At 31.9% G+C, this 115,322-nt stretch carries 92 protein-coding genes and 2 pseudogenes; 37 read left to right on the forward strand and 57 right to left on the reverse strand.

The window, feature by feature from the left end:
* Nucleotides 1–67: 67 nt before the first annotated feature.
* From ASC41_RS07650 to ASC41_RS07665, 4 genes and pseudogenes are all read right to left on the reverse strand, one after another.
* A pseudogene (locus ASC41_RS07650) lies at nt 68–1,489 on the reverse strand (M61 family metallopeptidase); the annotation flags it as partial.
* Between the two features lie 37 nt (nt 1,490–1,526).
* On the reverse strand, nt 1,527–1,967 hold the full coding sequence (locus ASC41_RS07655) for a LexA family protein (RefSeq protein ID WP_055436053.1): 441 nt from the start codon (nt 1,965–1,967) through the stop codon (nt 1,527–1,529).
* 105 nt (nt 1,968–2,072) lie between these two features.
* Nucleotides 2,073–3,332 (reverse strand): Y-family DNA polymerase, encoded by a 1,260-nt coding sequence (locus ASC41_RS07660; RefSeq protein WP_055436054.1) that lies wholly within the window; start codon nt 3,330–3,332, stop codon nt 2,073–2,075.
* A 69-nt stretch (nt 3,333–3,401) separates the two neighbouring features.
* The gene (locus ASC41_RS07665) at nt 3,402–3,869 is read right to left on the reverse strand and encodes a CYTH domain-containing protein (protein WP_055436055.1); all 468 of its coding nucleotides are present in this window, start codon (nt 3,867–3,869) and stop codon (nt 3,402–3,404) included.
* Between the two features lie 63 nt (nt 3,870–3,932).
* On the opposite strand from ASC41_RS07665, the gene dinB reads away from it, so the two are divergent.
* Entirely contained in the window at nt 3,933–5,033 is a 1,101-nt protein-coding gene (dinB, locus tag ASC41_RS07670) for a DNA polymerase IV (RefSeq protein ID WP_055436056.1), read from the forward strand.
* On the opposite strand, the gene ASC41_RS07675 is transcribed toward dinB, so the two are convergent.
* From ASC41_RS07675 to ASC41_RS07690, 4 genes are read right to left on the reverse strand one after another with little or no spacing between them, the layout of a single operon-like run.
* On the reverse strand, nt 5,023–5,229 hold the full coding sequence (locus ASC41_RS07675; protein ID WP_055436057.1) for a helix-turn-helix domain-containing protein: 207 nt from the start codon (nt 5,227–5,229) through the stop codon (nt 5,023–5,025). The two genes, dinB and ASC41_RS07675, sit on opposite strands and share 11 nt — an antisense overlap.
* Nucleotides 5,230–5,232: 3 nt before the next feature.
* Nucleotides 5,233–5,763: a DUF2975 domain-containing protein gene (locus ASC41_RS16790; RefSeq protein WP_160318799.1), complete on the reverse strand. Its 531-nt coding sequence runs from the start codon at nt 5,761–5,763 to the stop codon at nt 5,233–5,235.
* A gap of 11 nt (nt 5,764–5,774) precedes the next feature.
* Nucleotides 5,775–6,488, reverse strand: a complete 714-nt coding sequence (locus ASC41_RS07685; RefSeq protein ID WP_055436059.1) for a TlpA family protein disulfide reductase — start codon at nt 6,486–6,488, stop codon at nt 5,775–5,777.
* A gap of 2 nt (nt 6,489–6,490) precedes the next feature.
* Nucleotides 6,491–7,000, reverse strand: coding sequence for a DUF2975 domain-containing protein (locus ASC41_RS07690; RefSeq protein ID WP_055436060.1), 510 nt, complete (start codon nt 6,998–7,000; stop codon nt 6,491–6,493).
* Nucleotides 7,001–7,115: 115 nt separating this feature from the next.
* Here ASC41_RS07690 and ASC41_RS07695 point away from each other — a divergent pair, with 115 nt between their 5' ends.
* Both ASC41_RS07695 and ASC41_RS07700 read left to right on the forward strand, forming a co-directional pair.
* On the forward strand, nt 7,116–7,643 hold the full coding sequence (locus tag ASC41_RS07695) for a hypothetical protein (protein ID WP_055436061.1): 528 nt from the start codon (nt 7,116–7,118) through the stop codon (nt 7,641–7,643).
* Nucleotides 7,644–7,694: 51 nt separating this feature from the next.
* Nucleotides 7,695–8,108 carry a putative signal transducing protein gene (locus tag ASC41_RS07700; protein ID WP_055436062.1) on the forward strand — a complete coding sequence of 138 codons (414 nt, stop codon included), beginning with the start codon at nt 7,695–7,697 and terminating at the stop codon, nt 8,106–8,108.
* Between the two features lie 43 nt (nt 8,109–8,151).
* Here ASC41_RS07700 and ASC41_RS07705 read toward each other — a convergent pair whose 3' ends face one another.
* Complete coding sequence (locus tag ASC41_RS07705; protein ID WP_055436063.1) at nt 8,152–8,589, reverse strand: cytochrome c oxidase assembly factor Coa1 family protein; 438 nt, start codon at nt 8,587–8,589, stop codon at nt 8,152–8,154.
* Between the two features lie 313 nt (nt 8,590–8,902).
* Here ASC41_RS07705 and ASC41_RS07710 point away from each other — a divergent pair, with 313 nt between their 5' ends.
* From ASC41_RS07710 to ASC41_RS07720, 3 genes are all read left to right on the forward strand, one after another.
* On the forward strand, nt 8,903–9,475 hold the full coding sequence (locus ASC41_RS07710; RefSeq protein ID WP_055436064.1) for a hypothetical protein: 573 nt from the start codon (nt 8,903–8,905) through the stop codon (nt 9,473–9,475).
* Between the two features lie 15 nt (nt 9,476–9,490).
* On the forward strand, nt 9,491–10,909 hold the full coding sequence (locus tag ASC41_RS07715) for a flotillin family protein (protein ID WP_083477166.1): 1,419 nt from the start codon (nt 9,491–9,493) through the stop codon (nt 10,907–10,909).
* A gap of 221 nt (nt 10,910–11,130) precedes the next feature.
* On the forward strand, nt 11,131–12,054 hold the full coding sequence (locus ASC41_RS07720; RefSeq protein WP_055436066.1) for a hypothetical protein: 924 nt from the start codon (nt 11,131–11,133) through the stop codon (nt 12,052–12,054).
* A gap of 141 nt (nt 12,055–12,195) precedes the next feature.
* Here the strand turns inward: ASC41_RS07720 and ASC41_RS07725 are convergent, their stop codons facing one another.
* Together ASC41_RS07725 and ASC41_RS07730 are read right to left on the reverse strand one after the other, a co-directional pair.
* Entirely contained in the window at nt 12,196–12,492 is a 297-nt protein-coding gene (locus ASC41_RS07725) for a hypothetical protein (RefSeq protein WP_055436067.1), read from the reverse strand.
* A gap of 115 nt (nt 12,493–12,607) precedes the next feature.
* Nucleotides 12,608–14,098 (reverse strand): aminotransferase-like domain-containing protein, encoded by a 1,491-nt coding sequence (locus ASC41_RS07730; protein ID WP_055436068.1) that lies wholly within the window; start codon nt 14,096–14,098, stop codon nt 12,608–12,610.
* Nucleotides 14,099–14,176: 78 nt separating this feature from the next.
* On the opposite strand from ASC41_RS07730, the gene ASC41_RS07735 reads away from it, so the two are divergent.
* The 4 genes from ASC41_RS07735 (at nt 14,177) to ASC41_RS07750 (ending at nt 18,604) form a co-directional block, all read left to right on the forward strand.
* Nucleotides 14,177–15,991, forward strand: coding sequence for a TonB-dependent receptor plug domain-containing protein (locus tag ASC41_RS07735; RefSeq protein ID WP_055436069.1), 1,815 nt, complete (start codon nt 14,177–14,179; stop codon nt 15,989–15,991).
* 105 nt (nt 15,992–16,096) lie between these two features.
* On the forward strand, nt 16,097–17,191 hold the full coding sequence (gene bioB, locus ASC41_RS07740; protein ID WP_055436070.1) for a biotin synthase BioB: 1,095 nt from the start codon (nt 16,097–16,099) through the stop codon (nt 17,189–17,191).
* Between the two features lie 65 nt (nt 17,192–17,256).
* Nucleotides 17,257–18,102 (forward strand): cupin-like domain-containing protein, encoded by an 846-nt coding sequence (locus ASC41_RS07745; protein WP_055436071.1) that lies wholly within the window; start codon nt 17,257–17,259, stop codon nt 18,100–18,102.
* 7 nt (nt 18,103–18,109) lie between these two features.
* The gene (locus ASC41_RS07750) at nt 18,110–18,604 is read left to right on the forward strand and encodes a DUF6646 family protein (protein ID WP_055436072.1); all 495 of its coding nucleotides are present in this window, start codon (nt 18,110–18,112) and stop codon (nt 18,602–18,604) included.
* A 75-nt stretch (nt 18,605–18,679) separates the two neighbouring features.
* Here ASC41_RS07750 and ASC41_RS07755 read toward each other — a convergent pair.
* Nucleotides 18,680–19,155 (reverse strand): annotated as a pseudogene (locus tag ASC41_RS07755) (regulatory protein RecX).
* A 46-nt stretch (nt 19,156–19,201) separates the two neighbouring features.
* Here ASC41_RS07755 and ASC41_RS07760 point away from each other — a divergent pair.
* Complete coding sequence (locus ASC41_RS07760; protein WP_055436073.1) at nt 19,202–22,426, forward strand: lamin tail domain-containing protein; 3,225 nt, start codon at nt 19,202–19,204, stop codon at nt 22,424–22,426.
* 282 nt (nt 22,427–22,708) lie between these two features.
* Nucleotides 22,709–28,531 (forward strand): choice-of-anchor D domain-containing protein, encoded by a 5,823-nt coding sequence (locus ASC41_RS07765; RefSeq protein WP_083477167.1) that lies wholly within the window; start codon nt 22,709–22,711, stop codon nt 28,529–28,531.
* Between the two features lie 44 nt (nt 28,532–28,575).
* Here the strand turns inward: ASC41_RS07765 and ASC41_RS07770 are convergent, their stop codons facing one another.
* From ASC41_RS07770 to porZ, 3 genes are read right to left on the reverse strand one after another with little or no spacing between them, the layout of a single operon-like run.
* On the reverse strand, nt 28,576–31,005 hold the full coding sequence (locus ASC41_RS07770) for a TonB-dependent receptor (protein ID WP_055436075.1): 2,430 nt from the start codon (nt 31,003–31,005) through the stop codon (nt 28,576–28,578).
* Nucleotides 30,989–31,705, reverse strand: coding sequence for a DNA repair protein RecO (recO, locus tag ASC41_RS07775; RefSeq protein ID WP_055436076.1), 717 nt, complete (start codon nt 31,703–31,705; stop codon nt 30,989–30,991). The genes ASC41_RS07770 and recO overlap by 17 nt, the downstream gene beginning before the upstream one ends.
* The gene (porZ, locus tag ASC41_RS07780; protein ID WP_055436077.1) at nt 31,705–34,068 is read right to left on the reverse strand and encodes a type IX secretion system anionic LPS delivery protein PorZ; all 2,364 of its coding nucleotides are present in this window, start codon (nt 34,066–34,068) and stop codon (nt 31,705–31,707) included. Before porZ ends, recO begins: the two co-directional genes overlap by 1 nt.
* An 88-nt stretch (nt 34,069–34,156) precedes the next feature.
* On the opposite strand from porZ, the gene ASC41_RS07785 reads away from it, so the two are divergent.
* Both ASC41_RS07785 and ASC41_RS07790 read left to right on the forward strand, forming a co-directional pair.
* A complete protein-coding gene (locus ASC41_RS07785) occupies nt 34,157–35,572 on the forward strand; it encodes an MBOAT family O-acyltransferase (RefSeq protein ID WP_055436078.1) in 1,416 nt (471 codons plus the stop codon).
* A 2-nt stretch (nt 35,573–35,574) separates the two neighbouring features.
* Nucleotides 35,575–36,675 (forward strand): alginate O-acetyltransferase AlgX-related protein, encoded by a 1,101-nt coding sequence (locus tag ASC41_RS07790; RefSeq protein WP_055436079.1) that lies wholly within the window; start codon nt 35,575–35,577, stop codon nt 36,673–36,675.
* Nucleotides 36,676–36,712: 37 nt separating this feature from the next.
* Here the strand turns inward: ASC41_RS07790 and gdhA are convergent, their stop codons facing one another.
* A complete protein-coding gene (gene gdhA, locus ASC41_RS07795) occupies nt 36,713–38,056 on the reverse strand; it encodes an NADP-specific glutamate dehydrogenase (RefSeq protein ID WP_055436080.1) in 1,344 nt (447 codons plus the stop codon).
* 211 nt (nt 38,057–38,267) lie between these two features.
* On the opposite strand from gdhA, the gene ASC41_RS07800 reads away from it, so the two are divergent.
* A complete protein-coding gene (locus ASC41_RS07800) occupies nt 38,268–39,053 on the forward strand; it encodes a THC0290_0291 family protein (RefSeq protein WP_055436081.1) in 786 nt (261 codons plus the stop codon).
* A 70-nt stretch (nt 39,054–39,123) separates the two neighbouring features.
* Here the strand turns inward: ASC41_RS07800 and ASC41_RS07805 are convergent, their stop codons facing one another.
* Nucleotides 39,124–40,272, reverse strand: a complete 1,149-nt coding sequence (locus ASC41_RS07805; protein WP_262494961.1) for a cystathionine gamma-synthase — start codon at nt 40,270–40,272, stop codon at nt 39,124–39,126.
* Nucleotides 40,273–40,454: 182 nt separating this feature from the next.
* Here ASC41_RS07805 and ASC41_RS07810 point away from each other — a divergent pair, with 182 nt between their 5' ends.
* Entirely contained in the window at nt 40,455–41,198 is a 744-nt protein-coding gene (locus ASC41_RS07810) for a PdaC/SigV domain-containing protein (RefSeq protein ID WP_055436083.1), read from the forward strand.
* Here the strand turns inward: ASC41_RS07810 and ASC41_RS07815 are convergent.
* Nucleotides 41,187–41,651, reverse strand: a complete 465-nt coding sequence (locus tag ASC41_RS07815; RefSeq protein ID WP_055436084.1) for a DinB family protein — start codon at nt 41,649–41,651, stop codon at nt 41,187–41,189. The two genes, ASC41_RS07810 and ASC41_RS07815, sit on opposite strands and share 12 nt — an antisense overlap.
* A gap of 72 nt (nt 41,652–41,723) precedes the next feature.
* Here ASC41_RS07815 and ASC41_RS07820 point away from each other — a divergent pair, with 72 nt between their 5' ends.
* Nucleotides 41,724–42,080, forward strand: a complete 357-nt coding sequence (locus tag ASC41_RS07820; RefSeq protein WP_055436085.1) for an arsenate reductase family protein — start codon at nt 41,724–41,726, stop codon at nt 42,078–42,080.
* Between the two features lie 26 nt (nt 42,081–42,106).
* Nucleotides 42,107–43,006, forward strand: a complete 900-nt coding sequence (locus tag ASC41_RS07825) for a DMT family transporter (RefSeq protein WP_055436086.1) — start codon at nt 42,107–42,109, stop codon at nt 43,004–43,006.
* Here the strand turns inward: ASC41_RS07825 and ASC41_RS07830 are convergent.
* On the reverse strand, nt 42,995–43,474 hold the full coding sequence (locus tag ASC41_RS07830; protein ID WP_055436087.1) for an acyl-CoA thioesterase: 480 nt from the start codon (nt 43,472–43,474) through the stop codon (nt 42,995–42,997). The genes ASC41_RS07825 and ASC41_RS07830 overlap by 12 nt on opposite strands.
* 84 nt (nt 43,475–43,558) lie before the next feature.
* On the opposite strand from ASC41_RS07830, the gene ASC41_RS07835 reads away from it, so the two are divergent.
* The 3 genes from ASC41_RS07835 (at nt 43,559) to nadD (ending at nt 45,790) form a co-directional block, all read left to right on the forward strand.
* On the forward strand, nt 43,559–44,416 hold the full coding sequence (locus tag ASC41_RS07835; protein ID WP_055436088.1) for a YicC/YloC family endoribonuclease: 858 nt from the start codon (nt 43,559–43,561) through the stop codon (nt 44,414–44,416).
* A 78-nt stretch (nt 44,417–44,494) separates the two neighbouring features.
* Nucleotides 44,495–45,094 carry a guanylate kinase gene (gmk, locus tag ASC41_RS07840; protein ID WP_055436089.1) on the forward strand — a complete coding sequence of 200 codons (600 nt, stop codon included), beginning with the start codon at nt 44,495–44,497 and terminating at the stop codon, nt 45,092–45,094.
* 117 nt (nt 45,095–45,211) lie between these two features.
* Nucleotides 45,212–45,790, forward strand: coding sequence for a nicotinate (nicotinamide) nucleotide adenylyltransferase (gene nadD / locus ASC41_RS07845; protein WP_055436090.1), 579 nt, complete (start codon nt 45,212–45,214; stop codon nt 45,788–45,790).
* A gap of 506 nt (nt 45,791–46,296) precedes the next feature.
* On the opposite strand, the gene lysM is transcribed toward nadD, so the two are convergent.
* Both lysM and ASC41_RS07855 read right to left on the reverse strand, forming a co-directional pair.
* Entirely contained in the window at nt 46,297–46,782 is a 486-nt protein-coding gene (lysM, locus tag ASC41_RS07850) for a peptidoglycan-binding protein LysM (RefSeq protein WP_055436091.1), read from the reverse strand.
* 173 nt (nt 46,783–46,955) lie between these two features.
* The gene (locus ASC41_RS07855; RefSeq protein ID WP_055436092.1) at nt 46,956–47,912 is read right to left on the reverse strand and encodes a hypothetical protein; all 957 of its coding nucleotides are present in this window, start codon (nt 47,910–47,912) and stop codon (nt 46,956–46,958) included.
* A gap of 132 nt (nt 47,913–48,044) precedes the next feature.
* On the opposite strand from ASC41_RS07855, the gene ASC41_RS07860 reads away from it, so the two are divergent.
* Both ASC41_RS07860 and ASC41_RS07865 read left to right on the forward strand, forming a co-directional pair.
* Complete coding sequence (locus ASC41_RS07860) at nt 48,045–49,046, forward strand: NAD(P)H-dependent glycerol-3-phosphate dehydrogenase (RefSeq protein WP_055436093.1); 1,002 nt, start codon at nt 48,045–48,047, stop codon at nt 49,044–49,046.
* A 200-nt stretch (nt 49,047–49,246) separates the two neighbouring features.
* Nucleotides 49,247–50,728: a serine hydrolase gene (locus tag ASC41_RS07865; RefSeq protein ID WP_055436094.1), complete on the forward strand. Its 1,482-nt coding sequence runs from the start codon at nt 49,247–49,249 to the stop codon at nt 50,726–50,728.
* 53 nt (nt 50,729–50,781) lie between these two features.
* On the opposite strand, the gene ASC41_RS07870 is transcribed toward ASC41_RS07865, so the two are convergent.
* The 11 genes from ASC41_RS07870 to ASC41_RS07920 all read right to left on the reverse strand — a co-directional run bounded on the left by ASC41_RS07870 (nt 50,782) and on the right by ASC41_RS07920 (nt 63,855).
* Nucleotides 50,782–52,557 (reverse strand): alpha/beta fold hydrolase, encoded by a 1,776-nt coding sequence (locus tag ASC41_RS07870; protein WP_055436095.1) that lies wholly within the window; start codon nt 52,555–52,557, stop codon nt 50,782–50,784.
* Between the two features lie 75 nt (nt 52,558–52,632).
* Nucleotides 52,633–53,214, reverse strand: coding sequence for a Crp/Fnr family transcriptional regulator (locus tag ASC41_RS07875; protein ID WP_055436096.1), 582 nt, complete (start codon nt 53,212–53,214; stop codon nt 52,633–52,635).
* 49 nt (nt 53,215–53,263) lie between these two features.
* Nucleotides 53,264–53,659, reverse strand: a complete 396-nt coding sequence (locus tag ASC41_RS07880; protein ID WP_055436097.1) for a hypothetical protein — start codon at nt 53,657–53,659, stop codon at nt 53,264–53,266.
* 17 nt (nt 53,660–53,676) lie between these two features.
* Entirely contained in the window at nt 53,677–54,270 is a 594-nt protein-coding gene (locus tag ASC41_RS07885) for a TetR/AcrR family transcriptional regulator (RefSeq protein WP_055436098.1), read from the reverse strand.
* A gap of 11 nt (nt 54,271–54,281) precedes the next feature.
* Nucleotides 54,282–55,703 (reverse strand): efflux transporter outer membrane subunit, encoded by a 1,422-nt coding sequence (locus ASC41_RS07890; RefSeq protein WP_055436099.1) that lies wholly within the window; start codon nt 55,701–55,703, stop codon nt 54,282–54,284.
* 4 nt (nt 55,704–55,707) lie between these two features.
* Nucleotides 55,708–58,845 (reverse strand): efflux RND transporter permease subunit, encoded by a 3,138-nt coding sequence (locus ASC41_RS07895; RefSeq protein WP_055436100.1) that lies wholly within the window; start codon nt 58,843–58,845, stop codon nt 55,708–55,710.
* A gap of 21 nt (nt 58,846–58,866) precedes the next feature.
* Complete coding sequence (locus ASC41_RS07900; protein ID WP_055436101.1) at nt 58,867–60,000, reverse strand: efflux RND transporter periplasmic adaptor subunit; 1,134 nt, start codon at nt 59,998–60,000, stop codon at nt 58,867–58,869.
* A 12-nt stretch (nt 60,001–60,012) separates the two neighbouring features.
* Complete coding sequence (locus ASC41_RS07905; RefSeq protein ID WP_055436102.1) at nt 60,013–60,516, reverse strand: GbsR/MarR family transcriptional regulator; 504 nt, start codon at nt 60,514–60,516, stop codon at nt 60,013–60,015.
* Nucleotides 60,517–60,676: 160 nt separating this feature from the next.
* Nucleotides 60,677–61,984: a Na+/H+ antiporter NhaA gene (gene nhaA, locus ASC41_RS07910; RefSeq protein WP_055436103.1), complete on the reverse strand. Its 1,308-nt coding sequence runs from the start codon at nt 61,982–61,984 to the stop codon at nt 60,677–60,679.
* A gap of 270 nt (nt 61,985–62,254) precedes the next feature.
* On the reverse strand, nt 62,255–63,274 hold the full coding sequence (gene pheS / locus ASC41_RS07915; RefSeq protein ID WP_055436104.1) for a phenylalanine--tRNA ligase subunit alpha: 1,020 nt from the start codon (nt 63,272–63,274) through the stop codon (nt 62,255–62,257).
* 227 nt (nt 63,275–63,501) lie between these two features.
* A complete protein-coding gene (locus ASC41_RS07920; protein WP_055436140.1) occupies nt 63,502–63,855 on the reverse strand; it encodes a hypothetical protein in 354 nt (117 codons plus the stop codon).
* Between the two features lie 86 nt (nt 63,856–63,941).
* Between ASC41_RS07920 and ASC41_RS07925 the strand changes: the two genes are divergently transcribed.
* Nucleotides 63,942–64,469, forward strand: coding sequence for a CvpA family protein (locus ASC41_RS07925; RefSeq protein ID WP_055436105.1), 528 nt, complete (start codon nt 63,942–63,944; stop codon nt 64,467–64,469).
* A gap of 2 nt (nt 64,470–64,471) precedes the next feature.
* On the opposite strand, the gene ASC41_RS07930 is transcribed toward ASC41_RS07925, so the two are convergent.
* Genes ASC41_RS07930 through ASC41_RS07950 form a run of 5 tightly spaced genes read right to left on the reverse strand, consistent with a single transcriptional unit; the run spans nt 64,472 to nt 70,022 of the window.
* A complete protein-coding gene (locus ASC41_RS07930) occupies nt 64,472–64,825 on the reverse strand; it encodes a DUF6686 family protein (RefSeq protein ID WP_055436106.1) in 354 nt (117 codons plus the stop codon).
* 16 nt (nt 64,826–64,841) lie between these two features.
* The gene (locus ASC41_RS07935) at nt 64,842–67,031 is read right to left on the reverse strand and encodes a PepSY domain-containing protein (RefSeq protein ID WP_055436107.1); all 2,190 of its coding nucleotides are present in this window, start codon (nt 67,029–67,031) and stop codon (nt 64,842–64,844) included.
* A 51-nt stretch (nt 67,032–67,082) separates the two neighbouring features.
* The gene (locus ASC41_RS07940; RefSeq protein ID WP_055436108.1) at nt 67,083–67,568 is read right to left on the reverse strand and encodes a DUF2271 domain-containing protein; all 486 of its coding nucleotides are present in this window, start codon (nt 67,566–67,568) and stop codon (nt 67,083–67,085) included.
* A gap of 10 nt (nt 67,569–67,578) precedes the next feature.
* Nucleotides 67,579–69,057, reverse strand: coding sequence for an ankyrin repeat domain-containing protein (locus ASC41_RS07945; RefSeq protein WP_055436109.1), 1,479 nt, complete (start codon nt 69,055–69,057; stop codon nt 67,579–67,581).
* A gap of 59 nt (nt 69,058–69,116) precedes the next feature.
* Entirely contained in the window at nt 69,117–70,022 is a 906-nt protein-coding gene (locus tag ASC41_RS07950; RefSeq protein ID WP_055436110.1) for a DUF6607 family protein, read from the reverse strand.
* A 104-nt stretch (nt 70,023–70,126) separates the two neighbouring features.
* On the opposite strand from ASC41_RS07950, the gene ASC41_RS07955 reads away from it, so the two are divergent.
* The 3 genes from ASC41_RS07955 (at nt 70,127) to ASC41_RS07965 (ending at nt 74,895) form a co-directional block, all read left to right on the forward strand.
* Nucleotides 70,127–72,256, forward strand: a complete 2,130-nt coding sequence (locus ASC41_RS07955; RefSeq protein WP_055436111.1) for a TonB-dependent receptor plug domain-containing protein — start codon at nt 70,127–70,129, stop codon at nt 72,254–72,256.
* Nucleotides 72,257–72,267: 11 nt separating this feature from the next.
* On the forward strand, nt 72,268–73,356 hold the full coding sequence (locus ASC41_RS07960; RefSeq protein ID WP_055436112.1) for an HmuY family protein: 1,089 nt from the start codon (nt 72,268–72,270) through the stop codon (nt 73,354–73,356).
* Nucleotides 73,357–73,455: 99 nt separating this feature from the next.
* A complete protein-coding gene (locus tag ASC41_RS07965) occupies nt 73,456–74,895 on the forward strand; it encodes a T9SS type A sorting domain-containing protein (RefSeq protein ID WP_055436113.1) in 1,440 nt (479 codons plus the stop codon).
* A gap of 58 nt (nt 74,896–74,953) precedes the next feature.
* Here ASC41_RS07965 and ASC41_RS07970 read toward each other — a convergent pair whose 3' ends face one another.
* From ASC41_RS07970 to ASC41_RS08040, 15 genes are all read right to left on the reverse strand, one after another.
* A complete protein-coding gene (locus tag ASC41_RS07970; protein ID WP_055436114.1) occupies nt 74,954–75,580 on the reverse strand; it encodes a carbonic anhydrase in 627 nt (208 codons plus the stop codon).
* Between the two features lie 4 nt (nt 75,581–75,584).
* On the reverse strand, nt 75,585–77,447 hold the full coding sequence (locus ASC41_RS07975) for a SulP family inorganic anion transporter (RefSeq protein WP_055436115.1): 1,863 nt from the start codon (nt 77,445–77,447) through the stop codon (nt 75,585–75,587).
* Nucleotides 77,448–77,482: 35 nt separating this feature from the next.
* Nucleotides 77,483–78,172 carry a DUF2490 domain-containing protein gene (locus ASC41_RS07980; protein ID WP_420835921.1) on the reverse strand — a complete coding sequence of 230 codons (690 nt, stop codon included), beginning with the start codon at nt 78,170–78,172 and terminating at the stop codon, nt 77,483–77,485.
* Nucleotides 78,165–78,794 (reverse strand): carbonic anhydrase family protein, encoded by a 630-nt coding sequence (locus tag ASC41_RS07985; RefSeq protein WP_055436116.1) that lies wholly within the window; start codon nt 78,792–78,794, stop codon nt 78,165–78,167. The genes ASC41_RS07980 and ASC41_RS07985 overlap by 8 nt, the downstream gene beginning before the upstream one ends.
* Nucleotides 78,795–78,827: 33 nt before the next feature.
* Nucleotides 78,828–79,625, reverse strand: a complete 798-nt coding sequence (locus tag ASC41_RS07990; RefSeq protein ID WP_055436117.1) for a universal stress protein — start codon at nt 79,623–79,625, stop codon at nt 78,828–78,830.
* A 7-nt stretch (nt 79,626–79,632) separates the two neighbouring features.
* Nucleotides 79,633–81,225 (reverse strand): SulP family inorganic anion transporter, encoded by a 1,593-nt coding sequence (locus tag ASC41_RS07995; RefSeq protein WP_055436118.1) that lies wholly within the window; start codon nt 81,223–81,225, stop codon nt 79,633–79,635.
* 88 nt (nt 81,226–81,313) lie between these two features.
* Complete coding sequence (locus tag ASC41_RS08000; protein WP_241489640.1) at nt 81,314–81,598, reverse strand: hypothetical protein; 285 nt, start codon at nt 81,596–81,598, stop codon at nt 81,314–81,316.
* Nucleotides 81,599–81,662: 64 nt separating this feature from the next.
* Nucleotides 81,663–82,418: a tetratricopeptide repeat protein gene (locus ASC41_RS08005; protein WP_055436119.1), complete on the reverse strand. Its 756-nt coding sequence runs from the start codon at nt 82,416–82,418 to the stop codon at nt 81,663–81,665.
* A gap of 39 nt (nt 82,419–82,457) precedes the next feature.
* Entirely contained in the window at nt 82,458–84,224 is a 1,767-nt protein-coding gene (locus tag ASC41_RS08010) for a BatD family protein (protein ID WP_055436120.1), read from the reverse strand.
* 86 nt (nt 84,225–84,310) lie between these two features.
* The gene (locus tag ASC41_RS08015) at nt 84,311–85,150 is read right to left on the reverse strand and encodes a tetratricopeptide repeat protein (RefSeq protein ID WP_055436121.1); all 840 of its coding nucleotides are present in this window, start codon (nt 85,148–85,150) and stop codon (nt 84,311–84,313) included.
* Nucleotides 85,151–85,261: 111 nt separating this feature from the next.
* A complete protein-coding gene (locus tag ASC41_RS08020; protein WP_055436122.1) occupies nt 85,262–86,296 on the reverse strand; it encodes a VWA domain-containing protein in 1,035 nt (344 codons plus the stop codon).
* Nucleotides 86,297–86,326: 30 nt separating this feature from the next.
* Complete coding sequence (locus tag ASC41_RS08025) at nt 86,327–87,331, reverse strand: vWA domain-containing protein (RefSeq protein WP_055436123.1); 1,005 nt, start codon at nt 87,329–87,331, stop codon at nt 86,327–86,329.
* Nucleotides 87,331–89,013: a hypothetical protein gene (locus ASC41_RS08030; protein WP_055436124.1), complete on the reverse strand. Its 1,683-nt coding sequence runs from the start codon at nt 89,011–89,013 to the stop codon at nt 87,331–87,333. The genes ASC41_RS08025 and ASC41_RS08030 overlap by 1 nt, the downstream gene beginning before the upstream one ends.
* A 43-nt stretch (nt 89,014–89,056) precedes the next feature.
* Nucleotides 89,057–89,920 (reverse strand): DUF58 domain-containing protein, encoded by an 864-nt coding sequence (locus ASC41_RS08035; RefSeq protein ID WP_055436125.1) that lies wholly within the window; start codon nt 89,918–89,920, stop codon nt 89,057–89,059.
* Between the two features lie 123 nt (nt 89,921–90,043).
* A complete protein-coding gene (locus ASC41_RS08040; RefSeq protein ID WP_055436126.1) occupies nt 90,044–91,045 on the reverse strand; it encodes an AAA family ATPase in 1,002 nt (333 codons plus the stop codon).
* A 206-nt stretch (nt 91,046–91,251) separates the two neighbouring features.
* Between ASC41_RS08040 and ASC41_RS08045 the strand changes: the two genes are divergently transcribed.
* Genes ASC41_RS08045 through ASC41_RS08060 form a run of 4 tightly spaced genes read left to right on the forward strand, consistent with a single transcriptional unit; the run spans nt 91,252 to nt 94,557 of the window.
* Entirely contained in the window at nt 91,252–92,004 is a 753-nt protein-coding gene (locus ASC41_RS08045) for an SDR family NAD(P)-dependent oxidoreductase (protein WP_055436127.1), read from the forward strand.
* Complete coding sequence (locus ASC41_RS08050) at nt 92,001–92,627, forward strand: HD domain-containing protein (RefSeq protein WP_055436128.1); 627 nt, start codon at nt 92,001–92,003, stop codon at nt 92,625–92,627. The genes ASC41_RS08045 and ASC41_RS08050 overlap by 4 nt, the downstream gene beginning before the upstream one ends.
* Nucleotides 92,624–93,394, forward strand: coding sequence for a phosphodiester glycosidase family protein (locus ASC41_RS08055; RefSeq protein ID WP_083477169.1), 771 nt, complete (start codon nt 92,624–92,626; stop codon nt 93,392–93,394). The genes ASC41_RS08050 and ASC41_RS08055 overlap by 4 nt, the downstream gene beginning before the upstream one ends.
* 29 nt (nt 93,395–93,423) lie before the next feature.
* Entirely contained in the window at nt 93,424–94,557 is a 1,134-nt protein-coding gene (locus ASC41_RS08060; protein WP_055436129.1) for an ATP-binding protein, read from the forward strand.
* A gap of 81 nt (nt 94,558–94,638) precedes the next feature.
* On the opposite strand, the gene ASC41_RS08065 is transcribed toward ASC41_RS08060, so the two are convergent.
* The 5 genes from ASC41_RS08065 to amaB form a co-directional block, all read right to left on the reverse strand.
* Nucleotides 94,639–95,256: a hypothetical protein gene (locus ASC41_RS08065; RefSeq protein WP_055436130.1), complete on the reverse strand. Its 618-nt coding sequence runs from the start codon at nt 95,254–95,256 to the stop codon at nt 94,639–94,641.
* Between the two features lie 21 nt (nt 95,257–95,277).
* Nucleotides 95,278–96,210: an OmpA family protein gene (locus tag ASC41_RS08070; protein WP_055436131.1), complete on the reverse strand. Its 933-nt coding sequence runs from the start codon at nt 96,208–96,210 to the stop codon at nt 95,278–95,280.
* Nucleotides 96,211–96,365: 155 nt separating this feature from the next.
* Nucleotides 96,366–97,058 (reverse strand): TonB-dependent receptor, encoded by a 693-nt coding sequence (locus ASC41_RS08075; protein ID WP_152971440.1) that lies wholly within the window; start codon nt 97,056–97,058, stop codon nt 96,366–96,368.
* On the reverse strand, nt 97,036–97,743 hold the full coding sequence (locus ASC41_RS08080) for a hypothetical protein (RefSeq protein ID WP_055436133.1): 708 nt from the start codon (nt 97,741–97,743) through the stop codon (nt 97,036–97,038). Before ASC41_RS08080 ends, ASC41_RS08075 begins: the two co-directional genes overlap by 23 nt.
* Nucleotides 97,744–97,866: 123 nt before the next feature.
* Nucleotides 97,867–99,417, reverse strand: coding sequence for an L-piperidine-6-carboxylate dehydrogenase (gene amaB, locus ASC41_RS08085; RefSeq protein WP_420835922.1), 1,551 nt, complete (start codon nt 99,415–99,417; stop codon nt 97,867–97,869).
* A 395-nt stretch (nt 99,418–99,812) separates the two neighbouring features.
* On the opposite strand from amaB, the gene ASC41_RS08090 reads away from it, so the two are divergent.
* The 6 genes from ASC41_RS08090 (at nt 99,813) to ASC41_RS08115 (ending at nt 115,274) form a co-directional block, all read left to right on the forward strand.
* Nucleotides 99,813–105,395 carry an Ig-like domain-containing alpha-2-macroglobulin family protein gene (locus ASC41_RS08090; protein WP_055436135.1) on the forward strand — a complete coding sequence of 1,861 codons (5,583 nt, stop codon included), beginning with the start codon at nt 99,813–99,815 and terminating at the stop codon, nt 105,393–105,395.
* 172 nt (nt 105,396–105,567) lie between these two features.
* A complete protein-coding gene (locus tag ASC41_RS08095) occupies nt 105,568–106,431 on the forward strand; it encodes an SH3 domain-containing protein (protein WP_055436136.1) in 864 nt (287 codons plus the stop codon).
* Nucleotides 106,432–106,458: 27 nt separating this feature from the next.
* Nucleotides 106,459–106,767, forward strand: coding sequence for an antibiotic biosynthesis monooxygenase family protein (locus ASC41_RS08100; RefSeq protein WP_055436137.1), 309 nt, complete (start codon nt 106,459–106,461; stop codon nt 106,765–106,767).
* A gap of 87 nt (nt 106,768–106,854) precedes the next feature.
* A complete protein-coding gene (pbpC, locus tag ASC41_RS08105; RefSeq protein WP_055436138.1) occupies nt 106,855–109,203 on the forward strand; it encodes a penicillin-binding protein 1C in 2,349 nt (782 codons plus the stop codon).
* A 157-nt stretch (nt 109,204–109,360) separates the two neighbouring features.
* Complete coding sequence (locus tag ASC41_RS08110; RefSeq protein ID WP_055436139.1) at nt 109,361–114,691, forward strand: choice-of-anchor L domain-containing protein; 5,331 nt, start codon at nt 109,361–109,363, stop codon at nt 114,689–114,691.
* 31 nt (nt 114,692–114,722) lie between these two features.
* On the forward strand, nt 114,723–115,274 hold the full coding sequence (locus tag ASC41_RS08115; protein WP_241489641.1) for a PorP/SprF family type IX secretion system membrane protein: 552 nt from the start codon (nt 114,723–114,725) through the stop codon (nt 115,272–115,274).
* Nucleotides 115,275–115,322 lie beyond the last annotated feature (48 nt).

Consider the following 115,322-nt stretch of genomic DNA (forward strand, 5'->3'; position numbering starts at 1 on the left):
CTAGACACTACATTCTTATTTAACGAGATACCTGAGAAAATTATCTTTAGAGTCTTGTTCTATTTTTAATTCCTACCGTTTTAAATAATGCTTTATAATCTGGCATCTCACTCTTATAAATATAATTATTGAAGAAATCGTTTCCAAAATCTTCACCAGCATAGGTGTTTAGTAAGTCGTTAAGATTTTTAATAGTATATGGTGTTTCAGTTTTTCCGTACGTACTCCATACCATCTTCATATAACCATCTAAATTCAAACCTTTTTCGCGTAAAGACAAATCTAAAGCCAAACCTAAAACACTTCCGTAAGAATAATAAGAGATGAATGTATTGTCTCTATTTACAGGGTCTATTGACGATGCTGCATCTACAAATGGCGCTTGGTAGCTCATTTCAATAGGATTAAAAAACTGTCTTGCAGGAGAATTCCATACGTAATTAAAAGTACCGTTTAATCCATTCACATAGTCTTCTGGAGTAATAACTCCTGCCCTACACAAAATAAGATTAGTATAATAACTTGTAAAACCTTCTGCAAACCAAAGTTCCCCACTCATGTTTGCTTCTTCAAAATTAAAAGGCTCTAAAGATTGTGGACGAATACGTTCTACATTCCATGCATGGAAAAACTCATGAGAAACTGTACCTATATTTCCTTTCATTCCGCCTTCGGCTAAACCTTCTTTATCTGTTAAAATAGTAGAGTTCCTATGTTCCATACCATCTCCACTTACATTACCAATATAGCAAGCTAAAAACGTATATTTTCCATAATCGAAATTTGGTAACTCACCATAAACAGCTTCTTCAGCTAAAACAACTTTCTTTACTTTTTCGAAGTAAGTATCTAAGTCTTCTTCCAATCCTTTGTGGTGTAATACAAATTCAACTTCCTGGTTTTTAACTTTAAAACTTCTTTTACTATAATCACTTATCTCTGTTGGGCTATCCATAAAATACTGCAAGTTTGGCGCAGTATAAGTAGTTCCAGCTTTTAAAGATAATTGTGTTGCCACTTTCCAGTTTAAATCTGTTCTTGGCTTAAAGGTAATTTCTATTGGGCGCTCACTTAAACTTGGCGCATACATAAATGTAGCAGGAATATTAAGGTGTGCATGTGTCTCGTCTACCTGGCTGTATGTTCCATCTGCTCTATTGGCGAATAAAGTATAAGAAATATGTACGGTTTTATCGTGATTTAAAACTTCCCATGCTTGTGGACTTATTCGTTTTATTTCTAATGCTTCACCTTTACTATTAACTGCTTTTACATTATATATGTTTTTAGCAAAATCGTGAATAGCATAACGTCCTGGAGATGTACGACTCATTTGTACTAAAAGAGAATTTCCTTTTAAGTTTTTATACGAAACATCAATAGCCGCTTCGTGATGCACTGCATTCTCGAAACCTATTGAATAGCTTGTATTTTGAGCAAAAATTAATGTTGTAAAAAAAAGGGTAAGAATAGAAAAAACTGATTTCATTTTTTAAAGTAATATAGACGTTAGAATACTAATTGAGTTATACTTTTTTAATAACATTAGTTACAATACCCCAAATTAAGAAGTTGTTGTCTTCGGTAATGTTTATAATAGGATAATCTGGATTTTCTGGCTGTAACCAAACCTCATCTTTAGAAACTCTTAAACGTTTTACGGTAAACTCGCCATCTAGAAAGCAAACAGCAATTTTGTTATTTTGTGGCTCTAAACTTCTATCTATTACCAGTAAATCGTTATCATCTAGTCCAGCACCAATCATAGATTGCCCGCTTACTCTAGCATAAAAGGTTGCTTCTTTATTTTTTACAAGCTCTTCATCTAAAGACAAACGGTGCTCTTTAAAATCTTCTGCTGGCGATGGAAATCCTGCCGAAATACCTGTATCGAAAAACTGTCCTGCAGTTCCGTCTATTGTTTCTGGTGTAAAGAAGGTTAAGCTTCCTTGTTTGTGCGCTATCATAGGCTGTATATTTATTATTTCCGCGGAAGCGAAAAAACCTTTAGTTTTATTTCTTTATAAATTTAGTGCTTTTTGCGAGATTCTTCACGGTACACTAAGTAACATTTATTTAACCACTATAATATCGTTAATATTCGTGGTGTATTTTGGCGATAAACGTTCTTGACGCATTTTCCAAGTGCGTTTTAAATCTTGACTTCCTAATTTTATTTTATTGCCTTTAAACTTAGCATTTAAAAAATCTATAGACTGCATTAATGGTTGATGTTTTGGGTTTTGCGTATCGAATAAATTTAACTGAAAACTATCTTCGGAAACCAAACCTGTAACCACAACTCCTGCGCGTTTGTATTTTATACCTTCCTTAAAAATTGATTTAACAGCACTAACTGCACAGTTACTTATAATTAAAGATGAATTTGTTGGACTCGATAAATTAACGCTCACACTTGCACTATGTTGCTCTACACCTGCTTTGTGCCTGTCGCTACTTATACTTACAACAATAACATGGCAACTGGAACCTTGTTTGCGTAATTTTTCGGCACAACTGGTTGCAAAAGTCGATACGCGTTCTTTTATATTATCGATATCGGAATAGGTGTACTCAAAACTTCGTGTGGTTGCAATCGCTTTTTTTACAGTATCATACTCGTCTAACTTAAGTGTTGGAATACCTTCTAAATCGCGTTTTAATCGGGATTCTATAATAGAAAAATTACTTTTCACCCAAGCATCTGGTAATTGAGTAAAATCGTAAGCAGTATTGCAGCCTTTTGCTTTTAAACGTTTGCTTAAACGACGTCCAATACCCCAAACAGCATCAATTTTAATCCATTTAAGCGCTTTAATTCTTTTCTCGTCAGAATCTATAACATAAACGCCATTGGTTTCTTTTGGAAATTTTCTAGCAACCTTATTTGCTACTTTACAAAGCGCTTTTGTTGGCGCAACACCAACACAGGTTGGAATACCTGTCCATTTTAAAATGCGCTTTCGCATTTGGTTTCCGTAATCGTTAAAATTGTAATTATCGAAGCCTTTAAATTCTAAAAAAGATTCATCTATACTATACACCTCGATGTCGGGCGTAAACTGTTTTAGTATCTCCATAACACGAGAACTCATGTCTCCATATAATGGATAATTTGAGGATAAAACATGGACACCATTAGCCTTACAAAAGCTTTCCCATTTAAAAATAGGTGCTCCCATTGGCAGGTTTAAGTCTTTGGCTTCGTCACTTCGTGCGATAACACAACCATCGTTATTACTTAAAACAGCAACTGGTTTACCTTGTAAATTAGGGTTAAAAACACGTTCGCAAGAAGCATAGAAATTATTACAATCTACAAGTGCAAACATAGACTGCAAAGTTATAGCAAAAGTGATTTGTGTTTTAGGTGATAAAAAAATCTTATTAACTAAAAATTTTTACCATTTACAAAATGGTGTTTTACTTAACTGTGAATTATAATATTTTGCATTTCCTGTTACTTCTTCTCCTAACCAATTTGGTTTGGTAAACGCTTCTGTTTCATTGTTTAATTCTACCTCAGCAACAATTAATCCTACGTTTTTACCAAAAAATTCATCGACTTCGAAGGTGTGATTATCCACCTTTACATCATATCGTATTTTATCGATCATGCCTTTTTTACATAGCTTTAAAAGAGATTCTGCTTCTATTTTCGGGATTTCTTTTTCCCATTCGAAACGAGACAATCCGTTTTTAGAAGATTGGCCTTTTATTGTTAAAAAACCTATATCGCCTTTTAATCTTACACGAACTGTTCGTTTTTTATCTGTGCTTAAAAAGCCTTGCACAATTCTAGTTTGCTTAAACGCTTCACTTTTAAAAGCATTAGACTGGACTAAAAATTTACGTTCTATTTCTATCATATTAATTTAAACTCATTAGGTATTAGAGATTCCTGCGTGCTCAGGAATTAGTAAATTTACAGCATGCTAAACGATTTACCAATAAGAAAGATAATTCATGTAGATATGGATGCGTTTTACGCATCTGTGGAGCAATTGGATAATCCTGAACTTATAGGAAAACCTTTAGCTGTTGGTGGTAGCGGAACTCGAGGTGTTGTTAGTGCTGCTAGTTACGAAGCACGAAAATTTGGAGTGCGTAGCGCTATAAGTGGTGTAAAAGCAAGACGTTTATGCCCAGAATTAATATTTGTGCCACCACGATTTGATAGGTACAAGGAAATTTCTAAAAAAATTAGAGCCATCTTTTTAGACTATACAGATCTTGTAGAACCTTTATCTCTCGATGAAGCTTATTTAGATGTTACCGAAAACAAAAAAGGAAACCCGAGTGCTTCGCTTATTGCCGAAGAAATAAGAACTCGCATTTTTAACGAGGTTGGTTTAACTGCATCTGCGGGAATTTCTGTAAATAAATTTGTTGCTAAAATTGCTAGTGACTACAATAAGCCTAATGGACAGAAAACAGTAAATCCTGAAGAAGTTCTAGATTTTTTAGAGCAGCTTGATATTAGAAAATTTTATGGTATTGGTAAAGTTACTGCAGAAAAAATGTATCAAAAAGGTATCTATACAGGTCTTGATTTAAAGAATAAATCTTTAGAGTTTCTAGAGAAAAATTTCGGGAAATCTGGTACGCATTATTATTACATTGTTCGTGGCATACATAACAGCGAGGTAAAACCAAACCGAATAAGAAAGAGCTTAGCTGCAGAGCGTACTTTTAATAAAAATTTATCTTCGGAAGTGTTTCTGCTCGAAAAGCTAGAGCATATTGCCGAAGAAGTTTCTAAGCGTTTAACCAGAAGTAAAGTTGCTGGAAAAACAGTAACACTAAAGATTAAATACAGTGATTTCACATTACAAACACGAAGTAAAACATTGCCTTACTTTATAAGCGATAAAAGTGTGGTTTTAGAAACTGCAAAGGAATTACTCTACCAAGAAAAACTAAACAACTCTGTTCGGCTTTTGGGTATTTCGTTATCGAATTTAAACACCGAGAAAAAGATTAAAAAGATGGAACAGAAAAGTGTTAGTGCACAGTTAAAGATTAACTTTTAGAATATTCTAAAATATCACTTGGTTGGCACTCTAAAGCTTCGCAAATGGCTTCTAATGTAGAAAAACGCACTGCTTTTGCCTTACCAGATTTTAGTATCGATAAGTTGGCGGTTGTTATACCTATAATTTCAGCCAAGTCTTTGCTTTTCATCTTGCGCTTGGCAAGCATAACGTCTAAGTTTACTATTATTGGCATAGGTTATATTGTTAGTTCGTTTTCTTGTTGGATTTGGAAACCTTGTTTGAAAATAGCTAAAACAAATAAAGTAAATAAGCCAATAATAAAATTAGGTAAAGAAGGCATAACATTTAAATAAACCCATTGTTTAAACATTAAAAGGTCAAACAAACTATAAACTATCGGTAAACATATATTAAAAATTGCAAAAAACTTTAAATATTTGATTGATGATTCTTTAAAAATTAATTCATCTTGTTTTAACGATTTAAAAATTAAAACTAACAAATAAAATAATAGTCCTGTTTTTATAAATGGAAAAAGAAAAGAGATTAATCCTTTGGTATCCATCCTTACACTCCACCTACTATTCGTAAATGGCATATCAAACAAGTAGCTATAATAATCATTATATGTTTGAAGTTCGTAGTGACCAACAACACCTGAAACTATAAAAAATAGGATATATAAAACCTCTATCATTAGCAGGATTGAGAATACCCAAAATAAGAGTGACGAAACAGAGTACTTTCCAAACATTTTTAATTTCATGTTTTTCATAATCAATTTTTTAAATTATTTTCTTGTTTAAGTAAATCTTTTATTTCCTTTTCTAAGCGTTCAAAATTTCCTTTATCTGCATCTTCTTGTGTGATTGTAATTTCTCCTCCATCACGTTTTGGAAACGTTCCTGGAACCATTGTAACAGAAGTATAATTGATAATTTCTTTATTTGAAGTTATAAGATAGTTTGTTGGAAATCCAGTAATATGTCTAAATCCTGAAATATCAATTGTAGTTGCTTCACTCTGTTTTTTTTGAGAAGGAACAAGCACAACGTTATTATTATAATCTTCTGCAAACTCTTTTAATTCAGATTGAGTATCCCAAAATAAAAGTACAAAATCAACTTTTTCTTTATATTTTTCTACAATTTTATTTAAAGCAGGTATTTCTGCTTTACAAGGTGCACACCAAGATGCTGTGACTTGCAAAAATAATGGTTTCTTATTATTTGACGTTTTATAGATAATACTATCTACAGTTACAAAAGAGTAATCATCAATAAAGCTATTTATAACTAATACATTAATTGAATCGCTATATTTTAAGGCATTTTCACTATCGTTTTTATCCCAATACTTCTGTGAATCGGCTCGATACCTTTTTATTAATACTTCAGTGTCGGAAAATTTCTTTTTCTCATCCTGAATTGTTTTATCTTTTTCACATGATAATACGCATAGAAGAATTGATATTATTAATATATTCTTCATAATTATACAGTTAATTCATTTTCTTCCTTAGCAACTTTTGCTATTTGAAACACTTCACTTAAAACCATAAAAAACAAGCCTAAACACACAATAAATATATAAGGAGTCAAGCCTAAATTGATTTCAAGTTTTGATTCGAATATTAATTTAATAACAAAGAATAAAATAGTAGCAGAAATACCAGTAACTACTAATAAGTTTCCCATTTTACGATACGTAGCAATTACATAATCATGAAAAGGTTTTCGTTGTTGAAAATAACGCAGTGTTTTTCTAAAAAGATAAAAACAGTAAACACCTATTAATAATACAATCATCAAAACAAGAGTAGTTATAATTACCGAAGCACTAGAATTTGCAACTTCAGATGTATTCACATTTAAAACAGTTTCTGTAATTGATGGGTCTATAAATACAAATACTGAAACAAATAAGAGTAATAGAATTAAAGGAATACAAGTAACAATCCAAATAAAATCTACTAACGATTTTAGAATATTTAGTTTTTTCATTTTTATATAATTATCGTTTAACAATAACAAATATATAAAAATTATTGATAAACAATAATAAATTATTAAAAAACATAAAAACTCGTATTACAAAACCTTTATTTATATTTGAACAATGAAGACAACACTTAAATACATTAAAAGAGTTCCCGGTTGGAAAACAATTCTAGGAATAACAATAGCCTTTATTAGTCTTTATCTTATTATTTCTGGTGCATTTTTTGGTATTGTTCCAATAGCATATAGTGTTTTACTATTACAAACCAACGGTACAGAAATTAATCTACAGAACAAGACTTACAGAAAAATATATTCAATTTTAGGTTTAAGTTTTGGCAAATGGATACCATTACCAGAAGCTGAATATGTTTCAATATTCGCTACAACAGAAACAACAAAAGTATGGGCTAGTTCTGCTACAACGAATATTACAGATGCTATATACATGATTAACATTTTCCATAATACCAATCAAAAAATTGAAGTCTGTAATGCATATTCTAAAAAGGAGGCTTTCGATATTGGCGCGCACGTTGCCTTTACTCTAGATATTGATTTACTAGATGCTACAGAAAACAAAAACTTTAAATGGATGGATAGAAATCTTTATATAGAAACAGGGAAAATAGTATACATCGATTAATTAAGAATAATTTTTTGGTATCTTACAAATACACTCTACCTCTATAAAATTATGAGCGATACTTTTAAAACCATAGCAAGATTTCAATATTCCACCGAAGCTCAAATAATAAAAGGACGTTTGGAAGCCGATGGCATTCAAGTGTTTTTAAGCGATAATTTTACTATAGATACAGATCCATTAGTAAGTAATGCTATTGGTGGTGTAAAATTAAAAGTACTCGCTAAAGATGCTATGGAAGCGCAACATATTCTAGAATCTATTTCTAAGTACTCTTTAGACGATGATGGCAATACCATACATTGCCCAAATTGCAATAGCGAGAAAATAGAATTATTTTCCACCATAAAAGGTTTTAAATCTTTCTTCGGATTTATTTTTGGAGTACTATTTGGCACCTTACCAATAAGTGCAAAACACAAGTACAAATGCGAAACTTGTGAAACTGAATTTGAAATTAAATAGAATATTATTAATTCATATTTAAAATCGTAATTTCATAATACTATTAATTATCGTATAATTCCTGATAAACTGGATCTAGTAAATTAATAATATCAGTACTTGAATCTTCTAAAAAATAAAGTTGATTATACTGCCATTCATCATCTACTTTTTCTGCATTAACAACAATTACTCCTTCTCCATTAGGTCCTTTTATAGGTATATTTAATTCTGCAGTGCTATATCCGTTTTTATAACTATAATTTGTACTTCCCATACCATCACTCTCGATTGGCTCACCTAAAAAACCAATAACTTCTTCGTTTTCTATAGCTTGAGAAAAGGCATAAATATAAGGTTCGGATTCTGAAATAGAGTCCGATATTTTATAAAAAGCTCCAACAATTACTAATATTACAACGACAATTATAGACAGACAACCTCCTCCAAGTAACCATCCCCAATTTCTACTAAACCAACTCTTTTGTCTTGTTTCTTCCATATTAATTTCTATTAAAAGCCCTTCCGAATCTATCGGGATTAATAATTACATTCTTCAATATAAGTATTCATTTTCAAGAATTTGTTACATGAATAAAAATAAATTTCTAAGCATTATAAACATATTTTGTTAATCATTTTTATAATGGAAGAAAACTAGTGTCTGTAAAATACATTTCTACCTAAATATGAATGGCAAAAAATAGTTTGTAACAAATCAACTACAATAACTACATATAAATAGAGTGCAGATAAAACGCTCTTTACTTTTCAAAAAGTAGTATATTTCATTTTTTAACTAACAACGCTTTATTATGACAGATTGGTTCTTTAGCCTAGAATTATTTCCAAAAATATATTGGAGTATAGCATTATTAGGTTCAGTTATTTTCATTTTTACTACAATTTCTACTTTTATTGGTGGTGATGCAGACGATTTTGGTGATGTAGATTCAGACATTGAAGCAGATACTGGTATTGGTTTTCAGTTTATAACTTTTAGAAATTTAGTAGGTTTTTTTACTTTATTTGGCTGGAGTGGTATTGCATGTATAGATGCTGGATTCTCTAAACCATTAACAATAATTATCTCTTTAATTTGCGGATTAATTATGATGACTATAATGGCTGCCATGTTTTTTTACATGAACAAACTTAGCGATAGCGGAACCATGAAATTTAAAAATGCCATAAATGAAGTTGGCGAAGTTTATTTAACCGTTGGAGCAAAACGCTCTACAATAGGAAAAGCACACGTTAAAATCCAAGGTGCACTAAGAGAATTAGAAGCCTTAACAGACAGCGAAACCGATTTAAAATCTGGCACAGTAATTAAAGTAAAAGACATTACCGATAACGGCATATTAATTATAGAGAAATTAAACTAAAAAACCACAAAACTTATGATGTTAACCATTCAAGACGCCTTTAATTTTGGCTTTCCAATTGCAATTATTTTTGCAATCCTATTTGTTTTCGTATTTCTAATAGTCCTTGTTAAACGCTACAAACGTTGTCCTTCAGACAGAATTCTAGTTGTTTATGGTAAAGTAGGTGGCGGACAATCTGCCAAATGTATCCATGGTGGAGCAGCCTTTATTTATCCTGTAATTCAAGATTATCAATTTTTAGATTTAACACCAATTTCTATTGAGGTTAATTTAGTAAATGCATTATCTAAACAAAACATTCGTGTAAATGTACCATCGCGTTTTACTATTGGTGTCTCTACAGAACCAGGTATTATGCAAAATGCTGCCGAAAGACTTTTAGGTCTTAACCAAAACGATATACAAGAGTTAGCCCAAGAAATTATTTTTGGTCAGTTACGTTTAGTTGTAGCTTCTATGGATATTGAAGAAATTAACAACGATAGAGATAAGTTTTTAACTAACATTTCTCAAAGTGTAGAATCTGAATTAAAGAAAGTAGGTTTAAAACTAATTAACGTAAACATTACAGATATTGTAGATGAGTCTGGATACATTGAAGCTTTAGGTAAAGAAGCCGCAGCTCACGCAATAAACGCAGCACGTAAATCGGTTGCCGAGAAAACTAGAGATGGATCTATTGGTGAAGCAAATGCTGTACAAGATGAAAGAACCCAAGTTGCCGCAGCAAATGCACAAGCAGTAGAAGGTGAAAACACAGCCAAAATTGCAGTTGCAAATTCCGATTCTTTACGTCGTCAACGTGAAGCTGAAGCAGAACGCGTAGCAATAGCATCAGAAAAAGTACAAACAGCAAAAGCGTTACAAGAGTCTTATGCTGCAGAAAAGGAAGCAGAAACAGCAAGAGCAGATAGAGAACGTTCTTCTCAAGAAGCAGATATTATTGTACCAGCAGAAATTGATAAAAGAAAAGTAGAAATTGATGCTGAAGCTGAAGCTGAACAAATAAGAAGACGTGCAAAAGGTGAAGCTGATGCGATACTATTTAAAGCGCAAGCTGAAGCACAAGGTCAGTTTGAAATCTTAACCAAGCAAGCCGCTGGTATGGAACAAATTGTAAAAGCTGCCGGTAATAACTCTAAAGACGCTGTATTATTATTAATTGCAGATAAGTTACCTGAGTTAGTAAAAATGCAATCTGATGCAATCAAAAATATTAAAATTGACAAAGTTACTGTTTGGGAAAATGGTGGTGGAAAAGACGGAAAATCGTCTACTGCGAATTTCCTTTCTGGATTATATAAATCGGTACCACCTTTACAAGAAATGTTTAATATGGCAGGAATGGAATTGCCAGAATATTTAAAAGGTAAAGATGTAAAAAGTGATGCTGAAGCGGAAATTATAGAAGACAATAACCCAAAAGCATAATCAATATTAAATTTTAGAGGCTATTTAAAAATGTTATTCTGAATAAAATGAAGCACCTGTTAAAACATTAATTTACTGTTTTAACGCATTAAAACACTTCACTTTACTCTAAATACTATTTTTAAAAAGCCTCTTTTTCTATACAACACATTTAAAGTAAATACTTCAAGTTAAAAAATGAAGAAAAAAAAGGCAGACAACAAAAAAAGTATAGAAAAAGGTTGAATCCAACTCAAAAAATAGTTCTTACTATATTAAGTATATTTGCTATTGCTGCAATTTTTGCTGTTATTTTTCAAAATCCAGAAATTATTCTTTTTACTTTCTTTCTTGGGTTTCCAATAGCTTTTGCACTTGTAGGGATTTATATTTTACGCTCAAGAATAAGTTTTATAAAAAAGGCAGACACGTTTTTAGATACTTTTATGAGTTCTAATAATGATAATATTATTGCTCCTAATCAGCAATTCTATTTCAACCCAATGTATTACCATCTCTTTTTAATACTACTGGCTTTATTAAATATTCTTTTTTCAGAATTAGGAATGGAAAAATACAACGATTCGTTGTACAACCGTTTTTATGAAGATGTTTCTTTTCAAATAACAATTGCCTTTTTATTCGCTATTATTGGTTTTTTTAATCCTTATTTAAAAATTCCTCTACGTGTAAAAGACGCCATTAGAAAACGATATAAAAAGTTAGATAACCTTCTTTCAAATGACAGAAAAATATACACCTCCAGAGTTTTAGCTTGTATTATTGTTGTACTATTTTTTATTTATAAGGAGTGGTTAGTCTTTCCTAACCTATTTCAAGATAATTTAATATCTAAAGGTATTGATATCACTCTATTATTTTTTGTATTCAATAGTATCTTTCAAATGATTAGAAATGCAAAACAATTTTTACTCAGTAATATATTTAGAGTCATTAAATTATTTACAATTCTTACTTCTTCTCTATTCGTACTAGTACCTTTGGTTCCTTTAACAATCATTTCGCTTCATCTTTTAGATATAGATGAAAGAAATATCAACTTACTACCTTTTCCTTTTATAGGTTTTAATATTATTATGGTTTATGTAGAATACACTTTAAACAAAACAAATAAAGAGTCTAAAACAATTACTGAAACTAAATAACTTTAAAGTCAGAAAAAGTTTGGACAAAACTAATATAACGTACCTTTTAAATAGTAAATATTTTTACAAATTATACTAATTAATTTATATAAAAAATGCTTCAATTTTCATCGAAGCATTTTTATTTGAAATAGGATAAACTTATTTACAGTTTCCTGACATTTCTAATTTTTCAAATCCTACAATAAAAGCAGTTGCAGATACTGTAGTAGTAATATTTGTTACACCATTAGTACATTTACCGTTTAATTCTGCCATAGCAGTTTTTGCCTCTTGCTGAGTATCCATTGGTGTAAAACCAAAAATGTTAGTTGATTTTTTTACAACTTTCACTTCTTTCCCTGCAGATACATACTCTGAAGGTGTTGAAACTAAACCTGCAACTCCACAACTTGACATCATAACTGCAACAGCCATTAATCCTAATACTTTTTTCATCTTAAAAATTTTGATTTGTTAATATTGATAATCAAACATAATTCTTTTCCATTTAATAAATGAGTAAAAGGAAATGTTATTAACTGATTTATTTCTACACTAAATAACAAACCTACTACACTACCTCATCAAAAGAAATTTTTAAAATTTTAATAACGCTTTCAATTTCATCTTCGTTTAAATGCCCAAACCCTAATCTAATAGCACATAGATCTTTATTTTGATACAGTATTGTTTTAGGTAAAAATAAATCGTGTGTTTTAGCCTTTTCAGCCAATTTAATAAGCGATATTCTAGGTTCAAAATTTAACCAAACTGCCAAACCACCTGTTGGTATTTGCCAGTTTGCATAATCTTTAAAATAAACACTTAAACAGGCACACAAATAATCGCGTCTTTGCTTATAAATAGTAATGTTCTTTTTAATCAATCGGTGTATTTCACCTTCACTAATAAGCTCTGTTAGTATTTGCTTTTGTATTAAATCACCTTGCTTATCTAGTATTTGCAAATAGTTTTTGGCTTCATTAATAATGTTTTCTGGAGCGACTACAAATCCTATTTGAAAACTTGGAAAAAACGATTGTCCTAATCGTCCTAAATAAATAACCACACCTTGTCCATCAGCACTTGTCATAGGCACCATCGCAGAGCCACTAAACTGAAAATCGTAATCAAAATCGTCCTCTATAATAGCAAACTTATATGCCTTTGCTAGTTGTAATAATTTTAAACGCCTTTCCGCAGTAAGCGTTACCGTTGTTGGATATTGTCTATGTGCACAAACATACACACAACGAATACTATTTTTTGTAAAGTTTTTTTCAATAAAATCAACATCAATACCATGCGCATCTACAGGAATCGTTATAATGTTGGCTCCAGCTTGCTGAAAAATCATATTGGATTTATAATGACTTAAATGACCAACAAGCACAACATCGTTTTCTTGTATTAAAAGTTGAGAGACAATATATAAGCTCATTTCGGTACTACGTGTACTTACTATGTTGCTTGGTTTTATATGAAATCCTCTCGTGGCATTTAAATAATTACATAACTGTTTACTAAAAGTAGTATTAGATTCCGCTTGTGCTTGATTCCACTTCGAAACTAACGATGCACGTTTCATAGATGCACTATACCATTTAGAAAACTGATGTGTAGGATGCAATCTTAAATCAGGTTTCCCATCGTTAATTACATATTTACGTATTGAAGACTCTTCGGTAGAAGCTAAATTAAAAGACGATTGAAACGGAAATCCTGCTATTTCTGGATATTCTTTTATTTTTTCTAAGCCTTGAACCACACCTTTTATAGCAGCTGTTTTTTTTTCTGGCATTAAAACAAACGTTCCTTTATTAGCAACAATATCTACCCAACCTTGTGAGGCTAGCTCATCGTACACAGCAACTGCGGTATTTCTATTAATAGATAATAGCACACTAAATTTCCTAGTTCCCGGTAACGCAGTTCCTTCTGGTAAATAGCCACGCTGTATGGCATTAATAATTTCTTGAGCTATTTGAATATAGATTGCAGTATTCGGAGATTTTTCGAAATAAATTAAAGATTTTAATATGTCGTCAACCGGACTACTCATTGTTTTAAAACTGGACTACTTTAATGATCCGGAAAGTTACGAATTTTGCCGCGTTAAAAAACACCTATATATTTTATTATGAAATTAAACCCTTTTTTTATTTTACTTGCCATGTTAGCTATTACAACGCAAGCACAAGAATTCCAAAATCAAAAACTAGATTCTGTAATTATTACATCTACAAGAATAGATTTACCATTCTCAGAAAATTCTAGAACCATAACAGTAATTAGCCAAGAAGACATTAAAAAAAGTGCAACAACAAACGTTGCCGATTTATTACAACAAGTTGCAGGAGTAGACGTAAGACGTCGTGGGACTTCTGGAATGCAAGCAGATCTATACATTCGTGGTGGTGGTTTTGACCAAACATTATTATTAGTAGATGGCATAAAGGTTGAAGATTCTCAAACAGGACATCATACCATGAATATGGCTTTACCTATTGAAGTTATCGAGCGTATAGAAGTTATTAAAGGCCCAGCAGCAAGAGTATTTGGGCAAAATGCATTTACAGGAGCTGTTAACATAGTAACCAAAAAAAATATTGGAGATTTAGTTTCCTTAGGTGTACAGTCAGGATCTTATGGCCAACTTAATGGTTCTGTTATGGTTGGGAGTCAATTAGAAAAATCTTCGCATATAATTCAAGTTTCTAGAAATACTTCTCAAGGATATAGACATAATACAGATTATGATAATCAGAACTATTTTCTAAAAAGCTCATTCGATACTAACAAAGCTCCTATAAATGTGATTGCTTCGTTTCAAGAAAGAAAATTTGGTGCTAATGGTTTTTATGCTAGTCCAACAGCAATTAATCAATACGAAGAGACACAGGCTAGCTTAATTGGTATTACCACCAAAATTAAAAAAGAAAACTTAACTCTTAAGCCTAAATTATATTGGAAACGTAACCAAGATATGTACGTTTTTATAAGAGATAATCCTTCTGTTTATAGAAACTTACATATTACTAATAAAGTTGGAGCTGCCTTAGATGCTTCTTACAAGTCTAACCTTGGTGTAACAGGTTTTGGAGTAGATGTAGCGAAAGTGTACTTATCTAGTAATAATTTAGGATCTAGAAATAGATTTATGACAACCTTATTTTTAGAACACCGTTTTAAATTAGCAGATGATAAATTAGATATCACTCCAGGTATTGCTGTTAATTATTTTTCAGATTTTAAATTTCAAGCTTTTCCAGGTTTAGACATTGGCTATAAAATAAACGATGATATAAAAATTTATGGAAACATTGGTTACACGTATAGAATACCTACATATACCGATTTGTTCTATAGCGACCCAACAACATTAGGTGACGAAAACTTAGATCCAGAAGAAGCTATTGCTCAAGAATTAGGTATAAAGTACAACAATGGAAACTTTAATGCTTCTCTTGCTGCTTTTAATAGAGACTCTAAAAAACTAATCGATTTTGTAAAAGAAAACGAAGCCGATTTATGGCAAGCAACCAACATTAGAGATTTAAATACTAAAGGAATTGAAGTAAATGCATCGTACGGTTTCAAGCTTGCTGGTTATAACCAAGCCATAAAAACAGGATATACTTTTTTAGAAGATGATTTAAAAGCAGTACCAAGTAACTTCTCTAGATACTCTATCAACTCTTTAAAACATCATACAACAGCAAGCTTACAAACACAATTCTTTAAAAATCTTTCTCAAAACATTATTTATAAATATGCAGAAAGAACTTCTGGAGAGAGCTATGCGGTTATAGATGCTAGTGTAAATTATAATTTAAAAGCCTTTGAAATTTCTGTAATTGCAAATAACATTTTCAATACAGAATACACAGAAACTAACTTGGTACCAATGCCAAAAGGAAACTTGTTATTTGGTTTAAAATATAACCTTAAATAAAAGCATACTATAACTTAGTCAAACCACTTAAGCCCTATAGTTTTAAAACTATAGGGCTTATTTTTTTACATAAAGAAACAGAACCTTCAAATTATTTTATTTCCTATGAGCAAGATTAGACACAACTGGACAACAGCACAAATTTTAGATATTTACAACAAACCGATGATGGAATTGCTTTATGAAGCGGCAACTGTACACCGATTGCATCACGATCCAAATACAGTCCAGGTTAGCACATTAATATCTATTAAAACTGGAGGTTGCTCAGAAGATTGTGGCTACTGCCCGCAAGCAGCAAGATATCATACAGATGTAGAAGGAAACGACTTAATGACAATCCAACAAGTTAAAGCGCAAGCCTTACGTGCTAAGTCTGGAGGAAGCTCTCGAGTATGCATGGGAGCCGCTTGGAGAAATGTTAAAGACGGAGCAGAATTTGATCAGGTTTTAGAAATGGTTCGGACTATTAACAAACTAGATATGGAGGTTTGCTGTACCTTAGGAATGGTTACCGAAAATCAAGCTAAAAGACTCGCTGAATCAGGTTTATATGCCTACAACCATAATTTAGATTCTTCTGAGGAATACTATAAAGAAGTGATATCAACTCGTGGTTTTGAAGACCGTTTAAAAACAATAGATAACGTTAGAAAAACAAATGTAACAGTATGTTCTGGCGGAATTATTGGTATGGGAGAAAAAACCGAAGACCGTGCAGGAATGTTAGTCGCACTTTCTACATTAAACCCACAACCAGAATCCACTCCAATAAATGCATTAGTAGCCGTAGAAGGAACACCACTGGAAGACCAAAAACCTATTGAAATTTGGGATATGGTTAGAATGGTAGCTACTACAAGAATTGTTCTGCCAGAAACGCAAGTACGCTTAAGCGCAGGAAGAACACAAATGTCTAGAGAAGGACAGGCAATGTGCTTTTTTGCTGGAGCGAATTCTATCTTTGCAGGTGATAAATTACTAACAACTCCTAATCCTGAAATTGAAGGAGATATGGAACTGTTTAAAACTCTAGGTTTAAAACCGCAAAAACCATTTACAAAAAAAGAACAACCACAAACTATTGAAGCAAAGGATTCTAAATTTGAAGCCATGGGAGAAAAACCAAAATGGACCAGACCAGACCACAAAATAGAGCGTAATGAATTAGCAAAACAAAACCGAAAACCCTTAAAATAGTTAAAGTACTACAATAGACTTTTAGTTTTGTTAACTTTGTGGGCTAAATTAACAATACTTTAAACTTGAACCTTAATAATATACCACGTGTAAAGACTATTACAAAAGAAGACTTTATACGTCTTTATTTTAAACCACAGAAACCTGTGGTAATAGAACGTTGTATAGAAAATTGGCCTGCCTTTACCAAATGGAATTTAGACTACATGAAGCAAGTTGCGGGAGAAAAAACCGTACCGCTTTATGATGACAGACCTGTCGATTATAAAGATGGTTTTAATGAACCACATGCTAAAATGAAAATGAAAGACTATGTAGACTTGCTTAAAAGCAAGCCTACAAAATTTCGAATTTTTTTATGGAACATTTTAAAAGAAGTACCTCAACTACAACAGGACTTTAAATTCCCTGATTTTGGTTTACGCTTAATGAAAGGTTTGCCCATGTTATTTTTTGGTGGCACAAACTCGCACACCTTCATGCATTATGATATTGATTTAGCTAATATTTTTCATTTTCATTTTGAAGGAGAAAAACAAGTTATTCTATTCGATCAAGAGCAAAACAAGTATTTATACAAAATACCGCATTCGTTAATTGTTCGAGAAGATATCGATTTTTCTAATCCCGATTTTAAAAAATGGCCGGCTTTACAAAAAGCCAAAGGTTGGGAATGTGAACTTAAACATGGAGAAACCTTATACATGCCAGAAGGCTATTGGCATTACATGAAATATATAACGCCCGGATTTTCAATGAGTTTACGAGCTATTGCAAGGCGTCCAAAAAATTTAACAAAAGCTATTTATAATATAATTGTTATGCGTAATTTTGACAACTTAATGCGAAGTCTAAAAGGTCAAAAGTGGATTGATTGGAAAAATAGACAAGCAATAAAAAATACTAAATAAATTAAAAATGAAAAAAGTACTATTTGTATTAGCGTTCTTAAGTGTTTCGTTAATGAATGCTCAAGTGTTTGAAGGTAAAGGAGATAAGAAATTTCAAATTGGAGCTAATCTTCAAGATTATGCGTCCGGATTAAATGTTAGTTACGACTATGGACTTGGTGAAAACATTTCAGTAGGTGTATCGACAACATATGCTTTAAATGTTAAAAACAACAACGTTATTGATGCCGATTTTGGAGATCGTTTTGATATTAAAGCGCGTTTTAATGCTAATTTAGGAAACGTTATTAATATTGATGATAACTTTGATGTATATCCAGGTTTAAGTTTAAGCACAAAAAACTTTGGTGGGCACTTAGGTTTCCGTTACTTATTTACTAATGGTTTTGGAGTCTACACAGAGTTTAATACACCATTAGCAAAATATAACGAAACTCCAATTGGAGCAGAAAATATTCACAACCAATTTACAGTAAATTTAGGAGCTGTTTTCAACCTATAAAACAGACTTTACTTCTATAAAAAAGCCTTTCAGTTATAATTCTGAAAGGCTTTTTCATGAAGCTTTTTTTATGTTTTATTTTACCAATTCGTTTGCTTTTTCGTAAACCAAATACGACTCCCATCCTCTGTACAACAAGTAGTCTATTAGCTTCTTCTTTTTTTTAATTTATTGGTTTCCAATATCATATTCACTCTTTTTTCGGCTAAGTCATTAAAAACATCGATATACTCATCATCTGAAATTTCTTTAAGCGCAGCATTTATATTAATTTTGGAAATGTCCTTTCTCTTGAGTTCTTGAGTTAAACGAAAGCGTCCCCATTTTTTAATGTTGAACTTTCCTCGAACAAAGATTTTGGCAAAACGTTCTTCGTTAAGATAGTTGTGCTCCAAAAGATGAACTATTATAATATCTGTTGCTTCAGGTATCATATTTAAATCTCTTAATTTCTGCCTCACTTCTTTATGACAACGTTCTTGATAAGCACAGTAATGTTCTAGCTTTTTTTTAGCTTCATCGACTGTGAAGGATTTAAGTTTTTGGTGCATGCATCAAAAATACGCTATTAATATATAAACATAAGTTCCCTCTATTATGAAAAAAACTACCATTCTTTTAATTCTACTATTTTCTTGTGCTTTTGGATTTAGCCAAACAACTATTTATAGTGAAGACTTTTCTGGCCAACTTAATAAAGGAGCTTATTATAACAATACTACAGGATTAACAGAAACAGACTTAACTGGAGTTAATTGGACTATTGATGTCTCTGGAACTTCTTTTGATAGCAACACAGATAGATTTCAAGTTAGAAATGCTCCACGTTATCTTGAAGCCCGTGATTTAGATGGTCCTGCAATATGGTACTCTCCTACAATTAACATAAGTGCTTTTTCAGATATCCAATTTTCATTAGATGCGACAGAAAGCAGTCCTCCATCAGGTACCATAGGAAATAACCTTGAAAATGCAGATACTTTTACTACAGAATATAGTATAGATGGTGGTGCATGGACACAAGCAGGAAATAATGGTTTTATTCAAAATGATTATTTAGATACCGTAGTATCGCATAATGTTTTATTAAACGGTACTACTTTAGAGTTGAGAGTAACCATTGTAAATAATGCAGATGGTGAACTCATGCGAATAGATAATGTTTTAGTTGAAGGAATTGCTCCAACATCTCCAACTGTTACAATTAATCCGAGTACAAATACTATTGCGGCATTAAGTACTATTGAAAATAATGTGTCTTTGGTTGCTGAAACCTTTTCTGTACAGGGTAATGCACTAACTAATGATATTACAATTTCTACACCAGCAGAATTTATTATTTCTACAGCTTTAATTGGACCTTACGGTAATACTATTACATTACCTCAAACAGGAGGAACAGTAAATTCTACAACAATATACACTAAATTAGCGTTTGGTCTAGCTGTTAATTCTTACAGCGGAAACTTAGCTGTTAGTAGTACAGGAGCAACAACTGTTAATGTGGCTGCATCTGGAACAGTAATAGCACATACACCTGCTACTAATTGTGGTGAATTATTAATTTCTGAATATCACGAATCTGCTGTAGGTTCTCCAAACGAACGATATATAGAACTTTACAACCCAACAAATACCGCTATAAACTTATCTAATTACCAAATTGCTAGATTTAGAAATGGTAGAGTAAATTGGCATCCAGATATAAGAACTATACCTGCTGGACAAGGTACAATAGCTCCTTATTCTACTTTTTTAATTGCCAGAAATGGATCTACTTTATGTAGTACAGCAGATTATTGCCTTAATCATGCTATTATGAGTTTTGATGGAAACGATGTTATTGCGCTCCAAAATTCTAATGCAATAAACATAGACGTCATTGGAGAGCTAAACGTACTTAATAATTTCGCACAAAATGTAGATTTAGTTAGAAATCCAAATATACAAGCACCAACAACCACTTATAATGCTGCAGATTGGATATCAACAGCAGCTAATAATACTTCAATGCTTGGATGGCATAATAATGAATGTCTATGTACCTCAACTACAACTTGGGGAACCTCAGGTTGGAGTAACGGCGCTCCTAACACATCTACTGCTGCTATCATAAATGCATCTTACAACTCTTTTACTGATGGAAGTATAACAGCATGCTCACTAACGGTTAATACTAACGCCATTTTAACTGTTGAAGATCTTTCTTTTATAGATATAGAAACTAACATTATTGTATACGATAATGGAAAAATTATTGTTCAAAAAGATGGTTCTGTTGTACAAAACAATCCTAATGGAAAAACGGTAATTATAGATCCTACATTAGGAGAAATTAGTGTTACAAAAGAAACGGCACCAATTAATAACTGGTACGAATACACCTATTGGTCTTCACCTGTGGAAGGCGCAATAGTGCAAGATGTCTTTTTTCAAACAGATGCTAATAGACGTTTTTGGTATGATGCAAATAATTTTCAAGACTCTACAATGGAAACAGGAAACAACAATGGAACTGCTCCTGGACAAGACGATGTAGATGATAATGGAGACGTTTGGCAAATGGCTGCGGGTACTAATGTTTTATTGCCTGGTATAGGTTATGCAGCAACACTATCTCCTACCAGCTTTATCTTTGGTCCTGGTAGCCAATACGCTCATACTTTTGAAGGCCCTTTCAATACTGGAACTATTAACGTTCCTGTAGTTAGAAACGATACAGAATTAAACGATTTTAATAACAACTTTATTGGCAATCCGTATCCTTCTGCAGTAGATGCAGATCTGTTTTTTGCAGAGAATATAACATCTACAGGTATTTTAGAAGGTCCTATTTATTTATGGTCACAAAATACACCTCCTTCTGGAACTACTAATGGAAATTCTATCCTAAATTTTGATACTTCAGATTATGCTGAAATTAATGGAACAGCAGAAGTAGCAGGTGGAGATGGTGCTATACCTAACAGGTTTATACCTTCTGGACAAGGATTTTTTGCTAATTTTTCAGACACTTACCCAACGACTTCAGGCAACGTTGTTTTTAATAATAGCATGCGTGTAACTGGTAATAACGAACAATTCTTTAAAACATCTAACAATCAAAACACAAATACTAGAGACGTAATATGGCTTGACTTAACATCGGACAATGGTGTAAGAAATCAAATTTCTATTGGCTACCTAGATGGAGCTACCGCTGCTTTTGATGGTGCTTTTTACGATTCTTATAAAAGAACACCTGTTGGCTTATACGCTGTTTTATATTCTATAATTCCTGGAGATACTAAAAAAATATCAATTCAAGGTAAAGCTAGTAGCAATTTAAATTTAGACGAAGAAATCCCGATTGGAATAAGTACAAGTATAGATGTTCCGACTATATATTCTATTTCTATTCCTCAATTGGAAGGCGACTTCTTTAATAACAATACTATCTATTTAGAGGATTCATTAATGAATACTGTACACGACCTATCTAACAGTACTTATACTTTTACATCTACTCCAGGAGAGTTTAATGATCGTTTTAAAATTGTTTTTACAAACAATACACTTTCTACGGTTAATCTAGAATCTAGTCCTGAAAACTTCTCTATTGTTGAACTTCAAAATAACAATGTAAAGTTCTCTATAAACTCTAATAACTTAACAATTAAAAGCATTGAAATATTAGATGTATTAGGTCGCACAATTTATAATTTCCGTGGAAGCGAAAACACTGAGGTTTATAATTTATCAAATATAAGTAGTTCGGTTTATATTGCTAAAATTGAATTATCAAACGGTAAGATAATTACAAAGAAAGCTGTTAAGAAATAATAAATTATTATATAATATTTACACAGTCAAATTTTATTAATTTGGCTGTGCTTCTTTAAATAGGTTTGTGATAGAATTTCTTCTTTATTAAAAACATCGCCTTTTATCTACATAACAAAGTTATTTTTTGTGCTTTATCTCGAAAAAATGTGCTTTATATGTTCATCAGTTTTTACTTATCATTTACCTAATAAAAATTAACAATCACATAACTTTAAGTACTAGTTATTTAAGTACTTAAATGTATATTTACAATCCTGTTTTTTAACAAAAAATTTCCATATGACTAAAAACTACGCCCTAAGTTTAATAACCTTTTTATGTTCAATCTTGACTGGTTATGCGCAAGTATTCGATAATGATTGCTCTTCCTTAACGCCAGCAACTTGGACATTTAATAGTATCACCCAATCTGTAGGTTATTGGCTTTTGGATAATAATGCAGATTATGTAACAAGTGAAATTTTTGGCGCTTACGATAACTTATCGTTAGTTTCAAATTTAAGATCTTTTGGTAGCGGAACAAACCCTGAGTGTACTATTGAAATATCAACTGATGGTGGTACAACGTGGTCAGGTGCTAGCACAACTTATAGCTCACTTCCTAATAGTTATATGGATTACACATTTAATATTGGCACTTTAAGTGGTACAAGCAACAAAATTAGATGGAAACGTACTAATGGTACTAAAGGTTTAAGAATAAATACTATTACTTTAACAGGAGACACCATTTCTCTAGCAGGCCCAAACATCTCAACAAACCCAACAACACTTACAGAATTAGATTATGTAGTTGGTAGTGGTCCATCTACTGAACAAAGTTTTGATATAACTGGTACTTTATTAACAGCAGGAATAGATATAAATGCACCATCTAACTTTGAAATTGCTTCATCTGCAGCTGGCCCTTATAGCAATACTGTTAATATAACCGCTTTAAATGCAAATAGCACTAATACTATTTATGTAAGATTAATAGCTGGTTTGTCTGTAGCTCCTTATTCAGGAACTATTACTATGACTAACGCTACTTCAGGCATTTCTACCACACCAACAGTAGATGTAAGTGGAGATGTTGCAGCCGTGCCTGTAGTTCCTCAAATTGTAATAACTGAATTTGCAGGTAAAGGATATGGAGCGAATTTTAATGATGAATATATTGAAATAGGAAATTTTGGTTCAGCAAGTGTAGATTTAACAGGATGGACTTTAGAATATTACGAAGGAGGCTTAGAAGAAACAGTTGTGTTATCAGGCACATTAGCTCCTAATAGTGCATATGTAATTGCTGCTAGAAGTTCTCATACTGGTGCAATATCACCAGACATAGTAGCATCTTTTAGTATGAATAATGGAGCTTATGCAATACTAAAGGAAGGAACAACCGTAAGAGATGAAGCAGGTTCAAGCTCGGATAAATTTAATGACGATAATAATTATGAATTTATTGATTGCCCAAATGATAATAAACCAACAGGTAACTGGGATAATTTAGTAACAGGAAATGGAACACCTGGTGTTATTAATTGTAATACACCACAACCAGAAATTAACATACAAGGAAACGCAACAGATATTCCAACAGGAAATACAGCAATAAACACAGTAGACGATACAGACTTTGGTAACGTACTAATAACAGGAAGCACAAATGCTAATGTTTTTACAATACAAAACACAGGCGATTTAGCACTAAACATTTCAACCATTACATCAAATTTAGGCGATTTTATTATTAGTGGAGCTCCCACTGTTATTACAGCTAACTCAAGCGAGACTTTTACAGTAACATTTGATCCCTCTACAAATGGCACACAAACAGCTACAATAACTATTGTTAATGATGATGCAAATGAATCTACTTATACATTTAATGTTGAAGGAAACGGTACTGATATTCCAAATATAATTTTAGACTCAGAAAACCCTGCAGTTCCTGCAACAAATATAATGGCAGATTCTGGTGTTAACAACACTGTTATATACGCTTTTAATTTAGCAGTAAGTAACTTTGATGCAGAACTAACTGGTTTTAATTTTGTTATTTCTGGTACAGCTGCAAATACAGATTTCTCAAACTTTGCTGCATACTATTCTGCAGATGCAACATTTACAATAGGTACAGATACATTTTTAGACAACATAACTACAACTATAATAACGGGCACACAAACCTTTTCTGGCTTTTCTCAAACGATAGCAAATGGTAGTACTGGCTATATTTTTATAACAGCAAATTTACCTTGTGGAGGAACAAACGACACCATTACTGTAGACGCTATTACAACTAATGATTTAACGTTTACAACTGGAACAGTTACAGGAACAGCATATGCAAGTAGTACACATACTATTACAGGATTAGCACCTAATAATGTAACAGCTTTAACAACCTCAAACTGTCAAAGTGGTAGTGTAGACTTATCTTGGACAGATGCTGCTGGATGTGAGGATAACTATATAGTTGTAGCCTCTACAAGTATATTAACAACTGCTCCTTCTGGAAATGATAGCACCTATACTGCCAATACAGTTTATGGGTCTGGCACACCTTACGACTCTGGTTATGTAGTATATAAAGGCACAGGATTAAATACTAGTGTTACAGGCTTAACAAATGGAACACTATATTATTATACCGTTTTTACAAGAAATGGTAATAGCTGGAGTTCTGGAGTGAATGTTAATTGTACGCCTAATATGATTTATTGTGATGCAGGACCTACATCCAATAGTGACTCAGAAATAGAAAATGTTGTGTTAAATGGAGAGAACAACAACATAACCAATAATACAGAAAATGACTGTACTGGTTCTACAGGCGGTTTTGTAAATGATTTCACAAATCAAAGTGCAGATTTAAATGTAGGTGACACTTATACTTTAATTGTAGAGTTTGGTGATTGTAATAATGGCACACAATATGATGGTTCTGGTGGTGTTTGGATAGATTGGAATAACGATGGAGATTTTAATGATTTAAATGAAGAAATAGGAGTTCTGCCAGTTGCTGTTAATGGAGGAAATATTACTGAAAACTTTACAATAAACGTACCAGTTTCACAACCAATTGGAAGTTACAGAATGAGAATTGTTCAGGAAGAAGGAGCTTCTGCAACTGCATCTCCATGCGGCACATTTTCTTGGGGCTCAGTAGAAGACTACACCATAGAAGTGATAGATTCTTGCACACCAACACACACTTTCACTTCCATGCTACCCACAAGTGGTCCAGTAGAAACAGAAATTACGGTAACAGGTACTGGGTTTACTACTAGCACAACAGCTAGTTTTGATGGTGTAAGTGCCATAGTAGATTTCGTAAATGCAACAACGTTAATTGTACATGTACCATCAGGCACAGAAACAAATACAATTACACTTACAGAAGCAGCTTGTAATCTTCAAACAGGGATATTTACAGTTATAGAAGGAGCAGGATCATGCGTTACTTCTGCAGGTTCATTTTCTGATATAATCATTTCCGAAGTTTATGATTCAAATAATAATAATGCGTGGTACATGGAACTATATAACCCAACAGGAGCTACTATAGATTTAGCTGCAGATAACTATGAGTTAGAACGATTTGGTGATTATACAGATACTATTCCTAGTAGAACAGTTGATCTAACAGGTTCAATTGCAGCTTACAGTCTTTATGTTTTAAAATTAGGAGATGATGGAAATCCTTGTTCTACAATAATTTTTGATTATATAGAAGAAGCTCAAGGAATAAATGAAGCAGATAAAATAGTGTTAACAAAAGGAGGTAATGTACTAGATGTTGTACATACGCCTAATGAAAAAGGATATTCAATATTAAGAGACCCAACTTCAACAGGTCCATCATCGTCGTTTACTGCCTCAGATTGGACTACAGATTCTTTAGAGTATTGTTCACATCTTGGAATAGGACCAGAAATATTAGCTTCTTCTCCATCAATATCATCCATTTTAGATGCAAGCGACTGTTCTATTATAGATCTCTCAATTACAGCAACAGAAGGTGATACAGATACCACAGGAGATTTAACTTACCAATGGTATTTTAATGATGCCGTGAATAATACATGGACATCAATTACAAGTGTATTACCTGTAGGATATACAATTTTAGGGGAAAATGGAGATAACCTATTAATTGAAGGAGATGCTAATTCTATAACTAGCTTATACAACTACCAATTTTATTGTGAAGTTACTGAAGCTGGCACTTGTACAGATGTAAGTAATGCAGATCGTGTTACTAACAGCGCAACAACCACATGGTCTAGTGGATCTTGGAGTAATGGAGCACCAGATATTAATACTCAAGCCATATTAAATGACGACTATAATACAGATACTAGTTTTCAAAATGCAGGATTTATTGCTTGTAGTTTAATAGTAAATACAGGAGCAACACTTACAGTTAATAACAATAGAACTATTGAGATTGAAAATAATGTAACAAATAATGGGCAAATATTAGTTGAAACTAATGGCTCTTTTGTACAAAACAATGATGCTGCGACCTTTACTAATAGTATTAATGATAATTCTAAAGTAACTAAAAAAACAGCCACACTTAATGCTTGGTATGAGTACACGTATTGGAGTTCTCCTGTTGTTGGAGAACAAATTCAAGATGTATTATCATTAACAAATCCAGATAGAAGGTTCTGGTATAATGCTGCTAATTATAGGGATTCTACTAAGGAAGAAAATAATAATAACGCTACTTTATCTGGTCAAGACGATGTAGATGATAATGGAAATGATTGGCAATATGCAACTGCCTCAAGCGCCTTACAACCAGGAGTTGGTTATGCAGCAACTTTATCTCCAACAGCGTATAATGCTTTTCCAAATTCACAGTTCGATCATATTTTTGAAGGCCCTTTTAATAATGGAGTTATTACTGTTCCTGTTTATAGAAATACTGATGAAACAGATGATTTTAATAATAATTTTATTGGCAATCCTTATCCTTCGGCAATATCTTTTGATGCTTTTATGGATGAAAATGGCTACACGGCTGCTAATACAAGTGGCACTTTAGATGGCACAGTTTACCTTTGGTCGCATGCTACTACGCCTTCTGGAACTACTAATGGAAATTCGAATCTTAATTTTGAAACCTCAGATTATGCTCAAATTAATTATACTGGTGGAATTGCAGGTGGTGATAATAATAACGATGGTGTAATAACAGAGGCAGATGAGCCTGACAAATACATACCTTCTGGACAAGGCATATTTGTAAACTATCACGATTCTGGTGCTATCAATACCACTTTTACTAATACAAATGAAAATAACGATGTTATTGCACAAGGCACAGTTACCTTTAGAAACTCTATGAGAGTGTCTGGTAATAATTCACAGTTTTTTAAGTCTTCTAATATGCCTCTTGAAGATAATAAACTATGGTTATTATTAACATCAGACAATGGAATAGGTACTCAAGTTCTTATTGGTTATGTTGAAGGAGCAACTAATAGCTTTGATGGTGGACGTTTTGATTCTACTAGAAGAATAACCTCTGAAACAGCAGCTCTTTTCTATACAACTGGTGAAAATAGTAATACAAAATACGCAATACAAGGTAGAGCGATAGAGAGCCTAACTCTAGATGAAGTAATTCCTTTAGGAGTTTTTACTAGTATAGATGTTCCTACAATTTACAATATTTCAATTTCTCACTTTCAAGGTGTATTTTTAAATAATAATACTATTTACTTAAAAGACAATCTACTTAGTATAACGCATGATTTAACTATTAACGATTATGCTTTTACTTCTGAAGTTGGAGATTTCTCAGATAGATTTGAGATTGTATTTACTAACAACACTTTAAGCACATATAATTTTGAAGCTACCACTAATAACATCTCTATTATTGAGCTTCAAAATAACAATATAAGATTCTCTTATAATGGAAATGCTACAATTAAATCTGTAAAAATATTAGACGTATTAGGTCGTGAGATTTATAATTTCCGCGGAAGCGAAAATACAGAGATTTATAATTTATCAAATATAAGTAGCTCTGTTTATATTGCTAAAATTGAATTGTCCAATGGTAAGATACTAACTAAAAAAGCATTAAAGAAATAACCTTTATTACTGATAAATTAAAAGCTCCAATTATGGAGCTTTTTTTATAAACTATATTTTAGTGCAATTATTAAATTTCTCCCTGAAGCTGAAATTCCAGAAGAATACGCTCTATAACGTTGGTCTGTAATATTCTCTAAACTTGCTGTAATACTGGTAGATTTATTAAGCTGGTATTGCGTTCTAAAATTTAAAGTGTACCAAGAAGGTGAATATGGGTTTCCATCACCATCTAAAGCATATAAATAATCTTTTTCCCGCTCTGAAGGCGCTAATTGATTAAACGATAATGTATTATTATAATTAACAAAAGCATCTACTTTTAAGGCCTTGTTTTCCCATACTAAATGTGTATTCCCAAAATTAGGAGACACGTGTCTTACAGGCACTTCTACTCCATCGGTTTCTTCTGTTCCGCCAATAACGTTGTATTGAGAAGTAAGTTTAAATGTATCGCTAAAATTAATTTTGGCTCCAATTTCAAAACCATAAATCCAAGATTTTGATGCATTTTGAATAGACTGCACATTACTTAATTCTCCATTGTAAAAAATCTCTGTCTCACCATTTAAGTCTCCATCTCTACGCACTAAAGCATTATCTAAATAGGTATAATACGTTGCGGTATCTAGAATAAAAACATTATCGAAATTTAAGGTTAAACCTAATTCTCCACCATAGGCATATTCTGGGCTTAAATTATTATTTGGCACAACAACAGAACCTGGCTCAGAATCGAATACTTTACCAATATCGTCTATATTTGGCGCTCTAAATGCTGAAGAAAAATTAAGTTTCCATTGCAAGGTTTTGTTAGGAAACCAACTTACACCTGCAGTACTTGTTAAAGCACTTGAGTTATTATTTGCTTCGGTAAATGGTAGGTTAAGAAATATATTGTTTTTAGTAAAATCTGCATTAGAGGTTACGTTGTTATAACGCAAACCTGTTTGAAATACAACTTTAGTATTTGGCTTATACTTTAAACTAGCATACACAGCTGCAGATTGCCATGTTGAACCATCTGGATAACGCGTAACCGTTGGCTGATTAGTATTGGTTACAATATTTTCTTCGACTGCCACAGAATTTACAGTATTATGAATATACTCTACACCATAAAAAAGTGCTGTTCTATCTGTTAAACGTTTCTCTAAATCTAGATTAAATGAAAAGGCATCTACAGCTTCCTCCTTTACGTTTCTTGTATTTGATTGAAAATCTCTATCTACTCTACTTTCTTGAAAATTTTGATAAGCTACTGTTGCTTTAATTTTATCGTAAAGATTAGAGTTACTGCTTAATTTTGTTACATTTAAGTTAGTCATGAACCATTTTTGAGGTCCGTAATACCACTCTGCAGAACGCAAGCTTTCACCTCTATAACGAATTAACCTGTCGTACCGTGGTGTGTTTGAAGTCTCTGTATAGAAAAGACCAAAATCGAAAGTTAAATTCTCTTGAGCTTCATACCTTGCTTTTTGCATGATATTAAATTGATTATAACCAGAAAATTTTTGAATATTAGGGTTACTATTTTCTACAATAACATCTTCATTATTACTTGTAACAACATATTCTGGCCTTAAATAATCTTCTGGCCCATGGCTTCCCATTCTTAAATCTCCAAAATCTGTATAACTACCACTAGTTATAAATACCCATTTTTTAAAACCATAGTTTACATCTAAATGTGCAGTTTTTTCTTCGCTTGCAGAAGCGTACCTTAATACTGCATTCGTTTTAATATAAGTAGAATCTGTAAAAGATACTTTTGGTGTTTTAGTATAAAAACTCATAACACCACCTATAGCATCACTACCATATATTACATTTCCTGCTCCTAAAGAAACTTCTGTGGACTGAATAGAAAATGGATCTATAGATATAACATTTTGTATGTTTCCTCCTCTAAAAATAGCGTTATTCATTCTAACACCATCTACTGTTATGAGCAGTCTGTTGGTAGAAAAACCTCTAATCATTGGACTACCACCTCCTAATTGGCTTTTTTGAATATAAACTTGACCTGTAGCCTTTAAAAGATCGGCACTAGTTTGTGGGTTTGCGAAAGCAATTTCCGATGCGCTAACACTAGATATTTTTTTAGGTATATCTCTTTTACTTTCTTTAAATTTAGATGCTGAAATTACAATCTCCTCTAATCCTTGAGCAGTAGGATTAAGCAAGACTGTTGCATTAGCAATCAATATTTTTTTAATTGAAAATAATTTAAACGATAAATGTTTAAAATACACAATTTCTGAAGCCTTGAAAACATCTAAACTAGCTTTTCCGTCAAAATCTGTTACAACACTTTTCGACTTTGTTTTATTATAAATTGCTACACCTATAATTGGCTCTTGTGTTTCTTTATTTACAACAGTAATGTCTTGTGCCATTGCGAAAGCACTAATACAAAAAGCAAGAAAGGATACCAATAAATGCTTTTTATTTTCAACTAAATACTTCATTAAATATTTGCAGTGATTTTGGTTTTTTAAAACTCCCTAAATGTAATTCAAAATATACTAAAATGAGGTTTAAAAAAGATTGTCTTTGTTTGGCGTTTATTTTCACCTTTTCTAAAGCATCAAATGTTGTGCCTAACAACTGTTTTAGGAGTGTTAAATTTTCGTTCGAAATGGAGTACTTGTTTAATTGTTCATCTTGAAACTTCCCTGCTTCTAAATTAAAATATGGTGCATCTATTTTTGAAACATCGGGATAAAAGCCTAAATGCTTTGTAAGATTTAATAAGAATAATAAATGAAAATTAGAAAAACTTCCTTGTTCATCTAACCATTGTAATGCGGCTTCTAGATAATTAAACAAAGTGTCATTTTGCTCTTCTTCTTGAAGTGAACTTGAAAGTACCTCGGCTAAAAACATAACAATTGCACTCTTTAAAACATTAGTGTGTAAACTAGAATAAAGATGATTAATTTTTACTTCCTTTATATACTGAAGCCCTCTTGAGGGTTTAAAATCTGTTTCTAACTTTAGTTGTGTTAGCAATTGATAATATGCAACTTTTGATCCTTTTTTAGATTTTAAAACACCTCTTAATAAATAACTTACTATACCTTCTTTTTGAGTATAGCATTTAATTATTAAATCGTTATCGCGATACTTAATCTTTGAAAGTACAATTGCATTTGTAGATAACAGCATTATCTCACAATCATTAGTTTAAGCACTTTTGTTTCGAATGAATCTAAATCTGAAAGCATAACCAAATATACTCCAGTTGCTACCGTTCTACCAGACATGTTTTTTCCATTCCAAAGCGCAGTACCTCCATCTATTTCGAGGTTGTAACCACGAAACTTTGTGTTTGTTCTTGTCTCTGCTTCGGTTACTAAATTACCTTCAATATCTGTAATTTTTATGTTTACGTTTCCTGTAATTCCTTTAATTTTAATTTTTTTGTCATTAATATTAAAATTTGGTCTAACTGGATTTGGATAAACATAAGCTTCTTCAAGAGTACTATCTGGGACAGAAGTTTCACTATTAAAAGCTACCATACCTTGATCTGTTGCTATATAAACTAAACCATTAATATCATCTATTTCTATATCTAACACATCGTTAGTAGGCAGTGGAGAATTATCCTTTGTAAAGTGATAGATTGTTTCTTGACCATCACTAGACATATAATAAGCACCTGTATCTAAAGTCGCTATCCATTTATTATTAGCGCCATCAACTTCTATGTCTGTTACATATTGCTGGAAAAATAGCTCTCTAGGTGTGCCATCGTCTATAATAATAATCTCAGAAGGCTCATAATCCGGATCCTCAAAAAATTCATCTGTATTATAAATTACTCTAATACCTTTATATGTACCAAACCAAAGTTGATTTTGCTTATCTAAAACAACAGAAGTAATACCTGTAGATGGCACATTAGCCTCTTCTCTATAAATATTTTTTACTATAGGATTGCCGTTATTCTCCTTAAAACCTATTAAACCATAGTTATGGCTCCCAATAAAAACATTATTATTAGTATCGAATTCTATAGAGGAAAAACCTAAATTACTTGTTGCAGGATCGATAACATCTAGTAAACTATAGGAGTTCCAAACACCATTTGAAAACCTATTTAAAGCAAAATTTACTCTACCATTCATTACCCATAAATCTCCAAAAGGATCGTAATTACTAGCTAGTGGAAGATGGAAACTCCCTGCAAAAGGCACTATTGTACTGTTGTTTTGATTATACAATGTCAATCCTTCTGATGTTCTTTCTATAAGCCCTCTATAGTATGAACTAAAATAAACTTCTTCTGAATTAAAAGGGTTAATAGATAAATAAGATAAGTACCATGGATTTGTACTAATGGTAGTAAGCGAATCGTAAGAAATGTTTTGCCATTCATTTTCTACTAAGTGACTAATACCACTTTTAGCGGTACCTCCACTTAAATTATAAGTAATAGAGTGCCCACCATGTACAGCCCAAAGCTGATTAGATTGGTATCCAATTTGAAAAAACTTATTAGAAAGAGGACTTTCTGGATGTATTTCTTGAAAAGCTTCAGTATTACTAATTTCAGTTTTAAGAATACCAAAACCTGATTTACCAAGACTTTCTTGATTTTTAGTTCCAATAAAGATTTCATCTTCTAAAGAAACTTCGGCAGAAGAAAATTTGGTGTTAAATTCATCATTTGGAACTACTATAGCAATTTCAACAAATGGATCTACACTATAAACATGAACCTCGTCTAACGTAGTAACTACTAATTTACCTTCGGAATCCCTAATATCTTGAATTAACGCACTATAATCTTCAATTAACACTATGTTATCTGCAACAATCTCATACAATATAGTATTATTTTTAGCGACAAAAAGTTTACTATTAGAAGATTGGATGCCTACCCAATTTCCATTTGAAAAAGAAACCCATTGTTGATAATCTATTAAGTTTGCATTGTCTACATCAGCTTTAAAAATAGCCATTTCTGTAGCAGCATAAATATTACCTTCGAAAACTGTTGTTTGATTTACTACAATTTGAGAACCATTTGCTCCAATAAAATAAGTGTCTCCAAATTCTAAATTATTTATATCATATAAAGAGATACCATAATTAGTAGAAATATATGCATATCCATTATGGATATTAAAATGATTAATCCTCTTACTAACTGAAGGTATTGTTGGTTTTTCTAAAATATCTACAACAGTTTTAACCTCTTGGCTAGACTCTATATATATTTGAATTAATCCATTTTCAAAACCAATAAGTAACAATCCTGTTTCTTCAGCATAATGAATATTTGAAATGGTCTCACCAGATAATCCATTAATAGTAGATAATTTTTGTATTTCGTTAGATTGCTTATCGTAAATAAAAATAGCATTTTCTGCAGCACCAAAAACCTTAAAACTTCCTTGCGACACATCTTTAATATCTAAATAAGAAAAATGCCCAACCCAAGACTCTACAAAGTCTTGCCCAATTACCAATTGAGAAAGCACTAGAAATATTAATGTTAAAACTAATTTAATTTGGCGCATTTAAAAAAACTTTGTGAGTACTAATAATAAAAACCAAAAATACTATATTTTATTGTATTTTGGGCCTTGTTAATTTTTATGATACTCGATGCTATTTAGTAGTCCAATTTTTTTATTTGTTTTTCTACCCTTATGCTTATTTGTTTATTATCTATCTCCTAAAAAGTTTAAAAATTTCATACTACTTTTCTTCAGTCTCTCTTTCTATACTTGGGGAGAACAAGAATTAGTTGCTTTAATATTAATCTCTGCAATTATTGATTATTCTTGTGGAATTATAATAAGTAAAGGCCTAAGAAAATTAGGATTAACACTATCAATTGTATTTAATTTATCCATTCTTTTCTATTTTAAGTACTCGAATTTTGTTTACACGAATCTTACATCTTTATTTGAGATATATGATGTAACTTCTAAAAATGCTCAATACTTTTCTAGTATTATTTTACCTATAGGTATTAGTTTTTACACTTTTCAAACAATGTCTTATACAATAGATGTTTACAAAGGAAATGTAAAGGCTAACAAAAACTTTATAGATTTTGTAACCTACGTCACTCTGTTTCCACAATTAATAGCCGGTCCAATTGTTAGATACTCGCAAATTGAAAAAGAATTAAACCACAGAAAGACTTCTATTAATCAGTTTTCTGAAGGTATAGAACGTTTTATTATAGGTTTAGCAAAAAAAGTAATAATTGCAAACAACACTGCTTTTTTAGTAGATGGTATTTTTAGTCTACCAGTTTCAGAAATGTCTTCTTTGTTAGGATGGATAGGTGTTTTTGCATTTGGAGTTCAAATTTACTATGATTTTTCTGGATATTCAGATATGGCAATCGGTTTAGGAAAAATGTTTGGTTTTAACTTTCCAGAAAACTTTAAGTATCCATATACAGCACAATCTATTCAAGAGTTCTGGAAAAGATGGCATATTACTTTATCTACTTGGTTTAGAGATTATATTTATATTCCTTTAGGTTTAAAAAGCAGTTCTAAATCCTATCGAATGCTTATACTAATGTTTGTTTTCTTTTTAACAGGATTCTGGCATGGTGCTAATTGGAATTTTATAGTTTGGGGATTAATACACGGTCTGTTTATAATATTCGAGCGTTTTGGTTTAATAAAAGCGTTGAAGAGAGTGCACATTTCACTTACACATGTTTATGCCATGTTTGTAATTTTTGTTACTTTTCCTTTCTTTAGATGCTCTAGTATTACAGAGGCGTTTAAATATATAATGAATCTATTTACTTTCTCTACTCCTACTAATTTTGATTATTTAAATTTTTATTTGTCGAAAGAAATTATTGTTTGCCTACTTATAGGATTTATATTTTTCTTTCCTGTATACCATAAAATAGGATCTTATTTAAAACCTTTTAATAATCAATATAAGTTAAGTTATTTCAAGATTATTGGATTATTTAGTATCTATATATTATGTTTCATATACATATCGAAAGGCAATTATAGCCCATTTATTTATTTCAATTTCTAGCTATGAAACAAAAAAATATCAAAAATAAGAACGTTGTAATATTTACAATTATCGGTTTTTTAGTCCTTACATTAATTCCAAATGTTTTGATGCTTTCTGGCTTAGAAAAAAAATCTAAATTCTCTAAAACTGTTCACTATCCTGAAATAAATATAAAAGCACCTGCAAGAACAATTTCTAAAATAAAATCTTATTATTTAGATAACTACGGTCTTAAAAACACATTTATAAACGCTTACATCGATTTAAAAAAAAACACACTACACGAAGATCCAATTCCTTACAGAGTTGTAGAAGGTCATAATCAATGGTTCTTTTTAGGCAACTTCAATAATAAAGTTTTAGATAATTCTTTTGGAATGAATAAATATTCTGATATTGACTTATACCAAATGAAACAAAACATCTTAGATTTAAAAACCTATTTAAAAAGTATAGGTGTAGATTTCTACTGTGTTGTAATTCCAGACAAGAGCACTGTTTACAAAGAAAAACTACCTTATAAATTAACAGATAGAAAAACACCTCTTTCTCAATTTTTATCAATAATAAAACCAGAAGACAGTCTAAACATGGTCGATTTAAGACAAACATTAACCAAGCACAAAGACTCGACTACTCTCTACCATAAAACAGATACCCATTGGAATCATGCTGGTGCTTATTTAGCCTATGTTGATGTTATTAAACATTTAAAAAAAACAGATAAGCAAATAGAAGCAATTCCTTTACATCGCCTTAAAAAAAGAGAAGACTCTATACATGGAGATATTATAAGAATGTTAAATACTAATACTAAAGAAAAAATGACTCGATATGAAAAAAGTGAGTCTTCATTAGTAGAGAATATAGAAACCAATGATGCCTCAATCCATTTTATCAATAATAAAAAAGAGCTAAAACTATTAATGTACAGAGACTCTTATTCTAATTATTGGATAGATTATTTTAATGAAAGCTTTAATGAAACTGTTTACTATAGATATAATAGTGGTGTAATTAAAAAAAGAAATCTTATTAAAGCACAAACAGATGTTTTTATTCTAGAAGTTGGCGAACGCCATTTTGATATATTATTAAAAAACCTGAAACTAATTAATTAGCTTCAGGTTTTAATTTATCTTTTGTAAAAAACAACAACTACACTACACCTTGAGCTAACATAGCGTCTGCTACTTTAACAAAGCCTGCAATATTTGCACCTTTTACGTAATCTACACTACCGTCTTTTGCTGTACCGTATTTAACGCAAGATTCATGAATATCATTCATAATCTGGTTAAGCTTAGCATCCACCTCTTCTCTTGTCCAATTATATCTTAAAGAGTTTTGGCTCATTTCTAAACCAGAAGTTGCAACACCACCAGCATTAGATGCTTTTCCTGGAGCAAATAACACTTTTGCTTTTTGTAAAACTTCAATAGCCTCTGGAGTAGTAGGCATATTTGCACCTTCTGCAACAGCAATAACATTGTTTTTAACTAAAGCTTCCGCTTCTTCTTTATTTAATTCATTTTGTGTTGCACATGGCATAGCCACATCACAGTCAACACTCCATGGTCTTTCTCCTGCAAAGAATTTAGCTGAAGAATATGTATCTACATACTCGCTAATTCTTCCACGTCTTTCGTTCTTCAATTCCATAATAAATGCTAATTTTTCAGCATCTATTCCGTTTTCATCATATATGTATCCAGATGAATCCGACATTGTAACAACTTTACCACCTAATTCTGTTGCTTTTTCACAGGCATACTGAGCAACATTTCCTGATCCAGAAATAACTACAGTTTTACCTTTGAAAGAATCGTTTTTAGTTGCAAGCATATTTTTTGCAAAATATACACAACCATAACCTGTTGCTTCTGGTCTAATTAAAGAACCGCCGTAGCTTATTCCTTTTCCTGTTAATATTCCTGTGAATTCGTTTGCTAATCGTTTGTATTGTCCAAACATGTAACCAATTTCACGTCCACCAACTCCAATATCTCCAGCAGGAACATCTGTATTTGCTCCAATATGGCGAAATAACTCAGACATGAATGATTGACAAAAACGCATTACTTCGTTATCACTTTTTCCTTTAGGATTGAAATCACTTCCTCCTTTTCCTCCACCCATAGGTAAAGTTGTAAGAGAGTTTTTAAATACTTGTTCAAAACCTAAAAACTTAAGAATACTTAAGTTTACAGAAGGATGAAAACGTAAACCTCCTTTATATGGTCCTATTGCAGAATTAAATTCTACTCTAAAAGCTCTATTTACCTGAGTATTTCCTTTATCATCGATCCAAGGCACTCTAAATATTATAGTGCGCTCAGGTTCTACCATACGCTCTAATAACATTTTTCCTTGATACTTAGGATTCTCTTCAATAAATGGGATTACAGTTTCTGCAACCTCATGAACAGCTTGTAAAAATTCTGGCTCTTGACCATTTTTTTCTTTTACTAAATCTAAAAATGCTTGAATTTTATTTTCCATCTAACTGGCTAATTATGTTTTTAATAATAGAGATACTTGATTTATAAGACAAAGATACATTATCTTTAAAAAAGATGCTTATTTTTTTTCTTTTTCGCAACCTATAAATTTTATTCTATTTTTTTTTGTTGCATTTTATCTATAATACTTGTTTGTTTATCGTCTTTTCATATATTTGTTTGTTTAATGCCTCTAAATCTTGGACATAACCATGCTTAATTCAAAACAACTAGCGAAGCTAATTATCATTATCCTTACTGCTCAAACTTCTTTTGCGCAGCTAGGTTTCTCTCATGAAATAGGTGTAATTACTGGACCCGTAGCCTTTAAATCGGATTATGGGTTAAGAAGTGAATTTGAAACAAATGCAGGGAACACAGGGTTTGGTATTGGAATAGTGCATTATATAAACTTTGCTTACCAAGCAAGTTGTAACTGTTATACAACAGACAATTATTTTAATGATCACTTTAAATTAAGAACCGAAATTTCTTATAATAAAACAAAACTTAAACATTTTGGAGAATTTGTAGACCCAGCAAAAACCAGTTTGAGTGCACAGAGACTGAGAGGCCAAGAAGGTGAAGCAAACAATTTTGATATTGGAATGCAAATTGAATACTTTCCTTTAAGTATACGTTCTTTTCAAGCTTTCGCTTATAAATTAGCTCCTTTTGTTAGTTTTGGTGCTCATTATGTGTCTTTTAACCCAAAAGTTAGCTCTACTTACACTGGCCCAGGAAATACTTATTACACACCATGGTTTGTAAATCAAAACTCTAAACCCATAGATGTTAGCGGCGGCAGTACTTGGTCTGTAGTTTCTAGTATTGGAGCACGTTACAAACTAAGTACATCATCAGATTTAATGATCGATCTTAGAGGTCAATATTATTTTAACGACTTAATTGATGGTTTAGATCATGATTTAGTTTACAACAAAAATAATGATTGGCTAGTATGGCTTAACTTCGGATATATTTATTATTTAGATTAACCAATAATAAAATTTCATAAAAAAAGCTCAGTTTTAAACTGAGTTCTTTTTTTATGCGTTAAAGTAAATATTATCCTAACGCCTGCTTTAAGTCATTTATTAAATCTTCTTCATCCTCAATACCAATACTTAATCTAATTAAAGAATCTACAACTCCTATTTTCTCGCGTTCAGCTTTTGGAATACTTGCATGCGTCATACTTGCAGGATGTCCTGCTAACGACTCTACTCCTCCTAATGATTCAGCTAATGTGAAAATTTTTAAACTCTCAACCACTTTTATAGCTTCTTCATAATTATTTCCTTTTGTATTAAACGAAAGCATACCACCAAAATCTTTCATTTGAGCTTTTGCAATATCATAATTAGGGTGGTTTTTAAAACCTGGCCAATATACACTTTCAACTTTTGGGTGAGATACTAAATACTCGGCTATAGCCTTTCCATTCTCACAGTGACGCTGCATTCTAACGTGTAATGTTTTAATTCCGCGTAGCGCTAGGAACGCATCTTGTGGACCACAAATAGCACCACTTGCATTTTGTATAAAATATAACCTATCTGCTAAATCTTTATCCTTCACTATTAAAGCTCCCATTACCAAATCGCTATGTCCACCAATATATTTTGTTGCAGAATGCATAACAATATCTGCACCCAAATCTAAAGGTTGCTGTAAATAAGGCGTTGCAAAAGTATTATCAACAGCCAACAAGACATTGTGCTTTTTTGCAATTGTAGCAGCAACATTAATATCAATAATATTTAACATTGGGTTTGTGGGTGTTTCTACCCAAATTAGTTTTGTATTACTATTTATATAATTTTCAATATTTGCAGCATTTTCCATGCCTACAAAATGAAATTTAATGCCAAAACCTTCAAAAATAGAAGTAAACAAACGGTAGGTTCCACCATACAAATCGTTAGTAGAAACAACCTCATCTCCAGGTTTTAATAATTTCATTACAGCATCTATAGCTGCTAAACCAGAACCAAAAGCCAGACCAAATTCTCCATTCTCTATACTTGCAAAAGCATTTTCCAAAGCATGCCTTGTAGGATTATGAGATCTAGAATACGCATAACCTTTATGTCCTCCAGGTGTTGTTTGCGCATAGGTAGATGTTTGATAGATTGGCGGCATTACTGCTCCATATGCTTTATCTGGATGTTGTTTACCGTGAATGGTTTTTGTATTGAATTTCATGTGTTTTATCTTTTTCGTTTTTAAATCGTAATAACCTTAATTAACAAGACTTTAATTGTTAAAATCTCAATAAGGTTAATTGATAAAAACGGATTTTACTTCATCTAAAAAACAACTTTCAGTTTTCTTTTGATTACAACAAAAATAGCCTTTAATTCGTTGTATATAAATTGCATTAAAACCTTTTATCAATGTTTCATAACTCTTCCTTCAGATTAATAAAAATTTTTAGTCTAATCATTATCTCGAGTATCTGTTTTTCTTGTAAAGATGACGTTGTCCTAAATTTTACTGACACTTCTATTATAGACGAAGGAGAAACAACTATAGAAATAAACATCCCAAAAGCCGAAGGTAAAACTGAAGCTGCGAAACAAATTAATGCAACTCTTACAAATTTCGTGAATTCGGCACTAAATATTGAAGCTGTTTCTGAAACAAAAACAAGCACTCAAGAAAGCATTGAAGGTTTTAAAAAAGCATATATCGATTTTAAAACACAAATAGGAAAAACACTATACACCAATTTACCTTCTTGGGAAGTTTTAGTAGATGGTGAAATAATTTATCAAAACGAAACTTTAGTTTCTGTAGCTATGAACTCTAGTATTAATACTGGAGGAGCGCATAGCAATTTGATATTCAAATTTTACAATTTTGATGCTAAAACAGGTCTACAACTAGAAACTAAAGATTTAATAAATGATGTATCTTCATTTACAATATTAGCAAAAAAGTATTACGACAAAGAGTTACTTTCGGCAAACAACGATCGTATTGAAGCTTTTGAAACAGACACTTTTAACCTGCCAGAAAACTTAGGTTTTAGCGAAGACGGTGTGATTGTTTTTTACGACACCTTTAATTCTTCTTCTAATAATATAATAGAATTTACAATTCCTTATACTGTTGCTAACAACTATTTAAACTTTTAAAGCACGTAGCATTGCTAAAATATAACCAGCATGCATACCTTCGTGAATAAGAGCAAACTGTATCGCTTGGTTTACATTTGTTAATGTATTTCCAGTAGTAGACAATGTGTATTCATTAAAGGTACTAAAGACTTTAGAACTAAAATCTGCCTTTGTGTGTTCTATTGTAGAATACGCTAAAACTTTCAACTCATCAACCTCTTCTTGTGTAGCATTACCGTCTGGTGTAGTTCCTTTTTTATATTTTTCAATTAACGCTTCGCTTACATTTGGTTTTAACCCAGAAAGTTTATAAACCAAAATCTGCTCAGTTACTATACTGTGTCCTATATTCCAGATAATATTATTATTAAATCCATTTGGTATAGCATTAAGTTGTGCTAGTGACAATTCTTCTAAATAGGCTTTAAAAAAACCTCTAGTTTTTGCAAATACATCGAAAGTAAAATCCATAGTTCAAATTTTTTATAAATATAGTAGAATCTACTTTAAATGATTTTAATTTGTACTACTAAAATTATTGAGATGACTAATAAAGTATATTATTTAAAATCTTGCAGTACATGTATTCGCATACTAAAAGAGCTTGATTTACCAGAAAACGTAGTGCTTCAAAATATAAAAACTGAAGTTATTACCGAAGCTCAAATAGAAGAAATGAAGGAACTCGCAGGTAGTTACGAAGCTCTCTTTAGCAAAAGAGCAACACTTTACAAACAACGCGATTTAAAGAACAAAAACTTAACAGAAACGGATTACAGAAATCTAATTCTTGAACATTATACTTTTTTAAGCCGACCTGTTTTTATTTTAAACAATAAGATTTATATAGGTAACTCTAAGCAAAATGTTGAGGCTGTAAAAAATGCTTTAAATGATTAACATGTGTCCATTAAAAAACAAAACACATGAAAACTAGATATTGGGCACTAATTGCGGCATTTATAGTTCAGTTACTTTATGGTTTAAACTTCACGTTTGCCAAAGATGTTATAGCTGGTGGCTATATGAAACCTTTTGGTTTTATATTAGTTCGTATTACTGGAGCAACTGCTTTATTTTGGATGTTCAGTTTTTTAGGTCCTAAAGAAAAAATTGATCGCAAGGATTATTTAACCTTCTTTTGCGCTGCTATTTTTGGTGTTACAATAAACATGCTTACCTTTTTTAAAGGATTAGAGTTTACAACGCCTATTCACGCTTCGGTAATTATGATAACGACACCCATAATTGTGTTAGTATTATCTACTTTTTACCTAAAAGAACGCCTTACTCTTTTAAAAATTATAGGTGTAATATTAGGTTTCTCTGGAGCATTAGTGCTAAGCATTTATGGAAAATCGAACTTAGAAGGTGACAACGTGTTACTAGGTAATTTACTGGTTTTTATTAATGCTGTTTCATATAGTATCTATATTATAATTATAAAAAAATTAACCTATAAATACCATCCATTTACATTTATTCGTTGGTTGTTTTTGTTTGGATTAATTATGGTAATTCCGTTTGGATACAGCGAATTAGTTGCTACACAATTCTCAACCTTTACACCTTATATTATATTCTCGGTACTATTTGTAGTTGTTGGTGCAACATTTGGAACTTACTTATTAAATCCTTTGGCATTAAAACACCTAAAAGCATCAACCGTAAGTACATTTATGTACATACAACCGGTAATAGCTGGTATTTTTGCAATTACAATGGGAAGCGATAGTGTAACTTCTGTAAAACTAATAGCCTCCGCATTAATATTTGGAGGCGTATATTTAGTTACAAAAAAACCAAAAGTAAAATTAGAGCGTTAAATTTTTTGGCGCTCTACCATTTACTCTTGTATCTTCTTTAGTTAAAATTTTATAGTTTTTAGATTTTGGAAACGCATCTGCTAAATCCATAAGAACTTGTGGCAAATTGGTCATTTTTCTTGCTTTTAAATCTATCCAAGCTCCAAACATTTCGCAAAAAGCAATGTTCTCACCCTTATGATTATAAAAATTATGATCAAATTTAAAAAACGTACCATCTTCACTCAATCCCGAAACTTCTAAAGAAACAGTAATAGGTTGTCCCATAAATGCTTCTTTAAAATAATGCATATGCTCGTAAAAAACTACTGGCCCAATATTATGTATTGCTAGCTCTTTCATAGTAAAACCGTGCTCCATTAAAAAAGCCATTCTAGTATGACTCATAAAATTTGTGTAAGCAGAATTAGCTAAATGCCTATTAGCATCAACATCACTCCAACGTATTTCAAACTGTTTTTTGTACATATTTATATAGATTTTGAAATACAAAAATACTATTTTCTAAGGATTCTGTTTTCATTACCTTTGCACATCTTTATAAATTATTTTATGATACATTCAATGACAGGTTATGGTAAATCTGTATTACAATTACCAACAAAAAAAATTACAATTGAGCTAAAATCGCTTAATAGCAAAAATCTAGATTTGAATGCTAGAATGCCCTCTATTTACAGAGAAAAAGAGCTTTACTTGCGTAAGTTAATGGCAAAAGAGTTAGATCGTGGAAAAATAGATTTCTCTATTTATGTTGAAGCTACTGCTGAAGACACCTCGACTAAAATTAATACTCCAGTTGTAAAACAATATATACAGCAACTTAAAAATGTAGTTGATGGTAATGAAATTGAACTTCTTAAAATGGCTGTTCGTTTTCCAGATGCCTTAAATACTGAACGCGAAGAGATAGACAATACAGAATGGGCTAAAATTGAAACTGAAATTAAAGTTGCAATTGCTGCTATTAAAGAATATCGTTTAAATGAAGGTGAAGTTCTAGAAAGCGATTTTAAAAACCGCGTAACAACTATAGAAAACTTATTAGACCAAGTAATCGCTATAGACCCAGAACGTGTTGAAGGTGTGCGTGAGCGTTTAAAGAAAGGTGTAGAAGACCTTAGAGAAAAGTACGATGAAAACCGTTTTGAACAAGAATTGGTTTACTACATAGAAAAATTCGATATTACAGAAGAGAAAGTACGCTTAAAAAACCATTTAAATTATTTTATTGAAACTCTTAATTCTGATGATTCTAATGGAAAAAAATTAGCGTTTATTGGACAAGAAATGGGAAGAGAAATTAACACCATTGGTTCTAAAAGTAATTATGCTCCAATGCAGCAGTTAGTTGTACAAATGAAAGACGAATTAGAGAAAATTAAAGAACAATTATTAAACGTTCTATAGTCAATATAATTGACATTTAATTTTATCGTTTGGTCGCGCTTAGTCAAGACCTTTTTTTAATATTTTAAGAATACCCAAGTGAATAAAGACACAACTAAACAAGGCAAATTAATTGTATTTTCTGCGCCTTCTGGATCTGGAAAAACAACAATTGTTAGACACTTACTAAAGCAAGAAGCATTAAATTTAGCATTTTCTATTTCTGCTACTTCTCGCGAAAAACGAGGCACAGAGGTTCATGCAGAAGATTACTACTTCTTATCTGCAAACGATTTTAAACAACATATTAAAGACGACGATTTTCTAGAATGGGAAGAAGTCTATAGAGATAACTTTTATGGTACTTTAAAAACAGAAGTTGAACGTCTATGGGCTTTAGGTAAAAATGTTATTTTCGATATTGATGTTTCTGGTGGTCTACGTATTAAACGTAAGTTTCCAGAACAAACTTTAGCCGTCTTTGTAAAACCGCCAAGTATAGACGAGTTAAAAATTAGGCTTAAAAAAAGAAAAACAGAAAGCGACGATAAAATAAATATGCGTGTAGCGAAAGCTAGTGCAGAACTTGCTACTGCTCCACTTTTTGATGTTATTATTGAAAACGACCATTTAGAAAAAGCATTACAAGATGCAGAAAACCTTGTTGGGCATTTTTTAACAACTGAAAATAAAAAATAAACTAGTATCACTTCGAGTGATTTTTAAGCAACGAGAAAATTGTATCAAGAAGTAATTTTAAAAAAACCTCGATAAAAAATCAATTTCACTCAAACTGATAAATAATATTAAATTGAAATGAATATAGGTCTCTATTTTGGCTCTTTTAATCCAATCCATATTGGGCATTTAATTATTGCAAATCAATTAGTAGAGAATAGCGATTTAGACCAAATTTGGTTTGTAGTTACACCACATAATCCTTTTAAAAAGAAGAGTTCTTTATTAGATAATTTTCAACGTTTGGAAATGGTACATCTTGCTACTAAAGATTATGATAAGCTAAAAGAAAGTAATATTGAGTTTAATTTACCACAACCAAACTACACTATAAATACACTTACCTATTTACAAGAAAAACATCCAAACTATCAGTTTTCTTTAATTATGGGAGAAGATAATTTAAAGAGTTTCCATAAATGGAAAAACTACGAGATTATTTTAGAGAACCATAATATTTATGTGTATCCAAGAATTTCTAAAGGTGCTGTAGACACTCAGTTTACTGGACATGAAAAAATTCATAAAGTGGATGCTCCTATCATGGAAATTTCTTCAACCTTAATTAGAAATGCTATTAAAGAAGGTAAAAACATTAAGCCACTATTACCAAAAAACGTTTGGGAGTATTTAGACTTAATGAATTTTTATAGATAGCAGTTACTCTTATTACAGTTTGTAATTATACTAAAATCTGTTTTTCTAAGAAAAAACGGTTTCAAAACTCGAAATAAATTCTTACAAACAGAAAAAATTACGGTTTTTACCGTAATACAAATAGACTAAAAAGCTGTTTTTTCGATGAAATACACGAAATCATTAAAAATAATTTTGTGAACACTCTTTCTTTATTCTAATTTTGAATTAGAATTAGACTTAACATCTACTCTTTTATCCCTTTTTTAGATGTTCAATAAAAAAATAACACACTTTAATAATTAGAAATTTCTAATCTATTTAAAGTATAGCCATAGCAAATAATTTTTAGGTATTATTTGTTATTTTGATTAATAGCGTAAAAAGCCAACTCTCTCGAGTTGGCTTTTTTATTAAATATATTAAATCTAAATATGTTGCTTAAAAAAACCAAAGAAGATAGCCTCTCTGGTTTAATTAATTTTATAAAATATCTCAATCCGTTTTAAGAACTGTTTGTTTTATATTTAGTCTAAAACTGGAATACGTAATACTTGTCCTGGATAAATTTTATCTGGGTGCTCTAACATTGGCTCATTAGCTTCAAAAATCACAGGATACTTCATAGCATTACCATAAAATTTCTTAGCAATCTTACCTAAAGTATCTCCACTAACAACTGTATGAAACTGTGCTTCTGGCTCTACGTGCTCTACAGTCATTTTATCATCTACAGTAGCAATACCATTACTATTACCAACTACTAATATCGCTTTTTCACGAGTAGCTTGATCATAAGCTAATCCAGATATAGTTGCAGCATCATCATCAATATGAACACTTAGCCCTTCTACCTTTAAATCTAAATCTCTAATTGTTTCTTCTAATTTTCTTGCAGCAGCCTCTTCTACTTTTATTTCTGCAGCTACAGCTTCAGCAGCTTCTTCAGCATCAGTTTTTCCTATACCAAATACTTTAGCTCCTGCGTTTTTAATGAATGAAAATAATCCCATAATTTGTTTTGTTTTTAATTGTTATTGGTTAATTCTACTATTGTAAAGTTGGACAAAATCTAAATCAATCACAACTTACGTATATTAATATAATTATAAAACTCGATATAAAGTTAAAAAAACTGCTTAATGTGTGTTTTTTTAAGCAGTTTATCTTCTTATTTTTCTAGTTATTACAATTGCTTTCGTGTATTCTCTCTACTGTTTTCCTTTTTTACACTATGCTGCTTACGTTTCTTTTGTGCTGAAGTTTTAGACTTATTTAACGTCGTTCCTTCTTTTAAATATTCTATATAACCTCTGCCAGTAAACTCGTAAACAGTTCCAGATCCTATGTGATATAATTCAATTCTTTGATCGTTAATAACGCTAAGCTCAAAAATCTCGTTACTAAAATAATCATAATCTAACACTAAAGACTTTAAGTACAGATTACCATTTATGTTACCTACGTTATAATCTCCTGTAAAATCCCAATATAAATTGTTTGGATTAGTACCATATTGATCTTGAGAGCTTCTAAAAGCATCATCATTACCACCTGATAAAAACTGTAAGAAATTTTCATTATCAAACTCATTTAATGCACCATATTGGCTTGTATATGTTTTTTCCCAAGCTTCGTACTCTTGCATAAAATATTGAATGTTATCATAAAAAACGTAATTATAATCAAAGTTAGAACGTTGGTAACCATTTAAAAAATAAGATGTATCGTTAAACGGGTTGTATAATTCTATTGTATTGTAATCTACCTGATACACATCAAAACTATCGTAACCATCTATATCATGATCGACATCTAAAATCATATTATAGGCGTTGTAATAACCAATTGGAACACCATAACCGTTTCCTTGGCTACCAATACCAACTAAATTGTTGTTTGCGTATAACGTTCCATTTCTAAAAGAGATTGTAAACGCAATTTGTAAAAATGGAGACTGACCATAACCTATAGTTTCATTAACATCCACATACCACAACTCGTAAGAATTTAATAATTGATTTACAGATATTGCAGGAGCTGTATTATTTATATAATCGTCTTCTACAAGAACTTCTGTGTAACAAGAGCTTAATAAAGTTGCCATTAAGGCAAATACCGAAAGTAGTTTTAATGTCTTCATAATCGTTTCGTTTTATGGATTGATACTAGACTAATTTCAAAAGCTGTGCCAAAAATTTATCTCTATAGTTCTCAGTGTTTTACTAACAACTTATAATTGCGTAAATTTGTTTTATAATCGTACTGTTTATTTATGAGTCAACAATTAAAATACGCTGTTTTTGGATCTGGAAGTTGGGCAACTGCAATTGTAAAAATGCTTTGCGAAAACTTAGACGAAGTAGGTTGGTATATGCGTAGCGTTTATACTAAAGAACACTTATTAAAAGAACAACACAATCCTGCATATTTAAGTTCCGTAGAGTTTCATTTAGAACAATTGAAACTAAGCAACGATATTAACGAAATGGCTAACTATGCCGATGTACTTATTTTTGTAGTACCATCTGCCTTTATCTATTCAGAATTACAAAAGCTTACCGTAGACATTACCAACAAAACAGTGGTCTCTGCAGTAAAAGGTATTATACCAGAAACCGGAAAATTACTAGGCGAACATTTTCATGATAATTACAATATCCCTTTCGAAAATATTGGCGTTATCGCAGGACCATGCCATGCCGAAGAGGTTGCCTTAGAGCGTTTATCGTACCTAACAATATCATGTGCCGACCAAGACAAAGCACAAGCGATTGCAGATATGTTATCGAGCGATTACATAAAAACAAAAATTAGTGACGACGTAATTGGTACAGAATACGCCGTAATGCTTAAAAACATTTATGCTATTGCAGCAGGTATTGCACACGGCTTAGGCTATGGAGATAATTTCCAAAGTGTTTTAATGAGTAATGCCATTCGCGAAATGAAGCGTTTTATCAAAAAAATGCACAAAATGAAACGTAACATCAATAACTCGGCTTATTTAGGCGATTTATTAGTTACCGGATATTCTACTTTTTCTAGAAACCGCATGTTTGGAAACATGATTGGCAAAGGCTACACCGTAAAATCTGCACAAATGGAAATGAGCATGGTAGCCGAAGGTTATTACGCCACAAAAAGTGCACATTTATTAAATCAAAAAAACAAAAAGAAAACACGTTTACCAATAGTAGATGCTGTTTACGATGTGTTATACGAAGGTAAGGATGCTAAAAAAGTATTTAAAAAATTAACCGATAAATTAGATTAAATAGATCCCTTTGAAAAAAGGGATTTTTTTATTTTTGGCGTTACCACAAGGGTCGGGCTTTACACTATATCTTTTTTATCGTACCTCAAAAAAAGGATGCCGTTTCAATCCCTAACGCGAGCGAAACTGTAACAAACATGTTATATCGTTATCCTTATTAAAAGCTATTATTTAACGCTTACATAAGAAACGTAATTATCATGAAATTTAAAGCAATCCTATTATTACTTATTGTAATCACTTTTAGTTGTAAATCTAAAACAGAAAAAAAAGTTGATGCTTTTAAAGAAATCACAAAGCTTGTAGATATTTATGCCAACCAAACCTTAGAGAAAAACAATATTAACTCCTTAGCGTTTGCTATTTATAAAGACGGAAAAATCTATAAAAATTATTACGGTGAAATCGATAAAGGCGCCAACAATACTCCAGACGATAATACTTTATACGAAATAGCATCTATAACCAAAGTATTTGCAGGATCTTTAGCTGCTAAAGCTGTTTTAGAAAACAAGATTACTCTTAACGACGATATTAGAAAATACTTAAAAGGAAACTATTCTAATTTAGAATTTGAAGGCACACCAATAACCATTAAAAATCTACTTACACACACTATTGGTTTAAAAAATAAAACACCAAAAAGACTTAAAGAAGTAACAGATAGTGTAAACAACGGTTATTTTGAAAACAAATCATTTACCTACACTATTAACCATTTACTAGAAGAACTTAAAACCGTAACAGTAAATAAAAAGCCAGGAACCACTTATGCATACAACTCTGTTGGACCAGAACTAGTCGCTTATATTTTAGAACAAGTTTACCAGCAACCTTATTATCTTTTACTGCAAGATTTTCTAGATGAATTAAACATGAAAAACACCTATTTATTAGGTTCAAATTTTGATGATAGCCGAGTAGCAAATAGCTATAATAATGGCAAATTAGCTCCTTTGGATAAAAATCCATTACTTGGTGGAGCTGCTGGAATGATTACAACACTTCCAGATTTAATTACATTTATGAAGTTTCAATTAGAAAGTGATAATCCTATAATTAAAGAGTCTGTAAAAACTCTTTTTGAAGACGATGACGATAATCTTGTTGGTTACCTATGGGAAGGCCTAGGTATTGGAGAAGAAGAAGGTTTTTATTACTCAAAAACCGGAACATCAAGTGGTGTACAAAGCGGACTTTTATTATGTCCTGACAGTGATTACGGATTAATCTTAATTATGAATAGCAATTCTGATGTAGCATTAAATAATTGGCAGAGTTTATTTTACGGTACAGAAAACGAACTGATAAAATATCCTAAATTAAACAGTGTTGCCTTTCTAGAAAAAACATTATTGCATAATACCGATAATGGTATTAAAAAAATAAGACAACAAATTAAAGACACCACAAATTATTACACAAATAATGACAATATAAATGCCATAGCATACCAACTTCTTAACACTAAAAAAACTGAAGATGCTCTAAAACTATTCAATCTACAATTAGAATTGTTTCCAAATCATTTTAATTCTTACGATAGTTTAGGCGAATTTTATTTTACTACTGAAGATTACACTAAAGCGTTATTTAACTATAAGAAATCTTTAGAATATAATACGGAAAATGAAAACGCTAAAATATTTATTCAAAAAATAGAAGCGTTAACAGGCAAGTAAAGTTATTACAAACCAATTAACACTTCTAAATGTATAAACCATAATTGTTTTACTTACTCAACTACTTTTAATGGCTTAGACTGTACCACATCTACCTTTAAAATTTTAGCAAATCTATCGTTTGGGTTATCTAAAATATACCAAGTGTGCTGTGTTGTAGCTTCTAATTTTTTTCCATCTTTAGATTGTCCTTTCCAATCGAACTCTACCTTCATTTCAAACTCATTTTCCATAATTTGTTTCACTTCAAAATGCTTAGGATAATGCTCGCTATTAGATAACTGTGTTGGTGTACCGTTTAACCATGTCTCTAATTCTTTAATAGAAGTAATTTTACTTTGTGTAGAAAAATTCAACACAAAATCATCTGCTAAAACCTCCTTAAAAGGTGAAACATCTCCATCTAGATTTTCCATAGATGCAATCCAGTAATACATTAAAGACTTTACTCTATTAGTTACATAAGCATCTTCAAAGTTATCATTAGTTTCTCCTGTCGGCGTTATTTCAATAGACGAAAACTTAGGTAAATAATCCTCACCATTAATCAGTTTCGTGTTGTAATGTATCGTGTAACTTTTCTTTTCACCATCTGGTCTTATATTTTGATACCTAATATCTGCTTCTAATTTTAATCCATCTTCTATAGTTGTAACATTTACATGCTCTACATGGTGTGCATTTTGCCAACCTTTATAAGCCGTCAATCTTTCAGGATAATTCGCTTTTCCTTTCATTTCACCTGCAGCAGATTTCATGTAAATAGCATCGTCTAAAATATCTAATTGATTGTTTATACGTTTCTCATTCATCTCTCTTTCATATAACTGATACCATCTATGCAATTGTACTTTAGCTAAATGTTGTTCTCTAGTTGTTGGTGCTGTTGCTTTCATTTGTTTACTTTTATTTTGAATAAAACTGTTAATACTTGTTGCTACAACTTCTGGCACTTCTAATTGTGGCGAATGTGAAGCATTTTCTATAATTTCGATTTCAGATAATGGTATATCTCTATTGTAACGCTCTGCAACATTAAACTTTACAACAGCATCGTGTTTTCCCCAAAGAATTAAAGTTGGTGCTTTTATTTGATTTATGTTATTTTTTAAATCAAAATATTGACCGTTTTTTATTTGAGGAATAATATTATTATTTAAAAAATCGCGACTCTCATTAATTTGAGAGATGTACATTTTTTTAATAGGACCAGGTAAATCTGGCACTTTATAAAATACGCGAGACAAAACAGCGTTTAAATCGGTTTCATCTTTTAAAACACTACCAAATCCAGAATACACAACATGATCATCTAACGTTAAACCTGGCGCATTTAAAAGCACTAACGCATTTACTTTTTCGCGATGTGCAATAGCATAAGCAGCAGCCACATGTCCTCCCATAGAGTTTCCTGCTAGACTAAAATTTTCGACTTTTAAATTGGTTAAAAACTGATTTAAAAAATCAACTTGACCTTTAATACTTAAATCTGAAGTGTTATCTTTTTCATTCTCTCCCGAAGCTAAAAGATCTGGAATAATTAAATAATAATCGTTAGTTAAAAATGCAGCCGATTGCACAAAGCTATTTTTATCATCACCAAGTCCATGAAGCAATACTAATGTGTCTTTTGCAGTAGTATTATTGTTTGTATAATAATGAGTATTATAACTATTAACAGTTATTATTTCATCTGTTAATTTCGCTGCACTTGCATTTTGAGAGTAGGTGAAATCTACAATTTTTTGAGGAAAAAAGAAATATATTATCCCTATTCCAACTATAAGAAGTGCTAGAATACTACCAATTATTTTTAATATTTTTTTCATAATAGTCTTATTAATTATTATGATACAAATATCTAAAGGATAGCTATGTTATCCGTTGCCAAATGACAACTAATACTATTTATTAGCTATTTGATTACGAATTCTACTTAACGAAAATTTTGTTATTCCTAGAAATGAAGCAATATGAGTTTGAGGTACTCTATTTATAATGGATGGATTTTGTTCTAACAAACTTAAATAAGAAGCTTTAGCATCTTGGTTTATTAGCCGGCGCTGAAAATTAGTTTTTTCCAACAACGTCTTTGAGGTAATTTTTGAAATAATACTATTCCAGTTTTCAATTTGCTCTGCAAACAACTCCCAACCTTTTCTATCTATAATTAATACAAGACAATCGGTCTCTGCGGCAATAGTTCCAGAACTAAACGTGTATTCGTTAAAGCTAGTAATATTGGTTACAAATTGGTTTTCGGACATAAAATACGATGTAATCTCGTTACCTTGACCATCGTAAAAAAAATATCGAAATACACCTTCGATAATAAAACCAACTTGATTAGCTATTTTTCCAGTATGCAAAAACACGTCTCCAGCTTTGTACGCTTTAAACTCGACATTGTCTATTAGACACAGCTTATCTTTACTTGTTAAAGCTCCAAAGGTTTCTAGATATTCTATTAACTTATTGTTGTCCATACTTTTATTAATTAGGTTTTACAATCTAATGTAAAAGTATCTAAATAATCTACTTTACCAAAACACCACGTGCTTCCATTAAAGGAAGAGCCTGTAAAGCCTGCAGATTAATCGTGTTTTTTCTAAAAGTATATGTTTTATCGAACATTTTATTATCCTGAAAAAAAGTAACCTTAAATTGATTGTTAAGCGCAAATAAGTCTTCCTGCATCAATTCTATTTTAGCGTAACTTTTTTTAGGAAGCAAATCTACTTTCTTTCTAAAAATAGAAGTCATTTTCTTTTCAGAATAACCACTAGTTACTATTAACACCATTTCTAAATCAACATCTTTATCGTTAATTATATAAGCGTTCCAATCTTGCGTTTTGTAAATGTCGTTGTACTCGTTTACAATTGCAACGTAAACGCCTTCAACTTTTGGAATGTCAATGTCTTTTTTCATATTGCAAAAATACTAAACTATTCAAAATAAGAATTAGAATAGTTGCTTGTAATTATTCCTTTTAGATTATAAATTACTAAATGGTTAAAAAGTTCTTCTTCTGGGTATGTTTCTAATAAATTATTCTTCTTAAAAATCAATTTATCAATTCTTAAAAAATAAATATTAACTATTAATTCTATATTAACTTCTTCTTTTATATTCCCAGATTCTTGAGCTTGTTTAAGTAAATTGTAAACAATATTATTACTTAATTCTTCAATAAAATCATTAAAAACAGCACTAGCTTTTGGGTAATATTTTTCTAATCCAAAAAGAAAAGAGGGCTTAAAGTATTTTAAATACTCAAACCCTCTCTGGTAAATTAATATAACACACAAAATAGGATTTTTACCATTGCTATTAACAATCCCATTTATATCCTTTTTATACTCCTTCAATAAATTTTCAACACTAGCCGCAACTAGATCTTCTTTGTTATTAAAAAACGTATAAATTGTTTTTTTAGATATACCAAGCGTATTTGCTATCTCGTCTAAAGTAACATGTTTGCTACCAAATTGCGTAAATTTTGAAATAGAACATTTTAATAACTCTGCTTTAGTAATCATTTTAATTTATTTTATCTCCATCCACCACCAAGTGCTTCATATAAATCTACAATAGATACTAGTTGTTGTAATTTACTATCGATTATATTAAGCTCTGCACTTAATGCGCTTTGTCTTGCTGTTAATAAGTCTAAGTAGTTAGCATAACCATTTTTAAGTAAAATATCCGAATTGCTTTCTGCTTGACGTAAAGCCTCAACTTCATTCTTTCTAAATTCGAATTTTTTAGTTTCAGATTCATAAGAAAATAAAGCATTGGACACTTCGGTTCCAGCTATTAATAATGTCTTTTTAAACTGAAGTAAAGACTGCTCTTGTTGTGCAATAGCTACTTCTTTTTGCGTTTTTAAAGCACGTTTGTTAAATAATGGCTGCGTTAAACCGCCGACTATATTTGCAAATAAAGAGTTTGCATTAAACAATTTGTCTATTTCCAAACTCTGTAAACCTCCCGAAGCAGTTAATTTTAAAGATGGATATAAGTTACTTTTAGCAACGTTAGTTAACTCAAACGATTGAATTAAGTTATACTCTGCCGCCATAACATCTGGTCTATTACTAAGTAATGTTGCCGCTACTCCAAGTTTAAGTTCCTCTTCTATTTTTTGAATATCTAAACTACTTCTTTCAAAATTTTGAGCAGATTTACCTAACAAAATACTAAGTGTATTTTCAGTTTTAAAAATAGCAGTTTCAATATCTACCTCTAATGCTTTTGCACTATTAAATTGTGCCACATTCTGATCTACAGCAACCTGTGTTACTTGTCCAGCATCTTTTAAAGCCTTAATAGTTTCTACACTACTTTCTCTAGTTGCAATGGTTTGCTTTGTTATTTCTAATTGCGCATCTAAAGCCAATAAACTGTAATATGTATTAGCAATACTTGAAATTAGTTGCGTTTTCACCGCTTGATGTCCGGCTACACTTTGCAAATAAGCTGCTTGAGTTGCTCTTTTATTACTACGAATTTTTCCCCAAATATCTGCTTCCCAAGATAGGTTTGCTGTTACATCAAACTGATCTGTAGAAGTGTCTGTTAAAAACGCTCCAAACTGAGTGTTTTTAGACAGTTCTTGGTGTGTCCAATTTGTACCAACACTTACAGATGGTAAATAACCTGCTTTGCCTTGTTTAGCATAAGCTTCGGCAGCTACCATTTGTTGTATTGCAATGCGAACATCCATGTTATTTTGCAGACCTTCCTCTATATATTGTTGAAGATATTGGTCTGAAAATAAGGTTTTCCAAGATACATCCGCAATAGATACGCTGTCTGTTGGCAGGTTATCTGTTCTGTATAGTGCTTCAGTTTCTATATCTAATTCTGGTCTTGCATAATCTTGCGCCACAAAACAACTTTGTAACGTAAGTGCAACAACTAAAATTAGTGCTCCTTTACTAAAATTTCTATGTTTTATAATTGATTTCATCGTTTTATTCTTCTATAGTTTGTACTGCTGGTTTACTAGACATTTTTTCTTGTAACCACTGAAATAATATAAATAAGATTGGAATAACGAAAACTCCTAAAATGGTTCCTATAAGCAATCCTCCCACTGCACCTGTACCAATAGATCTATTTCCTTCCGATCCTACACCTTTTGCTAACACTAATGGCATTAAACCTAGAATAAAGGCAAACGAAGTCATTAAGATTGGACGTAAACGAGATTTTGCTCCATCTATAGCAGCCTCAACAATACTTTCTCCTTTTCGTCGTTTCTGCAGTGCTATTTCCACAATAAGTATGGCATTTTTGGCTAATAAACCAATAAGCATAATTAAAGAAATTTGGAAGTAAATGTTATTTTCTAGTCCTAAAAACTTAGTACTTATATAAGCTCCAAATACTCCAAATGGTAATGATAAGATTACTGCAAATGGTAATAAGTAACTTTCATACTGCGCACTTAATAAGAAGTATACAAACAGAATACTTAAACCGAAAATAAAGGCTGTTTGGTTTCCTGCACTTACTTCCTCTCTTGTTAAACCAGAATAAGCAACCGTATAATTATTAGGTAATTTTGCAACTTCCTCTTCAATAACTCTAATAGCATCACCTGTACTAAACCCATCGTTTGTAGCACCAGTTATAGAAGTAGAATTAAATAAGTTAAAACGTGTTACCGATTGTGGACCATATACACGCTCTAATTTTACGAACTGTGTAATTGGAGTCATCTCACCAGAATCTGTACGAACGTACATACTATTTAAATCGTCTACATCTGCTCTATCGTCTGGTAAAGCCTGGATATACACTCTAAACTGCTTCCCAAATCTAGAGAAATCTGAAGCGTAAATTCCACCAATATAACCTTGTAAAGTTGAGAATATACTATTAATAGGCACTCCTTTTTCCTTTGCTAATGGTACATTAACTTCCATTTCGTATTGTGGATAGTTTGTACTAAAAGACGATTGTGCATATTTTACTTCTGGATGCGACATTAAAGCCATTGCGAAATCTTTATTCGCTTGATCTAAGTCTTTAAACTCACCACCAAACTTATCTAATAAATTAACCTCGAAACCAGCTGAGTTACCAAAACCACGAATACTTGGTGGTGAAAAGAAGATAATATTTGCTTCTTTTATACCTGCAGCAACTCCAAATAATTTACCAGTAATGGATTGCACAGAAGTTGCAACATCTTCACGATCTGCCCAATCTGCAAGTTTTATAATACCAAAACCATAATTACTACCAGTACCATTAATTAAACTTCTACCTTTAATAAAGTTTACTGCAACAATACCATCGATATCTTTTATTTTGCCATATAAATCTCTAGAAACAGCATCTGTTCTATCTAAAGATGACCCTTCTGGTAATGCAATGTTTGCAAAAATAATTCCTCTATCTTCATTTGGTACAAATCCTGTAGGTGTTGTAGAAGATGCCCAGTAAATTCCAGCAAAAGCTAAAATTAATAATAAAGGAGAGATCCATTTTACTTTGTATAAAAACTGAAGTGATTTCCCATAACGCTCTATTGTTGCATTAAATCCGCGATTAAAAAGTTTATAAAAACGTTTTAATGGACTCTTACCTTTCAACTCTTCGTCATCTTTATGAGGCTTTAATAATAGCGCACATAATGCTGGACTTAAAGTTAATGCATTTACTGCCGAAATTAAAATAGCAATAATTAAAGTGACACCAAATTGCTCGTAAAATACACCTGTAGGTCCTGTTACAAACGTTACCGGAATAAATACTGCTGCCATTACTAAAGTAATAGATATAATAGCGCCAGATATTTCATTCATGGCAGTAAGTGTCGCCTTTTTAGGATCTTTTTCACCTTCATCTAATTTAGCGTGTACAGCTTCTACAACCACAATAGCATCATCCACCACAATACCAATGGCGAGGACTAACGCGAATAGCGTCAACAAGTTAATTGAGTATCCAAAAACATTCAAGAAAAAGAACGTACCAATAATAGAAACTGGAACCGCAATTGCCGGAATTAATGTAGATCTAAAATCTTGTAAGAAGAGAAATACCACTAAGAATACTAATAAGAAAGCTTCGAATAAAGTACTTATTACCTTTTCTATAGAAGCATTTAAAAACAAACTCGTATCGTAAGGCACAAAAACATCTAATCCTTCTGGAAGGTCTTTTTTAACCGACTCTAAAGTCACTTTAATGTTTTCAATAATTTCTCTTGCATTAGATCCTTTAGTTTGGAAAATACCCATAAAAACCGCTGGGTTACCCATACTCATGGCATTAGCAGCATAAGACTGTGCATCTAATTCTATAGTTGCTACATCGTTTAGACGTAGAAACTCTCCATTTCCTAAAGCTTTAATAACAATATCTGCATATTGCTGTTCGTGTTTAAAACGACCACTATATGTTAATGTATATGAAAATGCTTCACCATTATTCTGGCCTAAAGAACCTGCAGCTGCTTCCAAGTTTTGTTCTGCTAAAGCTGCTGTAATATCTGAAGGTATTAAACCATAGGTTGCTAATTTTTCTGGTTTCAACCAAATACGCATCGCATAATCCTGTTGAGAGAATAAACTAACATCTCCAACACCACTAATACGTTGCATTGCAGGTACTACGTTTATTTTTAAGTAATTCTGAATAAATGTAGCATCGTAGCTCTCATTTTCAGAATACATAGAAATAAACATTAAAGCACTTGTTTCTTGCTTTTGTGTTATTACTCCTGTTTGAAGCACCTCTTGAGGTAATAAAGCATTTGCTCTTGACACACGATTTTGAACGTTAACCGCAGCAATATCTGCATCTACATCTTGATCAAAATAAACTGTGATTTCTGCTGTACCTGTATTAGATGCTGTAGAAGTGATATAACTCATCCCTTCAACACCATTAATTTGTTCCTCTATAGGAATAATTACACTCTCTAAAACAGTTTCTGCATTGGCTCCAGCATAAGATGCCGTTACCTTAATTGTTGGAGGCGCAATATCTGGATACTCTTCTATGGGTAGACTTGATATACTAATAAAACCAAGTACAACTATGATAATAGAAATTACCGTTGAAAGAACGGGTCTCTCAATAAATGTTTTTAACATGACTACTATTTTTGTTAGTTACTAGTTTTTAAATAATACAGCTACAGGCTTAATCGCTTCATCAAAAGGTGTGTCTTTTGGAGCAATAGCCATTCCTGATCTTAATTTCCCTACTCCAGATACAATAAGCTTATCGCCTACCTTAAGTCCAGATTCTACAACATATAAGTTACCTACAGTACCTTGTACCTTTATGATACTAGATTTCACCTTATTATCTTTATCAACAGTAAAAACCATAATGTCTTTTTGTTGTTCGAATGTTGCTGATTGTGGTACAACAATAGCATCTTTATACTCTATTGGAAATCTAATTTTACCACTATTACCATTGGTTAAAATTTCATTTGGATTATTAAAAGCCGCTCTAATTTTTATAGTACCGGTCTTATCATTAATTTGACCTGTACTGGTTTGAATACGTCCAGTTTCAGAATACACTTTTCCATTCGCTAAGACTAAACTTAAGTCTGGCGAATTTTTAATACGCTCTGCTTTATTTTGTCCTTCAGATCTTTGTAAAAGATCGATATATTGCGCTTCGTTAAAACTAAAAAAAGCATAGACTTCGCTAATATCACTAACAGTAGTTAATGGGTTGCTATCGTTAGGGCTAATTAAAGCACCTTCTCTAAAATTAATAGCACCAACATAACCATCTACAGGACTTTTAATAGTAGCATAACCAATATTAGCAGAAACACCACTTAAAGTAGCTCTTGCTTGTGCTAGATTAGCTTTCGCTGTTTCTAGTTGCACACCACTAATAATATTTTTTTCTACTAAAGGAATCAATTTATCTACCTCAACCTGTGCTACATTAACTTGTGCTCTTGCGGCTCCGGCATCTTGACTTAAAGACTGTGTTTCTAATTTAAATAAAGCTTGTCCTTTACGTACTTTTTGACCTTCGTCTACTAATACGTTTTGAATATATCCAGAAACTTTAGCTCTTACATCACTATTTACTACACCTTCTATATTTGTTGGGTATTCTTGGTATCCTGTTACCGTTTTTGTTTGCATGCTTACTACTGGAAACGATGCTGGAGGAGCTGTTGCTGGTGCAGCTATTTGTTTTTCGCTGTTACCACAACTTAAAACGACTAAGAATATGCTTAGTGATAATAATGTATATAATTTATTGCTTTTCATTTTTAATTGTATTTAAAGGTCGAATTTATTGTCTATTATTTTTGTTCTTAATTCTTCAATTGAAGAGGATGCTCCATCTATATATTTGATATAATCTTCATGAAAAACTAGATCAAACTTATCTTCTTCATTCTCGATTTTATTATTATTAATGGCTTCTTTATAATCTTTAATTTCTTCATGTATTTTACGCTCTTCTTTCCAGTGATCCACCATTTTATCAATATGCTGAATAATGATATCTTTTTTAATTACAAAATATTTTTTACGATCTCCCGTCTTTGTGAAATACTGAATTTTATTTAAGTCCTGTAAATGATTTAAATGCGTTGAAATAGTACTTTTACTTGCACAAAGAATACTTACCATATCTTCGAAAGTTGCTCCTTTTTTACCTGTAAGTATTATATAAGATAATATACGAGCAGCAACAGGAGCTAATTGCTCTCTGTTTTCCAAATGCACGCCTAGTTTTTCGACCAAGCCCATTTTTTCTTTACAAACGTCATCTTTCATTTTAAAAAATTTATCCCTGCTTTTAGAATAAGATATTCCTAACACAGTAAATTCTTGGCAAAAATATTAAAGGTTCGGAACAAACCGAACCAAGCGAAGTTAAAAGATTGTTAAATAAAAAAAGCCCGAAGGCTTTCTTTAAATTATAACATAAGACAGACTATACTTCTGATTCTTTACTAGAACCTATACGAAGTATAACATAGCCAATAATTGCTGAAATAAAAGACCCAATAAGTATCCCTATTTTAGCTGAATCAATAAATTCTGGTGTGGAAGCAAATGCTAGACTACCTATAAATATAGCCATTGTAAAACCAATACCTGCTAAAAAGCCAACACCTATAATTTGTTTGAAACTAATATCACTAGGTACTTCTATCCATTTTAATTTTTGAGCAATAAATACTATAAAGGTAATTCCAATACCTTTTCCTAAAACTAAACACACGATGATGTTAACTACTAAAGCTATGTCTAGATTTTCGGAACCTGAAATTAACACACCTGCATTTGCAAGTGCAAAAATAGGAATGATAAAATAGGCAACCCAACCATGTAAATTATGCTCTAAGTGTTGTAAAGGTGATTGAAATTTAGCTGACCAATCGTTTAAATCATCTACATGCTCGATTTGTTCATGCGAAAGAATGGGCTTTTTAAGAACACTTGCATCTTTAATATTACTGTATACGTTTTCTAGTTCTGACAAGAACTTAGAGGTGTCAATTTTTTGTCTAATAGGCACAGAAAAAGCTAATAATATACCTGCTATAGTTGGATGAATACCTGACTTTAAAAATAAAAACCAAATAACAATTCCAAATATGAACATTATAAACTTTGAATAAACACCTTTATAAGACAAGAAATATAAAACGGCAAGCATGGCTAATGCAATTATTAACAATGTAATATTAATACTTCCGCTGTAGAAAATAGCGATTACTAAAACGGCTCCTATATCATCTACAATAGCAAATGCAGTTAGAAATATTTTAAGACTTAAAGGCACTCGTTTACCAAGCACATTTAAAATAGCTAAAGAAAAGGCAATATCTGTTGCCATTGGGATTCCCCAACCTTGTGCAGTATCAGGATTTTGATTTAAAACTAAAAAGAAAATTACAGGTACTAACATACCTCCTAAAGCACCAACCAATGGAAAGGCAATTTTTTTTGGTGTATTCAATTCGCCAATTAGCAACTCCCTTTTTATCTCCAACCCAATAAGAAAGAAGAATATGGCCATTAAACCATCGTTAATCCATAAAATTAAAGGTTTCTTAAACTCAAAAGTTTCTGTTACAATCCCTAAATCATACTGCCAAAGTTCTCTATAACTATCTCCATAAGGAGAATTTGCCCAAACCAAAGCTAGAATGGTAGCTAACATAAGTAGAATACCACTAAAACTTTCAATTTTTACAAATTTTTGGAATGGTGTAAGAAAAACTCTTTTAAGCATATAAATGGTGTTTTTTTCAAAATTAGGTTAATCTCAAATATAGGGATTCACACAGAAAATAGAAGAACCGCATATTGACTTTAAAGAATATTTAACATTGAAAAACAACTAATTACGATTTTTTACAACTTAAATAACATCAAGTGTATTACTTGTTATTTACAGGAGAATCCGCCTAAATATTTAAACTATTTCAAGAAAAAAATAATTAACAAAAAAAAAAGCCGACTGTTGTTTACAGTCGGCTTTTAAAATATATTTTATTCTAGTTTATAGTGCACTTTTAAATTGCTCTAAAAATCTAACATCGTTTTCGCTTAATAATCTAATATCTCCTATTTGATGTAATAACATGGCAATACGATCTATACCAACACCAAAGGCGAAACCTGAATATTCGTTAGCATCGATTCCACAATTTGTTAACACATTTGGATCTACCATACCACAACCTCCAATTTCTAACCAACCTGTTCCTTTGGTAATTTTATAATCGGTTTCAGTCTCTAATCCCCAATACACATCTATCTCGGCACTTGGCTCTGTAAATGGAAAGTATGATGGACGTAACCTTATTTTAGATTTCCCAAAAAGCTCTGTTGTAAAGTATTGTAATGTTTGTTTTAAATCTGCAAAACTTACATCCTTATCTATATATAAACCTTCTAATTGGTGAAAAAAACAGTGTGAACGCGCAGATATTGCTTCGTTTCTATATACTCTTCCTGGAGAAATGGTTCTAATAGGCGGTTGATTGTTTTCCATATAACGTACTTGCACAGAACTTGTGTGCGTACGCAAAAGGATATCTGGATCTGTTTGAATAAAAAACGTATCCTGCATATCTCTTGCCGGATGGTATTCTGGCAGGTTTAATGCTGTAAAGTTATGCCAATCGTCTTCTATTTCTGGACCTTCACTTACATTAAATCCAATACGAGAAAAGATATCTATAATATCGTTTTTTACAATAGAAATAGGATGTCTTGCTCCAAGAGACACTGGTTCTCCCGGACGCGATAAATCTCCAGATGCACTTACGTCTTCGGTTGCTCCTTCTAACTCTTCTTTTAAAGCGTTAACTTTATCTTGAGCAGTATTTTTTAATTGGTTAATTACTTGACCAAATTCTTTTTTATGCTCGTTTGCAACATTTTTAAACTCTGCAAAATAATCGTTAAGTAACCCTTTTTTACCTAAATACTTTATTCTAAAAGTTTCTACCTCTTCTTTGGATTGGGCTTTAAAACTTTCTGCTTCTGCAATGAGTTCTTTTATCTTATCTATCATGATATCGTTTAAATAGGTGGCAAATTTAATTAAAAATATCGTGATTTCCGGAAGGAAACAACGAAGTAATCTTTAAAAGAGAAAGAGATTGCTATAACAAATAGAAAAGGTTTGTTTTACAATGGCTTAATCTAGTCGTTGATTGCGTTAAGGATTGAACGGTTTGTTTGAGCTCCTCGCAGAGAGCGAGTAGTGAAAGCCTGACCCTTGTGGTAACGCCCAAATAATTAAATATATTCTGTTTCTAGAAAGTAATTTACAATGGCTTCTTTCATTAAAACGCTTTGCTCACCAGCTTTTAAGGTAGGCAATTCTTCTTTTATATGGTAATGTGGCCAGCCGTCTTCGTCTACGAAATCTAACTCGTAATAACCATAAGGAACTAGTAATTTACATATGGCAATGTGCATTAAGTCTAGCTTATGGTCTTTTTTAAACTTACGATCTAACTGCCCTAGTTCTTGGATACCAATTAGGTAAATTATAGCATCTAAATCTAGTTGATCTCCATCTGCAAATTGAATGGATAGCTTGCTTACTACCAATTCCCAACGTTCTTTTAATTCTATATCTCTAGACATAATTTTTTTCCATTTTAATGGAAATCTCATTTTAGTTAAACTAATAGTTAGCAAAGTTAATTTATATTTGTCTAAAATCTATTATTATGGCTGTTATTGATATTGTTTTAGGCGCTTTGCTTCTTTTTGGGCTTGTTCGTGGTTTTATGAAAGGTCTTTTTGTTGAAGTTGCTTCTTTGGTGGCTTTAGTTGCCGGAGTTTATGGTGCTATCCATTTTAGTTATTATGTGGCAGATTTTTTGCAAAGTAGAACAGAATGGGCAGAAAAAACGATAAACATTACTGCTTTTGCAATTACGTTTGTTATTATAATTTTAATTATTTCTCTAGCAGGAAAGGCATTTACTAAGCTTGCCGATTTTGCCTCTCTTGGTATTTTAAATAAACTACTTGGTGGTGTTTTTGGCGCTCTTAAAATAGGATTAATTTTAAGTGTATTACTTATTATTTTTAATAAAATGAATAACACAATTACCTTTGTAGACGAAGAACATATTAAAGATTCTATACTCTATAAGCCAGTAAAATCTATTGCACCAATAATCTTCCCAAATATTATAAAATCTGACACTGAAGAGGAGGAGGAGGAGGAAACTCCAGAAACAGAGGCTTAATTTTAATTTAAAATTAGCGTGTAGTTTATATCGTCTAGATCTATATAGTTATCGAAAACATGATTTTTACTGTAGAACAGTGCTTTTAACTCTTCTATTTCCTGCCTGTTAAACATTAAAACAAGATTGGGCTGTAAAGATGGTATTGGTATTTTACGTTTTACTTTTGAGTCCGCGTATTTTATTTCCCAGTAGTTAATTTCGATATTTAAGAGGTAGTTTTTAAATTTCTCATACTCCTCTTCATTAAACTCAAAACATATATTATTAAACTCTAAATGGTAAATATTACAGTTTTTACATATTGATAATTCGCCACTACTAACTTTTGATATTGTCTTTACATTATGGCACATAAATTTGTGTTTTAGATTAGTAACAATCTGTTTTAATTTGATTTCTTTCTATAAATTCACTTAACGGAAGGTTTAAGTGTTCTGTTGTAATTGTATTTAAAACCGTGAACACATCGTTTTGCATGGCTAACGATCCGCAAATCATAATCACACCTTTGTTTTTTAAAGCTTCTGCAATAAATAAAGCATCTTGCTTTAAGACGTCTTGCACGTAAGCTTTAGGTTCTTCTCTTGAAAATGCTAGTTTTAATTTATTGAGCTTTTTACTATTACAATTTTCATTAAGAGCATCGCGATATAAGTTAAACGAAGCGTTTTCCCTTAAACCATAATAAAAATGTGTTTCTATATTTTTGGTGTTTTGGTCTATCATTCCTAAAAAAGGAGCGATACCTGTTCCGTTGGCAATTAAGATTACTTTTGAAGCTTTTTTAGGAAAATGAAATGCCTTATTTTTAATAATTCGTGCTTTAAAATGAGCTCCTATTTTTAATGCGTTTAAAAAGCCTGAGCCTAATCCGTTTTCGTGAAGCTTTACGCTTAATTGAATGTTACCATCTACTTTACCAATGGAATACAAACGCTCTCTATAATCGTTTTCTGGGTAGATAGCGAGCAAATCTCCAGAGGTAAACGTATTGGTATTCGGTTTTAATGTAATTAAAAATGTGCTATCCGGATGCTCCTCTGCTATGGTTTTGCTTACCACCGTAAATGTGTTGTTTAACCTTGGTTTTACAGCTAGTTTTTCTTTTGATATTGTAATTTGAAGTTCACGCTTCTTATTAAAAAGTTCTATCCATTCTTGAAACGACTCTACAGATTTATCGTTGATTGTAAAAACAGGTAATTCTTGCTTAAACTGAAGCTTCATTTCGGCATCCACATCAAAGGCAAATTTGCAAAAATCCGGATAAGCCAACGATCCAAAACCTACAACCGAATAACTTATTTTCTGCTCTTGTTTTATAGACTTTAAACGCTCTAAAAACGCACTTGCATTTGTTGGTGCTTCGCCTTCACCATAAGTAGAAGTCATTATTATAAAATGTTCTGCTTTACTAAATGTGTTGTAATTATTAAGTTCTGCGATGTAAACCGTTTCTCCTGCTTTTATTAATTGCTGTTGTAATTGGTTAGCAAAAGGCATAGTATTCCCGTTTTCTGAACCCACTAAAATCACATACTTACAAGTATCTTTTTTATACTTATTTTTTAATTTAGATTTTCTTCGTTTTAGCGTCATTGCAAAACCAGAATAGATAAAAAATAAAATATTTGCAGTTGCGATTGCTAAAATAACTGACCATAAAATACTACCTTTTCCTGTGTGTAAATTGAGACTTAAAGCAGAAAAAACAATTACTAATGGTGTTTTAATTTCGCTTAAAATGGTTCCATTAAATTGATTGACTACTATTTCTCTGTCTTTAAGTGAAATGGTAAAATAGTCTTCGACATCATTAGAAAAAGGAAACTCAATACTTTTTACTTCGGAAAGCTTTGTGTTTTTAAAAACAGGAAACTCTTTAATATCGATTTTTGGTATTTCCGATAAGGTTTCAAAATCTATTTGATGTGAGCTTGTGTTTTTTGGAAGGACATCGAATTTTTCTAACGATAAATAAACACCTGTAATAGTAATAATGATTATTGGAATTAAAGACAAACGCCCTAAAACCACATGCCAATATTGATTAAAATTCTCGTTAACTATTTTAGAGAAAAACTTTTTAAAACCACCTTGCCTTTTTAGTATTAAAACGGTTCCTGAAACTGCAATTAAAAATAATAAGAACGAACATAAACCGACAAAAAAACGACCAATACTCTTTAAAAATAGCGATCTATGAAAATTAGTAACCCAATTAAAAAACTTAGACACTTCTATTTTATCTCCTAAAAACTGTCCTGTTCTTGGGTTTATATAACCGTTTACACTTTCGCCATCGTTAGTAATAACTGAGGCTAAAACAAACTGATTTGCATCAATTTGAAGATCTAAAACTTCGGGATATTCTGTTTTTAAATTCGAAAGTGTTTCGGCAAGCGTTATGCTTTCAAAATCTGATACTTTATACGGTTCCATTTGTTCTGAAATTGGCTGAAAAGCCAAAATGATTCCAGTTATAGAAGCTAATAAAATAAAGACAAAAGAAGATACAGCTAGTGTAAGATGGCTGTATCTCCAAATTGAAATGGTCATATTTTTTTATTTTGAAACTTCTTGTAGCATACTCGAAGTAACATGATAGAATTAATTAGGCATTAAACGTACATAACGGATAAAACCAGAACCTTCTTTTTTGCTTTTTACACTTTCTGATGTTAATGGAAATTCTACATCCTTTGTGTAATACTCTTGATCTTCTACAGCAGTTTCAAAACGAATACTGTAACCAGCATCTATTTTAGAATCTTCAATATCTATTACACTAATGCTTCTTGCTCCTCCGGCAATTGTAGCTCCTGTAATAGCATCTATATTTGTTCTTTTTTTACCATAGAATTTCCACCATTCTGAAATATCATGATACCACTCTTCATCGTCACCTTGAATGTATAACGTTTTTTCGTATTCGCCTTCTGGATTAATAAGTGAAATAACAACGTAAGCGCTTTCACCAGAATAATTAATCATTTGAATCATGCATTTATACGATGTCGATTCTGTTACTGTTGTAAATGATAGTGTTGAAATTGCTAGAACTCCAAGTACCAAAAGTGTTTTTATTGCTTTCATTAATTACTTTTTATTTTAAAAAATCTAAATCTGTTTTCTGTGCTTTTAAAATTTCGTTTTCAGAAGCTAAATCGTAAGGTGTCTCTCCAAAATCTGTAGTTGCGTCTTTTTTAGCTCCAATAGAAATTAAATATTTTAAGATTTCTGTGTTTTTTGCTTGTAAAGCTGCTAAATGCAAAGCACCGTTTCCTTCTTTGTTTTTAGCATTTACATCTATATTAAACTGCTCAATAAGTTTTAATATATTAATATTATTTTTTGGTAGTGCTAAATGGTATAATGTGTTTCCGTTTTCTTGTGTTTTAGTAATATCTAATCCATTTTTAGCTAAAACATCTAATTTTTGTTTAAAAACATCTTCTTTTTTAGTTGAAAACGACTTCATTAAATAAGCTGTTAAGTTGTTTTTATTAGCATCTAAAACAGAAACATCTGCTTTATTATCAATTAAAAAACCAACAACTTCTGGTGAGTTATTTGCAACAGCTAAAGCTAATGCAGATTCACCTTTTTTATTTACCTGATTTATGTTTTTTAAATCCTTAGATAATAGCTCTACCGTTTGTGTAGTATTTCTTCTAGCAGCATTTATAAAAGGTGTATTTCCGTTATTATCTACTGCATTTACATCTAATCCTTTATTAACGAAATAGCTAATAAGCTCTAAATCTTTACTTCTAGCAGCTAAGATATGTAATGGCGTTTCTCCTTTTATTGAAGCTTCTTTAGGATTTAAATCAACACTTTCTAAGTAATTATAAAAATCCAGAGTATTCGTTTTACCTCTGGTTCCATAGGCTGCAAAAATAAAAGCATTATCTGTACCTTTTACTCCTTTCTCTATTAGCTTATTTAACAACTCTATATTACCTGTTTTGGCAACATAATTAAATATACCATTACCATCTCTATCTACACTATTAATATCCACTCCTTTTGACGTAAAATAGTTAACTAGTGTAAAACCTTTATCGTAAGGTGCAGCAAGTAATAAAGCATTAGCGCCATTAGGTGTTAAATCCTTTTCTACATTAGCACCATTTGCAATACAAAGGTCGTAGACTTTTGTGTTTTGCTGTCCAGAACCTGCAGCGAAATTTAAAATGGTATTTCCTTTATCGTCTGTAATGTCTGTTTTTGCTCCTTTATTTAAAAGGTGCTCCATAAAGGCAATGTTTCCTTTGTAAGCTGCCCAGAAAATATAGGTTCTACCATCGTGCGTTAACTTATTGACCTCGTTTCCTTTTTTAGATTGAATGTGCTTTAAGGTTTCTAATGGTGCATCTTGTAAAATAGCATATACAACCGCATCAAAATTATTACTATTGGCTTCTGCAATATTATTACCTTCTTTTATTTTAGTTTCTACAGTTTTAACTGTTGGGTTTGTATTCCAAAAATCTCTGTCTAAAAACACGTTCTCTTGTGCAAATATTTGAGTAGTTAAAAACAGTACTGCAAGAGTTATTATATTTTTTAAAAATTTCATTTAGATTATTTTTTGTGCTTTAATATTGGATTTCAACTTATCAAAGTTACTATCTAAGTTTATTTCTTAACAAAAGATTCAATTAATGGATTAATTTCCTCAGATGTTTTATACTTTTCTTTATCGAATAAATACTTAAACAATACTTTATTATCTACTTTTTCTTCTAAGAATAAATCTTTATTTCTAGCAAAAACTTCATCCCATTTTGCACGTACTAAAGCCCACTTATTTTTTTCTTTTGCCCAATAGTTTTGTGCTGCAACACATTCGCTATCCTCTACTTTTTTGTACACATTATGTCCTTTTTCTTCGGCTATAATTTGGTAAGTACCTTCTTCGCTTAAAATTTTCTCATTGTCTTGATCGTGTATCCAACCTGTTTTAGTTAATTCGTGTCTGTTTGTTCTACCTGTAACATTATAGTCGCTACGTTGTGTGTATTCACGTCTTGGCAAAGGTGCAGTTGTAGTATTTTCCCAATAGTGTTTACCATCTAAATGAATCCAAGTTGCAGAACCTTCGTAACGTGGGCTATCGTCTACCTGAAATACTTTTTGAGACCATTGCCCTTTTACTTGTTTTTTATCCAATTTTGTGTATTTCCACTCGTTATCTCTAAAATACTCGTATAAATCTGTGTTTTCAAACTCCCAATCTTGTCTCCAGTGCTTTACTATGTATGGGTTTTCTTTAGAACCTACAATTAATAAATGTTGCATCGCTATTTTATCTTTTTCATCTTCTACAAGTTGTACCCATTCTAACCCTCTATCGTGTTTTGTTTTTGAAGCAACGTATGTAGAATCATCAGAATACTGAAAAGTTTCAGCGAAATTAAAGCTCACCTCATAACAACCACACATGCTTTTAATGGCTTTTTGATCTTGTTTTTTCTTGTTTTGAGCGTTTATACTCAACGGTATCGAAAGAATAATTGCTGCTAATACTACTAAATGTTTCATTTTTAAGCTATTTGGTTATGGTATAAAAAAAATATTAAAAATTTATTATTCTTATTTAGATTGAATTAAAATAAGATATATATTTGCAGCAAATATAAAATAGAATGATTCTAAATAAAAATAAAATCACCATTTATTTTTCACTTTTTTTAAGCTGTATTTCTTTTGCTCAAATAAAAAAAGACTCTTTAAAAACTCAATCTCTTGAAGAAGTTGTAATTACAGGTCAATACAATGCACAGTCTATAAAAAAGTCTATTCACAACGTTACTGTAATTAATAGAAAGCAAATTGAAAGTCAGGCAGCAAATAATTTAGCCGATTTATTAAATTTTAATCTAAATCTTACTGTTACTCCTAATGCACAATCAGGAAAATCTACTGTTTCATTTTTTGGATTAGATTCTCAATACTTTAATATTTTAATAGATAACATTCCGTTAGTGAGTGATAATGGCTTAGGAAACAATATCGATTTAACGCAAATAAATCTTGACGATATTGAGCGTATAGAAATCGTGGAAGGTGCTATGGGAGTAGAATATGGTGCAAATGCAGTTTCTGGTGTTATTAATATAATTACAAAGAAGAACATTAATAGCGATTGGAAAATTCAAGCCTTTGTACAAGAAGAAACCGTTAGTGATGAATACGAATGGTTTGATCAAGGAAGACATATACAATCTCTTAGTATTGGACATAATATAAACGAAAAACTGTTTGCTAGAGTCGGTTTTAATAGAAATCAATTTGCAGGATTCTATAATGGCAAACAAGGGCAAGACTATTATATAAACGATAATTTACGTGGTCATGATTGGTTACCTAAAACACAATTTAACACCAATGCTTTATTAAGTTATAATACAAATACGTTTAAGTTAGTATACAAATCGGAATATTTTAATGAGGTTATAAAAAACTACGGTACTACAGTTAGAGCTAATATTGATATCGAAAATCAAACAAGTAATCCAACGTCAACCGATAAAATTTTTACTATCAATAGGTTTGTAAATAATTTAAATTTAAGCGGAAGTTTAAGTTCTGGTGCAAATTATAATGCTTCATTCTCTTATCAAACACAGAAAAGAGATTTAAACGAGTTTACATACTTCATACTTAGCAAAGATAAAACCGATGAAATTGATGAAACCTACCAATCGAGTCATGTGTTTTATTCTAAAGGAGATATAAACAATCTTGTTAAAAGTGATTTTTTTAACTTTCAGTTAGGTTACGAAACCCGTTTTATAAAAGGTTTCGATACGCAAGCTTCGGGAGATATTTCCCAAGAAGAAAAAACCAGAAAACAAGATAATGTTGCGTTGTTTGGTTCTTCAGAATTAAAGCTAACTAATAAATTTTCTATAAGACCTGGTGTACGTTATGAGTACAATTCACTATTCGATTCTAAACTATTAGCCTCATTAAGTACACGCTATTTAATGCCTAAAGGTTTCGAGTTACGCGCAAACGTTGGCACTTCTTACAGAACACCAAATTTTGAAGAGTTATACTACTACTTTGTCGATTCTAATCACGATGTACAAGGAAATGAAAACTTGAATCCTGAAAAAGGATATTCGGCATTTTTAACCTTAAAGAAGAGAAGTTGGTTTAACGATATTTCTTTACAAAACACTATAAAACTTAGCTACATAGATCTAAAAGACAAAATAGATCTTGCTATTGTAAACACTACACCTTTACAATACGAGTATATAAATATTGATACTTATAAGCTTTGGGGAATTACACAAGAGAATAGTGTAAAAAGAGATAATTGGACCTTTAATCTAGGTGCAACATTGCAAGGTATTTCTAGAATTGCAAGTAATGAAGTTAATATAGATAATGACTTTTTATACTCTTACCAATTAAATACAAGTGCTACTTATAACGTTAAAAAATTGAATACTGCTTTTACATTGCTATTAAAGCATAATGGGAAGCAAAAAGACTATGTCTCTACTGGAATAGACGGTGATGGCAATTCTGTATTCGAAAAGACAACAACCGATGCTTATAGCTGGTTAGATGGTTCTATAAAAAAATCTTTTTTTAACAATAAAATTCAAGCAACCATTGGCGGTCGAAACCTACTAGATGTTACTAATGTAAACGTTAGTAATAATTCTACAAGTGGTGTGCACTCCTCTAGTAATAGTGCTCTATTGTTGGGTTACGGACGCTCTTATTACTTAAAACTATTATATAATTTAAACTTTTAAAACCAATTACAATGATTAACAAATTTTTTACCTCAATTTTATGCGCCTCTGTATTACTGTTCTCAAGTTGCAGTAGCGATGACGACTCAACACCTACACAACCAATACAAGTTGTAATAGAAGGTGCTGCCATATCTCCATTAGTTGGAGGTCCAAACGAACAAAATCAAGTTTATATAGACTTAAGTACAAATACAAGTACAGCCGTACAACGTGATTCTTGGGATTTAGGTTTTTATTCTGGATCAGAATTTAGAGTAGCTATAAATGGATCTATCTATATGGCAACTGCTGAATTAACCGTTTCTGATATAGTTGCTGTGAATTCATCTAATGCAGAGGTACAAGACTTACAAGCAAGAGTTGCTGTTGGTACTTTTCAAGCTGAAACTGCTGGATTTATAGATGCACCAACTGGTGAAATTAGCGGAACTGCTATTTCTGCTATTTCTGAAACTGATGTAGAAAACCATGTCTATTTAGTAAACTTAGGCTTTGAGGTTGGGACAGCAACACCTTCTAACGGAAGTGTTGAAGTTTCTGGTGCTGCCAGAGGTTGGAAAAAAATTAGAATTTTAAAAGACGGAAACAACTACGTTTTACAATATGCTGATTTAGATGCTACAACTTACGAAGAGGTTACTATCGCTAAAAATGCAGATTACAATTATACATTCTTTAGCTTTAATACTGAAACAGAAGTTAGCGTAGAACCAGTTAAAACAAACTGGGATTTAAACTTTAGTGTTTTTACAAATGAAATACCTGGTTATGGTGCTTATGGTTATTCAGATTTTGTAGTTAATAACACAAAAGCAAGCGCAACTGTTTACATGATAGATACAGATACCGAAGCTTTAACTTATGACGATTTTACGTTAGCAGATGTTGAAAATACAAATTTCTCAAACGACCAACGAGCAATTGGAAGCAGCTGGAGAAATGGTGGTGGACCAGGAACATTACCTTCTTTAAAAGAAAACGTGTTTTACATAGTAAATGATACCGATGGTAATTTGTATAAGCTTAAATTTTTAGCTTTAACAGATGCTTCCGGAGAACGTGGTTACCCAGAATTTGTTTATAGTTTATTACAATAGTCTAAATAAACACAATTAAAAAAAGAGTAGTTCGCTGCTCTTTTTTTTAACTCCAAACTCAATCTTTAGAATCATTCTAAATAACAAAAATATAATATTATGAAAAAACTCAACTTAATAATACTCTTACTCATTCTTGTGCAATATTCCTATTCACAACAGTTTACAGAAAACACAGCTATAGGATTACAAGGCATTATATATGGAGAAAACGCATGGTTAAACATAGACAATAATGGTAAGGACGAATTGCTAGTATCGGGCTATGACAGTGATTACAATAATACCTCAGGATTATATTCTTACCAACCTGAAAATTTAGGGTTAACAGCAACAAATATTGAAGCCTTTTCTAATGCTAATATTTCTACTTTAGATTATAATAACGATGATTATATGGATTTTATAATTAACGGTTACAACTCTAACGACGAAGAAGACGTTATTTTATATATAAACGATACTACTGGTTCTTTTACAGAACAAAACTTATCAATTCCAGGTACTTCTTCAGGTAAAATGAAAGCTGTAGATTTAAATAATGATGATCTTAGTGATATAATTATTACTGGTGTAGATGCTAACTACAACTACATTGCTAAATTATACCTACAAAATAGCGAAGGCTCTTTTACTGAAACTACTACTCCTTTTTTTGGAAACTCTTTTGGAAGCATTTTAACTTTCGATGCTAATAACGATGGCAATCTAGACGTATTACTTACTGGTTTTAGCAATAGTTACGAACCAGAAACTAAACTATATATAAATAATGGTGATGCTGTTTTTTCGGAAAAAATAAATACAGGAATTGCAGATATCTATTTCTCAACTTTAAGTGCAGCAGATTACGATAATGATGGTGATGAAGATGTATTAATCTCTGGATTTAATTCGTCTTACATACCATACACCGCTTTATATAATAATGATGGGGATGAAGGTTTTATCTTAGATACTGAAGCTAACCTAATGCAATTGTATTGGGGATCTACAAGTTTTGTTGATTATGATAATGATGGAGATTTAGATATTTTTATCTCGGGCGCAGACGCTAACACTTTACCATTCGTTAAGTTTTATAAAAATGAGAATGAAGAATTTATAGAAGACTTAGAATCTGAAATTGGGATTAGCGGAACATATATTAGTTCTGTTAATTGGTCTGATTACGATAATGATGGCGATTTAGACTTTGTATTAAGTGGGCTTGATGGCAATAATGACGCTATAACAAAAGTTTACGACAACCAACAAGAAAGTTTAAGCGTTCAGGACTTTACTTCTAATATAGAATTTACCATTTACCCAAACCCAACGACAAACAAGATTGTTAATTTAGTTTTTGACGAAAGTAAATTACTAGCATCAAGTAAGGTTAGTATATATTCAACCATCGGACAAAAAGTATTTGAAACAGATTTAAATAACAACACCTCTAATAAAGCTCTTTATTTAAAAACTTTAAATGAAGGCATCTATTTATTAAAAATTAGTTCTGGAGATTTTACTACAACTAAAAAAATTATTTTAAAGTAGTTTTAATGACATAAATAAAAGAGCCACTATTTTCATAGTAGCTCTTTTATTATTTTCTTTAATCTAAATGATATATTTCTCTAATGTTTTCGAGAATATTTTCGAAATCAATTTTTAAGTCTAATAGTTTTCCTGTATGAATATCGAAAACCCAACCATGTACTATTAAACCTCTTCCACGAGCTGCTTTTTGGATTGCTGCAGTTTTAATTAAATTTACACATTGCTCCTGTACATTTAACTCTATTAAGCGTTCGTACTTTTTCTCTTCATCTTCAATGGCATTAAGTTCTAATTCATGTAAACGGTATACATCTCGAATATTACGCAACCAACCATTTAAAACACCTAAATCTGCAGACTGCATTGCTGCTTTTACACCACCACATCCATAATGTCCACAAACAACCACGTGGTTTACTTTTAGATGTTCTACTGCATATTCTACAACAGACATGGCGTTTAGATCTGTACCAATAACCATATTTGCTATGTTACGGTGCACAAATGCATCTCCAGGTCCTAAACCCATTAACTCTTCGGCTGTAACTCTACTATCTGAACATCCTATAAATAGAAGTTCCGGATTCTGACCTTCACCTAATTTATCGAAATATTTTTCGTCTTCTTTAAGTTTAGACTTAATCCAATCTTTATTGTTTTCGAATACTTTATCTAAGTTCATAATTTTATTCTGTATCCTTTACATTATTCCTTACCCATTTTAAACACGTTTTAAAATCTTTAAAAATGTGGTCGTTGGGAATAAAATCTGGAATAATACCAATACGTTCCATCATGTATCTAGGTTGTTTAAGTAAGCCTACAAAAAGAACTTCAATATCCTTCTTTTTTAAATCCAACAGCATATCTTCCATAGCATACAATCCAGATTGATCCATATATTGCATACGTCCTAATCTTAAAATAACCGTTTTCGCAGTATTTGGAATTTGTAATGTTAACGCTTGAAAATCGCTTGTTGAACCAAAAAATAATGGCCCTTTTAAATGCTTAATAAAAACCTCTTCTTTTAATTGTTGAGGGAAACCTGTTTCGTCTTCCCAAGCTTCTTCTTTTAAAGATTTAACATCTGAACGCTCTGCTGTTAAGTCTCCTATTTTTTTCATGAACATTAATGATGCAATAATAAGACCAATACCAACAGCATAAATTAAATCCCAAAAAGTAGATAATAACAATACAATAATCATTATTAATACTTCCGAACTTAATTTTAATGGACCAAATTTAATATCCCTTGGTAAACTTGGTATTGCTTTAAGTCCTTTGTAATCCATAACACCAATACCTACTGTTATTAAAATACCTGCTAAAACAGCTGCAGGAATTTTAGAAGCTACAGGCCCTAATGCTAGCATAACTACTAATAACATAATACCAGCAATCATTCCTGAAAGTTTAGTTTTACCACCAGCGTTAATATTTACTACAGTTCTAATAGTTGCTCCTGCACCAGGAATACCTCCAAAAATGGCTGCAATACTATTTCCAATACCTTGACCTATTAATTCTTTGTTAGGTTTGTGCTTTGTTTTTGTCATGTTATCGGCAACAACACTTGTTAACAAAGAATCGATTGCTCCTAATAAAGATAAAGTAAGTGCCGTAAAAATATATGGCGTAATACTACCCAAAGTAAAGGATGTAAACATTTCTAATTTTGGAATTGGAATACCTCCCGGTATCTCCGATATTGGTCTGTAACCTAAATTAAAGCCATAGGCAATACCAGACATAACAATTAATGCAACCAATGTGCTTGGTATTGCTGTTGTTATGCGCTTAAAACCATAGATAATAAATATGGTGCCTAATGCTAAAATAAGTTCTAACCAATTAATGTTTTTTAAAGCTCTAGGTAATACTTTTAACGCGCCTACTGTACCAGAAGCTTCTTTAGCTGCTAGTGTTTGAGATTCGTTTAAAATTTGTTCTGAAGTAATCTGATCTGCACGTGTTATGGTTTCTTTGAAGTTCTCTAAAACCAAAATACCTTCACCTGCTTCTTCTTTTAGGATGTTCTCAAGAATAACCTCTTCTGCTTGTAGTTTAAATTGCTCTACAAATTCTACATCTTCTTTTGGATAATAACCAATAGAAGGTAATATTTGAGTAAGTAATATTATAACCCCAATAGCCGTCATGAAACCAGAAACAACAGGATATGGTATATATCTAATATATTTACCTAAGCCTAAAAAACCAAGTCCTACTTGTATTAAACCTGCAAGTAAAAAGACGGTTAAAATTGCTGGCAATGCTTTTTCTACACTCCCATCGTTAGCAGCTACAATTCCCGCTATAATAACCATTGAAACAGCAGTCATTGGTGCTGTTGGACCAGATATTTGTGTTGCTGTCCCTCCAAAAAGTGCAGCAAAAAAACTAATAAATATAGCACCATAAAGACCTGCTTCTGGTCCTAACCCTGAAGACACACCAAAAGCCAATGCTAATGGAAGTGCAACAATTCCTGCTGTGATACCTCCAAAGGCATCTCCTTTAAAATTGGAAAAAAAGTTTTTCATACATCTGGTTTTAGTTCTTGTCTTTCTAGTACTTCTTAAAAATTATAGAACGTAATAATATTTAATTGATCTCTGTTACTCGTTTCAAAAAACTGATTCATATAACCAATTTCTATTTTTAATGATTTATTAAACTTATAACCTAAACCTCCATACATTCTATTTCTATCGAAAACTGAAGATTCCGTATTTAAAAAAATCTCATTATAAGCTGAAAGATAATACTTGTTATTTTCTTTTCTGGTTAATGGTATATTAAAACCTAAAAAATAACGAAAACGCATTTTAAAATCGGCTTCCACAAAACGTTGCTCAAAACGATAACGATGACTTAAAGCTACGCTACCAATTTTTTGCTTGGTTGTAAATTGCTGAAATATACGGTGTTCGTTTACATCAATTTTCTCGTCTATTCCTTCAATATAATTCTGAGATAAAATATAACCATATCCTAGCAAAATATTGTTATTATTTTCTGATAAATTATAACCAATACCTGTTCTAAGTAATAATTGCTCTAAATCGTCTATTGCATTATAGCTTCGATATTGGACTTCATTATGGATATTCCATTTGCTATCAAGTTTCTTATTCCCGATATATACTAACCAATTTCCAAAATCACTTTCTTGTGCATCTATAAAATTAGGCAGCACTAACAATAATGTTAGTGCTGCCATAGTAATTCTCTTTTTCATTTTATTTTTAGATATTCTTCTATTCATAAAATTTTACTTCACCTGTATTTACATTATACATGGCGCCAATAATTTTAATCTCACCTGCTTTTTCCATTTCAGTAAGTATTGGGCTTTCTGCATGAATTCTATCAATCATTAACTCTACATTAATGTGTGATACTTCATCAACAAAATCTAAGTTTTTAGAAGTTCTTAAACTTTCGTCTTTAGGCTCAACAACTGCATTAACTGCTGGTGTTATTTTTTGAACTAACTTAGTTAAGTTACCCATTTCTGCATGATCACAGGCTCCTTTTACTGCTCCACAACTAGTATGACCTAATACAACAATAAGCTCTGTTCCTGCTAACTTACAAGCAAACTCCATACTACCTAAAATATCTTCGTTTACAATATTACCTGCAACACGTACACTAAAAATATCTCCTAAACCTTGATCGAATACCAACTCTGCTGAAACTCTAGAATCGATACAACTTAAAATAGTAGCGAAAGGAAATTGCCCTTCACTAGTATCGTTTACTTGCTCTAAAAGGTTTCTATTTGCTTTTAAATTGCTTTGAAATCTTTGATTTCCTTCTTTTAAATACTGTAATGACTTTTCAGGTGTCATTGTTGACTGCGTTTCTTTTGTATGTGCTTTCATAATGTCTTCTTTTAAATTTAAATTATTTTTATATTATGCTTCAGAAACTAATAATGAAACATTAACCTGACTTATCACTTTGTTTAGTGAGGTTTCAGTTGTGTTTTTGGTTTTACCTTCGGCTCTATCAACACACAATAAGTTAATATTATTTTTTAATAGATATGAAGAAAGTGTATTCATAGCATTAGCATTTTGCTCGAAAACATACTCCTCCATTTTTTCTTCGTTTTCTACAGAACCACTATTTATTTTATTTTGACTATTAACTATTTTAAAAGATTTTAAAGGCGATTTAGTATGCATTATTAAATCATTAGAAAACTTGTTTAAAATTTTATTAGAACCATTAAAAACACCTAAAGTCATCTTTTCGTTTGGTACTAATACGTTCTCATTACCCGAAATCATTACAATACCTTTAAACTCTTTTAAAATAAAACGAGTAATACTATCTCCAATTAATTGAAGCGGACTAGAATCTCGCTGTCCTAAAACAATAATATCTGGATTAGAAACTTTAATATAATTACGAATCTCTTCTTTTACTTTTCCAAAAGCATAACTTCCATTAACTTTTAAATTATAGTCTTTTGAAATAGAATCTACTATCCTATTAATGGTGTTTTTAGTATTATTATGTTCTTCGTTTAAAGTTCTAATAGCAGAAAACTGATTGTCTCTTTCTACTATATCTGTATGTTTTTTAACATGAAACAATGCAATTTCTGCATCTATCATTTGTGCTAAACTTACACCATTATTTATAGTGTTTTCGGCTGTATTTTTTAGGTCTGAAAGTACCAATATTTTATATTTATTACTCTTCATACCTTTTCTAACTTAAACTAATATTAGACTTAGGTCTTAACTGAAAAAACTCAATAAAACTTGGAGGATTTTCTACAACACCTCGTTTAGATACTAATTTAATATCAATATTTCTTTCTTTTGCTTTAAAGGCAAAATCTTCAAGAATCTCAACAATATCATAATCTAAATACCTTGTTTTAGTAACATCAAACTCTAAGTAAGTATCTCTTGGCAAACTATCTAACTCTTTTAAAATTGCTCCTTTATTAAAGAAAGTAACTTCTTCTGCAAGTTCCATTTTAATTTTGTGTTTACCATTACTATTATCTTTAATATGAAGAAAATGAGAGTTTTGGTAGCTTTTTAATAAAATTACAACAATACCGACCATTAATCCTAAACCGATACCTACTAATAAATCTGTAAACACAATTCCTATTACTGTGACAAAAAATGGTACAGATTGTTTCCAACCTAATTTATACATTTTAACAAACAATGCTGGTTTTGCTAACTTATAACCAACAATTAATAAGATTGCTGCTAATACAGATAATGGTATTTTGTTTAATACCGCTGGTATTAAAATTACAGAAATTAATAATAAGAAACCATGAAGAATTGCAGACATTTTACTCTTTCCTCCAGATTGAATATTAGCAGAACTTCTAACAATTACCTGTGTTATTGGTAATCCTCCAACTAAACCAGATAATATATTACCAGCTCCTTGTGCCAGTAACTCTCTGTTTGTTGGTGTTACATTTTTATTAGGATCTATTTTATCTGATGCTTCTACACATAATAAAGTTTCTAAACTAGCTACTAAAGCTATAGTAAAAGCAACTACCCATACTTCTGGATTTGTTATTGCTGAAAAATTAGGAAAACTAAATTGACCTATAAAAGAATCTAAACTATCTGGAACTGGCACACTTACTAAATGTGATGATGCAATAGCTAAACTATCGTTAGACTGTGTAACCAAGTAAAATACAATACCTACAACTACAGCGACTAATGGACCTTGAATAATATGAAAAATCTTTCCTTTTTTAGATAATACATTACTCCACAATAATAAAATCCCTAAGGCTATAAACCCAACAACCATAGAGCCAATAATTAAATTATCGAAAATATTGAATAGTGCTGAGAATGTGTTTTCTCCAGACGTTTCTATAAAACTATCTGCTCCTTCTGGTTCTGCATCGTAACCAAAAAAGTGAGGGATTTGTTTTAATATTATTATAATTCCTATTCCTGTTAGCATTCCTTTTATAACAGAAGACGGGAAGTAATATCCAATAATCCCTGCTTTTAATAAGCCAAAAACTAACTGTATTACACCTCCCAAAACTACAGCAACAAGAAAGTTTTCGTAACCTCCTAAAGTACCAATTGCTGTTAATACAATAGCAGCAAGACCTGCTGCAGGTCCACTAACTCCAATTTTAGAACCACTTAAGGCTCCTACTACAATTCCTCCAATAATACCAGCTATTAATCCTGAAAAAAGAGGTGCTCCACTAGCTAAAGCAATACCTAAACATAATGGTAATGCAACGAAAAATACAACGACACTTGCAGGCAAGTCGCTTTTTAATGTTTTAAACATTTATAATTTGATTTTATACTATTGAATAGTCATCAATAGTTATTTTTAATATTTTTTTGGGGACAAAAAATGTCCTAACGATAAAATATTAAATAAAATCAGGTGGTGGAGAAATGAGGTTTAAGTGAGGTTTTGAATAGTTTTTAAAAAAATAACACAAGTTATTCGTTTTTAAAACACTTCTTAAATAATCTAAATCTTCTTCGTTATCAGAGAAAAGCAGTTTTGCATGCTTAATTTCTTCTTCTTCCTCAGAAAGGCTATAAAAAACAGATATATCTACAGTATCATCTAGAGCCATAATTATAGATGGCGCAGTAATTATGGCCAAAAATAATATGGTAAAGAATATAGATATGTGTTTTTTAGGCATATTTAATTTATAATTCAAGACGCAAATATAATGTTAAAGAAACATTTAAAATGTTAAATAATATCTAAATATTATTTAATAATTTTAAATCTCCATCTTTTATCCAGCCTGTTTTACCATCACTAAGCTTAATTTTTTTCCAATTTTTTACAGTATCTAAAACCTGAACTTTAGTACCCTCATGTAAAACAAAAGCCTCGTCACTCCTCAAATTAGGTTCACTTTTTACTTTAGATTCTTTTGCAAAAATAATTGCTGGATTATTTTTTCGCACCAAACTGTAGCTGTAAAAAGTAAATACCAATGCTACTAATGCTAATACAATTGATAGTGTACTAGTAACAAAATAAAAACGTTTTTTTCCTGTACCAAAAGTAAAATAATACAGTAAATAAAATAACACAAACAGAACGACTAAACCAATAGAAAGCTTTGCCCAACCATCAAAAGACAAGGCATTGATTGCCTTTTTTACAAATCTAGTTAAACCTACTTCTGGTAAATTATCTATAGCATCAATTCTCATATTATTAGCAAATGCTAGATTACCTTGTATGTCCTTATCTTTAGGTTTTAATGCTAATGCTTTTTCATAATAATAAACTGAAGGTGCAATGTTATTAAGTTTATAGTGCGCATTTGCGATATTAAAATACAACTCTGCAGAGTGTTTATCTGTATTTAAAATCACTTCGTATCTATCTATAGCTTCTGCGTATTTACCTTCGTTATAAAGCACGTTAGCTTGATCGAAGATTTTCTCGTTTTGAGCCGAAAGACTTCCTATAAAAAATAAGAGTATGTAGAGTGTTTTTTTCATTGTTTAAGTATTCCTATATCAATAGAAATGAAAAATATTTTATCTAATCTGTTTATCTATTAGGTTAATTGCACTAGCCGATTTTTCATAGTCTTGTTGCATTGTAACCGTTGTAATTGGCGTATATCTTGCTAATTCACAATTTTCTAAAATATTTTCAAAATCTGTTACAACAGTATTTTCCACTTTGCGTTCTAACAAGAGTACTTTGATTTTATCTTTACTTAAATCGCTAGTTTCTATATTTAGTTTCGCCTTTAAATAATTATGTAACGCTTTTTCTAAAGCTACATAAAATGCTTCTTTTTGTCCTAATGCTTTTTTAGCCTCTCCTAAATACTTCTTCGCTAATTTATCTGCTTTTCGTAATCTATTACCAACTAGATCTCCTGCACGCTCTTCTTTTTTACGTCTAAAAATAATAGCTAAAGGAATTAGTAATAATGGAGACAATAAACTCGCCCAAAATAATTTTGACTTAAAGAAATACGTTTCTGTTTTTGAAATTAAATTAGCTTCTGTTTTAATAAACGCAAACTGATTATTATTTAAAACAATATTTTGTTTTTCGGCTCCTTCACTAATTAAAGCGTTATCTGAAGCACCGTAAACAGGACCTTCAAGAACATTAACAATAGTTTCGTTAGACGATATGCGCTTATAAGATTCGGTATTTAAATCGAAATAAGAAAATGAAATTGTTGGTATTGGGTATTTACCTTTATACTGTGGTACAATAGTATAACTATCTGAAATCTCACCTTGCATACCACCTAAGTTTGTACGTACACTTTCGCTATGTTCTGGCTCGTAAACCTCAAGAGAATTAGGCAATGTAAGTTTTGGTAAGGATAATAATTTTAAATTTCCTTTACCTGAAACTGTTACTTTAGCTTGCATAGACTCATTAGCATTAAGTTCGCTCTTAGATGTACTTAAATTAAATTTAAAGTCTCCAACTGCTCCAGAAAAATCTAATGGCTTCCCTACTTCTGGTAATGGCTTTACATCTATTGTTCGTCTTCCTGCAGACACAGGAACGTTAACTTTACTCATTAAACGCTGTCCAAAAATATCACGCCTTTTAGTTGGTATATCTGCGGTAACATCAAGCTTTAAAGGCTCTATAATTAATTTTCCTGTTTTTTGAGGATATAAAACTGTTCTACGTAAAACTACATATTGATAATCTTCTCCTTTGTACTGCCCTTTTTCTATTTTTAATCCTTTTGGATTAATATGCTGGCTCCAAAAATCGTCGTACTCAGGATTATCTGTTTCTCTCCAATTACTAACGCCAGTATTTGGTGCAACATATAATTTATAAACTACAGTAATAGCTTCGTTTAAATAAGGATTAACCTTAGAAACCTCTGCTACCAAATGAATATTATCACTAGCAACAGCCATACTTGGATCTTTTGGTTTCTGTATCTCTTTAGTAACTTTAACTACAATGGCATTAGTTTTATAAGTTTGACCATCAATTTCTATGCTAGCAGACTCTATCATTAAATTTCCTTTTCTTTTTGGAGATAAGAAATAGCTGTATGTTTTCTCGAAAGAGCGCTTTCCGTTTATCCAAGAATTACTAACAGATTGGTTTGGACCACCAACCACATCGAAACCATCGAAACCAGGAGAACTAAAGTTATCTCCATCTTTATTCATAGAAAAATCTACGCGTAAACGCTCGTTTAACCCTAAAGTTTTTTTACTTACTCTAGCTTGAAACTGCACCTGTGCTCCTACTATACTTGAAAAAAGTATAAAGAGTAAAATTGCTATGTGTTTTTTTAATTTCATTACTAATTTATTCTGGATTCCTATTCTCAAAATTTTAGGACAATATAAATATTCGAAGCTCAAGTTAGCAACTTCTTTACTTTTATCTACCAGTCTTTTTCTGTTTGTATTTTAGCACCTTTTGCTTTTTCGGCATTCATTTTATCTTGTACTTTCTGCTCTTGATTATCCATTGCTTCCAATAGATTTTTTATTTGCTGAGGCGATAATTTTCCTGGTTGCTGTTGTGGTTTTTGTTGCTCTTTTTTCTGGTCGTCTCCTTTACCATCTTTTTCTTTTTCTTCATCAGGCTTCCCTTCATCTTCTTTGTCTTCGCCTTCTTTTTTATCGTCGTCTCCTTTATCTTGATTATCTTCTTTATTATCTCCTTCGTCTTCCTTTTTATCTTGATCTTGCTGGTCTTCGTTTTCTTTTTTATCCTTGTCTTTATCGTCTTTATTATCTTCTTCTTGAGGTGGCTCTTGATTTTTAGCACACTCTTTAGCTAAAGCATAATTATAACGTGTTTCTTCGTCTAAAGGGTTATTTCTTAATGCATTTTTAAAAGCTTCTGCAGCTTCACTACACTTTTCTTCTTGCATTAAAATGTTTCCTATGTTATGAAAAGCGCTGTGCTTTTCTAATTTGTCTGTTGCATATTTTGCTGCTTGTTGATTACGAAACAAAGCTTCTTCAAAATTGCCTTTTTTGTAATAAGAGTGTCCTAGATTATAAGTTCCTGCGACACTTTCTGGCTTGCCAGAGATCGCTTTTCGGTATTCCATTTCTGCTGAAACAAATGCATCGCTACTAGCTAAATCGTTAGCATCACTAATTAAATTATTAGTTTTCTCATTTAACTTTTGAAGCGTTTCTTTAGCGTCCTCTTGCTGAGCAAAGCCAAAAGAAACAGTTAAAATTAATATGTAGGTTATTATGTTTTTCATGTTTACTTTACTTAAAATTGGAAACTGTTTTCTAATATTATTAAGCCTCTAAATATATGAAAGACCTGATTTTGTTTGTGTTAATGAATTTATAAAGTTGTTTAGTGTTCTCTATAAATTTTCATTAAACAAATTCAATTTCTTTAACCAAGCTGTTTTTCGTTCTAATAAAAAGATATCTATAAATAAAAGCAATATTCCAAAACCTAAAAACCATTGAAATTGAGATTCGTAAGCTGCAAATTGCTTAGATTCGAATTCGGTTTTATCCATTTTATTTAAAATATCTCTTATTTCTTCTACTACTTTTCCTGTATTATTTCCATTAATATAAACACCATTTGCAGATTTAGCAATGTTTTTAAGCGTCTCTTCGTTTAGTTTTGTAATAACAGTTTCGCCTTGTCTGTCTTTTTTATAATTTAAAATAACACCATTACGCTTAATAGGGATTGGACCTCCTTTTTCGCTACCAACGCCAATAGTAAAAATTCTAATACCAGCTTCACTAGCTTCTTCGGCTACTCTTGCAGCTGCTTCACTATGGTCCTCTCCATCAGAAATAATAACCAAAACACGATTGGTTTGCTGGTCGTCATCATAATATGTTTTTGCTAATTCTATTGCTTCATTGATTGCCGTTCCTTGAGAAGACATCATATCTGTATTCATGTTTTGAAGAAACATTTTTGCAGACCCATAGTCTGTTGTAATTGGCAATTGCGGGAATGCCTTACCTGCATAAGCTATAATTCCAACACGATCACTTGTTAAATTATTTATAATTTGAGTCACCAATTGCTTGGATTTATCTATTCTATTTGGTGCTATATCTTCTGCTAGCATACTTTTAGAAACATCCACTGCAAAAACAATATCAACACCTTCGCGTTTTACTGTTTCTAATTTTGATCCAATTTTAGGATTTACTAAAGCCATTGTTAAACTTGCAAAAGCCAAACATAAAACCACAATCTTTAATACAGATTTAAAGAGCGACTTATTAGGGCTTAATCGTTTTAAAATAGCCTGATTTGCAAACTTATTCTGCGTTTTACGTTTCCATAGTTGAAGCACTAAAAATAGCACCAAAATTATTGGAATAATTAGCAATGCCCAAAACCATATTTTCTCTTCTAATTGCATCTAATCTTTAATTTGTGCTTTTATAATTTATTAAACAAAACTTCTAAAAACAGTAATTCTCAACAATAATTCAAACAACAATAAAATGCCTGCTATCCAAACAAACCATCTAAATTTTTCTTCGTAATTATAGAACTTAAACTCTTCAATCTCCGTTTTTTCAAGCTTATTAATTTCGTCGTATATTTCTGCTAATTTTTTATTATTTGTTGCTCTAAAGTATTTTCCTCCTGTAACTTGTGCTATTTCTTTTAGTAATTCCTCATCAATTTCAACTTTAACTCTTCCGTATTGAAATTGCCCATTTGGTTTAATTGAAATTGGAGCCAAAGTCATCCCGTTTGTTCCTAAGCCAATAGTATATGTTTTAATACCAAACTCTACAGCTAGCTCACTCGCTATTTTTGGGTTTATAGATCCAGAATTATTTACTCCATCTGTTAGCAAAATAATAACTTTACTTTTTGCTTTACTATCTTTTAAACGATTTACAGATGTTGCTAAACCCATTCCAATGGCTGTTCCTCCTTCTATAACTGTATTATAATGAATATCGTTAAGAGAGCTTAAAACAATACTTTTATCGCTTGTAATTGGTGTTTTTGTATAACTCTCTCCTGCGTATTCTACAATACCTATTCGATCGTTAGGGCGTCCTTTTATAAACTGTGATGCTACTTCTTTTAAGGCATCAAGTCTATTAGGCTTTAAATCTTTTGCCAACATACTTGCCGAAACATCTATTGCCATAACAATATCTATTCCTCGTGTCGTTTTTGTTTTTGTAGAAACATCGACTGTTCTTGGTCTTGCTAAAGCAATTATTAAAAAGGTTAGCGCAACTAATCTTAGAGCAAATAATAAATGTTTTAGTTTTGGCAACCACGAATTAGTTACCTTAAAACCTTTTAAGCTTGAAATATTAAGTGCTGCAGTTTGCTGCTTATTCTTAAAAAAATACCACAACAAAGCTAATGGTAGCAATAATAGCAACCAGAAAAAACCTTTGTTTAAAAATTCTATGCCTTCAAACATTATTCAGTTTTTGGATTTAGTTCTATTGAATTTAATATACGTTCTACCATTTCGTCTGCATAAGCATCGTCTTCTGGAGAAATAACAATAACCTGCTGCAATACATTTTCTGCTGTAAAAAGCACAAAAGCAAATTTAGCTTCTCTTAATTTACTGCTTCCTTCAGATGGTATATTCATGGTACCGTAAGTTTTTAAACCTTCGGCTCCATTTACTGTTTTAAATTTAGATTTTAACGCTACAATATTTTTAGCACCCTTAGATTCTATTTCTTGTAGTGCTTTCTCTGATATTTCGGCTAAGTCAACCTCTGGAGTATTAGCTTGTTCTTGCGTTGCTGCTTCTCGCATTTGCTTGGGAAACTGTAATGTATTTACAGAGACGTAAAAAACATCTAGCATTGTTCCGTAAGAAAAACTAGTCGATTTAGGTGCATCTTCTTGACCATCTACAATTGGTGTTTCTATACGTTTTAAAACCTTTGGAGTTGCTATTATTATTGGCGGAACACCATAAGCACTTGTTATCCATTCGCCTTCTAACAACTCTTTATTTTCGTGACCTAAAATAGTATCCTTTACGTAACCAAAACCGTATTTATACCCAAAACCAATTAACGTGCTTAATAATAGAAAGCCAATAATACCAACGGTTAATACTATTTTTTTAGTTTTCTTTCTACGTTCTTGATTTTCTTTATATTGCTTATCTAAAAGCTTTTCTTCCTCTGTAGGCTCAGGCAATGCTTCCTTTACGTTATCTATTTCTAAATCTATAGTATTTCTATCTATCTCTGCCAAAGCAACATCGGGTGTCCCTTTTGCGAACTTTACTAAATCCGCACGTTTTAAAATGGTTTCTATGTTTCTAATATCGTTTTTACTCAACTCTATTTGATTACCATCTTTCAATAAATTCAATCTAGAAACGAGCTCATCTGTAGTACTTTCTAAAGCACGATCGTAAACTTTCTCGTCTAAATATTTTCTAATAATAAACGTTAAATCTGAATAATAACCTTTTAAGTTTTCGTTTTGAAGGTAACTAGTTTCATCTAAATTTTTCAAGGCTAACTTAGCACGGTCGTAAGGAGGTAATAAAGCTATTTCCTCTTCTTCGCTTAATGGTTTCACCCTCCAAATAAACCACCATAATAGAAAACCTACTAAGGCAACAATTAATAATATTAACAGTAGATATTTCCACCAATTGCCAATACTTTTTTCAACTTGTATTATTGGCTTAATATCATACAATCCTTGTTTTGTAGTATCTACAACAATTTCTCTAATTTCAACTTTTAAAGAATCTGAATAAAATTCTTTAGAACCAATTAATATTTTTTGTTTTGGAATAGTATAAACTCCAGAATCGAATTGTGTTAATCCGTATTTTTTAATCAGATTATATCTATCATTCTTTTTTGTAGTATCTATGGTGTAAGACTCAATCATTTCCATAGGAGAAAACGTTTGGCCTTCAGGAAAAATAACCAACGACGTTGTATCTACATCAACTTCAATTTTATAAGTAACTTGTGCACCAATTTTAATTGAAGTAGAGTCTATAGTTGCTTTAACTTGACCAAATGAGAACAGAGAAAAAAGAGCAAAGAAAGAAAACAAAACAATTGTTATGTTCTGTTTTGTTTCATTTTTAATATTTGATTGTATTATTTTCATTTTTATAATTAAAGTCTCGACTGTGCTCGACTAGGCATTTAACTTATCGTCTTTTAAAATATCCTAATAACTTTTTAACGTAACTTTCATCTACACGGCAATCTATGGTTCCTGCTCCAGATTTAGCAAAACTATCTTTATAATATTCAACCTTATCGTTGTAGAATTTACTGTAATTCTGCCTTACTTTTTTAGAACCTGTATTTACCAACATAAGTTCACCAGATTCTGTATCTTGCATTTGCACCATACCTAAATTTGGAATAGCCTCTTCACTCTTGTCGTAAATACGAATTCCGGTAATATCATGTTTTCCGGCTGCAATTTTTAATGTTTGCTTATAATCGTCAGCAATAAAATCGCTCAATACAAAAACAATTGCTTTTTTCTTCATGACATTTCTCATGAATTTTAAAGCCTCGGCAACGTTTGTACCTTTACTTTTTGGCTTAAGCTCAATTAACTCGCGAATAATACGCAATACATGAGAACGTCCTTTTTTAGGTGGAATATATAATTCGATTTCATCTGAAAATAAAATCAATCCTATTTTATCGTTATTTTGGGTTGCAGAAAAGGCTAAAGTTGCAGAAATTTCGGTGATGATTTCGTTTTTAAATTGTTGATCTGTACCAAACAACTCCGAACCCGAAATATCAACCATAAGAAGCATTGTAAGCTCTCTTTCTTCTTCAAAAACCTTAATGTGTGGTAGATTAGTTCTTGCTGTAACATTCCAATCTATATTTCTTACATCATCTCCATATTGGTACTGGCGAACTTCGGAAAAAGTCATACCACGACCTTTGAAAGTCGAATGGTATTCGCCTCCAAAGATATGATCAGACAAACGACGCGTCTTAATCTCGATTTTACGTACTTTTTTTAGTAATTCTTTAGTATCCATTTTCTTTTAATATGCAGCATTCAGTAAGCAGTCCAAAAAATGCGGAATTGTAATGTGTTTTCTCTGTGCAAATAGAATTCGAGTAAGCGACTGCCAACTAAAAACCTATTACTTCAAACTCATTTACGGTACCTCAACTACATTTACAATCTTATTAATAATGTCTTCGCTTGTTATGTTTTCGGCTTCAGCCTCATAAGTAATACCAATTCTGTGACGTAAAACATCATGCACTACCGCACGTACATCTTCTGGTATTACATATCCACGGCGCTTAATAAAGGCGTAACATTTTGCTGCTGTAGCAAGGTTAATACTTCCACGAGGAGAAGCACCAAAAGAGATTAATGGCTTTAAATCTTCTAACTTATATTGTTCTGGATAACGTGTTGCAAAAATAATATCTAAGATATATCTCTCAATTTTATCATCCATATATACTTCTCTCACAGCTTCTTGAGCTCTTAAAATTTGAGCTACAGAAACCACAGGATTTACTTTTTCCCAAGACCCTTTTAAATTGGCTCTCATAATTAACTGTTCGTCATCCTTTTTAGGATAATCAATAACAGTTTTAAGCATAAATCTATCTACTTGTGCTTCTGGCAATGGATATGTACCTTCTTGTTCTACAGGATTCATTGTTGCCATTACTAAAAATGGTTTATCTAAAACAAAAGTTTCATCACCAATAGTAACTTGTTTTTCTTGCATAGCTTCTAATAAAGCAGATTGCACTTTGGCTGGCGCTCTGTTTATCTCATCGGCAAGCACGAAATTTGCAAAAATTGGCCCTTTTTTAATAGAGAAATCATTCTCTTTCATGTTGTATATAAGTGTACCCACAACATCTGAAGGTAATAAATCTGGAGTAAATTGAATACGACTAAAACTACCATCTACTGCCTTAGACAACGTGTTAATAGCTAATGTTTTTGCTAAACCAGGAACTCCTTCAAGTAAAATATGTCCTTGACCCAAAAGACCAATTAATAAACGCTCGATCATATGTGTTTGACCAACGATTACTTTGTTCATTTCGTAGACTAGTAAATCGACAAAAGCACTTTCTTTTTCAATTTTTTCGTTAATTGATTTTATATCAATTGCACCTGTTTCTTCCATCTTTTAATAAATTTTAAACGTCCAATATAGTATCGAATATTAAGACATGCAAATTGTTAATAATTTATTTGCAATCGTGTTAATAATTGGTTAAAAATTCAAGCATTTAAAGGAAGTTATAGCTATTTCTTTGGTATTTTTAAGGTTTTATTAGCATTTCATAAAATAATTCCTGCTTAACAAGGGAATAAAAACTAAATATACCATTGAAAAAAACAGCATTAATTACAGGAGCAACAAGTGGGATTGGAAGAGCAACAGCTCACGAATTTGCAAAGCAAGGTATTAGATTAATAATTTGTGGTAGACGCCAGGAACGATTAGAAACCATACAAAAAGGATTAAACAAACTTACAGACGTACACATATTAAACTTTGATGTACGTGATAAAAAAGCTGTTTTTTCTGCTATAGAATCACTACCAGAAAACTTTAAACATATAGACATATTAATTAATAATGCTGGAAATGCACATGGCCTAGACCCAATACAAGAAGGAAACCTGGATGATTGGGATGCTATGATGGATATTAACGTAAAAGGTTTACTTTATGTAAGTAAAGCCGTGATACCGCAAATGACAGAAAGACAATCTGGACATATTATTAATATTGGGTCTTCGGCAGGAAAAGAAGTTTACCCAAAAGGTAACGTGTATTGCGCAAGTAAACACGCCGTAGTTGCTGTAACCGAAGGCATGCGAATGGACTTAAATCCATTTGGAATAAAAGTAGCAGCTATAAATCCAGGTCTAGTAGAAACTGAATTTTCTCAAGTACGTTTTAAAGGAAAAACTATAGCCGATAATGTCTACAAAGGATACAAAGCCTTACAACCGGAAGATGTTGCAGATGTTATTTATTTTGCAATTTCAAGACCGGCTCATGTTAATATTGCGGATGTTTTAATGTTTTGCACTGCACAAGCTAGTAGCACTATTGTAAAAAAAGAAATATGATAAACTGGTTAAAAATTGAGTGGCAAAACTTAGCTTCTAAATATTGTAATACTACTTTAGCCGAAGAACTTTGGACTGAAATTGAAACTAATTACACTAACAAAACCAGACATTACCATAATTTGACGCATATTTATAATATGTTGTTGCAAGCAGAAACTTACAAAACTGAAATTAAAGATTTAGACGCCTTACAATTCGCTATTTGGTATCACGATATCGTCTATAAATCTTCAAAAAAGGACAACGAAGAAAAAAGCGCTCTTTTAGCTGAAAAACGATTAAAATCAATCAATTTAGTCTTAAAAAGAATAGAAAATATCAAAAAACTGATTATCTCAACTAAAAAACACGAATTAGTTATAGATAAAAACAGAGACAACGCATACCTTTTAGACATAGACCTATCCATTTTAGGTTCAGATTGGGACACTTATCAAAAATACATTAGCAACATTAGAAAAGAATATAAGATCTATCCAGATTTTATATATAAACCTGGTAGAAAGAATGTGTTAAAACACTTTTTAGACAGAAAAACGTTATACTTTACAAATTCATTTAGAGGTAAATACGAAATTCAAGCTAGAGAAAACCTTAAAAAAGAAATAGAATTATTATGAGATTAAGAATCGTTGTATATATTTTTACCAGTTGTTTTGTGACTCTTTCATGCAAAACAAAAACTGAGAATACAATTGCAATTTCAAACACTTCTTTTTCAACACCAAAAGACACTCCTATTCTAAGTTATGTTATAAATCCCAAAAAGACGTCTTTAAAATTCTATTGGAAAAATAAAAAAGATAGTATTATTAAAACTTTTAAAAGTCTTAAAAAGGAAGTTGAAACCAATAATAAAGAACTCCTTTTCGCAATGAATGGAGGCATGTTTAAAAAAGACTATTCACCACAAGGCTTATATGTAGAAAAAGGTAAAACATTGTCCAAATTAGACACCATTAATAATGGTTTTGGAAATTTTTACTTACAGCCTAATGGCGTATTTTTAATTACCAAAAATGGCATACCAGTAATTACTAAAACACAGGATTTAAAAATTTATAAAGATATTTATTACGCAACCCAATCTGGTCCAATGCTGGTAATTAATGGAGTATTACATCCAAAATTTAACAAAGGTTCTTCTAATTTAAATACTAGAAACGGTGTTGGAGTCTTACCAAATGGAGACCTTTTATTTGCGATGTCTAAAGAGAAAATTAATTTTTACGACTTTGCTTCTTTCTTTAAAAATAATGGTTGTGAAAATGCACTATATTTAGATGGATTTGTCTCTAAAACATACTTACCTTCAAAACAATACAAAAAATTAGAAGGTGAATTCGGAGTTATTATTGCCGAAACTAAACTGACAAACACCAACTAATACAACTCCAAATTTCACAAAAAGTTACCATGATTAACAAACGTCTTTTAATTAAAAATTTACTAGCTCACAACGATGAGAATAGTTTTTATGATAAAAAACGAAAAATAGATATTGGGCAAAAAGAAGGAAAAGCTAAATTCTTAAAACATGTTTGCGCACTTTCTAATAGCAATCCTCAAAATAATTCCTTCATTGTTATTGGAGTTGAAGACGAAGACAACACTATTGTTGGTGTTGATTTTTTTGACGATTCTAAAATTCAAAATTTAGTAAATGCTTACCTCAGCAATCCTCCAATTGTACAATACGAAAACATTCCGTTTCCACATTTACCAGATCATAAAGTTGTTGGTTTAGTTACTATTCGAGCTATTGAAGACTTAACCTCCTTAAGAAAAAACATTTGGAAATACTATGGAGGCACTATCTTTTTTAGAGATGGAAGCATAAGTATGCCCAAGGTTTTTACAAGCGAAATTAAAGATGTAAATTCTAAAATTGTTGAAGCCATTGAAAACAACTCGCATAATAATATAGAACATACACTTGATAGTGTTTTCAATTTCATGAACAAGCGAAAAGACTACAATCCACAATATAAAGTCTTTAAAGAATATTTTGTTTTATGCTGGGCTGGACAGAAAAAAGAAGTTAAAAAAGAAGTGTTTTTCTCTCGCGTAGACATAGAACTTATTAACGAGCAGGTGCGTTTATTTTATTCAGCCTTAGACGAGGTTTCAATATTATTTGACAACGATAGTTTTAAAATTACAGAATACGTCTCCTTAGGACTTCAGAATAACAATAAATACTATCCGTTAGAAGAAACGGTTATTCAATTTCATGATAACGCGAGCTATACTATTGAATCTACTTTGGTTTTTCAGCCTCCTAAATTCAATACAAAAACACTACACCATATTTACAACTCCAATAATGCATTGTTAGACGCTTTAAAAAAAGGAAAGCCACTCACAGTATTGCAAGAAAAGGATGTTAATAATTTACCTGCCACATTTCTTCTTTGCTATTTAAATGGCTTTCACGAAGCCATAAACAAACTAATCGACGCTAAACCTTATTTAAAAAACCATAGCAATACTGCTTATACACACTATAAAGAATCACTTAGAATTTTACGTAAAGTAAAATACAATTAACAACATTGAAATAAAATTATAAAAAAAAACCGCTACTCCTTTTGAAGCAACGGTTTTGGGTTTTAAGATACTAATTGGTCTTTATTTTCCACCATCTAAAACATCTTGCCACTCTTTTAATTTTTGCCATTGTCCTAAAGCAGCCATCTTAGCCTGCTCTGGCCAAGTACCTGGCTTGTGTATCTCGAAACGCTTCCCTCCACTACTTAAAATTTCTTGACATTTCTCTACAGTACAATCTGCTAATCCAGCCCAAGTAGTTACATCGTGGTTGTGAAACAACTCTTTAATTTTTGGCCCAATACCCTCAACAACGGTTAAATCATCTTGATTTACTTTTTTTCCAATTACAGCTTTTGCTGCTACTGCATCGAAAGCGACTGCAATTACTCCACTAGAATTCTCAGAAACTGCCTCTGCAACAAAACTTGACACTGCTTTATTTTCTATTGGCGCTGCTGCTACCTCTCTAGAAGAATTACCTCCTGAAAATGTAGATTTTTTACTAGACTTACAAGCCTCTAAATCTGCTTCTAATTTTGCTATTCTATTTTTGTAAACATCTACGTCTATTTGCTTTGTAGTCTCATCACTACCACCACCTAAAAGTCGACCCAATAGGTAGCCTAAAATTCCACAAATTACTCCTACTAATAATGGTATTAACCAGCATGGTATGTTTGATATTAATAAAGTCATAATTATATACGTTTTTAATTGTTAGTTTAATGTTACTACTACTCTTCTATTTTTTGCCTGACCTTCGTCTGTACTATTATCTGCAATTGGATCGTCTGGTCCTTTAGAAGAAGAATTAATATTACTAGAAGAGATTCCGTTTCTTACTAAATAACTTTTAGCAAATTCTGCCCTATCTAAACCTAATCTCACGTTATTATCTCGATTTCCAGTATTATCCGTATGACCTATTGTTTTTATAGAAGCATTATCTGCCTTATCTATATATCTTACCATTTTAGATACTTTTTCACGCTGCTCTGTATTAAGATTTATTGATGCCGAAGCGGTATCAAAATACAATACTAAAGGATTAGCAACTATAGCATCATGAAGCTCTTTTAATTCATCAACTTGACTAGTATCATTAGCATCTCTAGTTTTAATAGTATAGGATAAAGGACCAAAATAAGTATTTGAAGTATCTGGCACCAAACTAGCATCTAGCTTACCATATGTGCTTATTACTTTAGAAGACACACCATGAGCTACAAAATAATTTTTAACAGCATTTGCTCTCGCTAATCCAAGATTAGGAAATGCTGATGTATTATTTTCATCACTAGTATAATGTCCTGTAATATCAATGCTTTTAGTAGGATTATCCTTTAAGTAGATTGATATCCTTTCTAATTGCGCTTTTAAACCTTCAGACACTGGTTCTAAAATAGAAAAAGCAGAACCTTTAAAATTAAAGTTCTCGTTAGCATCAAATTTTAAACTACTTTTCGAATCTATTACTGAAAAAGCATTTTTTGTTGCGGCTTTTACTTCTGGCTCTGTAACACTATTCTCGATTTCCGCCTCTTTATTTGAAGCTTCCAAACACGGCTTGCAACAAAAGAAATAACACAGAATAGTACCAAGAATAATGGTTAACAAAAGACCAAGAAGATAACTGGTTTTTTTACTCATTATAATTTTGATTTAAGTTAGTAACCCTCAAGTTATTAAAAAACCATTAAATTTTAACGGTTTTTTTAATAAATTAAAAATCAAGGTGTTAAAAATCGATTAAATCAATATTATTTAAGATAAAACAACAAATATATTTAAAATAGAAGTTGTAGTTATTTATTTTTAAAACTAGAGATAATAGCTTCTTTTCCAAATTGAAAATTTACACCCAAACCAATAATAGAAAATTGAGCGCGATCGAAACGTGATTGCAAATCTGAAGACGTTTTAATTTTAGTTTTATCGTTTCGATAAGTATAATAAACGTTAATAGAGAAATTTGGAGCAACAAAGTAATCTAGACTAACTTCAAAAGCTCTTATTTTTGCCTTATCTATCTGGTACGACTCATTACCAGCGTTATATTCATTTTTATGCCTAGCTTCTCCAAAAAGGCTCGCATTAACATTAAACGCTAGTTTTTCTACAGGACGGTATTCATATCCTAAAAATAAATAATGACTACCAACACGTGTTTTATCGTAATTACCTGTTATTTCAATATTGGTATTTTCGAAGTAAGAAAATCCCGAGGAGCCTCCTAAAAAGAAACCATCATAAACAAACAGTTTAAATTTTAAGGCATAGCCTCCTTTTCCTTTATAAGCCAAACCAAAATACTTATCACCAGATGGATTAACAACATTATAAGCAATACCAAAAGATCCCTTAACACCATAATCGAGCGTAGAATGACCTACACCATCATTATTATATTTAGGTTCTACCTCTTGACACCATATTGACAGTGTAAACATAGAAAACAATAAAACGGATACAAACTTAATAACTGAAGTTGATGTCATAATTTTCTTGATTAATTATAAAAGTTTCTATTGTTTCTGCACCACCATTAATACTATAACCAAACTCAATTGTTCCCGTTATAAAAGAGTTTGAAGTTTTTTCATAGTTAGGACTATCATCATTTAGAGTTCTAAATACAGATTCCACTCTATTACAATTACTAAGAGCTTCATCTAAAACACCGTTTACAAAAACCTCTTCACATAATGGGCTTTGGTAACTTATATAAAAGTCAAGAGCTGTTCCAAGAGCACTTGTTCTTGTAATATTTAAATTGATATTTGCTTTCTTTTTTAAACTAACCTCATCAAGGTTGAAAATAAAATTTTGAGGCTCAAAATCAAAAGTATCTGAAGAATAAATATAATTTGTACGCGAATCTCCTCCATCTACAAAAATGAAAAAATCTTGATCACTATCAAACAAAGACGTTACAGAGAAATCTCCATTCTCATCACTATTACTACTCCCTAAAAGATACTCTCTATCTCCATTTAAAGTAGGATAAAAACCTATAAACCTTGCTGCTTCAGTAAAAACACCGACAAATAAATTTGGAATAGCAATACTATTCTCATCTACCGTTTTACCAGTAGTCTCAATTCTAATATTTCTATCGAATTGCACTTCGCAACTAAAAACAAAAAATATTACTAATAGTATAAGCGTGGTTTTTTTATACATGTGTGTTTCGTTTGGTTAGTACTACTTTTTTATAGATGCAAGAAAACTAAAAAGGTTGCGTCTAAACATAAAAAAAACCACATCTTTCGATGTGGCTTAACAATATAACTTAATACTTAAATATTATAGGTCAAACTTAATACCTTGTGCTAAAGGCAATTCATCTGAATAATTTACAGTATTTGTTTGTCTTCTCATATAAACTTTCCAAGCATCTGATCCAGACTCACGTCCACCACCAGTTTCTTTTTCTCCACCAAAAGCACCACCAATTTCGGCACCCGATGTTCCAATATTTACATTTGCAATACCACAATCTGATCCTGCGAATGATAAGAACTTTTCAGCCTCTTTTAATTCGTTAGTCATAATTGCAGAAGATAAGCCTTGAGCAACACCGTTTTGAACACCAATAGCATTTTCAACGTCTCCAGAGTATTTTATTAAATATAAAACAGGAGCAAAAGTTTCAGACTGTACAATTTCGAAATCATTTTTAGCTTCAATAATAGCTGGTTTTACGTAGCATCCAGATTCATATCCTTCACCTTCTAAAACACCACCTTCTACTAATACATTTCCACCTTCAGCTTTGGCTTTTTCAATAGCTGCTAAATAAGTGTTTACAGAGTCTTTATCTATTAATGGTCCAATATGATTTTTTTCATCTAAAGGATTACCAATTGTTAATTGCCCATAAGCACCAACAATAGCATCTCTTACTTTATCGTAAACCGATTCGTGAATAATTAATCTTCTTGTAGATGTACAACGTTGTCCACAAGTTCCAACAGCACCAAATACAGCACCAGGAACAACTACTTTTAAATCTGCAGTTGGCGTAATAATAATTGCATTATTTCCACCTAACTCTAATAAAGATTTTCCAAAACGTTCAGCAACTGTTGCACCAACAATACGTCCCATTCTAGTAGAACCTGTCGCAGATATTAACGGAATTCTATGATCTGTAGTCATCATTTCGCCTACTTTGTAGTCTCCATTAATAATACAAGAAATACCTTCTGGTAAATTATTTTCTTTTAATACTGTAGCAATTATATTCTGACAAGCAATTGAACATAAAGGAGCTTTTTCAGATCCTTTCCAAACACAAACATCACCACAAACCCAAGCCAAAGCTGTATTCCAAGCCCAAACTGCAACTGGGAAGTTAAATGCAGAAATAATACCAACAACACCTATAGAATGCCATTGCTCACGCATAACGTGCCCTGGACGTTCAGATGGGATTGTTTGCCCATTTAATTGTCTTGATAAACCTACTGCGAAATCACAGATGTCAATCATTTCTTGAACCTCTCCATAACCTTCTTGCAAAGATTTCCCCATTTCGTAAGAAACTAACTTTCCTAAAGGTTCTTTTAATTCTCTTAATTTATTACCAAACTGACGCACAATCTCACCTCTTTGAGGTGCAGGCATTGCTCTAAAAGATGTAAATGCAGCTGTTGCTGATTCCATTACTTTCTCGTAGTCTGCTTTTGTAGTTGTTGTAACTTTTCCAATTAAAGATCCATCTGTTGGAGAATATGAAGAAATTGTTTCTCCACTTCCAAAGTTATTTAAACCTGTAGATGTTCCGTCGTTTACTTCTTTAACACCCAATTGTTTTAGTGCTTCTTTTATTCCGAAATCAGCTGAAATTGCCATTATATATCTTATGTTTTTATGAATTATTAAATTTTCATGTAAATATACTAATAAATCTGCGATTTATAAATTATTGCAATTTTAAAAAACGCACAATTAATTATCTAAAATCACAAGTCTATTTTATCATATTAAAGCAAAAAGAGACAACAGTAAACCCCCAATTTTCAGGGATCCTACTTTAACTGAATAAGGTCTATCTTTTCACTTTTTGTTTTTTTATCTTTGAAGTACAGAGAACTAATACATGATATTATTAATTCTAAGGAATAAAATTTTAACAAAATCATAACAAATACCCAAAGACCAAAACAAAACATTTAAGCGTAATTACATTAACAAGAATACTCTTACCTGTTTTCTTTCATCGCAATTAACTTCAAAATCCAACTCCTATGCAACTAAAATCAATTTTCACCCTGATACTCTGTATCTCCATGGCACTATCCTGTAAAAAGAAAGCAACCGAAACCGACAACCTTTTTAAATTTAAAGACTATATAAGCTATACAACTTCTGGTTTAGTTTCTAAAACAAGTAGTGTTCAAATCAGCTTAGCTAAGGAAGTTAAAGCGTGGGAGATTGGAAACGAAATTGACGCAAGCATAATCTCTATTTCTCCTAATGTTTCTGGAAATTTAAAAGTAGCCAATAAACACGCTTTAACTTTTACACCTAACGAAAATTTAAAACCAGATACAGAATATTCGGTAACCGTAAAATTAGATAAGATTTACAACGATATGCCTTCTGGTTTTTCAGAATATACTTTTCAATTTAAAACCATAGCACCTAACTTTAATGTAAGCACAAACAATTTACAATCTTACGACAAGGAATGGCAATATTTATTAGGCGTTGTAAAATCTGCAGATAATATTACCACAGAACAAGCAAAGGAATTAATTGAAGCATCACAAGGAGGGAAAAAATTAAATATAGAATGGAACGAAGAGCGCGTACCTGCAAGAGCTTTCGAATTTAAAATTGATAGCATAAGTCGTAAGATTGAGGATAGTGAGATTTTAGTAAAATGGAATGGAAAAGCAATAGACGCAGATAATTCTGGTGAAAATACAGTTATTATACCTGGTAAAAACAACTTTACAATTACCAAAATAGATGTTGTACAAAATCCAGAACAGTATCTATCTATCAACTTTTCCGATCCTATTAAAAAGCAGCAAAATTTTGATGGCTTAGTAACTATTCAGAATACAAAAAACCCAAAATACATTGTAGACGGAAATGTTTTAAAAGCCTATCCAGATTCTAAAATAACAGGAAATGTTCAAGTAGATATTTTTCAAGGCATAAAAAACACGGAAGGTTATAAATTGAAAAAACCTTTTTCTGAAACCATTTCTTTCGAAGAAGTTAAACCTCAAGTAAGATTAGTAAATAGCGGTGTAATACTACCAAACTCACAAGAATTAAAATTTAATTTTGAAGCCGTAAACCTTAAAAAAGTAGACTTAAGGGTTATTAAAATATACGAAGACAATGTGCTCCAGTTTTTACAAGACAACGAGTTACAAGGCGGTAATAACAACAGCATAAAACAAGTTGGTAGAAGAATAGCAAAACAAACGATTACCCTAATAAATGATGGCGTAGAAAACACTGGCAAATGGAAAACTTACAGTGCAGATCTTTCTAAAATATTTAATGCAGATCCGGGTGCGCTTTACAGAATTGAGTTAACTTTTAAAAAGGAATATTCTTTTTATGATTGCTCTGTAAACCAAAACATAACAAATTCTGAAGATAATGACGATTACTACGAAGACGAGTATTACGAAGAAGATTACTACGGAGATTATAATGAAAGCACAACTGAAGACGACAACCTTCGTGAAGAAGAATACTGGGATAATATAACTTACAGGTACAGAAGTAGAAACTACAACTGGAGAGAATACGACAACCCATGTCACGATGCCTATTATAATGAAGATCGCGAAGTGTCTCAAAATTTACTAGCATCAAACTTAGGTGTTATTGTAAAAAAAGGCGCAAATAACAATTACTACTTTGCGGTAACAAACATATTAAATACCAATATTGAAGCTGGTGCCAAAATAACATTATACAACTACCAACAACAAGAGATTTCTAGTACAACAACAGACCAAGAAGGTTTAGCAAAAACAGAAACTAATAGCCATGCTTCATTTGTTATTGTAAGCAAAGGCAATAATAAAACATATATTAAACTAAGGGACGGACAAGCTTTATCCCTTAGTAAGTTCGATGTTTCTGGAAACCATTTACAACGTGGTCTAAAAGGCTATATTTATGGCGAACGTGGTGTTTGGAGACCTGGAGACTCACTTCACCTTACATTTATACTAGACGATAATGGTAACAAATTACCTAAAGGTCATCCTGTAAAAATGGAAGTTACAGATCCTAATGGCAAATTAGCTTACAAGAAAATAACTAGCGAAAGTGTTAACGATTTTTACACCTTTACAGTACCAACTTCTACCGATAACAAAACAGGTAATTGGAATGCTAAAGTAAGTGTTGGTGGTGCTACTTTTTACAAAGGTTTAAAAGTTGAAACAGTAAAACCAAACCGATTAAAAATTAAAGTAGATTTTAAAGATGAAATACTCTCTGGTAGCGAAGCATTAAACGGAACACTTAACGTAAACTGGCTACATGGAGCACCTGCTAAAAATGTTAAAACCGAAATTAAAGCAAAATTTAGCAACGCATATTCTCCTTTTAAAAACTACAAAGAGTATGTATTTAGAGATCCTTCGCGTTCTTTTTCTCAAGAAGAATTAAATGTTTTTGAAGGCAATGTAGATGAAGACGGTTTTACCGAAATAAAGAACAAACTAAGCGTAGGACAAAATGCGCCAGGAATGCTTAACGTACAGTTTCTAGTACGCGCTTTCGAGAATGGTGGGGATTTCTCTATGGATGCTTTTACAAAACAATATGCGCCTTATAAATCTTTTGTAGGACTGCGTTCGCCTAAAGGTCGTGCTTACGGTTCTTTTTATACCGATGAAAACCAAACCTTTGACATTGTTGTAGTAGACGATCAAGGAAATCCTATAAAAAGAAACGGATTAGAAGTAAAAGTTTATAAAGTAGAATGGCGTTGGTGGTGGAACTCATCTTACGACAATTTATCAAAATACACATCGAGCTCGTTCCACAAACCTTTTATCAGTAGCAAAATCAATACAGATGCAAAAGGAAAAGCAAGCTTAACTATTAATGTTCCCGAAGAAGAAGGCGGACGTTATTTAATTCGTGTTTACGATCCTAAAAGTGGTCACGCAACCGGTCGTACAGCTTATTTCTACAAAAATTGGTGGAAAAAACAACCAAGCGGAGATAAAGAAGCTGCTAAAATGTTAGTTTTTTCAGCAGATAAAGAAAATTACAATGTTGGTGAAACAGCAAAAATAACATTCCCATCAGGAACAGAAGGTCGTGCATTAATTTCTATAGAAAACGGCACAGAAGTTATTGAGTACAAATGGGTAAAAACAAAAGCAGGAGAAACTGTTGTAAATATTCCTATTACTAAAGCAATGGCACCAAATGTGTTTGTAAACATTTCATTATTACAACCACACGCACAAACTGCTAACGATTTACCATTACGTTTATATGGTGTCATCCCAATTCTAGTTGAAGATCCAAACACTAAACTAGAACCAGAAATTAGAATGCCTAGCGTTTTACGTCCCGAAGAAGAGTTTACGGTTATTGTTTCAGAAAAAAACAACAAAGCCATGACTTATACTATTGCAATGGTAGAAGAAGGCTTACTAGATTTAACTCGATTTAAAACACCAAATGCGTGGTCTGCATTCTATGCTAGAGAAGCTTTAGGTGTAAAAACTTGGGATATTTATGATGATGTTATTGGCGCTTATAGCGGAAGTATAGATCAAATATTCGCTATTGGTGGAGATGGAAGTGCTGATGGAGGTAAAAACAAAAAAGCAAACCGCTTCAAGCCTGTTGTAAAAGTATTAGGTCCTTTTAAAATGGAAGCTGGCGGAAGAAAAACGCATACCATTAAAATGCCAAATTATATTGGAGCCGTAAGAACAATGGTAGTTGCAGGAAATACCAAAACTGAAGCTTATGGAAGCACAGACAAATCTGTAGAAGTAAAAAAGTCATTAATGGTTTTAGCAACTTTACCAAGAAAATTAAGTCCTGGTGAAAAAGTAACGCTTCCTGTTACCGTTTTTGCAATGGAACCTAACATTAAAAATGTTGATATTAAACTTAAATTAAGTAATGGTATTAAAATAATTGGTGAGCAATCTAAAAAATTATCGTTTGCTAAACCAGACGAGCAAATGGCTTATTTCGAGCTAGATGTAAGTCAAGCAAATGGCATAAACACAGTAGAAGTTATTGCTACCGGAAATGGTGAAAAATCGACTTACAAAGTAGAATTAGATGTAGAGAATGTAAACCCAATAAGTTCTAAAGCGCTCGATCAAACTTTAGAGAAATCTGCTTCAGTAAGCTTAGATTTCGATACGTTTGGAGTAGTTAATTCAAATAGTGCAACGGTTGAGTTTTCAACTATGCCTCCTATGGATTTCTCTAGAAGATTACAATATTTAGTACAATATCCTCATGGTTGTGTAGAACAAACGACGTCAGGAGTGTTTCCGCAGTTATATTTAAATGAGATTTTTGATATTCCGTTCAAGAAAAAACAAGAAATTCAATCTAATATCGAAAACGGAATTAAACGTTTAGGAAATTTCCAAAGACCAAATGGAGGTATGAGTTACTGGATGGGAGAAAACAATGCTAATGATTGGGGAACGAGTTATTCTGGTCACTTTATGATTGAAGCCGAAAAGCTAGGATTCGTACTTCCGCTCACCTTCAAAAGTAATTGGATAAAATACCAAAAAAAAGCAGCTAGAAGCTGGAGACCAAGCTACAAAACTTACAATAGCGATTTAGCACAAGCCTATAGATTATACACTTTAGCTTTAGCAGGAAGTCCAGATTTAGGAGCAATGAACAGACTTAAAGAATTTAGTGAGATTTCTAACGAAGCGAAATGGAGACTAGCAGCGGCCTATGCATTAGCCGGGCAAACAGAAGCTAGTAAAGCAATTTCTAAAACAGCAAATATAGAATTTGTAGCACCTAGATATAACTATTACACTTACGGATCTATAGATAGAAACCGTGCAATGGCATTAGAAACTATGGTATTAACTAAAGATTCTAGAATGCAGGAATTATCTAAAACCTTAGCAAAAGATCTATCTAGCAACCGCTGGATGAGTACACAAACAACAGCGTATAGTTTGCTTGCTATGGCAAAAATGGTTAAAGCCAATGGCGGAAAATCTTTAGACTTAGAATATACAATTAATGGTAAAACTGAAAGCATAAAGACAAAAAGTGCTATTGCACAAAGAGAGCTTAAAGTAACCAATGGCAATAACAAATTAAGCTTTAAAAATAAGCAAGACAATATTGTTTATGTTCGTGTTTTAAACTCTGGAAAATTACCTTTAGGACAAGAATTAGTAGAACAAAGAGGTTTAAGCACAAGTGTTGTTTACAAAGACTTAAAAGGAAATGCCATAGAAATAGACAACCTTAAACAAGGTCAGGATTTTATTGCAACCGTAACGGTTTCAAATCTTAAAAATGAACGCGTAACAGATGTTGCATTAACACAAATTTTTCCATCGGGATGGGAAATTGTAAACACCCGATTTACAGCCTTTGGAAATGCTGCCAAAGGAAGCGATGCACGTTTTACAGACATTCGAGATGATCGTGTTAATTTTTATTTCGATTTAAATAAAAAAGGACAATATGGAACCAATACTTTTAACGTTATGCTTAACGCATCGTATTTAGGAACCTATTATTTAACAGGCGTTCAAGCAGAAGCCATGTACGATAACGAATTTTTAGTACGTACAGAAGGAAAATGGGTAACTGTAGAGAAATAATCTAATTACTGCTTTGTTAAAATAAATTTGGCAAAGCAGTAATCTTAAAGCAAATAAAAAAACCAATGTCAATTAAAACGAAAACTTAAAAGGACGCTTTTAGAAACTGTTTCAAGTGATACCATACCAACTAAAATGTTTAACTGTCATATTAATTTAAAACACAAACATTATGAAAACGACAAAACATTTTATCACAGCAATTTTATTATTATTTGTAACATTTAGTTACAGTCAAGATTACGCTTATGTTACTGCAGACAGCGGTTTAACGATTAGAGAATTACCAGATATTGGTGCTTCAAAATTAGGAAGACTAATGTACAACGAAGCTGTTGAGGTTATTGAAAGAACAGACAAAAAACTAGTTATTCTAGATCAAGGCAAAAAAGTTGAAGGCGAATGGGTGAAAATTAAAATGAATGGCTACCAGGATTTAAAAGGCTATGTTTTTAATGGTTTTTTATCTGAAAATAAAATGGCCAAAATTGTAAATATCAAACTTACCGAAGCCGATATTCATATTAAAAATCTTGCCATTTATAATGATGATGATCTTTTAGATTTAACAACTAAAGACAATCTAAATATTGGAATTCATGTAAAAAACACGTCTGGAAAAAAAACTATTGAAATTAAAAACAATAATTACAAGAGTGTAAAAATTTTACAGCGCTACCAAAACACATTAAATATTTTAGACGAAACTTCTCTTTGTGATTTAAGTGAATGGAAGCAATACCAATCTGAATGGAAACCCATAAAAAAAATAAACAAAACTAGATTTGAAACACTAACTTATACTGATGCAGATGCAAAACAATTTGTTCCTTTTGCTATTGAAGATTTAAAAACTATTGTTGCAGAAAAATGTGGAGAAAATTGGATGGAAAGTATAAAAAACATAAGTAATACTTCTCAGTTCCCTATTAGCGTGTCTACAAATCAAGTGTTCTTAAAGTTTATCTTAACCGATTTTGAAGATAATGTTACAGAAAAAACAGTGACTTTTACAGTACCAAAGCACGAAAAATAGGCACAATTATTTCATAGAAAATAAATTATGAAAAACTTTAAACCATACTACGCAGTGATTTTTACTTCTACCAGAACCGAAGGCGACAACGGTTACAACGACATGGCAGATTTAATGGAAACTTTGGCTAAAAAACAAAACGGTTTTATAAGCATCGATTCTGCTAAAAACGAAGTAGGAATCACTGTTAGTTATTGGGAAAGTTTAGAAGCAATACAAAATTGGAAACAACAAAGTGATCATGCTTTAGCACAGCAAAAAGGCATAAAAGATTGGTACAAATGGTATAACGTACGCATTTGTAAAGTAGAAAATGAGTATGAGTTTAATAAATAGATTTGTCACTTCGAGTAATTTTCGAAGTATAAGAAAATTGTGTCGAGAAGCAAACAAAACAAATTCTCAATTCTTCTAAATCTTAAAATGAAAATAATAGCCTACATAAAACGTAATAAAATAAAGTCGATAATTATCGCTTCACTTTTACTTGCCTATTATTTTTGTTTACCTAGAGAACTCTTTAAAGACCCAACGGCAACAGTAATCACAAGTGCTAATAATACTTTATTAGGTGCACAAATTGCTAAAGATGGGCAATGGCGCTTTCCGGAAAACAATAATGTTCCATCAAAATTTGAAATTTGTATTATAAATTTTGAAGACGAATATTTCTACAAGCATCCAGGATTCAATCCTATCTCAATATTTAAAGCCCTAAAGCAAAATATTAATTCTGGCGAAGTAAAACGTGGAGGAAGTACACTTACACAACAAGTTATACGTTTATCACGAAAAGGACAATCTAGGACTTATTTTGAAAAAATTAAAGAAATAATTTTAGCAACACGCCTAGAATTAAGAGAAAGCAAAGATAAAATATTAGCTTACTATGCTAGCTATGCACCTTTTGGCGGCAACGTTGTTGGCATTGATGCCGCTTCTTGGCGTTATTTTAATAGAAATGCTCACGACTTATCTTGGGCAGAAAGTGCAACTCTAGCCGTTTTACCTAATGCTCCAAGCTTAATTTATCCTGGTAAAAATCAAAAACGATTATTAAAAAAACGCAATAGATTACTTGAAAAATTACTTGAAAAAGGAATTATAGATTCATTAACTTACAACTTATCAATAGCAGAAGGTTTACCTCAAAAACCATATCCTTTACCACAAATCACACCTCATTTACTTCAAAAAATAGCAAAGTCCAATTATGGTGAGCGCACACAAACAACAATAAATTACAAGCTTCAACGACAAGCAAACAACGTAGTTTACAACCATTATAATTTACTGAAACAAAATGAAATTCATAACATATCTGTTTTAGTTTTAGATGTAAAAACACGAAAAGTACTCACCTATATTGGTAATGCACCTACAACTAGTAAAAACCAAAAAGACGTTGATATTATAGACAAACCACGTAGTACTGGCAGTATTTTAAAACCATTTCTATACGCAGCAATGTTAGATGCGGGAGATTTATTACCAAATACACTAGTAGCAGATGTACCAACACAGTTTGGAAACTATGTTCCAGAAAATTATAATAAAGAATTTGATGGCGCAGTACCAGCAAGTCGTGCTTTGTCACGTTCTCTAAATATACCTGCCGTAAGAATGCTTAGAGATTTTGGCCTCGACAGATTCCATCATTATTTAAAAGACTTAAAGCTTAGAGACGTAAAATACAACGCCAATCATTATGGTTTGTCATTAATACTTGGTGGAGCAGAAAGTAATTTATGGGATTTATGTAAAAGCTATGCGAGTTTCTCCTCAACATTGAATCACTTCAACGACTCTTCAAGCGAGTATTTTTCTAATGAATTTTGCGAGCCTACATTCTATGCTTCGGAAACTATTAACTTCGGAGAAAAATCAACAGAAAAAACACTGTTTGATGCGGCTTCAATTTATTTAACCTACGAAAGTTTAAAAGAAGTAAACAGACCAGAAGGTAGCGAAAATTGGGAGTTTTTCGACGACTCTAAACAAATAGCATGGAAAACAGGCACAAGTTTTGGTTTTCGAGACGCTTGGGCCATTGGAACAACAAAGGATTACGTTGTTGGTGTTTGGGTGGGTAATGCAGATGGAGAAGGAAGGCCTGGTTTAGTTGGTGTGCAAGCTGCTGCTCCTATCCTATTTGATGTTTTCGATTTATTACCAAATAGCGATTGGTTTAACAAACCTTTTGACGAAATGCAAGAAATAAACATATGCAAAGAAAGCGGTTTTAGAGCAGGACAATATTGCGAGAATAATATTAAAAAGTTTGTTCAAAGAAGCGGGCTCAAAACAAAACCATGTCCTTACCATAAATTAGTACATTTAGACGCTACAAAAACACATCAAGTAAATGCATCTTGCGAAGATTTAAGCGGTATTACAAACACCTCATGGTTTGTATTACCCCCATTAATGGAATATTATTATAAATCTAAAAATCCGTTTTACAAAACACTACCTCCATACAGAAATGATTGCATTGGAAACCAACAAATTAGTATGCAATTCATTTATCCTAAAGACAATAGCACTATATTTTTACCGAAGGATTTTGATGGAAAAATAAATGCGCTCATTTTAAAAATAACACACTCAAAACCAGAGACAAAAGTATTCTGGTATCTTAATTCGCAATTTATCGGAGAAACCAATGGAATCCACGATTTACCCGTGATTCCCAACGAAGGAAAACACACCATTACAGTTGTTGATGAATTCGGCAACGAAATCACTAAAAGCATAGAAATTAGCAAATAAAAATGTTAATTTTATTAGAATAATTTTTATTCTCTCAAATAAACCATCCTTTCGTCGAATAAGATTGCACTTTATCTATCTGTAGGTAAATAGTTAGATAAATTAGTATATATTTAACATTCAATTTTGTAACAACATATCTAACACTAACCATAAAATGAAAAAAATTACTTTATTGTTGATTTTACTTTGTTTAAGTTTATCAATTAATGCTCAGACTTATCTAACCGAAAATTTTGATACAAGCATTCCTGCAACTTGGACAATAGATGATGCAGGTTCTACTACCGGAGATTCATGGATTTCTGCTATGCAAGGTGGAGGAAACTCTTTAGACGGTACAAATGGAGCTATTGCAGATAGTGATGCTAATGGAAATGGTGAGCTTTTATTAGAGACACTAACAACTCCTGTTTTTGACACCTCTGGAGCTACTGCTTTATTTTTAGACTTTAGTCAATATTATAATAATATTGGCACAGACTCTGCTATAGTAGAAGTTTGGGACGGCACTGCATGGGTTGCTATATTAACTCAAACAGCAAATGCAGGATCATTTGCCACACCAGACCAACAACATATTGATATCACTGCTTATTCTAATGCAGCAATGCAGGTTCGCTTTATATATAATGACAATAATGTTTGGGCTTGGTACTGGATGATAGACAATGTAATTATTTACAATGCCTCTTGTCCTAATCCTACAGCTTTAACATCAAATTCTATTGGTGCAACTACAGCAGATATTAGCTGGACAGCCGGAGGAACAGAAACAGATTGGGAAATTGTAGTGCAAGCAGCAGGATCAGGAACCCCAACAAGTAGTGGCACTCCTGTAACAACCAACCCTACTTACCAAGCTACTGGATTGTCTCCTGTAACAGATTACGATGTTTATATTAGAGCAAATTGTGGAGGAGACTTTAGTATATGGGTTGGCCCAATAAGTTTTACTACTGAATGCGCTGCATTTACTCCAGATTATATTGAAGATTTTGCAACAATTCCAGCAAGTTGTTGGGATGAAGCAGATAATGGAGATGCAACAACTGGTCCTTTAGACATTGGAAATGGCGGATGGAATCAAGATGGCTTTTTAAATAATGGCTTTCAAGGCGCTTATAGCATCAACCTTTGGCAATCTATTAAAAGTGATTGGCTTTTATCTCCAATGTTTGATTTAACAGGTGTTCCTTTTCAAGTTGAATTTGATTTTGGAGTTATGGATTTCGGCAGTTCAACAACTCCAGGAACTTTGGGATCAGATGATATAGTACAATTTTTAATTACAACAGATTTAGGCGCAACATGGACAGTGCTAGAAACTTGGGATACAAATACTGTTTTCCCATTAGCAGGACTACACCCTGTTTATGACTTAACAACTTACACAGGACAAACCGTACAATTTGCTTTATTAGGATCCGAGGGAACAGTTGACGATACTGCAGACATCGAAGCATCTGTAGATAATTTTCAGGTTAGAGCTATTCCAGCTTGTTCTGAACCATTAATGCTTGCTGTAACTAATGTTACAGACACTACAGCTGATTTTTCATGGACATCAAATAATGGAGAAACTCAATGGGAATATGTTATACAACCAGCTGGAACCGGAATCCCTACAGGAGCAGGAACTCCTACTACAACAAACCCATTATTAGAAACAGCACTTTCTCCAAGTACAGCTTATGAGTTTTATATATTAGCAGATTGTGGCACTGAACAAAGCCAATACTCTGGACCAATAAACTTTACAACATTAAATACACCACCACCGGCACCAACAGGTGTTACTTGTACTACCGGAACTTCTTCAACTATATTTACAGAAACTTTTGGAGACACTCAAAATGTAGATCCAGCAGGCTGGACAGGAACTGGTTTTGGTGGAACAAATGGTAATTGGAGAATTACAAATCCAGGTGGAAACTCAGGAGGAACAGGACCTGCGAATTCTTTCGACGGAAATGCAGGAGTACATTTAGAATATGAAGCTTCTGGAAACGCATCTACTATAGCCTCTGCTATATCACCAGCAATAGATTTAACTGCAGCAGCAGATGGAGCAGAATTAGCATTCTTTATGCATGCTTTTGGTGGAGACATAGGAACATTAAATGTTAATGTAGGAACAAGTGCTACAGGTCCTTTTACAACAGAATATACATGGATTGGAGATTACCAATCTACAGATGCTGAAGCGTGGGTGCCTATAGGAATTAACTTAGATGCTTATTTAGGACAGGTAATTTATTTAGAATTTAGCTATGGTGCTACAGGTAATGATTGGGAAGGCGATATGGCTTTAGACCAAATTACAGTAGAAACTTGTGGTAGTTTCTGTATTGCACCAAGTAATATTGCTGCAGCCAACATAACAGATACAACTGCTGACATCTCGTGGACTGCAAACAGTGGAGAAACACAATGGGAATATGTAATACAACCAGCCGGAACAGGTACTCCAACAGGACCAGGAACAGTAACTAATACGCCAGGATTTATGGCTTCAGGCTTATCTGGACTTGCTGCTTACGAAGTATATGTGTTAGCAGACTGTGGTGGATCTCAAAGTGTATGGGCTGGACCTTACAATTTTAACACAGATGTACAGCTTAATTTTACAGTTGACTGCTCGGTTGGTCCACAAAATATTAATTACTGTTACGATGCTAATGATACTAATGTGTTTACATTTACAAGCACAGATGGCTCAGCATTAAACTTTACAATTAATTCTGGAAATGTAGAAAACAACTGGGATGAACTTATAGTTCTTGACTCAGATGGTATTACAGACTTAAACATATTAACACCTTACGGAAACACTGGAGACGTAAGTGGTATTACATACCAATCTTCGGGAGATACTATTTCGTTTCAAATAACATCAGATGGTTCTGTTAGTTGTCAAAGTAGTACTACAATTAATCCACTAGATATTACTGTATCTTGTGCAACATGTGTAAACCCAACAGCAACTTATCAAGTAGTAGACGACTGTGATAATGGTGATCAATTTTTAGTAGATGTTAACATAACATCTATAGGAGATGCAACCTCTGTTTCTATAGAAGATAACCAAGGTAATCCAGCTGTATCAGTTACTACTGCAGGAACAACTCAATTTGGACCTTACCCTTTTAATACAGATGTTATTTTTACAGTTAGTAATAATCAAGATGTAAACTGCATAATTACAAGTTCTGCTTTTAACATCCCAACATGTCCTCCAGCAAATGACAACTGTGAAAATGCAACTGAAGTTGTAGCAAATGCAGATGGAAACTGTACAAACTTTGTAAGTGGTACATTATTTGGAGCTACAGCATCTGCACAAACAAATCCATGTACTGGAACCGCAGACGATGATGTTTGGTTCTCATTTACAGCACTAGGAACAGATCACGCAATTAGCTTTAGTAATATTGCTGGCCCAACTACATTTTTATCTCATGGCATATATGAAGGACCAGATTGCGATAACCTAACAAACTTATATTGTAGCACAGCAGACGAAAGTATTGCAAATGGGTTAATACCAGGAAACACATATTACATTAGAGTCTTTACTTTTAACGACACTCCTTATCAAGATGTAACTTTCGATTTATGCGTGTACTCTATACCTCCACCGATAACAACAGATGTTACTCAATACACTCTTACAGAATTAGTGGAAGATATTTTAGTAAACTCTCCTTGTTCAACTATTTCAAACGTAACCTCTTCTTCTGGATCAGATTTTGGAACAGATACTGGAATAGGTTATTTTGAAGCTAATGGATCTGGATTCCCTTTTGAAAGCGGTATTATAATGACAACAGGAAATGCATTAAATGCACCTGGACCTGAAACAGGTAACCTTAGTGACGGTGGATTTCCAGCTACATGGCCTGGTGATACAGATTTAGAAGCCGTAATAAATGAAGGACCTACAAATAATGCTTCAGTTATAGAGTTTGATTTCGTTCCTTTTATTGAAGATATGTCTTTTGAATTTATTTTCGCTGCTGAAGAATATGGAACTTTTCAATGTGGATTCTCAGATGCATTTGCATTCTTACTTACAGATACTGTAACTGGTGTAACCACTAATATTGCTGTTGTGCCAGGTACAACAACACCTGTATCTGTATTTACAATTAGAGATGATGCATATAATGCAAGCTGCCCATCTGCAAACCCTGAATTGTTTGATGCTTATTATGGAAATGGTGGACAACCAGCATTAACAAACCCAACCAACTTTATAGGTAGAACTGTTCCATTAACAGCTATGTCAACAGTTATACCAAATAGAATATACCATATTAAATTAGTAATCGCCGATGATGGTGATACAGCATACGATTCTGCGGTATTCTTAAAAGCAGGTAGTTTTGAAATTGGAGAAGTAGATTTAGGAGATGATATTCTTTTAGCTAATGGAAATGCAAACTGTGAAGGAGATGAAGTAACCTTAGATGTTGGCGTTCCCGTAGGAGACAATGCAACTATTACTTGGTACACTATCGATGAATTTTTAATTCAAGAACCTGTATTAGACGAAAATGGAGTTCCTGAAAGCGGTTTAACATTAGATGTTACAGAAAGTAACACTTACCAAGTAGAAATAGTTTTAAACTCAAGTGCTTCATGCTATGTAATTGATAATATTATTGTAGAATTTTTCCCTAATCCGATAGCAAATCCAGCTCAAGACATATTAGGTTGTGATGATGATGATGATGGGTTATCAGAATACGATTTAACCACAAACGATGCTATTATTATTGGATCACAAACAGACGTAACAGTTACTTACCATGAAACAGAACAAGATGCTATTGATGGAGTAAATGCTATTCCGAATCCAACAGACTATATATCTTCAGCTCTTACTATTTATTATAGAATAGGAAATGGCACTACTAACTGTGCTAAAAACGGTAGTTTTAATTTAACTTTTGGTACTAGTCCAGAAACGTCATTCGATACTTCTGTAGTTTATGAAGTATGTCCAAATGCATCTGCTCCAATTACAGTAACTGCAACAGCAGATAACTATACAGAATCTGAAGTTACTATTACATGGTACAACGAAGGAGTATTAGTTTCAGGTCAAACAGACTTAAGTATAGACAATGTTCTTACTGCCGGCACTTACACCATAGAGGTTATGTTTAACGCAACAGGATGTACATCAACTGAAGATATAACTGTTTACGAATTAGAAACATGTGTTATACCACAAGGTATTTCGCCAAATGGTGATGGATTAAATGATACATTTGATTTAAGTAGTTTTGATGTTCAACGTTTAACAATATTTAATAGAAATGGAGTTAAGGTTTACGAGAAGACAAATTATACAAACGAGTGGCATGGTCAATCTTTAGATGGCGATGAGTTACCAGTAGGAACTTATTACTATGTAATGGATTACCAAGGAAACAAAAACAAAGCTGCCTGGGTATATATTAATAGAGAAAACAAATAATCGAACCAACTAGAAACCAATAATAATACAGATGAAGAACATACTATATATAGTATTCCTAGTAGTTATAGGCGTACAAGCGCAGCAAGATCCGCAGTACACGCAATACATGTACAACATGAATGTCATTAATCCTGCATATGCAGGATCAAGCGAAAGTGTATCTATAGGCGCATTATATCGCAGCCAATGGGTAGGTTTAGAAGGCTCACCAAGTACCGGAACATTAGCCATTCATTCTCCAGTAGGAAACAGAGTAGGATTAGGTTTATCATTAATTAATGATGAAGTTGGACCAGTAAGAGAAACCAACGCTTATGTAGATTTCTCTTATACATTACCAGTAGGAAACATTACAAAATTAGCTTTCGGTTTAAAAGCCGGAGCTACTTTCCATGATATTGGATTAACAAGTGTAGAAACTATAGATGCTGATGATCCATTTTTCTCGCAAGATGTTAATGAGACTACAGCAAATGTAGGTGCAGGTTTATACTTATACCAACCTAACCGTTGGTATCTATCTGCTTCGATGCCTAACATTTTAAATGGAACACATTTAGATAAAGATGGTAGAAAATAGGATCTGAACGGAACATTTATTTGCAGCTGCAGGTTATGTGTTTGATTT

Source organism: Lacinutrix algicola (assembly GCF_001418085.1).
Lineage (GTDB): Bacteria > Bacteroidota > Bacteroidia > Flavobacteriales > Flavobacteriaceae > Lacinutrix > Lacinutrix algicola.

Coding starts and splice junctions, on each gene's coding strand:
- ASC41_RS08080 (WP_055436133.1), bottom strand. CDS start 97,743: ATGTATAAAAAAACCACGCTTATACTATTAGTAATATTTTTTGTTTTT.
- ASC41_RS08110 (WP_055436139.1), top strand. CDS start 109,361: ATGAAAAAAATTACTTTATTGTTGATTTTACTTTGTTTAAGTTTATCA.
- ASC41_RS07730 (WP_055436068.1), bottom strand. CDS start 14,098: ATGAGTAGTCCGGTTGACGACATATTAAAATCTTTAATTTATTTCGAA.
- ASC41_RS07725 (WP_055436067.1), bottom strand. CDS start 12,492: ATGAAAAAAGTATTAGGATTAATGGCTGTTGCAGTTATGATGTCAAGT.
- ASC41_RS07660 (WP_055436054.1), bottom strand. CDS start 3,332: ATGTTTGCACTTGTAGATTGTAATAATTTCTATGCTTCTTGCGAACGT.
- ASC41_RS07870 (WP_055436095.1), bottom strand. CDS start 52,557: ATGAAAAAAATATTAAAAATAATTGGTAGTATTCTAGCACTTCTTATA.
- ASC41_RS07940 (WP_055436108.1), bottom strand. CDS start 67,568: ATGAAAGCAATAAAAACACTTTTGGTACTTGGAGTTCTAGCAATTTCA.
- ASC41_RS07965 (WP_055436113.1), top strand. CDS start 73,456: ATGAAAAAACTCAACTTAATAATACTCTTACTCATTCTTGTGCAATAT.
- ASC41_RS08035 (WP_055436125.1), bottom strand. CDS start 89,920: ATGGATACTAAAGAATTACTAAAAAAAGTACGTAAAATCGAGATTAAG.
- ASC41_RS08010 (WP_055436120.1), bottom strand. CDS start 84,224: ATGAAATTAAAAAAACACATAGCAATTTTACTCTTTATACTTTTTTCA.
- ASC41_RS07815 (WP_055436084.1), bottom strand. CDS start 41,651: ATGGATTTTACTTTCGATGTATTTGCAAAAACTAGAGGTTTTTTTAAA.
- ASC41_RS08065 (WP_055436130.1), bottom strand. CDS start 95,256: ATGACTTTATTAATATCAAACATACCATGCTGGTTAATACCATTATTA.
- recO (WP_055436076.1), bottom strand. CDS start 31,705: ATGCTGTTATCTACAAATGCAATTGTACTTTCAAAGATTAAGTATCGC.
- ASC41_RS08060 (WP_055436129.1), top strand. CDS start 93,424: ATGATTAACAAACGTCTTTTAATTAAAAATTTACTAGCTCACAACGAT.
- ASC41_RS07810 (WP_055436083.1), top strand. CDS start 40,455: ATGTTTCATAACTCTTCCTTCAGATTAATAAAAATTTTTAGTCTAATC.
- lysM (WP_055436091.1), bottom strand. CDS start 46,782: ATGGGATTATTTTCATTCATTAAAAACGCAGGAGCTAAAGTATTTGGT.
- ASC41_RS07985 (WP_055436116.1), bottom strand. CDS start 78,794: ATGAAAGCACATACAAAAGAAACGCAGTCAACAATGACACCTGAAAAG.
- ASC41_RS07770 (WP_055436075.1), bottom strand. CDS start 31,005: ATGAAGTATTTAGTTGAAAATAAAAAGCATTTATTGGTATCCTTTCTT.
- ASC41_RS07700 (WP_055436062.1), top strand. CDS start 7,695: ATGAGCGATACTTTTAAAACCATAGCAAGATTTCAATATTCCACCGAA.
- ASC41_RS08115 (WP_241489641.1), top strand. CDS start 114,723: ATGAAGAACATACTATATATAGTATTCCTAGTAGTTATAGGCGTACAA.
- ASC41_RS08070 (WP_055436131.1), bottom strand. CDS start 96,210: ATGAGTAAAAAAACCAGTTATCTTCTTGGTCTTTTGTTAACCATTATT.
- ASC41_RS07690 (WP_055436060.1), bottom strand. CDS start 7,000: ATGAAAAAACTAAATATTCTAAAATCGTTAGTAGATTTTATTTGGATT.
- ASC41_RS07930 (WP_055436106.1), bottom strand. CDS start 64,825: ATGTGCCATAATGTAAAGACAATATCAAAAGTTAGTAGTGGCGAATTA.
- ASC41_RS07665 (WP_055436055.1), bottom strand. CDS start 3,869: ATGATAGAAATAGAACGTAAATTTTTAGTCCAGTCTAATGCTTTTAAA.
- ASC41_RS07875 (WP_055436096.1), bottom strand. CDS start 53,214: ATGGACAACAATAAGTTAATAGAATATCTAGAAACCTTTGGAGCTTTA.
- ASC41_RS08055 (WP_083477169.1), top strand. CDS start 92,624: ATGAGATTAAGAATCGTTGTATATATTTTTACCAGTTGTTTTGTGACT.
- ASC41_RS07970 (WP_055436114.1), bottom strand. CDS start 75,580: ATGAACTTAGATAAAGTATTCGAAAACAATAAAGATTGGATTAAGTCT.
- ASC41_RS07900 (WP_055436101.1), bottom strand. CDS start 60,000: ATGAAAAGCAATAAATTATATACATTATTATCACTAAGCATATTCTTA.
- ASC41_RS08000 (WP_241489640.1), bottom strand. CDS start 81,598: ATGCCTAAAAAACACATATCTATATTCTTTACCATATTATTTTTGGCC.
- ASC41_RS16790 (WP_160318799.1), bottom strand. CDS start 5,763: ATGAAATTAAAAATGTTTGGAAAGTACTCTGTTTCGTCACTCTTATTT.
- nhaA (WP_055436103.1), bottom strand. CDS start 61,984: ATGCTTAAAAGAGTTTTTCTTACACCATTCCAAAAATTTGTAAAAATT.
- ASC41_RS07995 (WP_055436118.1), bottom strand. CDS start 81,225: ATGTTTAAAACATTAAAAAGCGACTTGCCTGCAAGTGTCGTTGTATTT.
- ASC41_RS07890 (WP_055436099.1), bottom strand. CDS start 55,703: ATGAAATCAATTATAAAACATAGAAATTTTAGTAAAGGAGCACTAATT.
- ASC41_RS08020 (WP_055436122.1), bottom strand. CDS start 86,296: ATGCAATTAGAAGAGAAAATATGGTTTTGGGCATTGCTAATTATTCCA.
- ASC41_RS07905 (WP_055436102.1), bottom strand. CDS start 60,516: ATGAAAGATGACGTTTGTAAAGAAAAAATGGGCTTGGTCGAAAAACTA.
- ASC41_RS07760 (WP_055436073.1), top strand. CDS start 19,202: ATGAAAAAAACTACCATTCTTTTAATTCTACTATTTTCTTGTGCTTTT.
- gdhA (WP_055436080.1), bottom strand. CDS start 38,056: ATGGAAAATAAAATTCAAGCATTTTTAGATTTAGTAAAAGAAAAAAAT.
- ASC41_RS07765 (WP_083477167.1), top strand. CDS start 22,709: ATGACTAAAAACTACGCCCTAAGTTTAATAACCTTTTTATGTTCAATC.
- ASC41_RS07855 (WP_055436092.1), bottom strand. CDS start 47,912: ATGAAGACATTAAAACTACTTTCGGTATTTGCCTTAATGGCAACTTTA.
- bioB (WP_055436070.1), top strand. CDS start 16,097: ATGAGCAAGATTAGACACAACTGGACAACAGCACAAATTTTAGATATT.
- ASC41_RS07920 (WP_055436140.1), bottom strand. CDS start 63,855: ATGTCTAGAGATATAGAATTAAAAGAACGTTGGGAATTGGTAGTAAGC.
- ASC41_RS08095 (WP_055436136.1), top strand. CDS start 105,568: ATGAAAACGACAAAACATTTTATCACAGCAATTTTATTATTATTTGTA.
- ASC41_RS07785 (WP_055436078.1), top strand. CDS start 34,157: ATGCTATTTAGTAGTCCAATTTTTTTATTTGTTTTTCTACCCTTATGC.
- ASC41_RS08025 (WP_055436123.1), bottom strand. CDS start 87,331: ATGTTTGAAGGCATAGAATTTTTAAACAAAGGTTTTTTCTGGTTGCTA.
- amaB (WP_420835922.1), bottom strand. CDS start 99,417: ATGGCAATTTCAGCTGATTTCGGAATAAAAGAAGCACTAAAACAATTG.
- ASC41_RS07735 (WP_055436069.1), top strand. CDS start 14,177: ATGAAATTAAACCCTTTTTTTATTTTACTTGCCATGTTAGCTATTACA.
- ASC41_RS07950 (WP_055436110.1), bottom strand. CDS start 70,022: ATGAAACATTTAGTAGTATTAGCAGCAATTATTCTTTCGATACCGTTG.
- ASC41_RS07960 (WP_055436112.1), top strand. CDS start 72,268: ATGATTAACAAATTTTTTACCTCAATTTTATGCGCCTCTGTATTACTG.
- pheS (WP_055436104.1), bottom strand. CDS start 63,274: ATGATAGATAAGATAAAAGAACTCATTGCAGAAGCAGAAAGTTTTAAA.
- pbpC (WP_055436138.1), top strand. CDS start 106,855: ATGAAAATAATAGCCTACATAAAACGTAATAAAATAAAGTCGATAATT.
- ASC41_RS08050 (WP_055436128.1), top strand. CDS start 92,001: ATGATAAACTGGTTAAAAATTGAGTGGCAAAACTTAGCTTCTAAATAT.
- ASC41_RS07925 (WP_055436105.1), top strand. CDS start 63,942: ATGGCTGTTATTGATATTGTTTTAGGCGCTTTGCTTCTTTTTGGGCTT.
- ASC41_RS08040 (WP_055436126.1), bottom strand. CDS start 91,045: ATGGAAGAAACAGGTGCAATTGATATAAAATCAATTAACGAAAAAATT.
- nadD (WP_055436090.1), top strand. CDS start 45,212: ATGAATATAGGTCTCTATTTTGGCTCTTTTAATCCAATCCATATTGGG.
- ASC41_RS07705 (WP_055436063.1), bottom strand. CDS start 8,589: ATGGAAGAAACAAGACAAAAGAGTTGGTTTAGTAGAAATTGGGGATGG.
- ASC41_RS07860 (WP_055436093.1), top strand. CDS start 48,045: ATGAGTCAACAATTAAAATACGCTGTTTTTGGATCTGGAAGTTGGGCA.
- ASC41_RS07790 (WP_055436079.1), top strand. CDS start 35,575: ATGAAACAAAAAAATATCAAAAATAAGAACGTTGTAATATTTACAATT.
- ASC41_RS08100 (WP_055436137.1), top strand. CDS start 106,459: ATGAAAAACTTTAAACCATACTACGCAGTGATTTTTACTTCTACCAGA.
- ASC41_RS07825 (WP_055436086.1), top strand. CDS start 42,107: ATGAAAACTAGATATTGGGCACTAATTGCGGCATTTATAGTTCAGTTA.
- ASC41_RS08090 (WP_055436135.1), top strand. CDS start 99,813: ATGCAACTAAAATCAATTTTCACCCTGATACTCTGTATCTCCATGGCA.
- ASC41_RS07655 (WP_055436053.1), bottom strand. CDS start 1,967: ATGATAGCGCACAAACAAGGAAGCTTAACCTTCTTTACACCAGAAACA.
- ASC41_RS07710 (WP_055436064.1), top strand. CDS start 8,903: ATGACAGATTGGTTCTTTAGCCTAGAATTATTTCCAAAAATATATTGG.
- ASC41_RS07980 (WP_420835921.1), bottom strand. CDS start 78,172: ATGAATAGAAGAATATCTAAAAATAAAATGAAAAAGAGAATTACTATG.
- ASC41_RS08015 (WP_055436121.1), bottom strand. CDS start 85,150: ATGAAAAACATAATAACCTACATATTAATTTTAACTGTTTCTTTTGGC.
- porZ (WP_055436077.1), bottom strand. CDS start 34,068: ATGCGCCAAATTAAATTAGTTTTAACATTAATATTTCTAGTGCTTTCT.
- dinB (WP_055436056.1), top strand. CDS start 3,933: ATGCTAAACGATTTACCAATAAGAAAGATAATTCATGTAGATATGGAT.
- ASC41_RS07945 (WP_055436109.1), bottom strand. CDS start 69,057: ATGAAATTTTTAAAAAATATAATAACTCTTGCAGTACTGTTTTTAACT.
- ASC41_RS07865 (WP_055436094.1), top strand. CDS start 49,247: ATGAAATTTAAAGCAATCCTATTATTACTTATTGTAATCACTTTTAGT.
- ASC41_RS07880 (WP_055436097.1), bottom strand. CDS start 53,659: ATGAAAAAAGACATTGACATTCCAAAAGTTGAAGGCGTTTACGTTGCA.
- ASC41_RS07835 (WP_055436088.1), top strand. CDS start 43,559: ATGATACATTCAATGACAGGTTATGGTAAATCTGTATTACAATTACCA.
- ASC41_RS08075 (WP_152971440.1), bottom strand. CDS start 97,058: ATGACATCAACTTCAGTTATTAAGTTTGTATCCGTTTTATTGTTTTCT.
- ASC41_RS07935 (WP_055436107.1), bottom strand. CDS start 67,031: ATGACCATTTCAATTTGGAGATACAGCCATCTTACACTAGCTGTATCT.
- ASC41_RS07695 (WP_055436061.1), top strand. CDS start 7,116: ATGAAGACAACACTTAAATACATTAAAAGAGTTCCCGGTTGGAAAACA.
- ASC41_RS07990 (WP_055436117.1), bottom strand. CDS start 79,625: ATGAAGAGTAATAAATATAAAATATTGGTACTTTCAGACCTAAAAAAT.
- ASC41_RS08030 (WP_055436124.1), bottom strand. CDS start 89,013: ATGAAAATAATACAATCAAATATTAAAAATGAAACAAAACAGAACATA.
- ASC41_RS07885 (WP_055436098.1), bottom strand. CDS start 54,270: ATGATTACTAAAGCAGAGTTATTAAAATGTTCTATTTCAAAATTTACG.
- ASC41_RS07800 (WP_055436081.1), top strand. CDS start 38,268: ATGCTTAATTCAAAACAACTAGCGAAGCTAATTATCATTATCCTTACT.
- ASC41_RS07895 (WP_055436100.1), bottom strand. CDS start 58,845: ATGTTAAAAACATTTATTGAGAGACCCGTTCTTTCAACGGTAATTTCT.
- ASC41_RS07955 (WP_055436111.1), top strand. CDS start 70,127: ATGATTCTAAATAAAAATAAAATCACCATTTATTTTTCACTTTTTTTA.
- ASC41_RS07715 (WP_083477166.1), top strand. CDS start 9,491: ATGATGTTAACCATTCAAGACGCCTTTAATTTTGGCTTTCCAATTGCA.
- ASC41_RS07750 (WP_055436072.1), top strand. CDS start 18,110: ATGAAAAAAGTACTATTTGTATTAGCGTTCTTAAGTGTTTCGTTAATG.
- ASC41_RS07675 (WP_055436057.1), bottom strand. CDS start 5,229: ATGCCAATAATAGTAAACTTAGACGTTATGCTTGCCAAGCGCAAGATG.
- ASC41_RS07820 (WP_055436085.1), top strand. CDS start 41,724: ATGACTAATAAAGTATATTATTTAAAATCTTGCAGTACATGTATTCGC.
- ASC41_RS08005 (WP_055436119.1), bottom strand. CDS start 82,418: ATGAAAAAAACACTCTACATACTCTTATTTTTTATAGGAAGTCTTTCG.
- ASC41_RS07685 (WP_055436059.1), bottom strand. CDS start 6,488: ATGAAGAATATATTAATAATATCAATTCTTCTATGCGTATTATCATGT.
- ASC41_RS07975 (WP_055436115.1), bottom strand. CDS start 77,447: ATGAAAAACTTTTTTTCCAATTTTAAAGGAGATGCCTTTGGAGGTATC.
- ASC41_RS07830 (WP_055436087.1), bottom strand. CDS start 43,474: ATGTACAAAAAACAGTTTGAAATACGTTGGAGTGATGTTGATGCTAAT.